Annotated in this window: 64 protein-coding genes, 1 other RNA gene, 5 pseudogenes and 1 riboswitch (1 of these 71 running past the window's edge); of the genes and pseudogenes, 39 read left to right on the top strand and 31 right to left on the bottom strand. The window is 70.4% G+C overall.

The genetic code is table 11. The annotated features are described in order from the left end of the window. Positions 1-141 (top strand): annotated as a pseudogene (locus ABIA33_RS17530) (IS256 family transposase); the annotation flags it as partial. A 389-nt stretch (positions 142-530) separates the two neighbouring features. Here the strand turns inward: ABIA33_RS17530 and ABIA33_RS17525 are convergent. Together ABIA33_RS17525 and ABIA33_RS17520 are read right to left on the bottom strand one after the other, a co-directional pair. Then, entirely contained in the window at positions 531-809 is a 279-nt protein-coding gene (locus ABIA33_RS17525; protein WP_370082514.1) for a hypothetical protein, read from the bottom strand. A gap of 55 nt (positions 810-864) precedes the next feature. Beyond that, positions 865-1230, bottom strand: a pseudogene (locus ABIA33_RS17520) (integrase); the annotation flags it as partial. Positions 1231-1457: 227 nt separating this feature from the next. Here ABIA33_RS17520 and ABIA33_RS17515 point away from each other — a divergent pair. Both ABIA33_RS17515 and ABIA33_RS17510 read left to right on the top strand, forming a co-directional pair. Then, positions 1458-2657 (top strand): annotated as a pseudogene (locus tag ABIA33_RS17515) (IS110 family transposase). A 30-nt stretch (positions 2658-2687) separates the two neighbouring features. Then, entirely contained in the window at positions 2688-3029 is a 342-nt protein-coding gene (locus ABIA33_RS17510) for a hypothetical protein (RefSeq protein ID WP_370082489.1), read from the top strand. On the opposite strand, the gene ABIA33_RS17505 is transcribed toward ABIA33_RS17510, so the two are convergent. Both ABIA33_RS17505 and ABIA33_RS17500 read right to left on the bottom strand, forming a co-directional pair. Beyond that, entirely contained in the window at positions 3009-3584 is a 576-nt protein-coding gene (locus ABIA33_RS17505; RefSeq protein ID WP_370082487.1) for a hypothetical protein, read from the bottom strand. The genes ABIA33_RS17510 and ABIA33_RS17505 overlap by 21 nt on opposite strands. Then, positions 3581-10564 (bottom strand): RHS repeat-associated core domain-containing protein, encoded by a 6984-nt coding sequence (locus ABIA33_RS17500; protein ID WP_370082485.1) that lies wholly within the window; start codon positions 10562-10564, stop codon positions 3581-3583. The genes ABIA33_RS17505 and ABIA33_RS17500 overlap by 4 nt, the downstream gene beginning before the upstream one ends. 724 nt (positions 10565-11288) lie before the next feature. Between ABIA33_RS17500 and ABIA33_RS17495 the strand changes: the two genes are divergently transcribed. The 4 genes from ABIA33_RS17495 (at position 11289) to ABIA33_RS17480 (ending at position 21426) form a co-directional block, all read left to right on the top strand. Next, on the top strand, positions 11289-16313 hold the full coding sequence (locus tag ABIA33_RS17495) for a LamG-like jellyroll fold domain-containing protein (protein ID WP_370082482.1): 5025 nt from the start codon (positions 11289-11291) through the stop codon (positions 16311-16313). A 320-nt stretch (positions 16314-16633) separates the two neighbouring features. Further along, positions 16634-17125 (top strand): PH domain-containing protein, encoded by a 492-nt coding sequence (locus ABIA33_RS17490; RefSeq protein ID WP_370082480.1) that lies wholly within the window; start codon positions 16634-16636, stop codon positions 17123-17125. Positions 17126-17543: 418 nt separating this feature from the next. Beyond that, complete coding sequence (locus ABIA33_RS17485; protein ID WP_370082478.1) at positions 17544-18824, top strand: hypothetical protein; 1281 nt, start codon at positions 17544-17546, stop codon at positions 18822-18824. Next, a complete protein-coding gene (locus tag ABIA33_RS17480) occupies positions 18739-21426 on the top strand; it encodes a MucR family transcriptional regulator (RefSeq protein WP_370082476.1) in 2688 nt (895 codons plus the stop codon). The genes ABIA33_RS17485 and ABIA33_RS17480 overlap by 86 nt, the downstream gene beginning before the upstream one ends. Before the next feature lie 128 nt (positions 21427-21554). Here the strand turns inward: ABIA33_RS17480 and ABIA33_RS17475 are convergent, their stop codons facing one another. Together ABIA33_RS17475 and rnpB are read right to left on the bottom strand one after the other, a co-directional pair. Continuing rightward, complete coding sequence (locus ABIA33_RS17475; protein WP_370082474.1) at positions 21555-25391, bottom strand: hypothetical protein; 3837 nt, start codon at positions 25389-25391, stop codon at positions 21555-21557. A 1124-nt stretch (positions 25392-26515) separates the two neighbouring features. Next, positions 26516-26918: RNase P RNA component class A (gene rnpB, locus ABIA33_RS17470), an RNA gene on the bottom strand. 142 nt (positions 26919-27060) lie between these two features. Here rnpB and ABIA33_RS17465 point away from each other — a divergent pair. Then, a pseudogene (locus ABIA33_RS17465) lies at positions 27061-27444 on the top strand (Uma2 family endonuclease); the annotation flags it as partial. A gap of 185 nt (positions 27445-27629) precedes the next feature. Here the strand turns inward: ABIA33_RS17465 and ABIA33_RS17460 are convergent. Then, positions 27630-29075, bottom strand: coding sequence for an RNB domain-containing ribonuclease (locus tag ABIA33_RS17460; RefSeq protein ID WP_370082472.1), 1446 nt, complete (start codon positions 29073-29075; stop codon positions 27630-27632). 264 nt (positions 29076-29339) lie between these two features. On the opposite strand from ABIA33_RS17460, the gene yaaA reads away from it, so the two are divergent. After that, positions 29340-30134, top strand: a complete 795-nt coding sequence (gene yaaA, locus ABIA33_RS17455; protein WP_370082469.1) for a peroxide stress protein YaaA — start codon at positions 29340-29342, stop codon at positions 30132-30134. Positions 30135-30234: 100 nt separating this feature from the next. On the opposite strand, the gene ABIA33_RS17450 is transcribed toward yaaA, so the two are convergent. The 3 genes from ABIA33_RS17450 to ABIA33_RS17440 form a co-directional block, all read right to left on the bottom strand. Beyond that, complete coding sequence (locus ABIA33_RS17450) at positions 30235-31548, bottom strand: bifunctional RNase H/acid phosphatase (RefSeq protein ID WP_370082467.1); 1314 nt, start codon at positions 31546-31548, stop codon at positions 30235-30237. A 223-nt stretch (positions 31549-31771) separates the two neighbouring features. After that, positions 31772-32515: a zinc ribbon domain-containing protein gene (locus ABIA33_RS17445; protein WP_370082512.1), complete on the bottom strand. Its 744-nt coding sequence runs from the start codon at positions 32513-32515 to the stop codon at positions 31772-31774. Positions 32516-32645: 130 nt separating this feature from the next. Next, entirely contained in the window at positions 32646-33485 is an 840-nt protein-coding gene (locus tag ABIA33_RS17440) for a Nif3-like dinuclear metal center hexameric protein (RefSeq protein ID WP_370082465.1), read from the bottom strand. 495 nt (positions 33486-33980) lie between these two features. On the opposite strand from ABIA33_RS17440, the gene ABIA33_RS17435 reads away from it, so the two are divergent. The 5 genes and pseudogenes from ABIA33_RS17435 (at position 33981) to ABIA33_RS17415 (ending at position 40520) form a co-directional block, all read left to right on the top strand. Then, positions 33981-34451, top strand: coding sequence for a hypothetical protein (locus ABIA33_RS17435; protein ID WP_370082463.1), 471 nt, complete (start codon positions 33981-33983; stop codon positions 34449-34451). A gap of 38 nt (positions 34452-34489) precedes the next feature. Continuing rightward, positions 34490-35056, top strand: a pseudogene (locus tag ABIA33_RS17430) (IS5 family transposase); the annotation flags it as partial. 126 nt (positions 35057-35182) lie between these two features. Further along, positions 35183-37240, top strand: a complete 2058-nt coding sequence (locus ABIA33_RS17425; RefSeq protein WP_370082510.1) for an NACHT domain-containing NTPase — start codon at positions 35183-35185, stop codon at positions 37238-37240. A 648-nt stretch (positions 37241-37888) separates the two neighbouring features. Next, positions 37889-40105 (top strand): alpha/beta hydrolase family protein, encoded by a 2217-nt coding sequence (locus ABIA33_RS17420; protein WP_370082461.1) that lies wholly within the window; start codon positions 37889-37891, stop codon positions 40103-40105. Between the two features lie 247 nt (positions 40106-40352). Further along, positions 40353-40520, top strand: coding sequence for a hypothetical protein (locus ABIA33_RS17415; RefSeq protein ID WP_370082459.1), 168 nt, complete (start codon positions 40353-40355; stop codon positions 40518-40520). A gap of 59 nt (positions 40521-40579) precedes the next feature. Here ABIA33_RS17415 and ABIA33_RS17410 read toward each other — a convergent pair whose 3' ends face one another. The 5 genes from ABIA33_RS17410 to ABIA33_RS17390 form a co-directional block, all read right to left on the bottom strand. After that, positions 40580-41524, bottom strand: a complete 945-nt coding sequence (locus tag ABIA33_RS17410) for a 3-oxoacyl-ACP reductase (protein WP_370082457.1) — start codon at positions 41522-41524, stop codon at positions 40580-40582. Between the two features lie 62 nt (positions 41525-41586). After that, the gene (locus tag ABIA33_RS17405) at positions 41587-42663 is read right to left on the bottom strand and encodes a Zn-dependent alcohol dehydrogenase (RefSeq protein WP_370082456.1); all 1077 of its coding nucleotides are present in this window, start codon (positions 42661-42663) and stop codon (positions 41587-41589) included. A gap of 101 nt (positions 42664-42764) precedes the next feature. Further along, entirely contained in the window at positions 42765-43625 is an 861-nt protein-coding gene (locus tag ABIA33_RS17400; protein ID WP_370082454.1) for a MaoC/PaaZ C-terminal domain-containing protein, read from the bottom strand. Between the two features lie 276 nt (positions 43626-43901). Beyond that, the gene (locus ABIA33_RS17395; RefSeq protein ID WP_370082452.1) at positions 43902-45095 is read right to left on the bottom strand and encodes a lipid-transfer protein; all 1194 of its coding nucleotides are present in this window, start codon (positions 45093-45095) and stop codon (positions 43902-43904) included. Between the two features lie 118 nt (positions 45096-45213). After that, positions 45214-47415 carry an acyl-CoA dehydrogenase gene (locus tag ABIA33_RS17390; protein WP_370082450.1) on the bottom strand — a complete coding sequence of 734 codons (2202 nt, stop codon included), beginning with the start codon at positions 47413-47415 and terminating at the stop codon, positions 45214-45216. A 139-nt stretch (positions 47416-47554) separates the two neighbouring features. On the opposite strand from ABIA33_RS17390, the gene ABIA33_RS17385 reads away from it, so the two are divergent. The 6 genes from ABIA33_RS17385 (at position 47555) to ABIA33_RS17360 (ending at position 54734) form a co-directional block, all read left to right on the top strand. Beyond that, a complete protein-coding gene (locus ABIA33_RS17385; RefSeq protein ID WP_370082447.1) occupies positions 47555-48895 on the top strand; it encodes a M48 family metalloprotease in 1341 nt (446 codons plus the stop codon). An 82-nt stretch (positions 48896-48977) separates the two neighbouring features. Further along, positions 48978-49664, top strand: a complete 687-nt coding sequence (locus tag ABIA33_RS17380; protein WP_370082445.1) for a class I SAM-dependent methyltransferase — start codon at positions 48978-48980, stop codon at positions 49662-49664. Between the two features lie 124 nt (positions 49665-49788). After that, positions 49789-51228 carry a hypothetical protein gene (locus tag ABIA33_RS17375; protein WP_370082443.1) on the top strand — a complete coding sequence of 480 codons (1440 nt, stop codon included), beginning with the start codon at positions 49789-49791 and terminating at the stop codon, positions 51226-51228. Further along, positions 51218-52231, top strand: a complete 1014-nt coding sequence (locus ABIA33_RS17370; RefSeq protein ID WP_370082441.1) for an N-acetylmuramoyl-L-alanine amidase — start codon at positions 51218-51220, stop codon at positions 52229-52231. The genes ABIA33_RS17375 and ABIA33_RS17370 overlap by 11 nt, the downstream gene beginning before the upstream one ends. 95 nt (positions 52232-52326) lie before the next feature. Next, complete coding sequence (locus tag ABIA33_RS17365) at positions 52327-53496, top strand: hypothetical protein (protein WP_370082439.1); 1170 nt, start codon at positions 52327-52329, stop codon at positions 53494-53496. 212 nt (positions 53497-53708) lie between these two features. Then, positions 53709-54734, top strand: coding sequence for an LLM class F420-dependent oxidoreductase (locus ABIA33_RS17360; protein ID WP_370082437.1), 1026 nt, complete (start codon positions 53709-53711; stop codon positions 54732-54734). A 63-nt stretch (positions 54735-54797) separates the two neighbouring features. On the opposite strand, the gene ABIA33_RS17355 is transcribed toward ABIA33_RS17360, so the two are convergent. Then, positions 54798-55568: a maleylpyruvate isomerase family mycothiol-dependent enzyme gene (locus ABIA33_RS17355; RefSeq protein ID WP_370082435.1), complete on the bottom strand. Its 771-nt coding sequence runs from the start codon at positions 55566-55568 to the stop codon at positions 54798-54800. Between the two features lie 150 nt (positions 55569-55718). On the opposite strand from ABIA33_RS17355, the gene ABIA33_RS17350 reads away from it, so the two are divergent. Next, positions 55719-55991 (top strand): hypothetical protein, encoded by a 273-nt coding sequence (locus tag ABIA33_RS17350; RefSeq protein WP_370082433.1) that lies wholly within the window; start codon positions 55719-55721, stop codon positions 55989-55991. Positions 55992-56050: 59 nt separating this feature from the next. On the opposite strand, the gene ABIA33_RS17345 is transcribed toward ABIA33_RS17350, so the two are convergent. From ABIA33_RS17345 to ABIA33_RS17335, 3 genes are all read right to left on the bottom strand, one after another. Further along, on the bottom strand, positions 56051-57142 hold the full coding sequence (locus ABIA33_RS17345; RefSeq protein ID WP_370082431.1) for a prenyltransferase: 1092 nt from the start codon (positions 57140-57142) through the stop codon (positions 56051-56053). Continuing rightward, positions 57139-57882, bottom strand: a complete 744-nt coding sequence (locus ABIA33_RS17340) for a methyltransferase domain-containing protein (RefSeq protein ID WP_370082429.1) — start codon at positions 57880-57882, stop codon at positions 57139-57141. Before ABIA33_RS17340 ends, ABIA33_RS17345 begins: the two co-directional genes overlap by 4 nt. A gap of 120 nt (positions 57883-58002) precedes the next feature. Continuing rightward, positions 58003-59334: a glycosyltransferase family 4 protein gene (locus tag ABIA33_RS17335; RefSeq protein WP_370082427.1), complete on the bottom strand. Its 1332-nt coding sequence runs from the start codon at positions 59332-59334 to the stop codon at positions 58003-58005. Between the two features lie 276 nt (positions 59335-59610). Between ABIA33_RS17335 and ABIA33_RS17330 the strand changes: the two genes are divergently transcribed. Then, positions 59611-60207, top strand: a complete 597-nt coding sequence (locus tag ABIA33_RS17330; protein WP_370082425.1) for a TetR family transcriptional regulator — start codon at positions 59611-59613, stop codon at positions 60205-60207. Between the two features lie 59 nt (positions 60208-60266). Here ABIA33_RS17330 and ABIA33_RS17325 read toward each other — a convergent pair whose 3' ends face one another. The 3 genes from ABIA33_RS17325 to ABIA33_RS17315 form a co-directional block, all read right to left on the bottom strand. After that, the gene (locus tag ABIA33_RS17325) at positions 60267-61220 is read right to left on the bottom strand and encodes an IS481 family transposase (protein WP_370082423.1); all 954 of its coding nucleotides are present in this window, start codon (positions 61218-61220) and stop codon (positions 60267-60269) included. 271 nt (positions 61221-61491) lie between these two features. After that, positions 61492-61722 carry a ferredoxin gene (locus ABIA33_RS17320; protein WP_370082421.1) on the bottom strand — a complete coding sequence of 77 codons (231 nt, stop codon included), beginning with the start codon at positions 61720-61722 and terminating at the stop codon, positions 61492-61494. Then, positions 61722-63224 (bottom strand): aldehyde dehydrogenase, encoded by a 1503-nt coding sequence (locus tag ABIA33_RS17315; RefSeq protein ID WP_370082419.1) that lies wholly within the window; start codon positions 63222-63224, stop codon positions 61722-61724. Before ABIA33_RS17315 ends, ABIA33_RS17320 begins: the two co-directional genes overlap by 1 nt. 157 nt (positions 63225-63381) lie before the next feature. Here ABIA33_RS17315 and ABIA33_RS17310 point away from each other — a divergent pair, with 157 nt between their 5' ends. The 6 genes from ABIA33_RS17310 to ABIA33_RS17285 all read left to right on the top strand — a co-directional run bounded on the left by ABIA33_RS17310 (position 63382) and on the right by ABIA33_RS17285 (position 70495). Then, positions 63382-64476, top strand: coding sequence for an MBL fold metallo-hydrolase (locus ABIA33_RS17310; protein ID WP_370082417.1), 1095 nt, complete (start codon positions 63382-63384; stop codon positions 64474-64476). 84 nt (positions 64477-64560) lie between these two features. Beyond that, positions 64561-64670: riboswitch (cobalamin riboswitch) on the top strand. 46 nt (positions 64671-64716) lie between these two features. After that, positions 64717-65982, top strand: a complete 1266-nt coding sequence (locus ABIA33_RS17305; RefSeq protein ID WP_370082415.1) for a prenyltransferase/squalene oxidase repeat-containing protein — start codon at positions 64717-64719, stop codon at positions 65980-65982. Beyond that, entirely contained in the window at positions 65979-66683 is a 705-nt protein-coding gene (locus tag ABIA33_RS17300; RefSeq protein ID WP_370082413.1) for an SCO2322 family protein, read from the top strand. Before ABIA33_RS17305 ends, ABIA33_RS17300 begins: the two co-directional genes overlap by 4 nt. Positions 66684-66807: 124 nt before the next feature. Then, positions 66808-67902: a CbiQ family ECF transporter T component gene (locus ABIA33_RS17295; protein ID WP_370082411.1), complete on the top strand. Its 1095-nt coding sequence runs from the start codon at positions 66808-66810 to the stop codon at positions 67900-67902. Beyond that, positions 67899-69614 carry an ABC transporter ATP-binding protein gene (locus ABIA33_RS17290; protein WP_370082409.1) on the top strand — a complete coding sequence of 572 codons (1716 nt, stop codon included), beginning with the start codon at positions 67899-67901 and terminating at the stop codon, positions 69612-69614. Before ABIA33_RS17295 ends, ABIA33_RS17290 begins: the two co-directional genes overlap by 4 nt. 86 nt (positions 69615-69700) lie before the next feature. Next, positions 69701-70495, top strand: coding sequence for an ECF transporter S component (locus ABIA33_RS17285; protein ID WP_370082508.1), 795 nt, complete (start codon positions 69701-69703; stop codon positions 70493-70495). Between the two features lie 125 nt (positions 70496-70620). Here ABIA33_RS17285 and ABIA33_RS17280 read toward each other — a convergent pair whose 3' ends face one another. The 3 genes from ABIA33_RS17280 to ABIA33_RS17270 form a co-directional block, all read right to left on the bottom strand. Then, complete coding sequence (locus ABIA33_RS17280) at positions 70621-70848, bottom strand: hypothetical protein (RefSeq protein ID WP_370082407.1); 228 nt, start codon at positions 70846-70848, stop codon at positions 70621-70623. A gap of 144 nt (positions 70849-70992) precedes the next feature. After that, on the bottom strand, positions 70993-71316 hold the full coding sequence (cutA, locus tag ABIA33_RS17275; protein ID WP_370082405.1) for a divalent-cation tolerance protein CutA: 324 nt from the start codon (positions 71314-71316) through the stop codon (positions 70993-70995). A gap of 198 nt (positions 71317-71514) precedes the next feature. Further along, positions 71515-72684 carry a steroid 3-ketoacyl-CoA thiolase gene (locus ABIA33_RS17270; RefSeq protein ID WP_370082403.1) on the bottom strand — a complete coding sequence of 390 codons (1170 nt, stop codon included), beginning with the start codon at positions 72682-72684 and terminating at the stop codon, positions 71515-71517. 181 nt (positions 72685-72865) lie between these two features. Here ABIA33_RS17270 and ABIA33_RS17265 point away from each other — a divergent pair, with 181 nt between their 5' ends. The 3 genes from ABIA33_RS17265 to ABIA33_RS17255 all read left to right on the top strand — a co-directional run bounded on the left by ABIA33_RS17265 (position 72866) and on the right by ABIA33_RS17255 (position 77483). Further along, positions 72866-74098: a cytochrome P450 gene (locus ABIA33_RS17265; protein ID WP_370082401.1), complete on the top strand. Its 1233-nt coding sequence runs from the start codon at positions 72866-72868 to the stop codon at positions 74096-74098. Positions 74099-74274: 176 nt separating this feature from the next. After that, the gene (locus ABIA33_RS17260; RefSeq protein WP_370082399.1) at positions 74275-76299 is read left to right on the top strand and encodes a DHA2 family efflux MFS transporter permease subunit; all 2025 of its coding nucleotides are present in this window, start codon (positions 74275-74277) and stop codon (positions 76297-76299) included. A 221-nt stretch (positions 76300-76520) separates the two neighbouring features. Next, on the top strand, positions 76521-77483 hold the full coding sequence (locus tag ABIA33_RS17255) for a peptidoglycan-binding protein (RefSeq protein WP_370082397.1): 963 nt from the start codon (positions 76521-76523) through the stop codon (positions 77481-77483). 3 nt (positions 77484-77486) lie between these two features. Here ABIA33_RS17255 and ABIA33_RS17250 read toward each other — a convergent pair whose 3' ends face one another. Continuing rightward, positions 77487-78071 carry a TMEM165/GDT1 family protein gene (locus tag ABIA33_RS17250; RefSeq protein WP_370082395.1) on the bottom strand — a complete coding sequence of 195 codons (585 nt, stop codon included), beginning with the start codon at positions 78069-78071 and terminating at the stop codon, positions 77487-77489. A gap of 344 nt (positions 78072-78415) precedes the next feature. Between ABIA33_RS17250 and ABIA33_RS17245 the strand changes: the two genes are divergently transcribed. The 4 genes from ABIA33_RS17245 (at position 78416) to ABIA33_RS17230 (ending at position 82412) form a co-directional block, all read left to right on the top strand. Continuing rightward, entirely contained in the window at positions 78416-78904 is a 489-nt protein-coding gene (locus ABIA33_RS17245) for a hypothetical protein (RefSeq protein WP_370082393.1), read from the top strand. A 96-nt stretch (positions 78905-79000) separates the two neighbouring features. Then, positions 79001-79987 carry an aldo/keto reductase gene (locus ABIA33_RS17240; protein ID WP_370082391.1) on the top strand — a complete coding sequence of 329 codons (987 nt, stop codon included), beginning with the start codon at positions 79001-79003 and terminating at the stop codon, positions 79985-79987. Between the two features lie 186 nt (positions 79988-80173). Continuing rightward, positions 80174-81808 carry a glycosyltransferase family 39 protein gene (locus ABIA33_RS17235; RefSeq protein ID WP_370082389.1) on the top strand — a complete coding sequence of 545 codons (1635 nt, stop codon included), beginning with the start codon at positions 80174-80176 and terminating at the stop codon, positions 81806-81808. Between the two features lie 4 nt (positions 81809-81812). Next, entirely contained in the window at positions 81813-82412 is a 600-nt protein-coding gene (locus ABIA33_RS17230; RefSeq protein ID WP_370082387.1) for a DUF1697 domain-containing protein, read from the top strand. Between the two features lie 7 nt (positions 82413-82419). Here ABIA33_RS17230 and ABIA33_RS17225 read toward each other — a convergent pair whose 3' ends face one another. After that, entirely contained in the window at positions 82420-82854 is a 435-nt protein-coding gene (locus ABIA33_RS17225; RefSeq protein ID WP_370082385.1) for a MarR family winged helix-turn-helix transcriptional regulator, read from the bottom strand. A gap of 147 nt (positions 82855-83001) precedes the next feature. Here ABIA33_RS17225 and ABIA33_RS17220 point away from each other — a divergent pair, with 147 nt between their 5' ends. Continuing rightward, entirely contained in the window at positions 83002-84492 is a 1491-nt protein-coding gene (locus ABIA33_RS17220; protein ID WP_370082383.1) for a DHA2 family efflux MFS transporter permease subunit, read from the top strand. A gap of 15 nt (positions 84493-84507) precedes the next feature. Here ABIA33_RS17220 and ABIA33_RS17215 read toward each other — a convergent pair whose 3' ends face one another. After that, positions 84508-85092 carry a methylated-DNA--[protein]-cysteine S-methyltransferase gene (locus ABIA33_RS17215; protein ID WP_370082381.1) on the bottom strand — a complete coding sequence of 195 codons (585 nt, stop codon included), beginning with the start codon at positions 85090-85092 and terminating at the stop codon, positions 84508-84510. Positions 85093-85235: 143 nt separating this feature from the next. Between ABIA33_RS17215 and ABIA33_RS17210 the strand changes: the two genes are divergently transcribed. Beyond that, complete coding sequence (locus ABIA33_RS17210) at positions 85236-86288, top strand: EamA family transporter (RefSeq protein ID WP_370082379.1); 1053 nt, start codon at positions 85236-85238, stop codon at positions 86286-86288. Between the two features lie 12 nt (positions 86289-86300). Here the strand turns inward: ABIA33_RS17210 and ABIA33_RS17205 are convergent, their stop codons facing one another. From ABIA33_RS17205 to ABIA33_RS17195, 3 genes are all read right to left on the bottom strand, one after another. Beyond that, positions 86301-87086 carry a class I SAM-dependent methyltransferase gene (locus tag ABIA33_RS17205; protein ID WP_370082377.1) on the bottom strand — a complete coding sequence of 262 codons (786 nt, stop codon included), beginning with the start codon at positions 87084-87086 and terminating at the stop codon, positions 86301-86303. Positions 87087-87152: 66 nt separating this feature from the next. Continuing rightward, positions 87153-87878, bottom strand: coding sequence for an SDR family oxidoreductase (locus ABIA33_RS17200; RefSeq protein WP_370082375.1), 726 nt, complete (start codon positions 87876-87878; stop codon positions 87153-87155). A 60-nt stretch (positions 87879-87938) separates the two neighbouring features. Then, the gene (locus tag ABIA33_RS17195) at positions 87939-88481 is read right to left on the bottom strand and encodes a GNAT family N-acetyltransferase (RefSeq protein ID WP_370082374.1); all 543 of its coding nucleotides are present in this window, start codon (positions 88479-88481) and stop codon (positions 87939-87941) included. A gap of 63 nt (positions 88482-88544) precedes the next feature. Here ABIA33_RS17195 and ABIA33_RS17190 point away from each other — a divergent pair, with 63 nt between their 5' ends. Together ABIA33_RS17190 and tuf are read left to right on the top strand one after the other, a co-directional pair. Beyond that, the gene (locus tag ABIA33_RS17190; RefSeq protein WP_370082372.1) at positions 88545-88721 is read left to right on the top strand and encodes a hypothetical protein; all 177 of its coding nucleotides are present in this window, start codon (positions 88545-88547) and stop codon (positions 88719-88721) included. A 118-nt stretch (positions 88722-88839) separates the two neighbouring features. Next, positions 88840-89848, top strand: the 5' portion of a protein-coding gene (gene tuf, locus ABIA33_RS17185) for an elongation factor Tu (protein WP_370082370.1). It continues 173 nt past the right edge of the window; 1009 of the gene's 1182 nt are visible here — the first part of the coding sequence; it begins with the start codon at positions 88840-88842; the stop codon falls past the right edge of the window.

Below are 89848 nucleotides of genomic sequence, written 5' to 3'. Positions count from 1 at the left end.
GGCGCCGTCCTGGCCGAGCAGAGCGACGAGTGGGCCGAACAGCGCCGGTACATGGGATCCGAGATCCTCGGACGCTGCCGCCTTCACCTGATCGAGGGAGAAACCGGACCGGAAACGCACCCAACATCCCTCACTGCATAACCTGTCAACGAATCACCGAGTGGCCGTCAATACACCACTCCACTGGACTCCACCGTCTCGGCGTTGGCGTTTGCCTGAGTATGCCCATCGCCTGAAGGCACCGGCGACGGAACCAGGGTGCAAGCCCTGGGCGCGTTCGAAATCCGCGATTTGACGATTGGCGGAGAGGGACAGACCTCGTATCACTGGCGGCCGGTGAATAACTGCAGGTCGGCCGTATGCGTTGCGTCGCGGTAGCTGTGACCTGATCTCGCCCGGTGATCGGCGAGGCATGGCGACTTCCAGGGAAAACGGTTGATCGGAAGGTGTCCGGTTGACCATAGCGACGTGCGACCAGTGGGCTCAAGAGCGTCGAACACGCGATCCCTCCTGGGTGCTGCCGTCGGTGCTCAGGCGGTCTGGGCGACTTCGTTGTTCTCTCGTTCCGCGAGGAACTCGTCGAGGAGCTGGAAGAGGACCTCGATCGCGCGGGCTTCGTGCTCGGGCGGCAGGTTCCAGGGGTTGTCCCACCCGCCGGGCAGGGCGATGTGCAGGACCTGGCTGGGCCAAGCGTGGTTGCAGTCCTGTCCTCGGCGGGCGACGAGCCACTCGTGCCATCCCGACAGTCCCGGCGCCCCGTGCCGTGCCGAGCTCTGGTCGTATCCGGTGAGGAATGAGGTCAGAGACAACTGTCAATGAACTGCCGAGACTCTCATGTCGCCTATGTCTTGAGGCCACACATGACATGCGCCGGTTGGCGTGCTCAATCACCGCGAAGACGTACAACCGGCTACCCGTCAGGGTGCGGGTCTCCAGGAAGTCGCAGGCCAGCAGCTCATCGGCCTGGGAGCGCACGAAACCGGCCCAGGTGGTGCGGTCCCGCTGCGGCGCGGGGTCGATGCCGTTCTCCCTCAAGATCTCCCATACCGTGGATGCGGCGGTCTTGATGCCCAGGGCGGCGAGTTCACCGTGGATTCTGCGGTAGCCCCACGGGCTCTTCTCCCGCGCCAGCCGCAGGACCAGAGCCCGAATCGAGCGCAGAGTGCGCAGTCGACCAGGCCGCTTGGGCGCACACGTCGCGGCATGCCGACGTCTCAGCAGGTCGCGGTGCTCTACCTTCCTTGCCGGGTTGACCCCAGCCATTCGTAGGGTTGGGGAGCCCAGGGGAGCTGGGTGTGGCTTTCGCGGTGCTGCCAGACGACATGGCTCAGCTGGCTTGGCCGCCCGGCTCCCCACGACGACTCGGCCGCCGATTGGGAAGTGCGAGAAGGTCGCTGTGTAGAGCAATGCCGGCGAGGTCGTCCGTGGCTCACGAGACAAGTACGACCGACTGGAGCATGCTGAGCCGGATCTGGGTCGGAGCCGACTGCGGCAGAACCCACCACCACTGCCTGGTCATGGACGCCGAGGGCAACACGTTGTTGTCCAGGCGTGTGCTCAACGACGAGGCCGAACTACTGGAGCTGATCGGGGACATCCTAGAGGTCGCCGACAACAGCGAGGTGACCTGGACGCTGGATATGACCGGCGGCGAGCCTGCCCTGCTAATCGCGCTGCTTGTCAGCCACGGCGAGAAGCTCCAGTACATCCCCGGCATCGCGGTGAGCCGGGCCACCGACAGCTACCGGGGACAGGGGAAGACCGACGCCCGGGATGCACGGGTGATCGCCGACCAGGGCAGGATGCGTCGCGATCTCCACCCGATCAGGCCTGGCGACGAAGCGGCCATCGAACTGAGGCTCCTGACGGACCGCCGGGCTGACCTGGCCAAGGACCGCACCCGCACGATCAACCGTTGCCGGGCCTTGATGAACAGCATGTTCCCTGGCCTGGAGCGGGTCCTGGACCTGGGCACCGTCGGCGCACTGGTACTGCTGACGGGATACCAGACCCCTGCGGCATTGCGCCGCATAGGTGTCAGCCGCCTGACGACGTGGCTGCGGAACCGGAGAGTCTACAACGCCGGCGCGCTGGCCGCCAGGGTGGTCGAGGCCGCTGGACACCAGCAGACCTCGGTGGCCGGGGAGAAGGCGATTGCCATGATGGTCCACACCCTTGCGAAGGAGGTGACGCTCCTGAACGAGAAGATCGCCGAGACCGACAAACTCATCCAGGAGCGGTTTCGCCAGCACGAACTCGCGGAGATAGTCCAGAGCATGCCCGGCATCGGCCCTCTTCTGGGGGCCGAGTTCCTGGCCGGCATCGGCGGTGACCTGGACGCGTTCCCCTCCCCGGACCGCCTTGCCGCGTTCGCGGGCCTTTCCCCGGCCCCCTCGGGACTCCGGCAAAGTCAGCGGCAACCACCACCGCCCCATGCGCTACCACCGCCGCCTGCAACGCGTCTTCTACGCCCCCGCGCTGATCAGCATCCAATGCGATCCGAACTCGCGGAGGTTCTACGACCGTAACGCGCAGAAGGGAAGCGACACGACCAGGCCGTCCTCGCCCTCGCGAGGCGCCGCGTGAACGTCCTTTGGGCTCTCCTCCGTGACCGAAGGTGCTACCAAGTCAGGCCACCACTGATCACGGCAGCTTGACAACCAGCATTGGGAAGCCAGCGCCGCAGCGTGTCCGGGCGCACCAGCAGCTGGAATTACGGGCCTGCCGACCTGGCGTTGCAGGACGGCAAGCTGATGGCGCAGCGCAAGAATCTCGACGTCCTTGTCACGGTCGCTCATCGGCAGCAGACCTATGAGGGCAAAGGTGTTCGTCATCATCGCAAGGTAGACCAGTCGCAGCACCGAACCATCATGCCGCCCGCAGGCGGCGATTTGGCGAGCGAACCGGCCCCGGACCGTGCCAAACCAGCGTGCAGGGACGAACGGCCATCAGGCCGCTGGCCTGGCCAGATGGCCAGTCGGCACCCACAGCGCTCCAGGAGCCACGAATCAGGCCGTCAGGAAATCTAGTCCCCAGGCCGAGGTCGTACTGGACGCCATCTGATACAACTCGGCGACTTCCTTTTCAAAAAGCACCAAGACCGCATCCGGAAGATATGCAGGAGCATCGTCCCGGATTTCTCCTAGGGCAATAACAAACGATGGCCCATCTTCAAGGTCGAAGCGAAGGGCCCAGACAGAATTCGGACAGCCCAGATTCGCAATGTGCCACGCAACCCCAATGCCCCGAATGGTCAGCCCAATAATTGACGACCACTCAGGCAAATCAGAGACATCAACCGAATCAATCAAACTGCCTGAGGAACCATCACCCAACGAAGCCGAGGAGACTCCAAGGAACTCATTTTCCCCCTCCATCTCCCACCGCAGGGCAAGCCTGCGCCCGTTAGCCAACGCGAGCTCGACGCCGTGGTCAACTTCGTGCACAAGTCCGCCTTCCCGCCCGTCAGGCCACTGCGCGCCCGACGGGACGAGATAGCTGACGGAGGAGATGCGCGAGCCAACGACATCGCACAGCAGGCCGAGAAGCCCTTCTTCGCCGCCAGTTGATGTTGGGTATGTCACGGATAGACTCCGAAGTACTGGAAGTTGCCATTCGCATCGAAGGTGGCGCCAACGAACCTACCATTGACTACATCATTCCCAATGATTCTGTAGCCGCCCGAAAATCCTCCGCCGGTCACAAGCTGGAAGTCAGCGTTAGGGTCCGTAAGAATTCCATCGAGCAACGTCTGCCCTGCACCGTCAAGACCCTTGCCACCGACGGTGGGAAGTTCGCCGCGTCCCATATGTTTCTGATATTCACGGCCAACGCGCGTAAGGCCATTCTTGTCTGCCCGCATTCCACTCTGCGAGGCAGCCTCAAAATCAAATCCAGCAGGGCAAGAAGTGTTATGAACGAGGACGGCCGTGTCGCCCGCTTCTACATAGTACGTGTGGGTCGTTGCGATGGTGAGGTCGTTGGTGCGAAGGGCCTGCTGGAAGTGTCTGACTGCAAGGATCAGAGTGGCGGTGCCGTCAACCGAGCGCAGGGCCATGCCTGGCCGGAGGTTCTGGGCGGTGATCCAGGCGTGGTCGTTCGCGACCCAGAAGGGGTGGGTGTCGGTTGCCGTCAGATGGGCAGGCCCCTTGGTCGTAGCGATCGTCAGGTCTGCAAAGTTCCTGTCGTCCAGGGTGGTGATCAGTTTCTGGACGACGCGAGGCTGGGTCTTGCCTGTGTCGGGGTCGGTAGCGACCACGAAGTCGCCAGCTTTGATGTCCTTGATCTTTTTTACGGTGCCGTCGGCCATGAGGACGTCGGTGTCGGGCAGGAAGCTGTGGGTGGTGCATAGATCTAGAAGGTTGGAGACAGCGGAGTCGGCTCCCTCAGCTGTTGTGGCCGCGCCGACCTCCTCAACTGTGGTGGCGGCCAGCGTAGCCTCGGCTCCCTCTCCAGCTGGTGGGACCACGAGGGTGAGTACGACCAACCCAATCTTGAAGAAGGCAGCAACGCAATGCTTTCCCTGCGTAAAGCAATGGTAGGCATCCTGGATACCCAGAGGGTCGTCCTGAGCTCCTCCGTTAGTTCCTCCGAGGAGCCCGGCCTTGTTCACGTCCATGCAGAATTTTGCATAATGCGCATCGCTGGCACTACCAACACTCCCGCAAATTCCTTGCGCCCACCGCCCGATCATCTGCCCATAGGACTGATTTCCGCCTTGGCTGGCAGCAAGTTCCTTGAAGGTTTTGAGTCGAATTCCATCAATGGTCGGCTGGCCATCTTTCGACCTACCGATGACCGGCTTACCGCTTCCGGTCGACCCGGTAGAGCCGGTCGTCGTTGTGGGGGTGGGGGGCGGAGGGCAGTTCGTGCCAGCGTAATCGCAATTGCCGTTGTAGCCAGCGGGGTCCAGCCCGGTGGGGTCGCTGTTGGTGATGGGGTTGCTGCCGGCGTAGGTGTAGCCGTTGAGTTGTTGGGGGCTGCTGGTTTCAAGGACGGGGTCGAGGCTGATGAAGCGGCCGAGGGTGGTGTCGTATTGGCGGGCGCCGATGGTGGTGAGGGCGTCGCTGGTGTCCTGGGGTTTGTCGAGGTAGCCGTTGGGGTTGAGCCATGAGCTGCCGGGGGTGGTGCCGCGGGGGGCGCCGTAGGGGGTGTACTGCTTCCAGGAGGGGTTCTTGGCGGTGGAGTCGAGGCTGAGGGTGGCGGTGTTGTGCTGGTCGGACAGGGTGAAGCTGTAGTTGCTGTTGGTGAGCACGGCCTGGCCGCCGCCGGGCAGCGGGTAGCTGCGGACGGCGTTCAGGGAGCTGTTGTTGGTGTAGAGGGTGATCTGCTGGTCGGGCAGGAAGAGGGTGGTGATCGGTCCGGGGTCGGTGCGTTCGATGACGTTGCCGGCGGTGTCGTAGGTGTAGCTGGTGGCGTTGGAGCCGGTGGTGGCGGTCTGGAGTTTGCCTTCGTCGTTCCAGGCCAGGCTCTGTTGGCCAGCAGGGGTAGTGCGGGAGGTGGTGTTGCCGAGTCCGTCGTAGCAGTAGGTGCTGGTGGAGCTGGTGCCGCCGGTGGTGGTTGCGGTGGCCAGGGTGTGGGCGCCGGTGCTGGTGGTGCAGCCGCTCGCGCTGCCGCCGTAGGCGTAGTCGGTCCTGGTGTCGGTGCCCGCGGTCAGCGAGTGCTGGGTCTGCGCCTTCGGCTGGCCGAGCACGTCATAGGTCCAGCTGGTCCAGTACGCACTGCCCGTGACGCCGTCACCGACGGTGGTGGTCACGTTCGAAGACGTGGGCTGGGTCGAGCAGCTGCTGGCGGTGCTGGCGGTGGTCCAGGCCTGGGAGAGGCGGTCCAGCGGGTCGAAGTTGTAGCACTGGGTCTCGGTGGTGGTGCCGTTGCGCAGGTCGGTCTGTGAGGTGATGTTCCCTGACGGGTCGAAGCCGTAGCTGGTGTCGTCCATCGGGGTGCTGGAGACGGCGGTGTTGACCACGTTCTGGTCGTTCAGTGCCCCGGTGTGGGTGTCGTAGGTGTTGGAGACTGTGGCTTGGTTGGTGGCCGAGCCGATGAGTTCCTGGGCGACCTGGCCCAGGTCGGTGTAGGCGACGTTCTGGGTGTAGCCGTTGGTGCCGCCCAGGGTGCACGGCTCGTCCAGGCCGCTGTAGGCGCAGTAGCCGATGGTCGGCGCCTCCGCGGCCATGCCGCCGGCGGCCGGGATCAAGGTGGCCTTGGGCAGGCCGGTGGTGGGGGTGTAGGTGTGCTGGTAGGCGTAGTTGCCGGCCAGCAGGCTGGTGCCGGGCACGGTGTAGGTCTCGCCGAGGGACTCACCGAAGATGTTGAAGCCCGTGGCCTGCACAGTGAAGTTGCCGGCCGTGGTGTACGAGGTGGTGGTGGTGAGGTGGCCGATCGGGTTGGTCACCCCGGACACGTTGGTGCTGTTGTCGTAGACCCAGGAGGCGATCTGGTTGCTGGGCTGGTTGGCCAGCGTCGTGTCGTACTCGGCGGTCTTGCGGTTCAGCTGGTCGTAGGTGAACGAATGGGTGTGTCCGGCCGAGTCGGTGGACTGCAGGATGTTGCCGGCCGGGTCGTAGAGCGTGGGGGAGTTCGCGGGGGTGGATCCGGCGTCGGGGTCGCTCTGGGTGACCGGCTGGCCGAGGAAGTTGTAGCCGGTGGACCAGGTGTCGCCTGCGGCGTCGATGGTCTGGTAGGCGCGGCCCTGGGCGTTGAAGGTGTACTTGGTGGCCTGGGTGGTGCCACTGGTGATCGCGGCGGTGGTGAAGCCGCCGGTCGTGGTGGTGGTTACGGTCGGGGAGGTCGAGTACTCGTCCTTCTCGGTGGTGCGCCCCAGCGCGTCGACCACGCTGGCGGTGGCCACGCCGCCGGTGGGCGGCACGGTGATGGTGCGGTCACCTTGGTACTGGTTGTAGGCGGTCTGCTTGGCCAGGGAGTCGGCCAGCGAGGTGACCACGGTGGGCCGGCCCAGGCCGTCACGGGTGGTCAGGGTCTGCTGGTGGGAGTAGTTGTCGGCCACCGTCACCATGGTGCCGTTCGGGCTGGCGGTGTTGTCCGAGTAGTTGGCGTTGGTCTTGTAGACCCAGCCGTGGGTGTCGTAGAAGGTGTCGCTGATGATGCGCCCGGCCGTGGTGGACACCGCCTGCGCCTGCGTCTGACGCACCCGCATCAGCGCGTCGTAGAGCGTGGTGGAGGTGGAGTAGCCCGACGAGTCGTTCATCGTCTGGGTGGTGACCACGACCGGGGCGGTGGTTCCGGAGGCGGGGAAGGCGTAGGTGTAGAGGAGGTTGGCGGGCGAGCCGGTGGTGCGCGAGTCCGTCCATACCGCGATGACGCGGCCCAGCCCGTCCGAATGCACCGTGGTGACCACGCCGTTGGCGTCGGTCATCAGCTCGGGCAGATTGCGTTCGGGGTCGAGCGTGGTGGTCCCGGTCTGGCCGAGCACGTTGGTGGTTTTGATCGCGGTGGTGGTCAGGTAGGTGGTGTCGGTGTAGGCGGAGGAGTTCTTATTGCCGTTGGCGTCGTAGGAGGCGGTCTGGCGTCCATAGCCGTCGTAGAGGCTGGCGGACTTGGTCTGGTAGGTGAACTGCCCGCCGCTGTAGCCGGTGGCGGTCTGGGCGACGGAGATGTCCCCGAGCGCGGGGGCGGCCTGCGGCCAGGTCGGCGAAGCGGGCTGGGGCCAGGTAGCCGCCATGGTCGGGTTGTTGTAGAAGGTGCGGGTGTCCGAGACGACGTCGGTGGCCTTGTTCAGCGACGTCGGCGCGGCGAGAGCGTTGGTCTGCGCGGCGGTCGGGGCGCTGGAGCCGGCCGGGGAGGTACCGCCACACGCCTTGTCGTCGATCTCGGTCTCGGCGACCAGACCCGCCAGGTTCAAACTGGTGTTGGCCGGGGCGTAGGTGGTTTGGGTGCAGGTCTCCTGCGAGGAGCCGGTGCCTGCCAGGGCCAGGTCGCCGTGACTGTAGGTCAGCAGGGGCAGGCCGAAGGTGGGTGAGCTTGCGGTGGTGTCGTAGCTGGTGTCGGTCTCGGTCTTGCGCCAGGTGGTCGGAGTTCCGCTGGTGACGAGTTGCCGGCTCCAGCTCTCCACCTGGCCGACCGCGTTGGCGGTCAGCGCGGGCAATGCGGTGCGGGTGCGGGTCGCGGTGGCCGGGGAGACCCAGTAGGAGTTGATGGTGGAGTGGTCGACCGGGCCGTTGTTGTAGGTGTAGGCCTTGGACTCCATGGTGTTGCCGGCCAGCTGGTTGCTGTCGGTGTGCGTGCTGCCCTGGGAGTCGGTGAGGCTGACCGAGCGGGTGGAGGTGGAGGAGAGCCAGTCGCCGTTCATCCCGCGGTAGTACCAGGTCTCCGACTCCGTCACCGGATCGGTGCCCTGGCCGGTGCGGGTCTGCACATCCGCATAGCCGCGCCACTGCCCGTAGGTGCGGTACTTGGCCTTCGCCAGCTCGTTGTCGTCGTAGTGCCACGCGCCGTGCCCGAGGTAGGTGTAGGCGGTGAACAGGCCTGCCGACCCGCCCGACGGGTCGGACTGGGACACCGACTGGACCGAGTACTTGTTGAACCAGTCCAGGTACGGACTACCGGTCGTGGGGGGTGTCCACTCCACCGGGAAGCACGAGGCGGTGTTCGTGGAGGGGGTGAGCGAGGCGATGCTGGTCGCGGTGCAGGGGTCGACCAGCTCGTAGACCACGCTGATGTTGCTGCCGGACTCGGTGGTGATCGCGTTGAGCCGGTAGCGGTTCAACGGGCCGAGCCCTGACCCGGTCCCGGTCGTGTAGTTGACCCGGTTGGCCGTCATCTGGTAGCCGAATTTCACCGGGGGCAGCGGGACAGCCGAGCCGCCGGCAGTGGTGTCGTTCCCGGTGCGGAGGATCGAGTCCAGCCGCACCGTCGAAGTGTTGTAGGTGCCGGTGGTCGGGATCGACTGCCCCAGCGCCCAGGTGTCCACGGGCGGGACGTACGACGAGCCGTTCCACTGCTCGGTCGTGATCCCGGTCAGCCGCACCGTGGAGAAGAACCCGGGCCCGTAGCTACTGCAGGTAGCGCCGTAGACGCAGATCAGATCTGCGGGCACGTCCGGCCAGTTGGCGGTGTTGGACGCGATCGGGTCGCAGGTGCCCGAGAAGCAGCGTTCCCCGGTGGTGTAGACGACCTTGTCCGCGATGGTGCCGTAGGCGTTGCCGTCGGTGAAGCCGTAGTCGATGTGGTCCAAGTGACTGTCGCGGACGTAGGAGACGTTGTGCGCCCCGTTGTCCTCGCCGTAGTAGTTCGTGTCCTGCTTGTAGTAGTACGACATCGCGTTGCCGTGCAGGTCCTTGACGTAGTCAAGGTGCCACCGGTACGCCATCGTGCACACCGAGGAGGTGAACCCCGAGGTGGAGTTGCACGGGTCGGTGGGGTTGGCCCCGTACACCGGCTCGGAGTCCACCGAGTTCGTGGTCGCCCTGCCCGTGGACCAGCCCGGCAGTTCGTTGCGCCCGAACGTGTAGACGGTGCCGGAGCGGTCTTTCACCGTCCAGTAGTCGGTGTTGTACGTGCCCGAGCCGTTGCCGCTGCCGGTCACGTGGGTGACCACGTCGCCGTTGTCGTTCGTGGTGTGCCAGGCGCCCGTGGAGTCCTTGACCAGCGACACTGAGGAGCCGAGCAGCGACAGGGTCAGGATCGGCCCGTCGTAGCACATGTCCCCGGTCTGGTCCGCGGGCGGCAGCGTCACCCCTTCGGGGGTGGCGGAGCAGGAGGTGAAGGACTGCTCGACGTAGGAGTCCGCTGTCGACCAGCCGTCACCGACCCACGAGGACTGCGCCTGGGTGGCAGCGGTCTGGCCGTCGACGCTGCCCGAGTCGTAGTTCAAGTCGATCGACGGAGTCAACCTCGAGTGTGCCGGTGGCACCGAGATCGGATAGGTGTAGTCAAACGAGCCGGACGAACTGCCCGCGCTCCACGTCGCGGAGGCCTTCAGGGACGTGGCGCCGTACTGCCCACCGCTGCTGCCCCCGTCACCCGAGGACGGCGCCGACGTCATCGCCAGCACCATCGCCCCAGCGGTGTTCGCGGCCAGGGCGACACCCGTCACGCTGGCTGGGGTCTTGGCGGCGGTGGCGGCCAGCGGGGCCGGGCCCAAGGTCACCGTCGCGGACAGCGACTTCGTCACCGTGTCGTTCACGGCCGCCAGCGGCGTCTGAACCCGGCAGGAGGCAACCTGAGGTGTCGTCAGCGCGCATGCGGGCAGCTGCACCAGGCGCAGTCGTCCCTGGTAGTCGCCGCCGTACGCCTGGGCGAAGGAGGAGTAGTCGACTCCCACCCGCACCGCGCCACGCCCGGCACCGGCCGGGGTGACCTGCGCCAGAACGCCACTGACGCCGGCCGCGGCGGCGGCGCTGCGGCTGAGGACCTTCACCCCCAACGACGACGGACCCGCATAGACCCCCTTGGGATCGGGCAGCGCCTGTCCCCACACCGGGCTCCCCGTTGCCCGGCTCCTCGCGGTGCCGATCGGCAGCGTGGAGGACGCGGCGGCGGGCCAGTGCGTCGCCGTCGCCTTGTAGTTGGGGGACGGTACTCGCTGCGGCAGCTGCCTGACCGGCACCGCGGTCACCGGAACCGGGTGACCCAGATCTGCCCGAGGCGCCGTCGCCTTCGGCGCGACCGGGACGGCCTGAGCCACCGCAGCCGGGCCCATTTGCACGACCAGCGCACCGGCGACCGCGAAAGCGACCCGCCCCCACGCCCCACGGCGCCCGCCCCACCACGATTTCGCCCGCACTAGCTACTCCCGGGTCCCAGACGGCACCTTGCCGCACGTCAATCGCCAACGCCGCCCCGGGCAACCCCCGACACCGACGGCATTGATCATGGGGACCATAGCGAGCGCGTCGCCTCGGTGGGGTCACGAACAGATCACAGGGTGCTCGAGGGTCGGCCTGTAAAGTGGCCAAAACCCCCCAACGATTCCTTTAATATCGCCCAACAGGCTGGTGATGAAAGTCACACTCGACGGCATCCTCGGGGCAAATCCGTTGCCCCTCTCGGGCTGGCCGCCCGCAGGGACCGATGCGACGCGCTTTTGCCTGATTCACCCGTGATTTGACCTGTATCGGGCCTGCGGACGTGCGCAAAGGAACAGTCAACTTTCAGCGGCAAATCGCCTATTGGAGACTAATTCCGTGCGCCTGTCTGCCTGTGACGCGTTCCGGTGGCTGCCGCTCGGTGATACTCGCGCCGGGGTGATCGTCGCCCCTCTGCACAGAGGTCAAGTAGAGAGAACAGGCACCATGGGGAAAGCAAGACGTGTACATCCGTCAGGCAGGGGCGTGCCGGTACTGCTCGCGGCTGCGCTGGCCGCAGCCGCGCTCACCACCGCACCAGGTGCTGCCGCTGCCACACCGATACCGGCAGTTCACACCTCAGGCACGGGCACCGCGTCGGCGTCCGCGTCGCCGTTCCTGTCGGCTCAGCAGGCGGGGGCGCGTGCGCGGGCGACGGGTAAGCCGGTGGTGGCCTCCGCGTTGACCAGTGAGACTTCGCTGACCACGGCGAACCCGAACGGCACCCTGACGCTCACCCAGTCCGCGGTGCCGACCCGGGTCCTGCAGCACGGCGTGTGGGCCAACCTGGACGCGACCCTGCGCGCCAATGCGGACGGCACGCTCTCGCCGACCGCGACCACCAGCGCGGTGGTCCTGTCCGGCGGCGGACGCGGTGCGCTGGCCTCGCTGTACACCGGCGGCCAGGGCTTCACCCTGACCCTGCCGGTCGCGCTGCCCCACCCGACCCTTTCCGGCCCCAGCGCCGTTTACCACGACGTGATTCCGAACGTGGACCTGACCGTGACCGTGCAGACCAGCGGCGCGGTCAGCGACGTGTTCACCGTCCGCACCGCTGCCGCCGCCCACGATCCGCGGCTGGCGGGCCTGCTCAACGCGACCGCCAGCACCACCAGTGGGCTGCACATCGCCGCCGACACCAGCGGGAACCTGGCCGTCGCCGACACCCACGGCCACCCCCTCTACACCGCGCCCGCCCCCCGCGCCTGGGACTCAGCCACCACAACGGTGCCCGCGGCCCTGGCCCGCAGCGCCGCCGCACCCCAACTCGCCTCCACCCCCGGCGCACCCGCCCACGGCGCACACACCGCCAAGCTCACCGTCACCACCCGCCCCGGCACCATCACCCTGACCGCACCGACCAGCCTGCTCAACGCCACCAGCACGATCTACCCCATCTACCTCGACCCCACCTACTCCCCCAACTACCCCAATGCCGGCTGGTCCAGCCCCGGCTCCGGAGTCCCCGACACCCCCTACTGGAACGGCACCGTGGACGCCGGTCCCAACGACGGCGACGCCGAGGTCGGCAACAGCGGCGACGTGCAGGGCGAAGCGATGAGCCTGTTCAACTTCCCCATCTACCTGGCCACCTTGCGCGGCGCCAAAATCTACGGCGCCTACTTCGGCATCACCGAAAACAGCTCCTGGGCCTGCCTCACCTCCGGCCACGACCAAGCCGTCGACCTCTACGCCCCCTCACCCACAACAACCCTCAGCAACACCAACGCCACCTGGAACTCGTGGGTGGGCAACCTCGGCAACAGCATCGCCTCACAATCCTTCGCACTGGGCTACACCACCTGCCCCGGGGGCGGCATCCCCGCCTACAACGTCACCAGCACCGTCACCAACGACATCGCCAACGGCAAGGGCGAGCAGACCCTGGTCATGCGCGCGGATGACCACAGCGACAACTACGCCTTCAAAGAGTTCGACCCCAACTCAGCGCAGCTGACCGTCACCTACGACCAATACCCCAACACTCCCAGCGCCCTGAAGACCTCTCCGGCCACCAACTGCGCCGGCAGTACCCTGGGCGACACCGGCGTGACCCTGTATGCCACCGCGTCCACTCCGACCCGGAGCTCGCTGACCACCACTATCCACCTCTACAAGACCGCCGACAGCACCAAGACCAACCTGCTCACCTCCGACACCTGGACCGGCGGCTCCGGGCAGGCAGCGGTACTGACCGTGGCCGAGACCTTCTTCAAGGCCCAGGCCGGCGGCGTTGCCACCTCGTTCACCTTCATCGCCCAAACCACCGACGGCACCCTGCCGTCGGGCTGGTCCAGCGGGTGCACCTTCAACTGGGACCCGACCCGACCCGGCGCCCCGGTCGTGGCCCCCAACCCCTCACCGGGTAACGACAAGACCTGCGCCACCCACGACAGCACCATCGGAACGGTGCAGCCGATCGGCTCGACCTGCTCGTTCCACCTCACCCCGCCCACCAAAAACGGTACTACCACCACCATTTCGGGCTACTCCTATCAGGTCAACCAGTCGCCTTCGGTCCAGGTACTGATCAACGGCTCCACCGACATCAGCGTTCCGCTCACCCGCTTGGTCAACACCCTGACCGTCAGCGCCCTGTCCGCGGGCGGCAACCTCGGCGACCCCGTCCCCGTGTGGTTCGACGGCAGCAGACTCAGCCCGCCCGCCAACGACGGCGACCTCACCCTGGACGGCATCCCGGATCTGATCCTGCCCGGTGGCACCGGGACCGCGTTCCCGCCCGGCCTGTGGCTCGCCCCCGGTAAGACCGATGGCACGGTCGCCACGAAGGCCGTCAATATCGGCTCCAGCGGCCTCGGCTACAACTTCAACGACGCCACCCCTGGCGACTGGAACGGTGCCCAAGCCGTCACCGGGAACTTCTGTGGCAACGGCGCCCAGGACGTCCTGGCCTACTTCCACGGGGGCAGCAACCCCGGCGGCGGCGGCGTGGTCTGCAATGACGGCAGCAGCGACCGGCTTCACGTCGGCGGCCTGGGCGGCGACAACGCCCCCTACAAGATCGACGCCGGTTCGCTTAAGGACAGCAGTGGCAACAACGCCACCCAGGTAGCCGCCGCGGGCAACACCAGCGGCCAGAACCAGGTCTATCCCGACCTGTTCGCCACGATCAACAGCCACCTGGTTCTGTTCTTCGCGACCGTGCCCGCCGGCTACAACGACAGCTTCAACTGCATCACCGGCGGCTGCTACACACTGGCCAACCTCAACAGCCCCGACGGGAACCAGGACTGGAACACCTGGACCATCACCACCGCCCAGCTCTCCTCCGGCACCGCCATGTACATGTGGCAGCCCAGCACCGGCAAACTCGCCCTGTGGACGGGCCTCCACCTGGACACCACCACCAAATCCACCCTGACCATCGCCAACCAGTACACCTTTGACGACGGCAGCCAAGGCCACCAATGGAACCTGGGTAAGAATCTGATCCTGCGCGCCGCCGACTTCAGCGGCGCCGGTATCCCGGACCTGTGGTCCACCGACCCCGCGGGGACAGTTACTACCGCGTCCGTGGCCAGCAACCTGGCCAGCAACCCGACCCTCACCACCGCGAGCACCAGCACGACCTCCACCGCCAGCCACGCCTGGTACTTCCAGGACATCAGCACCAATGCCACCCCGCTCACCAGCACCGCCGACAGCATCGGCAGCCTGGGCCTGACCGGCACCCCCGGCGCGGTGTGGAACACCGGGGACATCTACAGCCCTGACGCACTCCTCAACACCTTGCCGGACGGAAGCACCCCCAGCGGCGGGACCGGAAGCCTGGCGACCACCGGCAATGTCCTGGACCTGACCAACAGCTTCACCGTCTCGCTCTGGGCGTTCCCCAGCGCCTACGGCGGGGCGGTCCTGTCCCAGGACGGCGCCAACAACTCCGCCAACTCCGGAATCACCTTGGCCCCCACCGCCAACGGCTGGCAGTTCAACCTCAACACCGGCTCCGGAACCGCGTGGGCCTTCGACACCATCAGCGGCGGCACGGCCCAACTAGGCACCTGGGCCCACCTGACCGCCACCTACGACAAGACCGCCGGCGTGATGAACCTCTACGTCGATGACATCTTCGTCGCCAGCGGCACCCACTCCGCCGCCGGCGCCGGCGTCGGCGGCAACTTCCAACTCGGCGACGACCAGCACTCCACTCCGCCGACCACCCACACCGACTATTTCACCGGCCGGATCGCCAACGTCCAGACCTGGAGCGGCTCGGTCGTGCCCCCGACCCAGCCCGCCAGCCCGGCCGGCTACCACCAGGCCCTCACACCCACCCGCATCCTCGACACCCGCACCGGCGGGACCCTGACCAACTACAAGGGCAACACCTACGCGAACGTCACCGCCGGCAACAGCACCGTCGAAGGCGGCTCCACCACGATGCTGCAAATCGCCAACGACAACATCACCTCCGCCACCGGCGCCCCCGGCACCATCCCAAACACCGTCACCGCCGTCGCCGTCGACGTCACCGTGACCAACGAAACCGGCGGGTCCTTCGTGACCGCCTACGCCGACCACACCCAGCAACCCCTCACCTCCTCCACCAACTTCAACGCCAACCAGACCGTCACCGGCTACCAGATCGTCCCCGTCGGCAACGACGGACGGATCGACCTGCACCTGGCCGGCGGCGCATACACCGCCGCCCTGATCGTCGACATCACCGGCTACTTCACCAGCGACTCCACCCTCACCGGCGACCAGACCTACACCCCCCTGAACACCGCCACCCGGGCCCTGGACACCCGCTCCAGTACCACCAACACCAACCTCACCAGCGGCCAGGTCTCCAGCAACGGAGCCGTCGCCTCCGACACCCCCTTCACCCTGCAGATCACCGGCAGCCCCTACGGCGTCCCCGCCGCCGCCACCGCCGTCGCGGTCAATCTCACCGCCGCCAACGAAACCGGCACCGGCTACTTCATGGCCTACGCCACCGGCGGCACCCCACCCACCGCCGACACCAGCCTCAGCTTCGACACCGCCAGCCCCTACGCGTCCATGGCCGCCGACGTCCCCATCGGCAACGACGGCAAGATCACCATCGACGTCCACACCAGCGCCGCCGTCATCGTCGACATCTCCGGCTACTACACCACCACCACCACAACCGGCCAGAAGTACCACCCCGTCAACCCGACCCGGATCGTGGACACCCGCAGCGGCATCGGCGGCACCAAGGGCGCCGTGGGCTCCCTGGGTACCTACATCCTCAGCCAAGCCGACACCCAGCAGATCACCACAGCCGCCACCCCCACCCTGGCCGCCATGACCACCGTGACCGACACCGCAGGCGGCGGCGGAAGCAGCACCGTCTACCCCACCCAGGGAGGCAAACCCGCCACCACCAACCTCAACTGGCCCGCCGGCGCCACCCTCGCCAACCTCACCCTGACCCCCACCGACACCAACGGAAGCATCAGCATCTACAACAACAGCTACAGCCCCGTCGACTTCATCGTCGACTGCAGCGGCTACTTCAACTGACCCACAACTGACACGTGCGACAACACGGGCCGGGCACCCACACCGGTGCCCGGCCCACCGCACTACCCCCAGCCCACAACAGGCATCGCCGGGACTCAGACCCAGCCACCAAGTGCACGCCCCGGGAACGCACTTGCCCGCGCTACGGACAACGTCATCAACACGGGCCGAACCGTTGATCCGATCCACCTCCACGAGACGTCTTCCAACCCGGAATGCGCAGCTATCCCGACCCGGTTCTCACCGGGAACGGGTTGAGATCCGCTACAACGGCCGGGCCGCCTGTGGCCCCTGGTACCGGGGGGCCTAGCATCCCGCGCATGGAAGAGATACGGATTGGTTTCGGCCGGCGCGAGAAGCGCAAGACACTGCTCCGTCTGGCGGCCCTGGTCGCGTTGTTCGGTGTAGTCGGCATCATCAAGGACACGCCCAGTCAAGCCGGGAGCCCCTGGACGATTCCCGTCGTGCTCGCCATGCTCCTGATCCTCGCCGCGACCACACTCCTCAACCACACATGGGGCACAACCCTGCTCACTCCGACCGGCATCGTCATGCAAACCCTGCTCCGCCGGCGCACCGTGCCCTGGGACCAGATCACCCGCATCGAGGTCAAACGCCGAAGCGGACTCCTCGGCAACCCCCGGATGGTCGCCCGGATCCACCGCACCAACGGGGCCGCCATCGAGTTGCCTGGACTACAACAGAGCGGCACCGGACAATCGAAGCCTGACTTCCAAGAACGCGTCGGCGTCCTCCTGCGCTACTGGCAACAAGCAACGGGCCGCACCGAAGCAGTACTCGTCACCCCCTGACGCCCTGGAACGGGCGTCCACTGAGGCACCGAGCCACCAGGCCATCAGGCTGATCACGGCCCAGCGGATCACCGTCTGCGCATGTGCAGGATGTCCCGCTACCTCTCGTGCTGCTTCGGACTGCCCACGGCGTCGCCGCACGCGATGGATAACACTCGCCAACAGCAGCGGCGTCAATCAGCAAGTCCTGAGGCGTCCGAAGGGCCGGGCTTCAGCCCGAGCGCTGCTCGGCTCTTCACTGTCGGTGGCGATGGCCTCCTGGGCCGCGGTCAGGGTGACCTGGTTATCGCCCGTCGCGGTGTCGACCGCGTCCTTGCGGTTCTTCGGTCCAGCCCTGCCTGGGGCTATCGTGTGGCCATCGCCGACCGGGCCGATCACCCGCACGTTCCTTGAGTACTCGTCACAGATCCCGGATGACATGCCGCAGACACCGCAGATCCTCGCCGAGAATCCCGGCATGCCCGCAGCGCTGACACGCTTCGCGGTGCGCTGGGGCAGCCCGGGCACGCCCGTCCTGGCTCCACACCTGGGCCGGGCCCTTGGCTCGCGCCGGTGCCCGGACGCGATTGCCCACGCATTCGACTCCGCGCCCACCGGGCGCTGGGCGCAGCTGCGCTGGCCCACGGACCCGGTGCGGCGACAGGACGGGCGCGGACTGTTGGACTGGTGCGGTCCGCTGGTGCAGGACCTGCCGCTGCTCGATCTGCGCTTCGACACCCGGGAGGGTAGGCGGCTGCTCGCGGTCATCCTCTCCCCCCAGGTGGAGCGGCACCTGGTGATCGGCGACTCGGCGCGACTGCTGTTGGAAGGTCTCGACGAGCCTGGGGAGTTGTGGCGGGCGACCTTGGGTTCAACCCTGGCGCGCCGGATCCTGCAGGCCGGTCTGGTACAGGTATTGGAGTTGTCCTTCGTACTGAACACCGCCCTGGCGCTGCTCGCGGATCTGCAGGAACCCAGGCCGGCCGGCCTGGTGGCAGCGCTGTGCGCGGTGGCCGGGCGGCGGCCCGCCGAGCATGGGGCTCGGGTTGCAGCCCCGCGCGCCACGATTTCGGAGCCGCCGGCGGTGGTGCCGTTGCCTGGACCGGTACCGCGGTGGGCGACGCGGCTGCGGGTCGACGACATGCGTTTCACCGACCTGGTGCCGTCGGCTGCGGTCGTGCTGCCTGGGGGATCGGTCTTCGCCGCCGCCTACAGCGACCCCCTGGCGGCCGTGGTACTGGCGCCCAGCATCGAACCCGTCGCAGCACGCGCCGCGCAACTGGACGGGCTGGGGCTGGAGTTGCAGGTCACCGATCTGCTGCTGGCTGTGCTGGGGATGGACGCGGCAGTGCGCGCGCGGGTGCTCGCCTCGACGCGCCACGGCTGGGGCGGGGCGCTGGCGCAGCGGATGGGACTGCTCGGACCCGGCCCAGGCGAGGGCCTGGATGCGCGGTCGCGGTCGGATTACGGCGGGGAGCACGGCCGCCGCATCGAGCGACAAGTCCGCGCCCGCCTGACGGCCGGAGGCTCGTGGTGGCTGCCAGGACTGGAAGAAGCCCTCGGCCTGCTGGCCGGGCGGCTGCCGTTGACCGACCGGGGCGTTGCTCGCCCGGCACCGGCTGGCCGGGGAGGGCATGACCGGCGGTGCGCTGCTGCGCATCGCATCCCTGGTCGGCGCGGACCCGGGCGCGGTCGCGGCGCACGCAGGGGTGCTATTTGACCCCGCCTACCCGCAACTGGCCCGGCTCGGCGAGCTGGTGCGCCAGCACAGCGCCCGCTGGGGCATGACGCAGGTGGCCCGCATCGAGGCGCACCTGCGCACGGCCGGAGTACCGGTACCCGAGGCGACCCTCAAGCACTTGCTCGGCGCCGACTCCGCCATCCAGCAGGCTCCGGGCGGCTGGCTGTGGCCGGCCACCCCGCACCCGGGTGATCCACTGGAGCGGGTGCTGCGCCAGCAGTTGTCCGTGCACGCCCCGCAATCCATCGCCTCCCTGCGCGACGGCCTGGAGCGGGCCTGGCGCCAGCAGCGCCGCACCCTGGTCCCCGACCCGCGCGCACTGCGCGCCTATCTACGCGAGCATCCCGGGTTCCAGCTCAGCCGGGACGGCCTGGCCCGCCCCACCCAGGACCTGGACTACCGGATCGAGTTGGGGCCGCAGGCGGCAGCACTGGTGGACGTGCTGCGCACCGCCCCACGCCCCGCCGTGGACCTGGACACGCTGCTCGCGGTCGCACAACCCGCCGGACTCACCAGACCGGCCGTGGTCCGGCTGCTGCAGGGCGCGTTTCTGGAGCCGGTCGGCGACCAGTTGTGGGCGCTGCGCGGCACGTTGGCACCCGATCCGCAGGCCCGCCTGGCCGGGCCGCGTGCACCACGCTCACCGGTGCCCACCCGAAGCGGCCGGGCCGGCACCGGCTGGGAGCGCACCGCCGCCTCCCGGCTGCAGATCACCACCACCCTGAGCACCGCCGCCTGGGCGGACGGCGTGATCTACCTGCCCCAAGCTCTCGCTAGGGAGCTCCACCAAGCTGCGGTCACCCTCACCGGCCCGGGCTCCACCCGGCAGCTGTCGGTCTCCGGAGCGCCCAGCTCACCGCGCCTGTACGGCTGGCGCAGCACCGCCCGCACCCTGGGCATACACCCTGGTGACACCCTCCTGATCGACCTCGACCTGGACACCCGCACCGCCACCCTGAGCCACGAACCCGCCCCCGGCACCGGGGTGCCCGCGCCAGCCATCGCGCTGGAGCGCATACCGCCGGGTGTCCAGCCGGAGGCCGACGGCCGCCTGCAGTGCCTGGAATGCGGACGCTGGTACCGCCAACTGGGCCAGCACCTGACCGCCAAACACGACCTGCACCCCGACGACTACCGTCGATCCCACCAACTACCCCGCTCACGTGGCCTGCACGCCGCCGACATCCTTCAGCGCCGCTCCCAACGCGGCAAACAGCACTACACCAACGACCCCGATGCGCTGCGCCGCCAACTCACCCCCACCCACACCACCTTGGACCAACGCGTCGCCTTGTCCCGCGCGGCACGCAGCGAGAGCGCCAAGCGCGCCGGCAGCCGCACCACCGCACGCCAAAACGGCGCCCGCGTCCACCAGGCCTGGCTGGCCAGCATCGACGAACGCTTCACCGAACACGCCCACCGCCTCGGCCACCCGGACATCACCGCACTGCTCGAGGCCACCCGCGCACTGTCGGATCCGGCCTTCGGGCGCCTGGTCGGGGTCACCACCAAGCAGGCCGCCAACTTCCGCCGCCGCCACGCCATACCGGCCCCCGGACGCTGGCCCGCCGACCGCGTCCCCAAGCACCTGCGGCTGCGCCCCCCGATGGACCCCGACGAGCTCGCCGCGATCGCCCCCGGGCGCCAACCGGCCTGGGCCGGGCACCTGCTGTGCCGCGAATGCGGCCGCTGGTACCGCAGCCTGCCCCACCACCTCACCGCCGCCCACCACCTCACCACCGACACCTACCGCACGCGCCACCACCTAGCCCCCACCGTCCGCCTACGCGGCATCGGCCCGCTGGACACCGACGGCGCCGACCCCACCGCCCAGCAGCACGCCGAAGACCAGCAGCGCCAGCGCGAGGCACGCCAGCACGCCCAAGCCGAACAGCGCGCCCGCCCCACCACCCCGGCGGTGCCGCTGGACCTGCCCCCCGGCATCCAGCCCGAACGAGACGACGCCCTGCAGTGCCGCGAATGCGGCCACTGGTTCAAAGGCCTCGGCGCGCACGTCGCCCACAAACACCATCTGTCCGCCGCCGACTACCGCACCCGCTACGGCCTGCCGATCCGCCGCTCCCTGGACGCCGCCAGCTACACCGCTGCCCGCCGCGCCGCCGGCCAACGCCGCTACGCCCAGGACCCCGATGCCCTGCGCGCGATGCTCACCCCCACCCGCAGCACCCCCCAAGAACGCCTCGCCCGCTCCATCGCCGCCCGCAAAGAAAGCGCCCAGCGCCCCGGCACCCGACACATCGCCCAAGAAGCCGGACGCCGCGGCGGCGCGGCGGCGCACGCGAAATCCCGCGACGCCGACAATGCCCGCGCCCGCGCAGCCGGCTACCGCGACGTCACCGCACTACTTGAAGCCACAGCCCACCTCAACGGCCACGACTTCTCCACCCTCCTCAACATCCCCTACTACACCGCCAGCCAGCTCCGCCGGCGGCACGGCTACCACGCCCCCGGCCAACGCCGCACCACCCAAACAGGCCCCACCACCCCGGAACCCGCCGCCCACACCCACGGCGGCCAACCCGGCGACACCAACCGTGCCGACCACCGCATTCACCCATGAGTGCCCCAACCGGGGACCCAATGGCAGTCGGCCTCCACTCCCGGTGACCGGGCGTGGAGGCCGACGCTCTATCAGAGACTCAGTCCTGCCGATTGGGCTTGCCGCAGGTGCTGGAAGGGCTGGTGGTGCTATCGCCCGTTCCAGTCTCCGGTCAGCGGGATGTCACCCGTTACGCCGAAGGTGGTGTACTGGTCGGTTCTGGGTGTGATGTTGGAGTTGGAGAGGCTGAAGCTGATGGGTCGGTAGACGCCGATGGTGTCGGTGCCGTCGCCGTTCCAGTCCCCGACAAGCGGGGTGTCGCCGGAGTTCCCGAAGAAGGTGTACTGGTCGGTGTGGTAGGTGACGTTGGAGTTGTCGAGGGAGAAGCTCTGGTTGCTGGGGCGGTAGACGCCGATTCCGTCGGTCCCGGTGCCGGTCCAGTCCCCGACGATGGGCTTGTCACCGGAGTTGCCGAAGGTGATCGTGTGGTCGACGGTGGGGTTGGAGTTGGAGACGGGGAAGATGAAGGTTTCGGTGCTGGGGCGGTAGAGCCCGATGGTGTCGACGCCGTTGCCGTACCAGTCGCCGACTATGGGGATGTCGCCGGTGGCACCGAACACGGTGTACTGGTCGGTTTGCGAGATGGTGGGGGAATTGTCGAGGCTGAAGCTTGAGTTGCTGGGGCGGTACACGCCGATGGTGTCGATGCCGTCACCGTTCCAGTCCCCCACGATGGGGACGTCGCCGGAGTTGCCGTAGGTGATGGTGTGGTCGACCCTGTTGTCGGAGTTGGAGGCGGCGAAGATGAACGTTCTGGTACCGGGGCGGTAGAGCCCGATGCTGCTGGTCGAATGGTTGACGTTGGTGGTCGTGGTTGTCGCGGTGGTGATGGTGGGATTGTCGGTCAGGGTGGCGGGCATGGAGGCCGTGGTGGTGGCGGTGGTGGGCTCGGTGGCCCACAGGTCCGGGATGCCGGCGCCAGTGACGTCGGCGGCGCGCAGGATCAGACTCTTGCCCATGTTCCATTGGTGGCCGGTGCTGCCGTCGTCGAAGGTGTACTGGTTGGCGATGGTCAGGGTGGATTTGGTGGTGGTGTCCAGGTGGAGGCCCGTCCACAGGGCGAGTTTGCCGGTGCTGGGCTGCCACATGTACATGGCGGTGCCGGAGGAGAGCTGGGCGGTGGTGATGGTCCAGGTGTTCCAGTCCTGGTTCCCGTCGGGGCTGTTGAGGTTGGCCAGTGTGTAGCAGCCGCCGGTGATGCAGTTGAAGCTGTCGTTGTAGCCGGCGACGGAAGTCGCGTAGAAGAGGACCAGCTGGTTGTTGATGGGGGCGAGCAGGTCGGGATAGACCTGGTTCTGGCCGCTGGTGTTGCCCGCGGCGGCTACTTGGGTGGCGTTGTTGCTGTTGCTGTCGGCAAGCGAGCCGCCGCTGATCTTGTAGGGGGCGTTCTCGCCGTCCAAGCCGCCGACGTGAAGTGGGTCGCTGCTGCCGTCATTGCAGACCACGGCGCCGCCGCCGGGGTTGTTGCCCGCGTTGAAGTAGGCCAGGACATCCTGGGCACCGTTGCCACAGAAGTTACCGGTGACGGCCTGGGCGCCGTTCCAGTCGGTGGGGGTGACGTTGGAGTTGAAGCCCAGCCCGTTGGTGCCGATGTTGACAGCGTTCTTGGTGACGGTGCCGTCAGACTTGCCGGGAGCGAGCCACAGGCCGGACGGGAACGCGGTCCCCGGGTTTCCCGGGACGACAAGGTCCGGCGTGCCGTCCAGCGTGAGGTCGCCGTCCTTGGCGGGCGGACTGAGGGCACTGCCGTCGAACCACACAGTGACGGGGTTACCCAAGTTGCCACCCGCGGACAGGGCACTGACGGTCAAGGTGTTGACCAGGCGGGTGAGCGGAACGCTGATATTCGCGGAACCGGTGGCAGCCACCGCCACAGGGGCCGACTGGTTGATCTGGTAGTGGTAGCCGGAGATGGCGGTGACGGTGCCGTTGGTGGTGGGCGGGGTGAGCGTAAAGGAGCAGCTCGTGCCGATCGGCTCGATTACGCCGGTGGTGTTGTCGCGGGTGGCGCAGGTCTTATCGCTACCTGTGGGCGCAGGATTGGGTGCAACGCCCGGTGCTCCGGGCTGGGTCGGGTCCCAGTTGAAGGTGCACCCGCTGGACCAGCCCGACGGCAGCGTGCCGTCACTGGTTTGGGCGATAAAGGTGAACGAGGTGGCCGCGCCAGCGGCACGCGCCTTGTAAAACGCTTCGGGCACGGTCAGTACCGCCGCCTGTCCGGAGCCGCCGGTCCAGGTGTCGGAGGCGATGCCGTTGGCGGAGGTGAGCAGGTTGGTCTTGTTCGAGTCGGAGGTCTTGTAGAGGTTGAAGGTCGTGGTCAGCGAGCTCCGGGTCGGGGTGGACGCGGTGGCGTACAAGGTGACACTGGTGTCGCCCAAGACAGTGCTCGTGCAGTTGGTACCCGGGGAGGTCCTGAGGCCATAGGGGGTACCCGGGTATTGGTCGTAGGTGACGGTCAGCTGGGCCGAGTTGGGGTCGAACTCTTTGAAGGCGTAGTTGTCGCTGTGGTCATCCGCGCGCATGGCCAGGGTCTGGGTGGACTTGCCGGCGTTGATGTCGTTGGTGACGGTGTTGAAGACGTTGTAGGCGGGGATGCCGCCCCCAGGGCAGGTGGTGTAGCCCAGTGCGAAGGATTGCGAGGCGATGCTGTTGCCGAGGTTGCCCACCCACGAGTTCCAGGTGGCGTTGGTGTTGCTCAGGGTTGCCGAGGGGGCGTAGAGGTCGACGGCTTGGTCGTGGCCGGAGGTGAGGCACGCCCAGGAGCCGTTTTCGATGATGCCGAAGTAGGCACCATAGATTTTGGCGCCGCGCAGGGTGGCCAGGTCGATGGGGAAGTTGAACAGGCTCATCGCCTCGCCCTGCACCGAGCCACTGTTGCCGACCTCGGCATCGCCGTCGCCGGTACCGGCGTCCACGGTGCCGTTCCAGTAGGGAGTGTCGCCGACTTGGGAGCCGGGGCTGGACCAGCCGGTCCTGCCGTAGGAGGGGGAGTAGGTGGGGTCGAGGTAGACCGGGTAGATCGTGCCGGGGGCGTTGAGCAGGCTGGTCGGCGCGCCCAGGGTGATGGCACCGGGGCGGGTGGTGACGGTGAGCTTGGCGGTGTGTGCGCCGTGGCCGGGTGCGCCGGGGGTGGAGGCCAGTTGGGGCGCGGCGGCGCTGCGGGCCAGGGCCGCGGGCACCGTTGTGGCGGCTGAGTCCCAGGCGCGGGGGGCGGGCGCGGTGTAGAGGGCGTGGCCGTGGGTGTCGGCGACGGCCAGGTTCCCGCCGGTGTCAGCGGCGATGTGCAGTCCAGCGGTGGTGCTGGCGGTCGCGTTGAGCAGACCCGCCAGCCGCGGATCGTGGGCGGCGGCAGCGGTGCGGACGGTGAACACGTCACTGACCGCGCCGCTGGTCTGCACGGTCACGGTCAAATCCACGTTCGGAATCACGTCGTGGTAAACGGCGCTGGGGCCGGAAAGAGTCGGACGGGGCAGGGACTGAGGCAAGGTCAGGGTGAAGCCCTGGCCGCCGGTGTACAGCGACGCCAGCCGACCGGGTCCGCCGCCGGACAGGACCACCGCGCTGGTAGTCGCGGTCGGCGAGAGCGTGCCGTCCCCATTGGCGCGCAGGGTCGCGTCCAGGTTCGCCCACACGCCGTGCTGCAAGACCCGGGCCGGCACGGCGGACTGGGTGAGCGTCAGGGTGCCGTTCGGGTTCGCCGTGGTCAGCGAAGTCTCACTGGTCAACGCGGAGGCCACCACCGGCTTACCCGACGCCCGCGCACGCGCCCCCGCCTGCTGAGCCGACAGGAACCGCGACGCGGACCCCGACCCGCTGGACTCGCCGGCCGCAGTGGTGCCCTGCGCGGCCACTGCACTTGCGGCCACGACCGGTGGCGCCGCGGTCAGTGTGGCTGCGGCCAACGCGCCGGCCAGCAGTGCTGCCACGCCCCCACTCGACCGGCGCAAACGTCGTCGTATTCTCATTGCCTGTTTTATCCTTTTCGGGCGAACCGGGGCACCGGTTGCCCCCGGCCGCGAGTATCGCCGAGCCCCAACGACCAGCGCTCGCCTCCAAGCGATCACGAGCGGCGCAATCATCCGATTTGCAACGATCATCATCGAAACCTTGGCAAGCGCTTTACCGACCCCACCGGGTGAACACTGCTGCGACGGATCTCAACTGCAGGCGAACTGGCCGATTCAAGGTTCCACGCGCGCCATACTGTCCGATCCGCCTTCAACCCGATGGCGATGCGGCAGAGAAGGCCGTGCGTGGGTGGACCGTTCGTCGAGCGGGACGGCCACGCCGCCACGCGCGATCGGCGGCGAGGAGTCCCTGAGACGTGGCGAGGCGCCACGTGCCGCTCGCATCCGCGTATACGCACACGTACACGGCCGAACAACTCATGTGCTGCCAAGACGGTACCCGGTGATGACCCCGCCGGAACTGCCTGTCGGCGTCACGTAATGGGACCGACGACGAGCGGCGTGCTGTCCTTCCGGATCCCGTGCGGACCGGTGCTTGCCCTCTCAAGGCGTGGACCACCCTGCAAGGACTTCGTCCTGCCCACCTCCCGCCGCTACCCGAAGCGGAAGCGCTGGCACCGAAAACAAGCCACCAACAACTTCAGTCTCGATGCCGTGCAATTGGTTTAAATCGACCGGCCGGGCTCAGGCCAGGTGGAAGAGACGCTCGGGATCGGTAAACCACACCGAGCACAGCAGGGCGGGATCATCGCACCTCAACCAACCGGCGAACCGCGCTGACGGCGCACCCGACGGGAGCTCACTACACCGACGTGGAACGGCGGACGAAGGAAGACAAAACTCGTACCGAACGTGTGAGCCCTCCGCCCCAAGCCATCCACGTCCCTTTACGCACCCGCGGTTCCGCGCCAACTACCCTCTGACCAGCCCATTTTCGCCAGCCGACCGCACCGCACCTCAGCGCCCTACCCGCCCCTACAACGGCGACAACAAGGCGGTACCGCTTCGGGGCCGTAACTGAGCCATTGCATAGAGTCATTTTTTATACACATTAAGGCTGTGACCTGCGGAAATACAGGCGGCGGACGAGTCGGCCTGTACGCCGGGTTCTGTCTCGCGGGGGCCTTGCGGCCCGCGCGGAGGCGGTCATCCATCTAGGGCTGCCGTTGCCGACAGCCTCGTGCGGTCTACCCGCAGGCTCGGGCGGGCAGCCCTCGAACGCCTGCGCAGAGCACCGCGAGGTGCTCCATCTTGACCTTGCTCCAGGTGGGGTTTACCTAGCCGTCCAGGTCACCCTGGACGCTGGTGGTCTCTTACACCACCGTTTCACCCTTACCAGCAGCCGAAGCCGCTGGCGGTCTGTTTTCTGTGGCACTGTCCCGCGGGTCACCCCGGGTGGGCGTTGCCCACCACCCTGCCCTGTGGAGCCCGGACGTTCCTCGGCGCACCCCGTGAAGGGTGCGACGCGACCGCCCGGCCGGCTCGTCCGCCGTGTGGACCATGGTAGCCGCTGAGGCGAAGGCCCTTCGCCCATCGTTACCCGGTTCCGCGCGCATCGTTGACCAGTACAGTCGGCTCGGATGGCCGCTTGCCAGGCGAAGCAGACTGAACCGGGAGGGCAACTCGCATGACCCTGCACTACGAGTTGTTCACCTTCGAGGAGATGCTGGGCATCCTCGAACGTCTGGAGACTCCCCCGGGCTTCAAGTCCGAACTGGTACGCGGGGAGATCGTCTTGACACCTCAGGGACGCGAACGCAGCGAGATCATCCAAGCTGGTCAGGAGGCCGCGCGTGCAGCTGGCGTGCCCCGCTGGCGCAGTGTCTCCGACGTGCTCATGCCGTTCCCTGGGAATGGGAGCGGCTTCTGCCCGGACGTCTCGATCCTGCGTCGCAACGCTGATCGAAAGGCGAAGCCCCTCCCCGCCGCTGACATCGCCGCAGTGATCGAGGTCGTCCCCGGAGACCTCGGCGAGAAGGAGTACGGGATCAAGGTCAGCGAGTACGCAGCCGCCGCATCGACGCCTACCTCATCGCGGACCCGTTCAAGGGGCTGTGCACCCGCTACACGCTGCCGGACGGAGGTCGCTACCCGGAGCCGCGGACGTTCGACTTCGGCGAGACGGTCCGCTTTGTCGCCGACGACACCGAGTTCGTGTTGGACACGGACGACTGGCCGCGCATCGGGTAGGCCGGCTCAGGCCGGGGCGAAGCGGACGGTGCGGCCGGCCGGGTCCGCGGTGGTCAGGCGGACGCGGATGCGTGCGCCGAGTGGGAGGGGCTGGGCGTCGACGCGAGTGTCGGCGAGGCGGGCACGCACGGCGGGTTCGCGTAGTTGGACGGTGCCGTTCAGCGGCCTCTTCTCGTCCACGTCGACGATCACGCCGTCGAAGACCTCGCCCTCGCGTCCCCGCAGCAGTTCTGCCTCGACCAGGTCCACGTAGTCCCGTTCGACCTCGTGGGCGCGCCGGTCCCCGGTCTCCATCAGCTTGGGCAGTTCGGGCAGCGAAGCGCGGGTCCAGTCCGGTACCGGATCGCCGGCGGTGACCGCGACGCAGACCTCCCCCGCGAAGCGGTCCGCGAGCCGGCGCAGGGGTGCAGTGCAGTGCGTGTACGGGGCGGCGACCGCGGCATGGCCGGGATCGGCGGGGGTGCTGCCGTCGAAGGCGGTGTAGCCCGCGCCGCGCAGCAGGCCCGTGCACTCGTTGAGGAAGGCGGCGTGGGAGGGGCGCGCGGGGTTGAGCTCGCGGATCAGCTGCGGGTACGGGAGGTCCTGTGGCCAGTCGACCCCAAGCGCCCCGGCGACTCGTCGCAGCCGCTCGTAGGCGCTCTGCGGTGCGCCGGGAAGCGTGCGCAGCAGGCCGATCCCGGCGTCGAGCATCAGCTCGGCGGCGGCCATGCCGGTGAGCAGGGAGATCTGAGCGTTCCAGGCCTCGGATGCCCGGGGCGCGCGGTAGTTGAGCGCGTAGCCGCCGTCGACCGCCTCGACCTCCTGCTCCGGGATCGGCAGGCTGACGCCGCCCCGGTCGCGTTCGCGCTCCTCCCGCAGCGGCCCGATGATGCCGAGGAGTGCCAGCGACTCCGGGGCCGTGCCCTCGTCGATGGCGGACTGGACGGCGGCGTAGTCCAGCTTCCGGCGGCTGCGGACCATGGCGCGGCGGAGGTCGGTGCTGACGAGCACCCCGTCGGCGTCGAGGTCGAGCTGCCAGAGCAGGGCCGGGGCGTCCTGGTCCGGCAGCAGGCTGGCCGCACCCTCGGACAGCTGTGGCGGATGGAGCGGGATGCGCAGGTCGGGGAAGTAGAGGGTTTCGACGCGCCGACGCGCCTCGGTGTCGATCGCGCCGCCGGGACGGACGAACGCGGCGACGTCGGCGATGGCGTAGTACACGCGGTAGCCGGTGCCGCGTCGCTCCAGGTGCATGGCCTGGTCGAGGTCACGGGAGTCGGGTGGGTCGACCGTGAACAGCGGCAGTTCGGTGGCGTCGTAGGCGGGCAGCCGGGGCGCGCGGGCGGCCTGCTCGACCTCTGCGAGGACGCCGGGCGACCAGCCGTCGGGCAGTTCCAGACGGGCGCGCAGCTCGGCCAGTTCGCTGTCGATCCGGGCGGTCCCGGCGGTCCGTACGCGCAGGTGTCGGCGGGGCATGCTCGCAGCGTAAGCGCTCGCGCGGCCCGGGTGCGGGAGGAGCGGGGTGCGGGGGCGGAAGAGCGGGCGGGTGCGGGACCCGAACCCGGCAAGGGCGGGGTGGCGACGGGCCCACGCATGCCGGGAGCAGCGGCCTTGGGCGGGAGCTCGATTCGCGGACGTCGGCGAGGGTGTGGGCGTGACATGCGTAGGGTGTCGGCGTAGCCGTTCGTCGTCGTTGTCGTTGTCGTGTCGTCGCGCCGTTGGGTATCGAGGAGTCGCGCTGTGCTGGTGCTGTTGCCGCCGTCCGAAGGGAAGGCCGCGTCGGGGGCGGGTGCATCGGTCGACTTGGGCTCCCTGTCGCTGCCCGAGCTGAGTGCGGCCCGCGAGCGCGTGCTGGACGCGCTGGTCGCGTTGGGCAGCGGGGACGCCGACCATGCGGCAGCGGTGCTCGGCCTCAGCCCCGGTCTGCGCGGAGAACTTGCGCGGAACGCCGTGCTGCGGACCGCCGCGGCGCTGCCCGCCGGCGAGCTCTACACCGGCGTGCTTTACGACGCCCTGGAGCTGTCCACGCTGAGTCGGGAGGCCCACGACCGCGCCGAGCGCTCCCTGCTGGTGTTCTCGGGGCTGTGGGGTGCGGTCAGGATCGGGGACCGGATTCCGCCGTACCGCTGCTCGGGCGGGGTGAAGTTGCCGCCGCTGGGCGCGCTCGGCACGTACTGGCGCGGGGCACTGGCCGAGGTCATGCCCGACGTGGTGGGGACCGGACTGGTGCTCGACCTGCGGTCGACGGCGTATGCGGCGCTGTGGAGGCCGAGCGGGGAGGTCGCTGCCCGGACGGCGACGGTGCGGGTGCTGCACGAGCGCGAGGTGGGGGGCGTGCTGAAGCGGTCGGTGGTGAGCCACTTCAACAAGGCGACCAAGGGGCGGCTCGTGCGCGGGCTGCTGGAGGCGGGCGCCAAGCCCGAGTCACCGGCCGAGTTGGTGGTGGCACTGCGAGACCTGAAGTACACCGTGGAGGCGAGCGCCCCGGCGGCGGGGAAGCCGTGGGCGCTGGACGTGGTCGTCAGCGAGCTGTGACGGAGCTACCGCCTGCCGTCTGCCGTCTGCCGTCTGCCCGCCGAACGCGGCAACCGGAGTGGATCGTCGGTCGCCAGGCAGGAGTGCCCGGCAGGAGCGCTCAGCGGAGGTGCGAGGTGTCGTTGAGCAGGCGCAGGGAGGCGTTGCCGTCCGTGTAGTACTGGATCGCGGAGAGGGACGCAGCGGACAGCTCCATCCGGAACAGCGACTCCGGCGGCGCGCCCAGGGCCAGCCGGACCAGGGTCTTCACCGGCGTCACATGCGAGACCACGAGCACGGTCCGCCCGGCGTGGCGGGCCAGGAGCTTGTCACGGGCCACAGCGACCCGGCGGGCGACGGCCGCAAAGCTCTCACCGTCCGGTGGCGCGACCTTGGCGGAGCCCAGCCAGGCGTCGAGCTCGGCCGGGTAGCGCTCCTTCACCTCGGCGAAGGTCAGGCCCTCGAACACGCCGAAGTCGGTCTCGCGCAGGCCTTCCTCGATGCGTACGTCCAGGCCGAGGCGGTCGGCGATGACCTGGGCGGTCTGGCGGCAGCGGAGCAGCGGCGAGCTGACGACGGCCTGCACGGTGCCGCGTGTGGCGAGCGCGGCGGCCGTACGCTCGGCCTGGCCGCGGCCCCGGTCGGAGAGCTCGGGGTCGCCTCCGCCGCTGCCCGAGAAGCGCTTCTCCGGGGTGAGCGCGGTCTCCCCGTGGCGCAGCAGGACGAAGGTGGTGGGTGTGCCCAGGTCGGCGAGGGCGCCCCAGCCGACGGGTGCCGGGGGCGCGGCGGGGGCGGCGTGCTCCGCTGACGGCTCGTCAGGGATGGCCGAGGCGCGGCGCGATGCGGCTGCGGCGCCCGTGTCGGTGTCGGTGTCGGTGTCGGTGTCGGTGTCGGTGTCGGTGTCGGGGGCGGTGTCGGTGGCGGTGGCAGACGCAGCGGCGGTCGCGGACGGGGCAGTGGACGGGCCGGCGGGCGCGGGCGGCGCGGCGGGTAGCGGCTTGGGGGTCCACTGCTTCCCTGCCTTGCCCGCGTCCATCGCCTCGTTGGCGAGCCGGTCGGCGTGCTTGTTCTGGGCGCGCGGCATCCACTGGTAGGTGACCTGCCCGCGCGGGAAGATCCGCTGCGCCTCGGCGGCGAGTGGCTGCATGTCCGGGTGCTTGATCTTCCAGCGGCCCGACATCTGTTCGACGACCAGCTTGGAGTCCATCCGAACGTCGATCTTCGCGTTGGGGTCGATGGCGTGGGCGGCGCGCAGCCCCGCGATCAGGCCCCGGTACTCGGCGACGTTGTTGGTGGCGCGTCCGAGGTACTCGGCCGCCTCGGCGAGGAGCTCGCCGGTGTCCCCGTCGCGCACGGTCGCGCCGTAGCCGGCTGGCCCCGGGTTTCCCCGGGAGCCGCCGTCTGCCTCGACGATGAGCCTGCGGGTGGTCGTCACAGGGAGCCTCCGGCCGTTGAGGGGGTGGGAGAAGGAGCGGGGTGAGGGAGGGGCGCCCCCGGACGAGGTTCGGGGAGAGTCCGGGCGGTGCGGCGGAGGGGCCACTCGTGGTCGGAGGGTCCCTCCTGCCCGATGCGGGCGAGGAGGGAGAGCCCTGACAAGTCGGTCATGGGAGAGCCATCGCCTCCCGACGCCGCCCGCCGACGGCCGATGGCCCCCGTTTCTAGAGGCCGGAGTCGGAGGTGCGGATCAGGATGCGGCTGCAGTTCTCGCAGCGGACGACCGTGTCGGGCGCGGCCGCGCGGACCTCGCGCAGGTCGGTGATGCTGAGTTCGACCCGGCAGCCCTCGCAGCGGCGCTGGTAGAGGCGGGCCGCGCCGGTGCCGCCCTGGGTCTCGCGGAGGCGGGTGTAGAGCTTGAGCAGGTCGGCCGGGATGACGGCGGCGATGGTCGCGCGCTCCCGGGTGACCTTCTCGACCTCGGCGTCGATCTCAGCCTGGGCGGCGTCGCGACGGGTCTCGGCCTCGGCGAGGCTGTGCTGGGCGTCATCGCGGCGGGCGGTCATCTCGCTGACGCGGGTCTGTGCGGACTCGAGCCGCTCCATGATCTCCAGGACGACGTCCTCGAGGTCGCTCTGGCGCTTGGCCAGCGCACCGACCTCGTGCTGGAGGTTGGCGAGGTCCTTGGCGGAGCCGACGGCCCCGGAGTCCATCCGCTGCTGGTTGCGGGCGGCACGGCTGCGCACCTGCTCCACGTCCTGCTCGGCCTTGACCAGCTCCCGCTGGGTGTCGCTGAGCTGGGTCTCGGCGGCGACCGCGAGCGAACGCAGTTCGGTGAGGTCACTGCTGCGCTGCTGGATGTCGGCGTGCTCGGGCAGGGTGTTGGAGCGGTGGGCGAGCAGGTCCAGGCGGGAGTCGAGAGCCTGCAGGTCGAGCAGGCGGATCTGGTCGGCGGGCGAGGCGTTCAGGGGGTGCTCCTCGGGTGGTGCGTCGGTCGGTCAGTGAAGGTCAGGGCGCGGATCACAGGTCACGAGTCACAGGTCACGAGTCACGAGTCACAGGTCACGGGTCAGGGATCACGGGGTCATGGATCACGGGTCACGGCATGGCTGAGGGCATCGCGGTGTGCAGCGTCCACGGGTCGGTGACCTGCTGCGACACCCGGGTCTCGAGGGTCCAGCCGTGCTTGTCCGCGGCGGCGAGCAGCTCGCGTTCGGCCAGCCGCAGCCAGGGCCACTCGGTGGCCCAGTGCGCAGCGTCGACCAGGGCGAGCCCGCTGGTCTCGCGGGCCTCGGAGGCTGGGTGGTGGCGCAGGTCTGCGGTGACATAGGCGTCGACGCCGCTGGCGCGGACCGCGTCGAAGAAGGAGTCTCCGGAGCCGCCGCAGACGGCGATCCGGTGGATCATCCGGTCGGGGTCTCCGGCGGTGCGGACGCCCTGTGCGGTAGCGGGGAGCCCGGCGGCGACCCGGGCGGCGAAGGCCGCGAGCGGCTCGGGCGCAGGGAGTTCGCCGAGGCGTCCGGTGCCTCGGCGGCCGGCCGGATCGGTGGGGTCGGGGACGAGCGGTCCGGTGACGCGCAGGCCGACGGCCTCGGCGAGGGCGTCGGAGACGCCGGGATCGGCGGAGTCGGCGTTGGTGTGGGCGGTGAGCAGGCCGATACCGTTCCGGATCAGGGTGTGCACGACGCGGCCCTTGAAGCCGGTGGCGGCGACGGTCGTAGTACCGCGCAGATAGAGCGGATGGTGGGTGACCAGCAGGTCTGCGCCCCAGGTCACAGCCTCGTCCACAACCGGCTGGACCGGGTCGACGGCGAACAGCACCCGGCGTACCGCAGCATCCGGATCGCCGCAGACCAGCCCGACGGCGTCCCAGGACTCCGCACGTCCGGGCGGGTACAGCTCGTCGAACACGCTGAGGAGGTCGGAAAGGATCGGCACCCGTCGAGATTACAGAAGATTCCGGGTGGAGCCGTACGTCGGCTCCAGTCGCCCGGCTCCGGCTGCTCACCCTTATGAGTGGAGTCACCCCCAGGCGGACGATCAAGTGCCCTACCTGCTGCTTACGGCAGGCAGGGCACTCCCTCGGGCTCCCGGGGCCGTCTCTGGGCCGTCAAGCCGCCCGGGGAGGCTCCGGACTGCTCATGAGCTGCGGCTGCTGGCGCTAGGAGCTGTCCGGCCGATCATGACCCTTCGGAGCATGTTCGGACGGCCCTCGAACCGCCTGTAGCGCAGTCGAGGCAGTTCCCGAACGGGACCTTGCCCGGCGCGAGTGGCAGGATCGGCCAGCTGCCTCCGGCAAGTGCGAGCGCTGCGGCCCACAGGTCAGACCCGGGGATTCCATCGTTGCGTCGGAGGAGCAGGGGCCCTCATCCGACTGTCGGTGTGGTGTGAGAGCGTTCCTGCGCTAGCCATGGGCGGGGAGTGGGAGAGGTTATGAGGGAATTGCCGGCCGTCGTCGGTCGTGAATGGTTCGCCGCGTTGGTCATCCGCACGGACTACGGCGATGAGACGGCCTGGCAGGCTGTGGTGGCTGAGCTGATGCGGCCGTGGGGCGACGAGCAGTATGACGCCCAGGTGCACCTGGTGGACGATCCGGTGTGGGCTGGCGCGATGCCTGATGAGGTGAAAATCGCGGTCAACGCCGCCGACGATGTCAGCGCCGCTTTCCTCGCGGACGCGACCACGATGCGCGGAGAGCACCGCGCTTTGCTCGCGGTCAGGATCCGCGATGAGGAGTGGGACGACTTGGAAGACGAGGAGTGGGCCAAGTTCAGGCGCCCGTTCCGCACGGAGCCGAGCGGGGTCCACGACATTCACGCCAACCTGAGCATCGCGAACATGGACTTCGAGGAGTTCGGTGATGCCGCTCAGCAGGACCCGGATGGGGTCTTCCGCGGCTTCTAGGCGGTGTCGTGCCGATCAGTTGAGTCGTTGATATGACTATGTCGGGTAGGGCCGATCTCACGGATGCGCAGTGGGAGCGGCTGAAGCCGCTCCTGCCGGCGAGCAATGGGCGTTGTGGCAGGTGCCGGGACCATCGGCAGGTGATCGACGGGGTGCTGTACCGGATCGACCGGGGTGCAATGGCTTGACCTGCCGGAGCGCTATGGTCCGTGGAAGACCGTCCACGAGCGGCATCGCCGCTGGTCGCCGGACGGCACTTGGGAGTTGCTGCTGCAGCGGGTCCAGGCCGAGGCGGATGCGGCCGGTGACATCGACTGGGATGTGTCGGTCGACTCCACCTCGGTTCGGGCCCACCACGCGGCCGGTGCCCGGCAGGCCGCGCCGCCGGTGGTCAAAGGGGGGTCCGCACAGGCAGTCAGGAACGCTCGAATGTGGGCGGTCCTGGTCTACCGCCTGACGAAGGCGGTGCGCGGGGGGAGGGCCTGGGCCGCTCCCGCGGCGGCTTCACCACCAAGGTTCACCTGAGCGCGGACGGCCGTTGCCGGGTCCTGTCGCTGGTCCTGACTGCAGGTCAGTGCGCCGACTGCACCCAGTTCGAGCCGGTCGCTACCGACTCTGCCGCAGTATTGCCGGCTTTCGTGGAAGACGTCCTTGACGCGTTGGTGAGCCGGTCGGGTGGGACGAGCGGCATTTTCTTTTCGGAGCGAGCCCCAGTGGTGATCATCTGTGCCATGGGCTTCACCGGGCGGCAGGACTGGTACCAGCGGGCCGCAGGCGCGATCGCGGCCGCGGCGTGCGTGGCGGGGAGCGTGTGGGCGCTGGTGAATCTGATCAGTGCCACGAACACGAACGACCAGCTTGGGTTGCTCGGCTTCCTGGTCGGCATGGTGCCGATCGGCGCCGGGGCGGTGCGGCTGTTGAAGTCTGCGGGCGAAGTCGATGGAGCGCGAGCATCCGGGAAACTGGCCGCGGCAGTGGAGGCAAGCGAGTTGGCGCAGCGCACCCAGCTGCTCGGTGGGGACAATCAGCCGATCAATGTCGGCTTCTGCTTCCGGGCCGCGCCGTCTCGCGGTGCCGAGGACGCTGCGGCGACTGGGAGCCTGAGCGGGATTACCGAGTACTACCGCCGACTGCGGCCGCAACGGCTGGTGATCACCGGGGCTCCGGGGTCGGGCAAGACCGTGCTGGCACTCGAACTGATGCTGGGTCTGCTTGAGCGCCGCGGACCTGACGATCCGGTGCCAGTGCGCCTCGCCCTGGCCGGTTGGGACGCCACTCAGACGCTGGAGGAATGGCTGGCCGACGAGTTGGTCGACACCTACCGGCTGAGCGGTGCGACCGCTCGGGCTCTGGTGCAGCAGCGACGGGTACTGCCGGTGTTGGACGGGTTGGACGAAATGGATGCCGCTGGGGTCCCGGTCGGATCCTCACGAGCAGCGGCGGCGTTGGCGGAGCTGAACGCGTACCAGGCCGGGCGGAGCAAGGCTCCACTGGTGCTGACCTGCCGCACGGGGCAGTATGACGCGCTGGCGCACAGGGCGCGGTTGCTGGACGCGGCCCGGGTGGAAGTCGAAGAGGTCACTCCCGCGCAGGCCCATGCATTCGTGACCACGCGCGTGTGGGATCCCTTGCTGTGGCACGCGGTACTGGACGCTCTGGACCACGATCCGCACGGCACGGCCGCCCGGATCTTGTCCACCCCCTGGCTGCTCACATTGGCGGTCACCGTCTACGAGGCCGACGGCGATCCAGCCGAGCTGCTCGCCCCCGCCGACCCCCGCGCCCTGCGGGAGCATCTCCTGGGCCGTTTCGTGCCGGCCGCCACCGACATGCACGTGCGGGCCGGGAACACCCCCTACCAGCCCCACGACGTCGAGCGCTGGCTGACCGTCCTGGCCCGCTACCTCAACGACAACGCCCGCAGCCGCCGCACCGTGAGAGGACAACTGCTCTCCGGTACGGACCTGGTGCTGCACCGGCTGTGGCCGATCACCGGCAACCGCGCCAGAGTCCTCGACACCGCCATGTGCGCCGCGGTCGGGCTCCTGATCCTTTCGTTGCTCGGCTGGTCCGCTATCCAGGATGACACGCAAATCCCCGGGAACGTCGCTGTCGCACTGCTTGTCTGCTGTTGGATCCTCGTAGCAAGCGGCATCACCTGGCCCACCCCGAAGGGCATCGATCGGCGGCGGCTGAGTACTCCCCGCGGACTGCGTGCCGTCGCCGTTCCCGTCTCATTCGGGTTCTCGGCGGCGCTCGTGACCGGGCTCGCGACGGCGCTACCGACGTCGTCACCTGACTACCCGTTGACGCGCGCGCTGGTTGGTGCGCTCGGTGTGTATCTCCCGATTGGGCTTGTGGCAGGGCTGGCGTTCGGGCTCAGGGTCAATCTGGAGACGAGTGCGCCGCGCGGCGCGGTCGAGGGCCCCAGGGAGGCAGTCCGCGCCGATATCCGGGCCGGTTGCATGGCCGGAATCGCGGTCGGACTTGCGACAGGGCTCACGCAGGGCTTCTTGTCCCTGAGCGGCTCAGCATTCACCCTCGCGGGAACACTCTGGAACGCAGCCGCACTGGGGCTGTCCCTCGGGGTTGTCCTCTGTTTCCCGAGCGGAATCATCTGGGCCGGCGCGTGGCGGCGGTATGTGGCGACGCTGCTGTGTACGCGGGGCCGCCTGCCGTGGCGACTCGGCCGCTTTCTCGACTGGGCATACGGCGCTGGCCTCGTCCGGGTCTCCGGAACGGCATACCAGTTCCGACACCGAGAGCTGCAGGACTACCTGGCCCAATGAGCCAATGGAAAGCAGCCCTCAGGATTCTCGACACGTGGGGGGCTGAGGAACATCCATGTCAGATCGTGCGCTAGGACCTCGTCGCCCCTGGTGGACGACTGACCTGAATCACTCGTCCGGCCAGTCGTCGTTGGGCTCAGACACTCTGCGTGTTTTCGCCCAGGAGAGCACCAACAGGGCCGGTCAGCGGACGCCGCGCAACTGCGGCCGCAGGGGGCCCGTGCGGCCAATACGCGGCCTCGCGAGACGAGTGGCGGTCCCGGATGGATGCGCCATAGCAGGTGAAGGGCATGTGGCCGCTGAACCATCAGAGTCTCTTCTAATCACTCTGCCTGCTCGCAAACAGGGGGCTTGGGCCGCCTGTGGGCCGTCCGGGGTCAGCCAACGATGACAAACGACGACAGGTGAACAGGCGTACGAAGCCACTCAGAGCAGGTCGGCTGGCCGTACGCCCATCAGTCGAAGGGAGTGGGACGGCGTTGTAACCCTTATGAGTGAAGGGGCATCGATCCGTTCGGGTGGCTGGGGTGGCGTAAGTAGCGTCTGTGGTGCGGCGGGGGTGTCGGCGAGACCCCCAACCCCCGGCTGCGGACCAGTGGCTGCATTGCCGCTGCGGTCCGACCTCCTTGAATCCGGTGGTGACCCCCCATGACTGCGACACCTCTCACTCTCGTCGGCGCCTTCCCGCACACCCGGGGCGCGCCGGCGCTGCGACGGGTCGGCTTCACGTTCTCGGCCGACGGCGGGTACGCGGCCTGCCTGGCAACGTCCGGGGACGGCGGCTGGTATCCGGAGAGCTGGCGGCTGGGCGGGAAAGGAGACCAGGGCGTCGGCGGCCTGATCGTCGGTGGACTCGGCGGCGGACTCGGCGGGGGGCTCGCAGGTGGGGGCGGCGTCGGCGCAGAAACCGGAGACGGGCGCGAGGGGCGAGACGGCGGAGACGGCGGCGGAGCTGGCGACGTAGGAGACGGCGGGGTCATACCCGTGCCGCTGCCGCTCGGCGCGGGCGCGCGGTCGGAGAGCCTGCGCTCGCAGCTGGTCTCGTTGCCGGACGGGCGGGTGCTGATCTGCCGCCACCAGGGCGAGCGCCACGAGCTGGTCGTACGGACGCCGGCCTCGGTCCGGGAGTCCTCGGTGGGAACGTTGCGGACTCCGGGGCTGCGGCTGATGGCCATGCCCGCGCCGGGCCCGGGGGCGCCCGTCGCCGTGGCGCTGGGCACCGACTCGCGGTCGGTGACCTCGGTGTGGCTGGTCAGTGCGGACGGGGGTGTGCAGCCGCAGCAGGTCGCGGAGTTCGCCGGGCTGTCGGGCGGCGGAGTCTGGCTGGACCGCGGCGGGCGGCTGCTGGCGCTGGACCACGTCGCCGAACGGGACCGGAAGGCGGGCCGGCGGGTGGTGGTCAAGACGGTGGTGCTGGATCTGGCTACCGGCACGGTCAACCCGCTCCTGGAGCTGACGCCCGAGAGCAACGACCGGCTGGTCGCGGCCGACCCGGCGAGCGGGCTGATCCTGGTGCGCAGCGACGCCCCCGGCGAGGACCGGCTGGGCTGGGGCGTCCTCGGCGGCGGCGAGCCGCTGCACTTCCCCGACTGCCTGCAGCGGACGCGGGGGTTCCTGCGGCCGGTGGCGATCGAGCCCGCCCCCGCCCCCGGCACCGCCGCCGGTGACCTGCGGGTGGCGGTACAGGGCGACTGGGGTGCCGGGTCCTCGCTGGCACTGTGGCAGCCGTCGTCGGGACAGCTGGAGCCGGTGCCGGTGCCGCCCGGGCGGCTCGGAGGGTTAGGCCACTGGTCCGCGGCCGGGCTGCGGATGCCCTACTCGGCACCGGACCACCCTGCGGGAATCGCCACGATCGACGTCGACCTGCTGCGGGACGGGCCGCCGGAGGCACAGGAGCCCACGCCGACGATGCCGCTGCGCCTCGCGCCGCTGCAGGGCGGCGCCGCGGGCATGGGCAGCGTGCTGCGCATCCTTCCGCCGAACCGGATCGGTTCCGGCGCTGCGGAACGACGGCCCGGGTTGCGGGCCGTGCCGTCGGGCTGGCGTCTCGACGGGAGCGCGGGGCCCAGCGACGGCGGCGTCTGGCACGGTGCGCGCACGGTGGAACTGCCCGGAGCGGAAGGGCAGTTGGAGGCCGTGGTGTACGGCGGGGACGCCTGGCTGACGGCCCAGCACTTGGTGGTCGCCCTGCACGGGGGCCCTGCGGACGCGTGGCGGCTGGAGTTCGACCCGACGTTGCAGCGGATGGCGGCCGAGGGCCTCGCCGTGGTGGCCGTCAACCAGCGTGGCAGCACCGGCTACGGAGTGGAGCACGCGCAGGCGTTGCAGAACGCCTGGGGCGGCCCCGACCTGGACGACGTTCTCGCGCTGCTGGCGGCGGTGAGCGGCCAGCGGACGGCGCTGGGACTTGAGCCCGCGTCACTGTTCGGGGTGAGCTACGGGGCCTTCCTCGCCCTTTTGGCGGCATGCTCGACACCCGAACAGGTGGCACGGTGCGCGGTGGTCGCGCCGTTCCTCTCGGGGGCGCGACTGCTCGCCGAGGCCGGGCCCGCCGTACAGGCCCTGACTCATCGCCTGGGTGGCGCGCGGGATCCCGCCGACGGGCGCGGGGCGCGCGATGTGCTGCGGTTGTGCCATCGGCTCGCCGCGCCGCTGCTCATCGTCCACGGCGACCAGGACGAGGTGGTGCCGGTGGGCCAGTCGCGAACACTGCGTCAGGAACTGCTGCGGATGGGGCGTTCGGAGGGAACCGACTTCCGGTATGTGGAGGCGGCCGGGGCCGGTCACGAGGTGCTGGCAGAGGACGGAGCCCCGGTGCTGCACGAGCTCCTGGCCGGGTTCCTCCGGACCGGGCGTCCGGCCTGAGGCGGACCTGAGGCCGACCTCAGGCGGACCTGAGGCGGACCTGAGGCGGCATCACGCGTCCAGGTGCTGCCAGGTACTGGCGGGTACTGGCGGGTACTGATCGTGCACGCTTTGTTATCGAGCCGACGCGACCCCGGTACACGGCATTGCATAGGGTGATCGCGGGCGTTGGTCCCCCGGATGGCCATCCACCGGCTGGATACCGCGCTCAATATCGACAGCACACACAATGGAGAGACGACTTCTCATGTCCGATGCCCTCACAGACATCACTGAGAACCGCCTGGACGCTGCTCCGGGAGAGGCGAGCCCGCTCGTCGCCGCCAAGCACCGCGGCACCGTGGCCGAGGACGACGTGGAGGGACGGCGCGAGCCGGCGGGCCACGGCCGCCACCGCCGCGTCATCGCCGACTGAGGGTTCGGTACGGCGCGACGAGGCGGAGGGCGGCCGGGGCCGGCCGAACAGGCGCTCTCCTAGATCCCGTGCCGCAGGCCGAGCACGTCGAGGTTGGCGTAGCCGTCGCCCGGCGTGCGCTCGGCATAGAACGGGCTGAGCAGGTCGTCCAGCTCGTCCGGGGTGAACAGGTCCTTCGCCGTGTCGAACTTCGCCAGCACCGGCGGCCGGCCGAGGACGGCCACCATCCCTCCGTGTACGACGAAGACCTGGCCGTTGACGCGTTCCGCCGCCGGTGAGGCCAGGTAGCCGACCAGGGGTGAGACGTGCTCGGGGGCGAGCGGGTCGAGGCCCTCGTCCGGCACGCCCATGGAGCCCACGAACACGTCCTCGGTCATCCGGGTGCGGGCCCGCGGGCAGATGACGTTCGCGGTCACGCCGTAGCGGCCGAGCGCGGCCGCGCAGCTGGTCGTCAGCCCGACGATGCCGCCTTTCGCGGCAGCGTAGTTGGGCTGTCCGGGCGAGCCTGCGACGAACGCCTCCGAGGAGGTGTTGACGATCCTTCCGTACACGGGTCCCCCGGCGGCCTTGGAGCGGTCCCGCCAGTGCGCCGCGGCGAAACGGCTCGTGGCGAAGTGGCCCTTGAGGTGGACCTGAATGACGGAGTCCCATTCCTCCTCGGACATGGAGAAGATCATGCGGTCGCGCAGGATGCCCGCGTTGTTGACCAGGATGTCGAGCTGCCCGTAGGTGTCCACGGCGAGGTCGACCAGGGCGCGGGCGGCGTCGAGGTCGGCGATGTCACCGTAGTGGGCGACGGCCCGGCCGCCCTCGGCGACGATCGCCGCGACGGTCTCGTCGGCCGGGGCGGCCGAGGCGGCACCGCTGCCGTCACGTCCCGGCGCGCCGAAGTCGTTGACGACGACGTTCGCGCCGAGCCGGGCCAGTTCGAGCGCCTCGGCCCGGCCCAGGCCGCGCCCCGCGCCGGTGACGATCGCGGTCTTCCCCTGCAAGGAGGTGCTCATCGGTCGGTGACTCCTCTTCAGGTCTTCAAGGCTGAGGTCTTCAGGGCTCAGGTCTTCGGGGCTCAGAGGTCGATGATGGTGCGGAGCGCCTCGCCGCTGCGCATCTGCTGCACCGCGTCGTTGATCGACTCGAGCGGAACATGGTGGGTGATCATGCCTTCGAGGTCCACCCGCCCGGCCCGCCACAGGTCGATGACCGTCTGGTAGCCGCGGAGCACGTCCGAGCCTCCGTACAGGGACGGCAGTATGCGCTTCTCGTTGAAGAACAGCTCGAACATGTTGAACTGCGCCATGTCGTCCATGGCCCCCGCGCCGACGACGACCAGCGCGCCGCCCCGCCGGATCGCGTCGTAGGCGGTCCGCACGGTCGCGGACCTGCCGACGACCTCGAAGGCGTAGTCGAAGCCCTCACCACCGGTCAGCCGCTGCTGGACCTCGGCGAGCCCCTCCGGGGCCACCGCCTCGTTCGCGCCGAAATGCAGCGCCCACTGCCGGCGCGCGGCGACCGGGTCGACGGCGACGATCTGGGCCGCGCCGGAGACCCGCGCGCCCTGGATCGCGGCGATGCCGACGCCGCCACAGCCGATCACCACGACCGAGGAACCCGGCTCGATCTTCGCGGTGTGGATGGCCGCGCCGACACCGGTGGTCACGCCACAGCCGATCAGGGCTCCGACCTCGAAGGGCACGTCGTCCGGGATCTTCACGGCGCAGCCCGACGCGACCACGGTCTCCTCGGCGAAAGTGCCGGTGCCGGAGAATCCGAAGATGTCAGTACCGTCGTAGTAGTAGTTGGGGGTGCCCATGTTGGCGAACCCCGCCAGGCAGAGGTTGCCCTCGCCACGCCGGCAGCTGGGACAGACGCCGCAGGGCGGCATCCAGCAGAGGACGACATGGTCACCCACGGCCAGGCCCTCGACACCTTCGCCGATCTCGGTGACCTCGCCGGCGCCCTCGTGGCCGGGCACGAACGGGGCGGGCTGCGGCAGGACGCCGCTCATCGCGGAGAGGTCGGAGTGGCACAGGCTGGCGGCCCTCATCCGGACCTTCACCTTGCCCGGCCCGGTGGCGGGGACCTCGACTCCGTCGTGGACCTCGAGCTTCTCCTGGCCTGTCTCGTGCAGGACTGCTGCGCGCATGTCTGCTCCCTGTTCCGGATGTTCCCGAAGTTCCCGATGTGCCCGGGGTCCCGATGCGGATTGAGTGGGTGCGGATGAGTGGGTGCGGTTCTGTGCTGCTGTCAGACGAACGTGAGAACGGAGTCGGCGAGGACCGGAGCGTCGGCCCGTTCCACGGAGGTGGCCGTGATGACGAGGTGCGTTCGCTCGTCCCAGACGCGGACGCGCAGCGTCTCGCCGGGGAAGAAGATCCCGGCGAAGCGCGTGCTGTAGGTGAGGACGCGGCTGGCGTCGCCGCCGAGGACCATGTCCACGACGGCCTTGAGGGCGGTCCCGTAGGAGCACAGGCCGTGCAGGATGGGGCGGTCGAAGCCGGCGAGCTTGGCGAAGTCGGGGTCGGCGTGGAGCGGGTTCCAGTCGCCGGAGAGCCGGTAGAGCAGCGCCTGGTCGTGGCGGACCGGGACCTCACGCTCCCACTCGGGGACACGCTCGGGCGGCGTGACGCGGCTGCTCTCGCCGCGCTCGCCGCCGAAGCCGCCCTCGCCACGGACAAAGATCTCGGTGTCGCAGGTCCACAGTGGTCCCTCGGCGTCGGCGGCCTCGCTGCGCATGACCAGGACCGCCGCCTTGCCCTTGTCGTAGAGAGCGGCGAGATTGCTGGTGAGGACGGCTTTCCCGGCCGGGGGCACGGGTCGGTGCAACTCGATGCGCTGGCCGCCGTGCAGGACGTGGGCGAGGTTGATGTCCAGGCCCGGCAGGCTGAAGGCCCCCGCCTTGGCCAGGCCGCCTCCGGCGACGGTGACGAAGCTGGGGAGGACCTGGAGGTCTTTCTCGTAGGTGTAGCGCAACTCGTCGGGGTCCGTGGCGGGTCGGTGGGCTCCGGCGCCGACGCCGAGGTGGTAGAGCAGAACGTCCTTGTGCTCCCAGGCGAGGTCGGTGGTGCGCGGCGGGGCCGCGAGGGCGGTGGCGGCGTCGATGGGCATCGGTGTGTCTCTCCCCTGCTACTGCTCTGCGGTTCTGCTGCTCTGCGGTTCCTGGTCGTACGGATGGCTGCGCTGCTGGTTGGTGGACCCCGACGCGGCCGTCCGCACCGTCGGACGCGCCGGGGTCGCTCGGCGCGGGCTCGGGCTCATTGGTCCGACCGTCCCCGCGAGTCCATTTGTAGAACGCGTTCTATCTACCTGATCGTCAGGTATAACGCATCCTGCCGACGTTGAGAATCCCTTGCACGCACCCGGCGCCAACCCTCGCCGGCCGCGTCAGCGACGGAGCAGCGTCACCACCGCTGCCCCGCCGAGCCCGATGTTGTGTGCCAGGCCGACGCGGGCCCCGGCGACCTGCCGCTCCCCCGCCTCGCCGCGCAGCTGCCAGACCAGCTCGGCGCACTGCGCGAGTCCGGTGGCGCCCAGCGGGTGGCCCTTGGAGATCAGGCCGCCGGAAGGGTTCACCACCCATCGGCCGCCGTACGTCGTCGCGCCCTCGGCCACGAGTTTGCCGCTCTCGCCGTCGGCGCACATGCCCAGTGCCTCGTAGGTCAGCAGTTCATTGACGGAGAAGCAGTCGTGCAGTTCCACCACGTTCACGTCTTCGATACCGAGGCCCGACTGCTCGTACGCCGCCAGCGCGGCGGCGCGGCTCATCGGCTTGCCGACGACGTCGATCGACGAGCCTGAGGCGAAGCTCTCCTCGGTGTCGGTCGTCATCGCCTGGCCGACGATCTCCACCGCCCGTTCCTGGAGGCCGTGTTCCTCCACGAAGCGCTCGCTGGCGACGACCGCCGCCGCCGCACCGTCGGAGGTGGGCGAGCACTGGAGTTTGGTCAGCGGCGCGTGGATGGTCTTCGACGCCAGGACCTCGTCCAGGGTGTAGACGTCGCGGAACTGCGCCCGGGGGTTGGCGGCGGAGTGGCGGTGGTTCTTGACCCCGACCAGGGCGAGTTGTTCGGCGGTGGTCCCATAGCGCTCCATGTGCTCACGGGCGGCGTTGCCGAAGATCTGCGCCGTGGGCGGGGTCATCTCGAAGCCGTGCCGGGCCGCCATGACTCCGTAGTGCCGGGCCAGCGGGCTGGTGGCGAAGTCACCCGCACCCTTGCCCGCACCGAGTGCGCCCCGGCTCATCTTCTCGAAGCCGACCGCCAGTACGCAGTCGTTGATGCCGCCCGCGACGAACTGGCGGGCCATCATCAGCGCGGAGGAACCGGTGGCGCAGTTGTTGTTGACGTTGTAGACCGGGATGCCGGTCAACCCCAGCTCGTAGACGGCCCGCTGGCCGGCCGTGGACTGCTGGTAGCAGAAGCCGACGGGCGCCTGCTCGACCAGCGCGTAGCCGATACCGGCGTCCGCGAGCGCAGCGTGGCCGGCCACGCGGACCATGTCCCAGTACTGCCAGTCCCGGGTCTCCGGCTTCTCGAAGTTCGTCATTCCGACGCCGACGAGGTACGTCTTTCCAGGCATGCGGCTTCTCCTGATACTCGGTGTCCTGCTGTTCAGCTGTTCGGTCCCTTACAGTTCGGTCGCTTGCAGTTCAATCGCTTGCTGTTCGCCGCTTGCCGCTCGGCCGCTTGAACGTGTCTCAGTCACGCGGCAGTCCGAGCAGGCGCTCGGCCACCACATTGAGCTGCACCTGCGTGGTCCCGCCCGCGATGGTCAGGCAGCGCGACATCAGGAAGGCGTGCCCCACCTCCCGGCCGAGTCCGTCGTACACTGCGCCCGCCGGGCCGCAGAGTTCGAGCGCCAGCTCGGCCACGCGCTGCGCGTGAGGCGCGGAGACCAGCTTGCGGACGCTAGAGCCCGCGCCCGGGTCGAGGCCGTTCAGGCTGCTCAACGCGCTGCGCAGGTCGATGCAGCCGAGGACGTGCTCGTCGGCGACCAGGCGGCCCAGGCGGGTCCGCCGTTCGGCGTCCGCCCCAGGCGCGGCGAGGAGTCGCCGTACCGCGTCGCCGGTCGGACTGGAGTCGGCCATGTGCACCCGCTCGTTGCCGAGGGTGTGCCTGGCCACCCGCCAGCCACCGTCCACCTCGCCGACGACGGCGTCGGCAGGCAACTCCAGCCCGTCCAGGAACACCTCGTTGAAGACGGCGTCGCCGGTCAGCTCGCGGAGCGGGCGGATGTCGATTCCCGCGGTTCTCCGCATGTCGACCAGGAAGTAGGTGAGCCCCCTGTGCTTGGGCTTGTCGGGCGAGGTCCGCGCCAGCAGGATGCCGTAGTCGGCCGTGCGGGCACTGGACGTCCACACCTTCTGCCCGTCCACGCGCCAACGGCCGTCCGGGAGCCGTACGGCGCGGGTGCGCAGCGAGGCCAGGTCGGAGCCCGCCTCCGGCTCGGAGAACAGCTGGCACCAGGTGAGCTCACCGCACAGGGTGGGCATCAGCAGGCGTTCGCGCTGCTCGTCCGTGCCGTAGGCGACCAGCGAGGGGACGATCCAGTTGCCGATCGTGAGGTCCGGGAGGCGTACGCCCGCCGCGCGGAACTCCTCGTCGACGACGAGCTGCTGTAGCGCGTCGGCACCGAGACCGTAGGGGACGGGCAGGTGCGGCGACGCCCAGCCGCCGGGCGCGAGCCTGCGGCGCTGCTCCGCCGGCTCCAGCCCGCGGACCGACTCCGCCGCGGCTCGTGGCCGCGCCCGGAACTCCTCGGCCTCGGGGGGCAGTTGAAGCGCCGGGCGGGCGAATCCGTCGGCCGCGAGCCGGGCGACGCGTCCGAGGGCTGCCGACTCGCCGCCGAGGAGCTGGCGCAGGGTCACCGCCCGGCGCAGCCGCAGGTGCGCCGGATGTTCCCAGGTGAAGCCGATGCCGCCGAGGATCTGGATGCAGTCCTTGGCGTTCTCGACGGCGGCCTCCAGCGCGAGCGCGGCCGCGATCTCCGAGTGGAGCGCACCGGCTCCGGTCGCCCTCCCCGTCGCCCCGCCCTTCGCCCCGCCCTTCGCCCTGCCCGTCGCCCTGGCTGCCTCCCAGGTGGCCGCGCTTGCTCGCTCGACCCGCACGAGCATCTGTGCGCACAGGTGCTTGACGGCCTGGAACTGTCCGATCGGCCGCCCGAACTGCTCGCGCACCTTGGCGTGCCCAACCGCCGTGTCGAGCGCCCATCCGGCGATCCCGCAGCACTCGGCTGACAGCAGCATCGCGACAATTTCTCTGACCGCCTCCGATCCCACCGGAAGCCGCCGGTCGTCCGGCAACCGCAGGCCGTCCGCCTCGACCGCACCGAGGCCTCGGGTCAGATCCAGCGCCTGCTGCGGGCGGACCACGACCTCGGAGGTCTCCACCACGAACCAGGCCGCACCCTCGTCGGTCGCCGCGGCCAGCAGCAGCAGGTCCGCCTCGTCCGCGCCGAGGACCGGCCCGGAGACGCCCGCCAGCCGCCAGCCTCCGCCGGGTTCGCGTCGGGCCGTCAGCCCGCCCGGTTCCAGCGCCGACGCCGCCGTGCAGCCGCCCTCGGCGAGTGTCGGCAGCCAGCGCTTGGCGGCGGTCCCTCCTGCGGCCGCGATCACGGCCGAGGCCAGCACCGTCGGCAGGTACGCACCCGGCAGCACGACCCGGCCCGTCTCCTCCACGACGACGGCCAGATCCAGCAGGTCACCGCCGCCACCCCCGTGCTCGCCGGGCAGGTGCAGCCCCAACAGCCCCTGCTCAGCGATCTCGGCCCACCACTCCGGTCGCCCGGCGCGCTGCCGTTCCAGCACGGCACGCACGGCCTCCGGCGGGACCTCCCGCTCCAACTGCCCCCGGACGGCCGCCTGCAGCTGCCGGTGGTCCTCCGTGATCCCGATGGCCATGCGCATCCCTTCCGGCTCCGCGCGGATTGCCCTCCTGCTGCTGACGCCTCGTCAGATTAGAACGTGTTTCACTATTGCGAAACCCCACCCGCGAAAACCGCTTCCCACCAGCCGCACACCTGCGGAATGATCCGCTGCCGTGACCACGCTCAGCACCCCCAGCCAGCTCAAACCACTCCCTGAGACACCATGCAGGGAATGCGGTTCCGTCCTCACCACCGATCCCCGCTTCGTCCAGTGGTGCCAGTCCTGCGGCTGGAACGCACACCCCGGCGCCACCGTCGCCAAGACCCGCGGCGACCGCTTCGACCGGCGACTCAACCGCGCCGCCGAGGAGCGGCTCTACCGGCGACTCACGGTCACAACCGGGCCGCGGCCCACCCGGGGCGCCGCCTGGTTCGGCGCGTACGCACTCGCCGGCCTGGTGCACCTGATCAATCTGGCCGTCGCCGTCAGCGGGGTGACTCTCCTGACGATCAACGCCTGGCCGAGCCGGATCGTCGGCGGGTTCCTCGTCGCGGTGGCGGTCCTGCACCGGCCCAAACTCGGTTCGATGCGCAGGATCCGCAAACGCTCCCTGCTCCTGAGCCGCGACGACGCTCCCGCGCTCTACGCCCTCGCCGACCGGATCGCCGCCGACCTGGGCACTGCCCCGGCTCGGGTCATCTGCTTCGATCAGAAGCACAACGCCTCATACGGACGGGTGGGACTGCGCCGCCAGCCGGTGCTGACGATCGGCATACCGCTGTGGGAGACCCTGCTCCCCCAGCAGCGGATCGCCCTGCTGGGCCACGAGTTCGGCCACGGCGCCAACGGCGACACCACCCGGGGACTGTGGGTCGGAGCCGCCCTGCGGAGCCTTGACGAGTGGTACGGCATGCTGGTGCCCGGACGGCGGCTGGCTCCCGACGGCCGCACGGCCGCAGCCGGCCTCGCAGCCGTGGGCGAGCTGGTCGCCCGCGTGGTCATGTTCGTCTTCGCCGAGCTGACGTTGCTGCTGCACCTGCTCCTGCTCCGGGTCACCGTGCTCACCAGCCGTCCGGCCGAGTACCTCGCCGACGCCCTGGCTGCGCGCGTCGCCGGGACCGCCGCAGCCGAGGAGTTGCTGCAGTCGCTCACCCTGGGCCAGGCCGTCGAGCAGGTACGCCAGCAGAGGTCGCGTCAGGTTCCCGGCACCGGCATCCCGAACCGGCGCCGCGGCGACGCTCCCACGGCAGCGCCTCCGCGCCAGGACTTCTGGACCGATCTGCGCGAGTACGTCGCCTCCATCCCGGAGAGCGAGCGTGCCCGGCGCCTGCGGGTCTCCGAGCTGGACGACTCGGCGACCGACAGCAGCCACCCGCCGACCCACCTGCGGCTGGCCTTTCTGCGGCAGCTGCCCGCATCGCCCCCTTCGATCACGCCCACGACGTCCGAGATCGCGGCCATCGAGACCGAGCTCACCGCGGTGCGTGCAGCGGTGGCGGCCGGGCTCGAGTGAGCGAGGGAGGTACGACCGCACTGCTCGTACCGTCGAGTAGGGTCTGCTGACCGGTGGGCAGTGGTGAGTGGCGGGAGCAGGGATGATGGGCGCGGCAGTGACGGCGGGGGTTCCGGGCGGGGGGTCGGGCGCGGTGCCGGCCGGGGTTCCCGCGGGCGACGTGGTAGCGGCGTTCGAGGCGGCCACCGGCTTCATGCCCGTGGACGAGGGGCTCGCGCTGTACGCGGCGGCGGTCGAGGTGGCGGCGCGCACGGGTCTGCCGGTACTGGAGGTGGGCACCTACTGCGGGCGCTCCACCATCCTGCTCGCCGACGCCGCCCGGCAGGCCGGGACGGTCGCGCTCACCGTCGACCACCACCGGGGCTCGGAGGAGCAACAGCCCGGCTGGGAGTACCACGACACCTCCCTGGTCGACCCCGAGGTCGGCCGGATGGACACCCTTCCGCGATTCCGGCGGACGCTGCACGCGGCCGGTCTGGAGGAGCACGTCATCGCCCTGGTGGGCAGGTCGCCGCAGGTGGCAGCGGTGTGGGGCAGGCCGCTCGGGCTGGTGTTCGTGGACGGCGGGCACACCGACGAGCACGCGACCGCTGACTACGAGGGCTGGGTTCCACACCTTGCGCCCGGCGGCATGCTCGTCATCCACGACGTGTTCCCCGATCCGGCGGACGGCGGCCAGGCGCCGTACCGGATCTACCTGCGGGCACTGGCCGAGGGCTTCACCGAGGTGTCGGTAACGGGATCGCTGCGGGTACTGCGGCAGGGTTGAGCGCCACCGGGCAGGGGCCCGGCGTGGCGTAGCTCACGGACAACCCCCGCGCCTTCGACCAGTCCTTCGGTACGGTGGCCGCAGCAGAGCAGGTGGCAGACCGGAACTGGGGGAGGAGTCAGCGATGGCCGATGCTGAGGACAGTGCACCGGCGGTGTGGGATCCCACGGCACGGGACGGCGCCGGCGGCTGGGTGCGCCGTCGCGACCCGGCGACGGCCGCGATGTGGAGCAAGACCCCGCCACCGCCCACGCCGCCTGCGGGAGAAGGTGCACCTGGCGACGCCGCGGCGGCTCAGGACCAGCCCGGGGGTGGGGACGACGACAGCCCGGGTGGCTCGGACCGCCCCGGCGGCTCAGGGGGCCAGAACCGCCCTGGCGGAGTCGGCGGTCCCGGCGGTTCCGACAGGGCGGGTGGAAGCGCCCGCGCGGAGGGCTCCCAGGTCGCCGAGGAGCAGCCCACGGCGATCCTTCCTCCCGTGCCGCCGCAGTCGCCCACGGAGTTCAACCCGCCGATGGGCCGCCCGTACGTGCCCACGGCCAGGGACATCCCCCAGGTCCCCCAGGTGGGACAGGTGCCCCCGGGGCCGCCGCAGCAGCAGCCCCGCCCGGAGCCGCCGACCGCGCCGGGCGCGCCGTACGGCTACCCGCCTCCCTCGTACGGCGCGCCGTCCTACGGGCCGCCGCCCACCTACGGGGCTCCGGCGTACGGACCGCCTGCCTACGGACCACTGCCGACCGGTCAGCCGCCCTACCAGGGCCAGACCTACGCCGGCCAGCCTCCCGGCTACCAGCGGCAGGGGCCTCCCCCGCTGCCGCCCTACGCCCAGCCGCAGCCCGCGCCGGGACAGGGGCCGGACCCGGCCCGCCGGACGAACCTGCCGCTGCTGATCGCGCTGGTTGTCGTGATCGCGGCGCTGCTGGGCGTGGGCGCGGTGTGGGGCCTCGGACTGGGTCGGACGAAGACCACGGCGAGCCACGGATCGGGCTCGCCCACCGCCGCGGCGACCGGCGCGGCCTCCGGCACGGCCACACCGAGCGACTCCGCGTCAGCGAGCGACAGCGCCTCGGCGAGCGCGTCGGCGAGCAGCAGCGCCGCCGCCGCCGGGCAGGCTCAGGCCGCCGCCCTCGACCAGTTGCTCGGCAGCGCCGCCAACTCGCGCCAGCAGGTCGTCAACGCGGTCAGCGCGGTCGACCAGTGCACCGACGCCGCGTCCGTCTCCGCCGCGCAGAGCGCCCTCACCCAGGCGGCACAGGACCGGCAGACGCTGGTCACCAAGGTCGGCGCGCTGGACGTCTCCCAGCTCCAGGGCGGGGCCGCCGCAGTGCAGACACTGAGCCGGGCCTGGTCCGAGTCCGCAGCGGCGGACTCCGCCTACGCGAACTGGGCCGGGGCGATGGCCAACGGCGGCTGCACCCCCGGAAACGCGCCGCACACCTCGGACTGGGACAACGGGACCGCCCAGAGCGGCAAGGCCACCGCCGACAAGAACGCCTTCGTAACGGCGTGGACCCCGATCGCCACGCAGTACAACCTGCCCACAAGGACCGCGGATGCCCTCTGACCATCCTCTCGACCGTTACGACACACCCCGGCCTCCCCGGCGCGGCGCGAGAGCCGCGACGCTCGCGGTGGTGCTGGCGGCGCTGGTGCCACTGGGCTTCGCCGGCTGGCTGGGGTGGCACGCCGTCGCGGGCACCGGGAGCGGGCACACCGCCGCGTCGGGCAACCTCCCCGGAGCGCCGACGACCCCGGCGGCACCGGCCGGTCGGTCAGCCGCGGCGAGCGCGTCGAGCAGCGCCTCGGCCCGCGTGAGCACGAGCGCCTCAGTCTCAGCGTCCGCCTCGGCCTCGGCCTCGGCCTCGATGGCGCCGGCCACTACCGGTCTACCCCTGGCCGGGAAGACCGTGCTGATCGACCCGGGCCACAACCCCGGCAACGTCAACTACCCGAGCCAGATCAACTCCTCGGTCCGGGTCGGCAACGGCAGCAAGGAGTGCGACACCACGGGCACGTCGACCGACGCGGGGTACTCGGAGGCCGACTTCACCCTGGACGTGGCCCGCCGGGTCCGTACGATCCTGCAGTCCGAGGGCGCGAAGGTGGTGTTCACCCAGGACGGTGACCGGCCCTGGGGGCCGTGTGTCACCGAGCGGGCCGCCATCGGGAACGCGGCCCACGCCGATGCGGCCATCTCCATCCACGGGGACGGCGCCGGAGCGAGTGACTACGGCTTCCATGTGATCCTCCCGGCCACCGTGGTCGCCGGCGGAGCCGACACCCGTCCGATCGTCGGACCGTCCCGCACCCTCGGCCTCGACGTGCGCTCCGCCTTCACCGCGGCGACCGGGGAACCGTTCGCGAACTACATCAACGGCGGGACCGGGCTCGACGTCCGGGACGACCTGGGCGGCCTGAATCTGTCGACAGTGCCCAAGGTGTTCATCGAGTGCGGCAACATGCGCAACTCCACCGACGCGGGACGGATGACCAGCCCGACCTGGCGGCAGACCGCGGCGAAGGGCCTGGCGGCCGGCCTCAGCGCCTTCCTGGAGACCGGTCATTGACATGACCTCAGTCATGCACGCCTCCAATGCGTTGACACCGTACGCTATGGGCGGTCCGAAGCTTCGTCCTCACGACTCATGAGAGGGGTCTCACGGTGAACCTCCGAACCGTCACCAGGGGGGACGCCGCGCTCGCGGTTACGGCCCTCCTGTTGCTGATCTCCTCGTTCCTGCCGTACTACAGCGGCACCTGCGTCACCGGAATCGGCACGTGCACAGTGAACGCCTGGCACAGTGCCTTCTTCCCACTGCTGCCCTCGGTCTTCTTCCTCGGCCTCATCGGTGCCGCGCTGGTCCTGGTCGGCCGCCTGCTGCCGCAGGATCCCAGAATCGCCGGCATCCAGTTGAGCCACTGGGGGACCGTCCTGGCGGTGGCCTCGCTCTGGTCCGCGCTGTGGGCGCTGATCGGCGGTCCGGGGCCGAGTCACGGCGTGGGCGCATATCTCTCCTTCCTCTTCACCCTGCTGCTGGCCGGCGCGGCGCTGGCGACACCGCTCCTTCCCGCGCTGTCCCTGGCGCTCCTTCCCGACCCGGCCAAGCAGGTCCCCGGCCCGGGCGGCTACCCCGGCTACGGGCAGCCCGGGCAGCCGGGGCAGCCGGGGCAGCAGCACCCCTACCAGCAGTCGGCGCACCACTTCCATCACGGGCAGCCCGTGCAGCAGGCCCAGCCCGGGCAGCCGTTCACCGGTCCGCAGGCACCTGCTCCGCATGCCGCCGCGCCGGAGCAGCAGGGCGGCTACGGCTACCCGAACCAGCCCGGCGGGTCCTTCGGCGCAGCGGCGCCCGCGCCGGCACCGTCACCCTCCCGTGCCGCCGCCGAACCGGTTCCGGCGCCGACGCCGACTCCTCAGGACGCCCCGCCCCGCCAGGACCACGCGACCGCGCTGCTCACTCCTGTCGTGAAGCGGCAGCCGGAGGCTCAGCCCGCGCAACCGTCAGAGCCCCGGCCGTCCGAGACCCAGCCCGCCGCGCACGCACCCGAGCCGACCCCGGCAACCTCACCTGCTGCGGCCCAGGCGCAGGCCCAGGTCCAGGCCGAACCGCAGCCGGAGCCGTCCGTCCCGGCATTCGCTCCCTTCTGGTTCGCTGTCCCCGCCGCCCGCACGCTGTCCGCCGAGCAGGACGCCCAGGGCGGTCCCGTCGGCGAGCTCGTCCCCGGCACCTGGTACCTGGCCATCGCCCAGCGCGGCGACGCCCTGCTCACCCAGACCCAGGAGGGCAAGCGCGGCCTGCTCACCGACACCTCAGGCATCCAGCGCGGATAGCTCGCAACCACCAGCGCGCACCCGATCGCAAGCAGGAGCGCGCACCGGCTCGCACCCCACTCGCGGAAAGCCGTCGCAACCCCTTTCATCCGGCGTGGGCCGGGACAGTCGCCGACTGTCCCGGCCCACGCCCGTTGTGGCCTCGCGATCGGCGGCCTACGATCACTCCCACCATAACTGACGCACCATCAGATCAATGGGGGTCACCCGCCATGCGCCTCGGTCTCGCACTCGGCTACTGGGGCGCCGCGCCGTCTCCCGGCTTCCTCGACCTCGCCGTCGAAGCCGAACGCCTCGGCTACGACTCCGTGTGGACGGCGGAGGCCTGGGGCTCCGACGCCTTCACCCCGCTCACCTGGATCGCCGCCCACACCTCGCGGATCCGCCTGGGAACGGGCATCGCCCAGATGGCCGCCCGCACTCCCACCGCCACCGCGATGCACGCCATGACCCTCGACCACCTCTCCGGCGGACGCCTGATGCTCGGACTCGGGCTTTCCGGACCCCAGGTCGTCGAAGGCTGGTACGGACGCCCGTTCCCGCGCTCGCCGCTCACCGCCGTTCGCGAGTACGTGGAAGTGATCCGGCAGGTGCTACGGCGCGAGAAACCGGTCACCCAGGACGGCGCGTACCACCCGCTCCCCTACCCCGGCGCGGACGGTACCGGCCTCGGCAAACCGCTGAAGCCGATCCTGCACCCGTTGCGCGCCGATCTGCCGATCCTGCTGGGCGCCGAGGGGCCCAAGAACATCGCCCAGACCATGCGGATCGCCGACGGCTGGCTGCCGCTCTACTTCTCCCCCGACCCCCGTCGCGCCCGGCTCGCCGACCTCTACGCCGAGCCGCTCGCCACCGCCCGTCCCGGCTTCACCGTCGCACCCCTGGTCCACGCAAGGGTGTGCGACGACGTCGCCGCCGGGCTCGCCCCGATCCAGGCCATGCTCGGCTTCTACATCGGCGGCATGGGCGCCCGCGGACGCAACTTCCACGCCGACCTGATGGCCAGGATGGGCTACGAGGCCGAGGCGCACCGGATCCAGGAGCTCTTCCTGGACGGGAAGCAGGCCGAGGCAGTCGCCGCCGTGCCGACCGCCTTCGCCGACGAGATCTCCCTCGTCGGCCCGCGCGAGCGCATAGCCGAGCGGCTGGACGCCTGGCGGGCCAGCCCGGTCACGGACCTGCTGGTCACGGCCAGGGACCCGGAGACCCTGCGCACCCTGGCCGAACTGGTGCTGTAGCGACGCGACCATCCGGCGGGGACCAGCAGGGGCCAGCGGAGACCAGCGACGACACCCGCCGGCTCAGTCGAAGGTCAGGCCGTCCAGCCACAGGGCGACCAGGTCGCCGTCGCCTATCACCTCGAGGTCGTTCCTGCCGTCCGGCAACCGCTTGTTGAGCAGCAGCATCAGCTGCACAGCCGGCCCGCGCACCGCCGCCTCGCCCTTCCCGTGGCCCTCCTCGTACGCGAAGCCCTCCGGCGTACGGCGCAGCATCCACTCGCCGTGCACATCCGTGCAGTGCAGGTGCAGCGAACCGCCCTCGCCGCGCAGCAGTTCCCGACGCGGGAAGGCCCGCGCGGCCGGAGCCCCGGCGTTGTGCAGCAGCTCGTCGACGTTGTCCGCCGCCAACTCGGGGTCGACGGCTCCGACCTGGCCGACCGCCAACTCGGCGTCGATCCGGTGGACGAGGGTCTCGTGCGCCATCCGGCGGGCCCAGAATCCTGTGTGCTGCTCGAGGGCCCAGCCCCAGACCCTCTCCTCCGGCCCGCGCTCGCGCAGCAGCGCGGCGAGGTCCAGGGCGCCGCTCAGCAGCCAGCGCGCCTGTCCGTCCGGGTCGTCCGGCGCGCGGCCGCCCGGCAGGTCGTGGAATCCGACGCGCTCCTGCGCCCGCGTCCGCACCACCTTGGTCACCCAGCGGTGCACCAGCCCCTGGTGTCGGCACAGGTCGGCCAGGTTCCACTCCGGGCAACTCGGCACCGCGGCCTTGGGATCGCCCTGCGCCACCAGCTCGGCGAACCGCCGCGCCTCGGACTCAAGGGCCGTCAGATACCGCTCGTGCTCCAGCCATGCCATACCCCAACCACCCCTCTCGCCGGACTCGGCGACGGTCCACCGAATCCGTTCCGGACGCTAGCAGCCGCCACTGACAACCGACCACCGACAGACGTGCAGTCCGGCTGTCCGAATATGGTTTCGGGCCCTCGTTCCGGGCAGATGTGAGACATGAGCGGACTCGTACGCCTGATCGGACTGGCGCTGTACCTAGCCGCGCTGGTCCTCGTCATCTGGTTCCTGATGTACCTCTTCGACGCCAACAGCCTGAACACCGTCGTCCACTGGTTCCACCGGGCCGCCGACTGGCTCGCCACCTGGTCCCGCAGCCTCTTCGACGGCGTCCACAACAGCAAGCTGCACGCACTGCTCGTCTACGGGATCCCGGCCCTGGTCTATGCCGCAGTCGGCAACGTCCTCGGTCGTACCGGCAGCCGCAGCTGACGCCTGGTCGGCCTCGCAGCCGCCCCGCCGGGACGGTCGCACGGAAGCCGACCGCGCGGTCAGCGGTCGGCCCGGCGGCCCGAGCAGCAGTCGTCGGGCAGCCCCGACGGCAGCTGCGCCCCGTCGAACACCGTGGTCGTCGCCTCGTCCCCGCCGAGCGCCGCCACCGCGAGCAGCAGCGCGCCCGCCGTCCAGGTGGTGCGCTCCTCGGGCCACACCGCGTCGTCCTCGAACACGTACCCGGTCCAGTAGCCGCCGTCCTCGTGGCGCAGGTGCTGGATTGAGCGCAGGATCTCGACGGCGCGGTCGGACTCGCCCACCGCCCAGAGCGCCAGGGCCAGTTCGGCGCTCTCGCCGCCGGTCACCCAGGGCCGGTCGGAGACGCAGCGCACACCGAGTCCTGGCACCACGAAGCGGTCCCAGTCCCGCTCGATGCGCTCCTTGGCCGCGGCGCCGCGCAGCGCCGTGCCGAGGATCGGGTAGTACCAGTCCATGGAGTAGCGGTCCTTGTCGAGGAACCGCTCGGGGTGGCAGGCGACCGCGTGGCCGAGCCGCCCGGCCGCCAGCTCCCAGTCGGGTTGTGGCTCTTCCAGGTAGTCGGCGATGGCGAGGGCGCAGCGCAGCGCGTGGTGGACGCTGGAGCTGCCGGTGAGCAGTGCCTCGTCGGGCACGGTGCCGTCCTCGTCACGCCGCCAGGCGATCGTTCCGTCGGCGCGCTCAAGTTCGAGGACGAACGCGACGGCGCGGCTGACGGTGGGCCAGATCTGTTCCAGGAAGGCGTCGTCACCGGTCGCGAGGTGGTGGTGCCAGACCCCTACGGCAATGTAGGCGCAGAAGTTGGACTCGCGGCTGCGGTCCGTCACCACGTCGTCCGTATAGGCGGAGTACCAGGAGCCGTCCGGGTTCTGATGACCCATCAGCCAGCGGTAGGCGGCCTCGGCGGCGGAGTGCTCGCCGGCGACGTCCAGCGCCATGGCGGCCTCGGTGTGGTCCCAGGGATCGAGGTGGCCGCCGGCGAACCACGGGATGGCCCCGTCCGCACGCTGGTCGGCCAGGATGCTGCGGACCGTCGCCGCTGCCTGCCCGGCGTCGAGTACGCCGGGCAGCACGAGCGCCTCGGGAACGGCGACCGGCTCGGTCCCCGCGGTCACCCGCGCTCCCGCAGCTCGTTGCGCGGCTTGGTCGCGTACGCCACGAAGCTCTTGCCGATCAGCGGGTTGAGGGTCTTCTCGGCGGCGCGGGTGAGCGTGCTGATCACCGGGGCGCCGACGATGTCCCAGACCAGCAGCTGGTGGTATGCCTTCACCGGCAGCGCCTTGTCGTTGTCGACGCCGACCGCGCACTTGATCCACCAATACGGGGAGTGCAGCGCGTGCGCGTGGTGCGTGCCATAGGGGTCGAGGCCCGCGCCGCGCATCTTCTCCAGCAGCTCGTCGCCGCGGTAGATGCGGATGTGACCGCCCTCGACCTCGTGGTACGCGTCGGAGAGGGCCCAGCAGACCTTCTCGGGGAGCCAGCGCGGAACGGTGATCGCGATCGAGCCGCCGGGCTTGAGCACCCGCACCATCTCCGCGAGCAGGCCCTTGTCGTCGGGGATGTGCTCCATCACCTCGGAGATGATGACCTTGTCGAAGCTGTCGTCGGGGAAGGGCAACGCGAGCGCGTCGCCCTCCATCGCGACGGCGGACGCACCCGCCGGGGCCTCGCCCGCCTCGTCCATGGCCGCGAACCAGCGCTTGACCTCGCGGATCTCCTCGGCGTTGCGATCCAGGGCGACGACGCGGCCGCCGCGCCGGTACACCTCGAAGGCGTGCCGGCCTCCGCCGCAGCCCAGGTCGAGCACCCGGTCGCCCGGGGCGATCGGGAATCGAGAGAAGTCGACGGTCAGCACGGTCGCGGGGCTCCATTCACATCGGGCACGTCATGCAGGTCATGCACGTCAGATCGGAAAAGCAGGGCCGGCAGGGCGCTCGGGCGGCGGCGCTCGGGCTGCGGGGCGGGCAGCCGCGGCCTACACGTAGCGCCACCCGTTGCCCGCGCGGGCGCGCTGCCCGGTGCCGGTGGCGATGGCCTCGCGGTAGCGCTCGGCGGTGAGCTCGGCGGCGCGTTCCCAGGTGAATCGGGCCAGCACTCGTTCGCGTCCGGCCGCGCCGATCCGGCGGCGCAGCTCGGGGTCGTCCAGCAGGCGGCCGAGGGCGGCGGCCAGCGCGCCGGGGTCGCCCGGGGGCACGGCGAGGCAGGTCTCGCCGTCGGGTCCGGACACCTCGGGGATGGCGCCGCCGGTGGTGGCGACCAGCGGGGTGCCGGTGGCCATGGCCTCGGCGGCGGGCAGCGAGAAGCCCTCGTACAGCGAGGGCACGCAGGCAACCTCTGCGCTGCGCACCAGGTCCACGAACGCGTCGTCGTCGATGCCGCCGCGGAACTCCACGGCGCCTTCGAGGCCGAGTCGGCGGATCGCCTCCGCGACGGGGCCGTCCTCGCGCCGCCTGCCGACGACGACGAGGTGCGCGTCGCGCTCGGTGCGGACCTTGGCGAGGGCGTCGATCAGGTGGATCAGGCCCTTGAGCGGGACGTCGGCGCTGGAGGTGGTGACGATCCGTCCGGGGACCACGGGGACGGACGCGTCCGGCGACCACAGGCGGACGTCGGCGCCGATGGGGACGACGTGGACCCGGTCGGGTCGGACGCCCAGGTGCTCGGTGATCTCGCGTCCCGAGCTCTGCGAGACGGTGAGGATCGAGTCCAGGCGCTGCGCGACGCGGCGCTGCATGCGGGTGAAGCCGTACCAGCGGCGGACGGACAGCTGCCGCCTGAGGCCCTCGGCGGCGGCCAGGTCGAGTTCGCGGTCCACCGTGATGGGGTGGTGGATGGTGGTGACCAGGGGGAACCCGATCCGGTCAAGGCCGAGCAGGCCGTAGCCGAGCGTCTGGTTGTCGTGGACCACGTCGTAGCGGCCCCGGTGCAGCGCGAGGTGCCGCCGCGCGCGGAGGCTGAACGTCAGCGGCTCGGGGAAGCCACCGGTCCACATGGTCGCGACCTCGAGCAGGTCGACCGGACCTCGGAACTCGCGCGGCCTGGGCGTACGGAACGGGTCCGGCTGGCGGTAGAGGTCCAGGCTGGCGATCTCCGTGAAACCGAGCTTCCCGCCGGTCTCGACCTCGTCGAGGACCGGGTACGGCTGTCCGCCCAGGACCTCCACGTCGTGCCCGAGCCGGGCGAGTTCGCGGGAGAGATGGCGGACGTAGACGCCCTGCCCACCACAGAAGGGGTTGCCCTTGTAGGAGAGCAACGCGATCCGCAGCGGCCGGTCAGCGGGCACAGCGTCCCGCGCAGCACTGGTCACCTGGGATTCTTCTCCTCTGTCGTCGCCGTCGGCCTGCTCGGTCGCCCGCTGCCCCCCACGCACTCCCGACGGCTGCCCCGGCCAGGGTAATCTAGAACACGTTCCAATGATGAAGCGTAGGGAGACCTTGAGGTTACCGGCACGTAGCGGGGCTCTCCGGGGCAGGGCAGGTGATTCGCGCCACCCTGGGACTCTGCGCCATCATTCGGGAAACCAGTAGTCCCGCCCCCGAATCGGGGCGAGCCCAGAGGCACCACCAGACTGGGGGACCGCCCGATGACCACCAGCCCCAGACCGCCGGCCGCGCCGCCGCTGACCGAGCGGCAGGAGGCCCGCCGTCGGCGCATCCTGCACACGGCGGCCCAACTCGCCTCGCGCGGCGGCTTCGACGCGGTGCAGATGCGCGAGGTCGCGGAGAGCTCCGGCGTCGCCCTGGGCACGCTGTACCGCTACTTCCCCTCCAAGGTGCACCTGCTGGTCGCCACCATGCAGGACCAGCTCCAGCTGATGCAGGAGCAGTTGCGCAAGCACCCGCCGTCCGCGGAGGAGCCGGGCGCGCGGGTGACCGAGACGCTGATGCGGACCTTCCGCGGTCTCCAGCGCGAGCCGCAGCTCGCCGAGGCCATGGTGCGGGCGCTGACCTTCGCCGACCGCTCCGTCAGCGCGGAGGTGGACCAGGTCAGTCGCCTCACCGCGGTGCTGATCACCGAGGCGATGGGGCTGGACCACCCGCCGAGCCGCGAGCAGCTCGCCGCCGTCCGCGTGATCGAGCACACCTGGCACTCGGCGCTGGTCACCTGGCTCTCCGGACGTGCCTCCATCGCCCAGGTCCGGATCGACCTGGAGACCGCGTGCAGGCTGCTGGCCGAGTAGCGCGGTGGGGGTGTGCCGTCCCCCACGACGGCACACCCCCCTGGGAGGGTGCTGGGGATCTAGGTGTACTGACCCGTGAGGTTGGGGACGCGACTGGCGGGTGGTTGGCCTTTCAGGGCGGTGTGTCCGCGGTGGTGATTGTAGGCGTGTATCCAGGCGGGGTAGGCGTCGCGTCGTTCCTGCTCGGTGCGGTAGGGCTTCGCGTAGGCCCATTCGTTGAGCAGGGTGCGGTTGAAGCGCTCGACCTTGCCGTTGGTCTGCGGCCGGTAGGGGCGGGTGCGTTTGTGGGTGATGCCGGCGGCGGTCAGGGTGTCGCGCCAGGTCCGGGAGCGGTAGCAGGAGCCGTTGTCGGTCAGGACGCGCTGGACGGTGATCCCGGCGCGTGCGTAGAACGCCTGGGCACGGGTCCAGAATCCGGCGGCGGTGTCCTTGCGCTCGTCGGTGAGGATCTCGCTGTAGGCCAGGCGGGAGTGGTCGTCGACGGCGTTGTGCAGGTAGCTGTAGCCGGCGCTGGAACGGTTCTTGCGCCCGGCCTGGCGGCCCAGCACCTGGTGGCCGCCGCCGTCGGGGATGTTGCCGAGTTTCTTGATGTCCACATGCACCAACTCGCCTGGTGCGGTGTGTTCGTAGCGTCGGATCACCCGTCCGGTGGCGCGGTCGAGGTGGGCCAGGCGGGCGAGGCGGTAGCGGGTCAGCACCCGGTGCACGGTGGCCGGGTTCAACCGCAGCAGGAATGCGATGCGGGCCGGGCCCCAGCGGCGCAGTATGCGGACCTTGATGATTCTGCGCTCGGTGCGGGTCGGGGTTTGGCGCGGGCTGTGGTGCGGCCGTGAGGAGCGGTCGCTCATGCCCGCCTCGCCCAGTTCGCGGTAGCGGTCGGCCCAGCGCTTGGCCGTGGTCGCGGAGACCTGGAAGCGCTCCGCCGCGCGACGCAGCGGCCAGCCGTCGTCGACCACGCAGCGGGCCAGGCGCAGCCGTCCGGTCTCGGTCAGTGGTGCGTTACGGTGTGCCATGAGGGCCTTTCTGAGTGCCGGTGCAGATGTCGCAATCCACACCAAGCCAGAAGGCCCTCACCCATTTCAAGATCCCTCAGCAGTGACCCCCGTCACCAACCTCCGTGGTCAGTACATCTAGGCCGGGCTCGCGGTGTCCTGCGACTCCGCTTGCCGCGTTGTCGTCGGTCGCCAACCAACCACGGTTGGCTCCCTCCTCCGCCTTGCAATCGAAGCCGCAGGACACCGCTCCCTGATCCGGCCTAGATCCCCAGCACCCTCCCAGAGCCCTTCATTCCGGCGGGAAGACCGGTTCGCTGCTGCCGGCGATGCGCAACGCGATCGCCTCGACCGGGCAGCTCTCGGCCGCGGCGAGCAGCGCCTCGGACGCGTCCGCCTCCTCCGTCACGGGATGCGACTGGCGCCCGCCGTCCAGGCGGAAGCCGTCCGGGGCGGAGGCGACGCACAGCCCCGAACCGATGCACACCGACCGGTCCACCTCCACCCGCCAGCGGTCGCCCATCAGCCCTCCGCTCCCGTGCCCGCGCCGGCACCTGTGTCCGCGCCCGGCGCCAGGTAGCCCTGGGGCAGGTGGACAGTCTTGGCCTCCAGATACGAGTCCAGCCCCTCCGGGCCGAACTCGCGGCCTATGCCGGACTGCTTGTAGCCGCCGAACGGGCCCTTGAAGTCCAGGCTGAAGGTGTTCACCGAGAACGTCCCCGTCCGCACCTGCCGAGCCACGTCGATGCCGTGCTCGACGTCAGCGCACCAGACACTGCCGGAGAGGCCGTAGTCCGAGTCGTTGGCGATCTTCAGCGCGTCCGCCTCGTCCTCGTACGGGATCAGGCAGACCACCGGGCCGAAGATCTCCTCCCGGGCGACCCGCATCCGGTTGTCGACACCGCCGAGCAGCGTCGGCTCGACGTACCAGCCGGTGGACTGCGCCGCCGGAACGCCCCCGCCGGTGAGGACCTTGGCGCCCTCCTCCTGGCCAATCCGGATGTAGTCGAGGTTGCGCTGCTGCTGGCGGCGGGTGACCAGCGGCCCGATCTGGGTGGCCTCGGCCAGCGGGTCGCCGACGACGAGCGCGTCGACGGCCGCCACCAGTTGGTCCGCGATCTCGTCGTAGCGGGCGCGGGGGGCGAGGATGCGGGTCTGGGCGACGCAGGCCTGACCGTTGTTCATGTAGGCGGAGCCCATGAGGTTGGCGACGGCCGCCTCCAGGTCCGCGTCCGGAAGCAGGATCGCGGCGGATTTGCCGCCGAGCTCAAGGGTGACCCGGGTGAGGTGCTGCGAGGCCACCTCCATGATCCGCTTCCCGGCGGCGACGGAGCCGGTGAACGAGACCTTGTCGATCCCCTCGTGGCCCACCAGGTACTCGCTGACCTCGCGGTCGGCGGGGAGGATGCTCAGCACGCCCTCCGGCAGTCCGGCCTCTCGGACGATCTCGGCCAGGATGTAGGAGTCGAGCGGAGTCTCCGGCGAGGGCTTGAGGATCACGGTGCACCCCGCGATCAGCGCCGGCGCGAGCTTGGACGCCGCGACGAACTGCGGCACGTTCCACGGGACCACGGCGGCGACCACGCCGACCGGCTCGCGGCGCACCAGGATCGGACCGAGCACCCCGTCCCGGTGCTCCTCGAAGGCGAACTCGCGTGCGGTGGTGATCGCCGCGTCCCAGATCATCATCGGCCCGTAGGCCTGGGCCAGGATGCTCCAGGAGTACGGCGAGCCGTTCTCGGAGCTGATGACGCGGGCGAGCTCGTCCGCCCGCGCCGCGATGCCGTCCCTGATCCGCTCGGCGACGGCGAGCCGTTCGGCCAGCGTCATCCTCGGCCACGGGCCCTCGTCGAAGGCCCGGCGGGCGACCGCGACGGCCCGGTCGACGTCGGCGCGGGAGGCGTGCGGCACGCGGCCGATGACCTGCTCGGTGTGCGGGGAGACCACCTCGATGACGTCCTGCCCGGCGGGTGGCACCAACTCCCCGCCGATGAAGAGTTCGCCGTACTCCACTACCTCGGTCATGACCCGGCCTCCAAGCTGACGAACCGTCACTTATGGCGGTTAATAGAACTGATATCAGTTCTACTTATTGAGGGCAACGGTCGTGCAGTAGGCTGCCCGACTAGTTGCGCCATACAAGGAACGCGTTCTACTCAGTGAGCTCGGAGAGGACGGCACCATGCCCGCCGAGAAGCCGCCCGTCGAGACGCCGCCCGTCGAGACGCCACCGGCCGCGAAGCCCCAGCCCCGAGCGCTGCCCGCACCGCCCGCGACCCAGGACATCGGCGGCGGTGTCTGGAGCATCACCGTCCCCATCCCGGACAACCCCCTCCGCTACACGCTGGTCTACCTGCTGGAGAGCGACCGCGGCCCGGTCCTGGTCGACACCGGATGGGACGATCCCGCCGGCCGCACCGCCCTCGCCGAGGGCCTGGACGCCGCCGGCTTCTCCCTCGCCGACGTGCACGGCGTGCTCGTCACCCATCACCACCCGGACCACCACGGCCTCTCCGCCCACGTCCAGGAGCAGTCCGGCGCCTGGATCGCCATGCACGGCGCGGAGGCCAAGGTCGTCCGGGCGCTGCACGACACCCGGCCGGCCCGCTGGCTCGGACGGATGGCGGAGCTGATGCGCACCGCCGGCGTCCCGCAGGAGCACCTCGACGGGCTCAGCAGTTTCGGCAGCTCCGGCGCACCCATCGCCGACACCGTCCCCGACCGCGAGCTGGTGCACGGCGAGTCAGCCGGCGTCCCCGGCCGCGATCTCCGCGTGCTGTGGACGCCCGGGCACACCCCCGGCCACGTCTGCCTGTATCTGAACGAACCCGATCACCCCAGCCGCCTGCTCTCCGGCGACCATCTGCTCCCCACCATCAGCCCGATCGTCAGCCTCTACCCGGAGAACCCGGGCGACGAGCCGACCGACCCGCTCGGCGACTTCCTCGACTCGCTGGAGCGCATCGCCGCCCTGGCGCCCGCGGAAGTCCTCCCCGCGCACCAGTACAGGTTCGCGGACGCACCCGGCCGGGTCCGCGAGCTGCTGGACCACCACGCCGTCCGCCTCGCCGACCTGCTCACGCAACTCAAGCACGAGCCACTGACACTCTGGCAGGCCGCCCAGCGCATGCACTGGAACCGCCCCTGGGAGGAACTGGGGTTCATCCCCCGTCATCTGGCCCTCTCCGAGGCGGCCGCGCACGTCAGACGTCTCGTCAAGACCGGCCTCGCCGAGGAGCTCTCCGACACCGAGCCCGCGCTCTACCGCGCCCTGTGACCCAGAACACGCCACGAGCGACCAGCGAAGGGGACCCGAGGGGGAGCCGCAGGGGGAGCCGCAGGCGGAACACCGGGCGCCGGATACAGTGACCGCACCACTTGATCCGCATCCTGGCGGGGAAAGCCGGTTCGATTCCGGCGCTGACCCGCAACCGTAGAGCCGGAGCACCCTCCAGGAAGCGAGCGGCCCCGTCGAGGTCTACGGATCGCCCCCGCTCTCCGAAAGGCACAACCAACCATGCTCACCGCCGCCCGTCTGGGCGCCGTCGCGCTGACCGCCGCCGTTTTCGCCGGTACGGCCGCGCCCGCCTTCGCCGCCTCCGCCAGCCCGAGCGCGGCACCGCTTCCCGCCGGGCTCTACGGCAAGAGCGACCCGACCTACGACGGAGTGTGGCGGCAGGGACTCAGCCTGATCGCCCTGCACACCCAGGGGGTCACCCCGGCGGACTCCGCGGTCGGCTGGCTGACCGGCCAGCAGTGCGCGGACGGCGGCTGGCCCTCGTACGACGCCACCCCGGCGAAGGGCTGCACGGCCGCGACCGAGGACACCAACGCGACCGCGGTCGCCGTCCAGGCCCTGGTCGCGCTCGGCGGGCACGACGCCGCCGTGAGCAAGGCCGTGGCCTGGTACCGGAAGATCCAGAACGCGGACGGCGGCTGGGCCTACAACCCGGGCTCGCCCAGTGACGGCAACTCCACCGGCCTCGTCGTCTCCGCGCTCGACGCGGCGAAGACGGACCCGGCCACCCTCGTCGGAAAGAGCGGCAAGAGCGGTGTCGACGGGCTGCACGCCCTCCAGCTCGGCTGCACCGCTGCCATGGCCGAGCAGGGCGCATTCGCCTACCAGCCGGACAAGTCGGGCAAGCTCGTCGCCAACGACGCCTCCTCGGCGCAGGCCGCGCTCGCGGCGGGTGGCGCGTTCCTGCCCGTGGCCGCACCGACCGGCGCGGCAGCCCCGACGCCTTCGGCGTCGACCGCCGCGTCCGCTTCGGCGAGTTGCTCGGACTCCGCGGCGGCCGCCTCGCAGTACCTGGCGCAGCGCCTCAGCTCCGGCGGCGAGCACCTGACCAGCCAGCTCGCGGGCGCGAGCCCGACCACCGACTACGCCAGCACCGGCTGGGCGGTTCTCTCCCTCGCCGGTAGCGGCCGACCCGACGACGCCAGGCGCGCGGCCCAGTGGCTGCGCGACAACGGTGCCCCCTGGGCGCAGAACAACGGCACCCCCTCCCCCGCCGCCCTGGCCACGCTGATCCTCGACGCGCGCGCCACCGGCCTGGACCCGCACCGCTTCGGCACCGCGGACCTGGTCACCCAGCTCGAGGCCACCGGTCCCACCCCGGCCGCGACGCCCGCGTCCTCCGCTCCCGCCGCATCCGCCGTCGCCAGCGCTCCGGCCAAGACGTCCGGCAGCGGCTTCTCCCCCTGGTGGATCATCGGCGTCGGACTGGTCGCGGGCGCCGGCATCGGCCTCTTCGTCAGCTTCAGCCGGAGCAAGCGCGGATGACTACGCGCCGTACGGGGGCAGTGGCGGGCCCGCTCGTCACCGCTCTCCTCTCCGCCCTGGTCCTGGCCCTCGTCGTCGCCGTCACCCCGGCCTCGGCGTCGAGCTACCGCTACTGGTCCTTCTGGGAGGGCTCAGGCACCAGCTGGACGTACCAGCAGGCGGGCCCGAACACCTACCGCCCGGCGGACGGCTCGGTCGACGGCTGGCGCTTCGGCATCAGTGCGGACAGCGCGGACGCGGTGAAGCCGCGCTCCGCGCCCGACTTCGCCACCGCCTGCGCCAGGACCCCCGCCGTGAGCGGCAAGAAACGCGTCGCGGTCGTCATCGACTACGGAACGGCGGCTGACGCACCGTCAGGATCGACGCCGCCGACCCTGATGACCAGCTGCGCGACTCTCGACCCGGACGCCAGCTCCGCCCAGCTCCTGGCCCAGGTCGCGCCGCCGCTGCGGTACGACAGCAACGGCATCCTCTGCGCGATCTCCGGATACCCGAGGACCGGCTGCGGCGACGTCGTCAGCGGAACCAGCACGGCCACCGGAGGCACGGGGGCCACCGGCAGCAGCTCCACCAGCGCCGCCCCGGCGACATCCACCCCCACCGCCCCCGCGAGAACCGCGGGGTGGCTCCTGGGAGCCGCCCTGATCCTCGCCCTCGCCGGAGCCGGCTACTGGCAGACCCGCCGCCGCAGGCACGACTGACCGCGGGTACTACTGACCGCAGGTACGACTGACCGCGACCACGACCAGTCCGCCTCCGTCTCTCCTCCGCGCACTCGTTCAGTTCACCGCAGCCACATCCCCGAAGGCCGTCAGGACCACCTCCATGCCGCTCCCACCGCCACCGCAACGGCACCTGCACCCAGGTGCCTGGTGGCTGTGGGCGCTCGGCCTGGCCACCGCCGCCTCCCGCACCACCAACCCGCTGCTCCTGCTGCTGACCACCGCCGTGGCCGGATATGTCGTCGCCGCCCGCCGCACCGACGCCCCCTGGGCGCACTCCTACAGCGTCTTCCTCAAACTGGGCCTGCTGGTCCTCGCCATCCGGATGGTGTTCTTCACAGTCCTCGGCTCGCCCATCCCAGGTACCCACATCCTCTTCACCCTGCCCCAGATCCCGCTCCCCTCCTGGGCGCGCGGGGTCCAACTCGGCGGCCCGGTCAGCCTGGAAGGACTCCTCTTCGCGCTGTACGACGCGCTGAGACTCGCCGTCCTGCTCGCCTGCGTCGGTGCGGCCAACGCCCTCGCCAACCCGGCCCGGCTGCTGCGCTCCCTCCCGGGCGCGCTGTACGAGGCGGGGGTCGCCGTAGTCGTCGCACTCACCTTCGCGCCGAACCTGGTCACGGACGTGCGGCGGCTCCGGGCCGCCCGCCGCCTGCGCGGACGCACCGAGCGCGGCGCGAAGGCACTCCTCACGATCGGCATACCCCTCCTGGAGAGCGCCCTCGAACGGTCCGTCAGCCTGGCCGCCGCCATGGACACCCGCGGCTTCGGCCGCACCACGGACATACCCCTGGCCGTCCGCCGCACGACAGCCGCACTGACCCTCTCCGGCCTGCTCGGCATCTGCGTCGCCGCGTACGGACTGCTCGGCGCGGACGGCACCGCCTGGGCCCTGCCGGTCCTGGCGCTGGGCACCCTCGCCGCGGTCACCGGCCTGGTGCTGGGCGGCCGCCGCGCCGTCCGCACCCGCTACCGGCCCGACCCGTGGGCCTGGCGCGAGTGGCTGGTGTCGGGCTCGGGCATCGCCGTCGCCGCGCTGATGGTCAGCCTCGGACCGGCCTACGCCGAAGCCCTCAACCCGCCTGCGGTCCCGCTCGCCGCACCGACGCTCCCGCTGCTGCCCGCCGCAGCCGTCCTCCTCGGCCTGCTCCCCGCCTTCGCCGCACCCGTCCCGCCCCGTGTGAAGGGAAGCCGATGATCACCTTCGAGCAGGTCTCCGTCACCTACCCCGAAGCCTCGCACCCGGCACTGACAAGCCTGGACCTGACCATCCCCGAGGGCGAGCTCTGCCTGCTCGTCGGGCCCTCGGGCTCCGGGAAGTCCACCCTCCTCGGAACCGTCAGCGGCCTGGTCCCGCACTTCACCGGCGGCGTCCTGCACGGCAGGGTCACCGTGGCCGGCCGGGACACCCGCACCCACCGGCCCCGCGACCTCGCCGACGTGGTCGGCACCGTCGGCCAGGACCCCCTGGCCCACTTCGTCACCGACACCGTCGAGGACGAACTCGCCTACGGCATGGAATCCCTGGGCCTCGCGCCGGAGGTGATGCGGCGTCGGGTCGAGGAGACCCTCGACCTGCTCGGCCTCGCCGAGTTGCGCGCCCGTCCGCTGGCCACGCTCTCAGGCGGCCAGCAGCAACGCGTCGCCATCGGCTCGGTGCTCACCGTCCACCCGCAGATCCTCGTCCTGGACGAGCCCACGTCGGCCCTGGATCCGGGTGCGGCGGAGGAAGTCCTCGCCGTCCTGCAGCGCCTCGTCCACGACCTCGGCACGACCGTGCTGCTGGCCGAGCACCGCCTGGAACGCGTGGCCCAGTACGCCGACCAAATCATCCTGCTCCCCGGCGGCGGGCAGCCGCCGCTGATGGGCGAGCCCGCCGAGGTCATGGCCGTCTCCCCGGTCCACCCGCCCGTCGTGGCCCTCGGCCGCGCGGCGGGCTGGTCACCGCTGCCGCTCTCGGTGCGGGACGCCCGGCGCAGGGCCGCTCCGCTCCGCGCCCGGCTCGCGGGTCGCGCCCCGGCGCCGGCGCCGGCATCCGTGGCCGCTTCCACGCCCCCTGCCGCCGCCGTCACCGCCCTCGCCGTCCGGCGCGGCGGTGTCGAAGCGCTGCGCGGCGTCGACCTCACCCTCCGCCCCGGCGAGATCACAGCGCTGATGGGACGCAACGGCTCCGGCAAGTCGACTCTCCTCGGCGCACTGGTCGGCCTGCACGCCCCCAGCTCCGGCCGGATCGACGTCGGCGGTCTCACCCCGCACCGGGCCAAGCCCGTCGCGCTCCTCCCCCACGTCGGGCTCGTCCCCCAGGAGCCGCGCGACCTGCTCTACTGCGACACCGTCGACGCCGAATGTGCCGCCGCCGACCGCGACACCGGCTCCACGCCCGGCACCTGCCGCGCCCTCGTAGAACGCCTGGTCCCGGGCATCCCCGGCGGCATCCACCCGCGCGACCTCTCCGAGGGCCAGCGCCTCACTCTCGCGCTCGCCGTCATCCTCACCGCCCGGCCCGCCCTGATCCTCCTGGACGAACCGACCCGCGGACTCGATTACGCCGCGAAGTCCCGGCTCGTCGCCATCCTCCGCGACCTCGCCACCGAGGGACACGCGGTACTGCTCGCCACCCACGACGTGGAACTCGCCGCCGAGTTGGCCCATCACACGGTGATCCTCGCCGAGGGCGAGATCGTCGCGGACGGCCCGACGCCGGACATCGTGGTGTCCTCCCCGGCGTTCGCACCACAGGTCGCCAAGATCCTCAGCCCCGAACCGTGGCTGACGGTCCGCCAGGTCACCGACGCCCTGGCCGAAGCCCCCCCTGAAGCCCTCCCGGAAGCCCTCACCGAAGCCCTCCCTGAAGCCCTCACCGAAGGCCTCGCCGACGGCCCTGACCGGTCGCGAGGGGAAGCCCCGTGAACCTGACCGGCAGCGCACCCGCCGTCCCCACCCCCGACCGGTCCTCCCTCGCCCGTCCCGTCCCGCTCGGCCGCCGTTCCACCGCCATGCTGCTGCTGATCGCGGCGATCGGCGTGGTCGCCTTCGGCTGGCCGCTCCTCGCCGCACCCACCTCCAGCCTCGCCCATTCCGGCGATGCCCCCTGGCTGTTCGCCGCCCTCCTCCCGCTCCTGCTCGCCGTCGTCGTCGCCCAGATCTCCGAAGGCCGGGTCGCCACCGGCGGGCAGGCGGGTCTGGACGCCAAATCCATCGCCCTGCTCGGTGTCCTCGCGGCAGCGGGTGCGGCCCTGCGACCGCTGGGCGCGGGTACGGCGGGCCTCGAGCCGACGTTCTTCCTGATGGTCCTGTCCGGACGGGTCCTCGGGCCGGGCTTCGGCTTCGTCCTCGGCAACGTCTCCCTCTTCGCCTCCGCGCTGCTCACCGGCGGAGTCGGCCCCTGGCTGCCGTTCCAGATGCTCGCCATGGGCTGGGTCTGCCTCGGCGCGGGCCTGCTCCCCCGCCCCGCCGCCCTGCGCGGACGCGGCGAGCTGTGGCTGCTCGCCGGCTACGGGGCGGTGTCGGCCGAGCTGTACGGGCTGGTCATGGACCTCCAGGGCTGGCCCTACATCGCCGGGCTCGGCAGCGGCATCTCGTATGTCCCCGGCGACCCGCTCGGCGCCAACCTGGCCCGCTTCCTGACGTACCACCTGGCCACCGCCATGGGCTGGGACATACCCCGCAGCGTCCTCACCGCGGTGCTCTGCCTCACCCTCGGCCATCCCCTCCTCGCCGCCCTCCGCCGCGCCTCCCGCCGCGCCGCCTTCGACGCCCCCACGAGCTTCCAGCCGCCGCAGCCGGGGTGACGCCGTCACGTAGATCGACCGGCACATGCAGGGCGTACGCAGCCAGGCCGACCGCACGCGCCTCCGTCCCCGGCGCGGTGCGTGAAGGAGGTGGGCACAGGCACAGGCGTGGGCGCAGGTCCCGGTCAGATCGCGTCCGCGTAGCGCGGGACGCTGTTCCAGCCGTCCGGCGTCAGCCGCCGGATCAGGGTGACGAGGAACTCGCCGCCACACTCCTTCTCGATCGTTTCAGCTCGCTCGCGGGCTCGCGATTCCGCAGCGGCGTCCTCTCCGATCCACTCGATGCGCAGTACGCCGTCGGGTGCGGAGAACTCGAAGGTGCCGGGGGTGCCTATACGCGTGTCGTCGGTCATGTCGCGCTCCCTGCCGACTCGGGGGATGGCTTTTACCATCGTCACCCCGGAGACGCGAGTGCGCGCGGGATCAGGCGTCGGATCCTGCCTCGAGGCCCGTTCGCAGCAGTGGACGCCACCCCGCTGAGCTCGCCGACGGGTCGGTCAGCGGGGCGCGGTCTCGGTGTCGAGCCAGCCGAGGTACTCCGCGCTGCCCCGGGGAACGTCCATGGAGACGATCTCCGGGGTTTCGTAGGTGTGCACCCGCTTGATGAGCTGCTCGAGCTCCTCGTACTTCTCAGCGGGCAGCTTGTAGCTGACCCGCCACTCCAGTTCCTCCTGGACCGCGCCCTCCCACCAGTACACCGACCGGATCGGCCCGTCGATCTGCGCGCATGCGGTAGCTCTGGCCGCGACGGCCGCGCGGGCGAGATCGGCGGCGCGTTCGGCGGTGTCGGTCGTGGTCAGCACGATGATGTGCCTGGCCATGCGTCCTCCCCGGATCGGCATGGACCTGACGCTACCCGGCAGGGATGGGGGCGGCGCGGTCCCCACCGCGCCGCCCCCGTCCCCATCCGAGCCCCATCCCCGTCCGAGCCCCGCGCCCGTCCCCTCCCCGAGTGAGCCCCGTCCGAGTCCCCGGCCCCCGCCCCTTCCCAATGGCGGAACCGCGGCCCAGTGGCTGCGTCAGAGCCGCTGCAGGATCGTCCCGGTCGCCAGCGCCCCGCCCGCGCACATGGTGACCAGTGCGAACTCCTTGTCCGAACGCTCCAGTTCGTGCAGCGCCGTGGTGATCAGCCGGGCACCGGTGGAGCCGACCGGGTGGCCGAGCGCGATGGCGCCGCCGTTGACGTTGACCTTGGCCATGTCGGCTTCCATGACCTGCGCCCAGGAGAGCACGACCGAGGCGAAGGCCTCGTTGATCTCGACCAGGTCCATGTCGGCGAGCTTCATCCCGGCCTTGCCGAGCACCGCGCGGGTCGCGTCGATCGGGCCGTCCAGGTGGTAGTGCGGATCAGTGCCGACCACGGCCTGGGCGACGATACGGGCGCGCGGGGCGAGCCCGAGGGCGCGGGCGGCGCGACGCGACGCCCACATCACGGCGGCGGCCCCGTCCGAGATCTGCGAGGAGTTGCCCGCCGTGTGGATCGCGGTCGGCATCACCGGCTTGAGGTTGGCCAACGCCTCCGCCGAGGTGTCCCGCAGCCCCTCGTCGCGGTCGACCAGTCGCCACATGCCCTGTCCGGCGTGCTGCTCGGCCTCGGTGGTGGGCACCTGGACGGCGTAGGTCTCCCGCTTGAAGCGCTCCTCGGCCCAGGCGTTGGCCGCCCGGTCCTGCGAGAGCAGGCCGAGCCGGTCGACGTCCGTACGGGTCAGCCCGCGCCGCCTGGCGATACGCTCCGCGGCCTCGAACTGGTTGGGCAGGTCGACGTTCCACTCCTCGGGGAACGGACGCCCGGGACCGTGCGCCGAGGCGCTGCCGAGCGGGACCCGCGACATCGACTCGACGCCGCAGGCGATGCCGACGTCGATGACGCCAGCCGCGACCATGTTGGCGACCATGTGGTTGGCCTGCTGCGAGGACCCGCACTGGCAGTCCACGGTGGTCGCGGCGACCTCGTAGGGGAGGCCCATCGCGAGCCAGGCCGTGCGGGCCGGGTTCATCGACTGCTCACCAGCGTGGGTGACCGTCCCGCTCACTATCTGTTCGATGACATCCGGCTGCACGCCGGTACGCGCCAGCAGCTCGCGGAAGGTCTCCCCCAGCAGATAGGCGGGGTGAAGGTTGGCGAGGGCTCCGCCTCGCTTGCCGATCGGACTGCGCACTGCTTCGACGATGACGGGTTCAGCGGCCATGACTCGCCCTCCGGAAGCCCCGGCACCCAGGGGGCGCCGAAGAGAACTGATACGCGTTCTAGTTCTGGACCCCTTTGTATTCTCCGCGACCGCACCCGCGCAAGGCTCTTGCGCGGACTAGAACGCGTTACTACCGTCGAGTCTCAGATCTGACGCCTCGTCAGTTGACTCGGAGGCCCCGATGACCTGCCCGGCTCTGCCCGACGGCTTCGACTTCACCGATCCCGACATCAACCAGCACCGGGTTCCCCTTCCCGAGCTGGCACTTCTGCGCCGCACCGAGCCGGTGTGCTGGATCCCTCAGCAGCCGGGCACCACGGGCTTCAACGACGGGGGCTACTGGGCCGTCACCAGGCACGCGGACGTCAAGGAGGTGTCGGTCCACCCCGAGACCTTCTCCTCCACGACCAACACCGCGATCATCCGCTTCCACCCCGACATCGACCCCTCCGGGATCGAGGGCCAGAAGCTGATCATGCTCAACATGGACCCGCCCGAGCACACCCGCCTCCGGCAGATCGTCCAGCGCGGCTTCACCCCCCGCGCCATCAACGCCATGCAGCAGACCCTGCGCGACCGAGCCGAACGCATCGTCTCGTCCGCGCGCAAGGAGGGGAGCGGCGACTTCGTCCGCGACATCGCCTGCGAGCTGCCGCTGCAGGCCATCGCCGAGCTCATCGGCGTCCCTCAGGAGGACCGCGCCAGGATCTTCGAGTGGACCAACAAGATGATCGCCTATGACGACCCGGAGCTCGGGATCACTCCGGAGACCGGCACGCAGTCTGCGGTCGAGCTGATGATGTACGCGATGGGCATCGCCGAAGAGCGCAAGGGCTGTCCCGCCCACGACATCGTCACCCAACTCGTCAACGCCGAGGGGCAGGGCAACCTCAGCTCGGACGAGTTCGGTTTCTTCGTCCTTCTGCTCGCCGTAGCCGGGAACGAGACCACCCGCAACGCGACCAGCCACGGGATGCACGCCCTGCTCACCCACCCCGACCAGTGGGAGCTCTACAAGGAGCGCCGCCCGCACACCGCCGCCGACGAGATCGTCCGCTGGGCGACCCCGGTGATGTCGTTCCAGCGCACCGCGACCAGGGACACCGAACTCGGCGGGGCGAAGATCGCCGAGGGCGACCGGGTCGGCATCTTCTACAGTTCCGCCAACAACGACCCCGAGGTCTTTGACCAGCCCGAGATGTTCGACGTCCTGCGGGACCCCAACCCGCACCTCGGGTTCGGCGGCGGCGGACCGCACTTCTGCCTCGGCGCCAACCTGGCCAGGCTGGAACTCGACCTGGTCTTCAACGCCATCGCCGACACCGTCCCCGGCATCCGCCTGGTGGGCGAACCGCGCCGGCTCCGCTCCGCCTGGTTGAACGGCGTCAAGGAGCTGCCGGTCCAGTACGCGTAACCCAGCACGCGTAACCCAGCACGCGTAGCCCAGTACGCGTAGCCCAGTACGCGGCCGACTCCCACGGCCGACGTCTGCAGCCGCTGACCGCGCTCGCCCGTTCGGACTACTCCACAGGCAGCCGCCCGCCTCCGCTGAAACGCTGATGGCCAGTCCACCAGGTAGCGGAGGGGTCGATGGCCCAGCAGCAGACAGCCGTAGACGGGGCAGACGCGGCACCGATCCAGGAGGAGCCGCAACGGGTCAGGCTGGTCTTCCTCGGCGTCATGCTGGGGATGTTCCTGGCGGCCCTGGACCAGACCATCGTCTCCACCGCCCTGCCCACCATCGTCGGCGACCTCGGCGGCGCCAACCACCTCTCCTGGGTCGTCACCTCCTATCTGCTGGCCGCCACCGCGACCACTCCGCTCTGGGGCAAGCTCGGCGACCTCTTCGGCCGCAAGTACGTCTTCATCATCTGCATCGTCATCTTCCTGATCGGCTCCGCGCTCTGCGGGGTGTCCCAGAACATGCTCCAGCTGATCTCCTTCCGCGCACTGCAGGGCCTGGGCGGCGGCGGGTTGATGGTGCTGGCGATGGCGGTCATCGCGGACGTGGTGCCGCCTCGGGACCGGGGTCGCTACCAGGGCGTGATCGGCGCGGTCTTCGGCGTCTCCTCGGTCGTCGGGCCGCTGCTCGGCGGCTTCCTGGTGGACAGCATCAACTGGCGCTGGGTCTTCTACGTCAACCTTCCGGTCGGCGCCGTCGCCCTGTTCGTGATCGCGTCCGCGCTGAAGGCCAAGCACCCGGACGTCCGGCCGAAGATCGACTACCTGGGCACCTTCCTGCTCGCCGCCGCCTCCACCTGCCTGGTGCTGATCGCCAGCCTGGGGGGCACCACCTGGGCCTGGAACTCGATCGAGGTCTGGGGCTGCGGGATCGGCGCCGTGCTGTTGATCGCGGCGTTCATCCTGGTCGAGCAGCGGGTGGACGAGCCGGTGCTGCCGCTGCGCCTGTTCCGCAACCCGGTCTTCACCGTCTGCTCCGGCATGGGCTTCGTGATCGGCCTGTGCATGTTCGGCGCGCTGTCCTACATCCCGCTGTACATGCAGGTCGTCAACGGCAGTTCGCCGACCACCTCCGGCCTGCGGCTGCTACCCATGATGGCGGGCCTGCTGATCACCTCCATCGGCACCGGACAGCTCATCAGCCGGACCGGTCGGTACAAGATCTATCCGATCTTCGGCACCGCGCTCACCGCGGTCTCCCTGGTGCTGCTGGCCCAGGTGGACGAGAAGACCAGCTCCACGGTCATGGGCCTCTACATGCTGGTGCTGGGCCTCGGTCTCGGCATGGTGATGCAGGTCCTGATCATCGCGGTGCAGAACGCCACCGACTTCTCCGACCTGGGCACCGCCACTTCCGGCGTGACCTACTTCCGTTCCATCGGCGGTTCGTTCGGCGCTTCGATCTTCGGCACGGTGCTCAACAACCGGCTCAACTCCAATATCTCCAGCGCCCTGTCCGACGGGACCCTGTCACCCCTGTTCCCGGTGAAGCAGGTCCTGGCCAACCCGACCATCGTGCAGAAGGTCCCGCCGGCGCAGAAGCCCCTGGTCGAGCCCTTCCTGCACATCTACGCGGTCTCGCTGCAGACGGTGTACCTGGTGGCGGCCGGGATCGCGGTGGTGGCGTTCGTGCTGTCGCTGTTCCTGCGCGAGGTGCCGCTGCGCACGGCCAACCGCACGGCGCAGCAGGGCGAGGCGGCCGGGCTGCTCACCTCCCGGACCTCAGCGGAGGAGATCGAGAACATGGTCACCCGGCTCGCCAGTCGGGAGAACATCTGGGAGCGCTACGGCCGGGCGATCGACCGGGCGGGTGTGGACATCGGCGTCCCGCAGGCGTACGGGCTGTTCCGGTTGCACAACGCGGGGCCGATCTCGGAGGAGGAGATCTGCCGCCGCAACAAGGTGACGATCGACGAGGTCCGGCCCAAGCTGGACACGATGCTCGCCGCCGGGCGGATCCAGAAGGACGGCTCCGGGCTGATCACGCTGACCCCGGAGGGCGACGAGATCGTCAGAAAACTCACGGAGGCGCGGCTGGCCCTGCTGAACGAGAAGCTCGAGGGCTGGTCCCCGGAACAGCACGCGGACCTGGTGGCCATGCTCAAGGAGTTGGCCGACAACTCGATGGACGCGCCGGGGCGGGTGCTGTCGTGACGTCAGGGGGAGACACCGGCGGCGCGGAACCGGGCGAAGAAGAGGTGGTGGACGGATCTGCCCTGTCGCAGGGTTGTCCTGCATAATCGGTCACCGTTCGACAGACGGTGGAGGGGAAGATGGCGGGTCAGCTCTGTGGCGTGTGCGGCAGGCCGCAGACGGCGGACCGGTGCGGGTGTGGAGAGGGAGGCGGGGGCGAGGCCGAGACTACGATCATCCCGGTGGTCGGCGGTCCCGAGCTGGTCCGTCCCTATGTGCATCCGGTCGAGTCGGTCGACCCGGCAGAGGGCGAGGAGTACCTGCCGCAGGGGGCTGAGGCGGTCTACCCTCCGTACGCCGTGCAGCCGCCGGTGCGCCCCGACGGCCAGACGCGCGACACCGCACTGTTCCCGGCGGCCGCGCAGTTCTCGGAAGCCGCGCAGTTCTCCGGGCCCGCGCAGTTCTCCGAGTCCGCCCCGATCCCGGAGCCGCGCTCGGGTGGTCAGCTCGTCCCCTACCGGCCGGGCGGGCCGGTCGCCCCCTACGCCGCCGGCGGGGGCGGGGTCGACAGACGCTCCGCGGTCGGTCCGCCGACGGCGGGCCGGGGGCGGCGGGCCGCCCTCATCGGTGCGGGCGCGCTGGCCGTGGCGGGCCTGGGCGTCGCCGCGGCGCTGGTCCCTCATCTGCTCGGCGGAGGAACGGTCAATGAGGCCATGCCTCAGCCCGGAGTGACGGCGCCGCTGCCCAGTTCCGGATCGGACGCGGCATCCGCCTCCGTCTCGCCCCAGGCCGTGTCGGCCCACCCCTCGCTGACCGCCCGTCCGACGGCGTCCCACACACTCGTCCACCGCACTGCCAAGCCGACCCCGTCGTCCTCGGCGGTCGCCTCCGCCTCCCCGAGCCGTTCCGGCGTCACCCCGCCCAAGAGCACAGCGTCCAGCAGCCCGGGGGCCACCGGCCCCACGTCCGCCGCCCCCGGTGCCGGCGCGCAGAGCCTTCAACTCGGTGACCAGGGCCCTGCGGTGGACACACTCCAGAGCCAGCTGCGCGACCTGGGAATCACCAATCGCAGTCCGACCGGGACCTTCGACCAGCGCACCGAGCGGGACGTCGAGCAGTTCCAGTACTGGTACAACGTGCAGGGCGACCCGGCCGGCGTCTACGGGCCGAACTCCCAAGCGATGATGGCCTCCCTGCAGCGATAACGGTCACCCGGTGACCGCTCCGAAGAGACTCACTGCGGCCAGCACCAGCATGATCACGGCTGCCACCCTGGTGATCACGCGCAGCGGCACGTGCTTCATCAGCTTCTGGCCGCCGACGATCGCGAGCGCGGACACGGCGCACAGGGCGAGCCACGAGCCCAGGCCGACGGCCAGCGGATCGGTGTACTTCGCCGCCAGGTTGGCCGTGGTGATCTGGGTCAGATCACCGAACTCGGCGATCAGGACCACCAGGAAGCCCGTGCCGGCCACTCGCCAGAAGCCGGTCGAGGTCGGCTCCTTCACGGCGCCCTCCTCCTCGTCCTCCTCCTTCTGCAGCAGGAGCATCAGCGCCCCGCCGAGAAAGAGCAGGCCGACGACGGTCTCCAGCCAGCGGTGCGGAAGCAGCGCCAGCAGGCTGCCGGCCGCGATGGCGAGGCCCACCTGCACGGCCATGGCGGCGGCGATGCCGACGAAAACGTAGCCGGCGCGGTAGCGGGTACCGAGCACCAGGCTGGCCAGGGCGGTCTTGTCGGGCAGTTCGGCGAGGAAGATGATGCCGAAGGTGATCGCGGCGACGGTGATGCTCACGTCAGGGACGTCCTTGAAGGTCAGAAGTACTGCCCTGCCTTCAGGATCCGTTTTCGGGGTCGCTTCGGCACGGCAGCACTCGCGGCGGTTCAAACAACCTGGAGTACTGCGGCCGAAGGTCTCACCAGCACCGTTCGCACGATGCCCCGGGCGCCGGGCGGTCCACGCAGAGCGCGGGCCAGCCAGTATGTCGACGGTCCGGTGGGGGCTACTCCCCTTCGATCGGGGCAAGCCTACCGGACTGCTCCGGATGAGTGGTTCCGTGCAGCCGGAGGGGTGAGGATGATGTGAGCACGGCAGTACGCGAGAATCGAACGCGACCGACTCACGGGGGAGAGATCACCTTGCCGTTCATAGCAGAGCTCAGCAGGTCCGAGCACGGAACGACGCCGCGGACCGCCGCGCCGCAGCCGGGCACGACCCAGTCCAGCCCGCCGCGGCGCGCTCTGCGCGGTCTCACCGCGGCGGTGGCCGCGTCCACGCTCGCCTTCGGCGCGCTCGTCCTCGGCGCCGGGACCGCCTCGGCGAAGTCCGGCATAGCCGTGACGGTCTCCACCCACGCCCTGCGGCTGGGCCAGTCGGTGCACGTCACCGGCACCGGCGGCGACGACGGCATGCGCCTCACCTACTTGTGCATCGACCAGAAGACCGCCTGGAGCGGCTGGCGCACCATCGCCTGCAACTGGCGCCCCTTCCAGACGGTGGCGGTGGACGTCCGGGCCACCGGGCGCGGCTCGGAGCAGTTCCGGGCCCGGCTGTTGGGACGCCACTACGTCGGCGGGCCACTGGTGCAGGATCGAATCTCCAGCCCCACGGCCGTTCTGGTGCACTGACACTGTTCGGTGCCGCATCTTCCGTGCCGCACCGTTCAGTACCAGCGACTATCGGCGCCCTCGACAACGGGACCGGGTTGGGGTGAGGGTGGTGTCATGGAGTACACCTCACTCGGCCGCACCGGCCTGTCCGTGTCCCGCCTCTGCCTGGGCACGATGAACTTCGGTCCGCTCACCACCGAGGCTGACGCCCACCTGATCATGGATGCCGCGCACCAGGACGGCATCAACTTCTTCGACACAGCCAACGTCTACGGCTGGGGCGAGAACAAGGGCCGGACCGAGGAGATCCTCGGCACCTGGTTCGCCGAGGGCGGGGGCCGCCGCGAGCGCACCGTCCTGGCCACCAAGCTCTACGGCAACATGAACGCCGAGGGCCACGACAAGTGGCCCAACGAGGACAAGCTGTCCGCGCTGAACATCCGGCACGCCGTCGATGCCAGCCTCAAGCGCCTCCAGACCGACTACATCGACGTCTACCAGATGCACCACGTCGACCGGGCCACGCCGTGGGAGGAGATCTGGCAGGCCATGGAGGTGCTGGTCGCCCAGGGCAAGATCCTTTACGTCGGCAGCAGCAATTTCGCCGGCTGGCACATCGCCACCGCCCAGGCCGCCGCCGCCAAGCGCGACTTCCTCGGCCTGGTCGCCGAGCAGTCGCTCTACAACCTCCTCGCGCGCACGGTCGAGTTGGAGGTGCTGCCTTCGGCCGAGTACCACGGTCTCGGCGTCATCCCCTGGTCCCCGCTCCAGGGCGGGCTGCTGGGTGGCGTGCTGCGCAAGGCCGGTGAGCAGGGCGGTCGGAGCGCGGACCGTGCAGCGAAGTTGACGGTGGCTCAGCGCGAACAGCTGCAGGCGTACGAGGACTTCTGCGACAAGCTGGGCCACGAGCCGGGCACGGTCGCCCTCGCCTGGCTGCTGCACCAGCCCGCCGTCACCGCACCCATCGTCGGCCCGCGCACGGGTGGACAGTTGGACACCGCGCTGAAGGCGCTGGAGCTGAAGCTCGACTCGGCGGCCCTGGACCGACTCGACGAGATCTTCCCCGGTCACCGCCCGGCCCCGGAGGACTACGCCTGGTAACCGCTGTGCCTGGTAACCACCGCGCGCGGCAACCGTCGCAGCGGTCGCACCCGGTCGGCACGGCCGCCGGGTGCGACGGTTTCCTTACGGCGGGCGAGTCGCAACGTCTCACACACGGACTGCTAATAAACCAGCGCTACGATCCGAGTCTGCCGACTCCTGGAGACGACGATCAACGAGGTGTACGTGTCCTCCCCCGTAACGATCCGTCCGCCTGTCCCCACAGGCAGGCCGGGCGTGTTCCTCTGGGGCGGGCCCGCGCTGGTGACGCTCCTCCTCTCGCTCTTCCACTCGGCCCGGGCGGCACTGTGGCGCGACGAACTCGCCAGCATCAGCGCCGCGACCCGCGGCCTCGGCCAACTGTTCTCCCTGCTCGGGAACGTGGACGCGTCCACCGGCTTCTACTACCTCCTGCTGCACTTCTGGACAAGCCTGTTCGGCGACTCGCTGACGGCCCTGCGGCTGCCCTCCGCGCTGGCCATGGCCGCGGCAGCCGCACTGACCACGCGGATCGGGGTGCGGCTGTACGGGCGCGCGGTCGGCGTCGTCGGCGGACTGCTGTTCGCGCTGACCCCCAGCGTGTCCAGATACGGCCAGGAGACACGGTCCTACGCCTTCGCACTGATGGCCGTGGCGCTCGCGACGCTGCTCCTCCTCCGCGCCCTGGAACTGCAGAGTCCGGGCCCCGAGCAGGACCGGCAGGACCAGCCGCGCGCAGGTTCCGCCGGCCCCGACCCACTCGGGGAGCGCAGGCAGCGCATGGTTCGCAGGCGCCGGTGGGTCGCGTACTCCGCCGCGCTGGTCCTGGTCGGCGCCTTCCACCTGGTCGCCCTGGCCTGCCTGGCCGGTCACGCGGCGGGTATCCTCGTCCACTGGTGGCGCGAGCGTCGGCGCGATCTGCTGCTGTGGTTCGGGGGCGCGGTCGCCGCCGCGGCGGCCGTGCTGACACCGCTGGCGGTGCTCGGGCACGCCCAGGTGGGGAGCCAGTTGTTCTGGCTCGACTCACCCAACCTCAGCACCCCGGTGCATGATCTGCGGGTACTCTGGCCGACCCTGTTCGCCTCGTACGGGTACGCGGTCATGATGCTCGTGCTGATCTGCGCCGCCGGACTGCTGACCTGGCGGCAGCGGCGCAGCGCGCTGCTGCTGCTGGCCGCGTGCGCGGTGCTCCCCGTCCTCGCCGTCCTGGTGATCTCGGAACTCGGCACGTCCTACTTCCTCGCCCGGTACCTGCTGTTCACGCTTCCCGCCTGGTGCCTGCTCGGTGCGGTCGGGCTGGTGGGCGTCGCGCGCCAGGTGGCCGTCCGCACCTCGGCTCGGACGCCGCAGCGCATCGTGGCGGCGGCCGCGGTGCTCGGCCTGGCGCTGGGCGCCGTGCTCTCCTTCCCCGACCAGCGCGAACTGCGCAGCTACGGCGCACACGAGTGGACCCGCTACCCCCGCGGAACCGCGCCCGACTACTGGGCCTACCAGGCGGCCGCGGACACTCTCGCGAAAGCGGCCCGACCCGGTGACGGGGTGTACTACGGCGGGTGGGACGGCTACATGATCGGCACGGGCGTGCAGTACTACCTTCGTTCCCGGGTGCGGCTCGACCAGTTCCTGGCGACCGAGTCGCCCGAGCAGAACGGGAGTTACAAACCGACCATCTGCGTCAACCGGGTTCCCTGCATCTCCGTCGCTCCGCGCCGGATCTGGCTGGTGGAGCCGGGTCCGATCACCGCGAGCGACAAGACCTGGGCCACCAAGGGCCAGTACGCCACCGCCGCCACGTACCACCTCTCCCGCATTGACGTGATCCTGATGACGAGGAAGGGCTGACGACGTGGCCGAAGGCGTGGCACAGGACACCTACATCGCGTTCCTGCGGGCGGTCAACGTGGGCGGACGCAAGGCACCGATGGCACTGGTACGGGAGTTGTTCGCCGAGCTGGGACTGCGCGACGTCCGCAGCTACATCGCCAGCGGGAACGTGTTCTTCACGCTCCCGGAGTCGGGCCCGGCGCCGGCCGCGGGGGCGGGCGGCGCCGACCGTCCCGGGCTGACCCGGGCGATCGAGGAGCGCCTGCGCACTGGCTTGGGATTCGAGGTGCCGGTGATGCTGCGGACGGTGGCGGAACTGGAGGCCGCGCTGCTGGAGTCGCCGTTCGACCAGGTCGAGGTCACCCCCGAGGTGCGGCTGAGCGTGGTGTTCACCTCCGCGCCGCTCACCGGACTGACGCTGCCGCTGCGTTCCCCGAAGGGGGACTGGGAGGTGCTGGGCACCAGCAGGACGTCGTCCGAGCTGTTCGTCGTGATGCGGCTGGAGAAGGGCCGACTGGGCGGGAACCCGATCGCGGGCATCGAGAAGAACTTCGACGTCCTGGCCACGGCGCGGTTCTTCCACACCACGGCCAAGATCCTCGCGGCGGCGCGTAAGTCCTGACGTAGCGTCAGTCGACGACCGCTGCACGGATGGTGGCGAGAAGTTCGCGCAACCGCGCGCGGCCCTCCGGGTCGAGTCCGCCGGTCGCGACGGCGAGGGCGTCCCGGTCGACGACCTCTGCCTCGGTGTGCCGCTCGCGCCCGAGCGGGGTGAGGGCGAGCAGGAACGCCCTGCGGTCGAGGGGATGCCGTACGCGCTCGACGAGGCCGTCCCGTTCGAGGCTGTCGACGACGGTGGTGGCAGTCCGGGCGGCCACGCCGAGCATCTCGCTGAGGTCCCGCATCCGCAGCGGCTCCGGGGCGGCGGCGAGCATCCGCATGGCGCGGAGCCGGGCGACGGAGGCGCCGTGCTCACGCAGGCGCGCGTCGACGTAGGTGCGCAGCCGCTGGGTGGTGGCGTAGAGCTCGTCCACGAGGACGTCACTGCTGCCGGGTGGCTTCATCCGCAGCCCCCTCCATTCTTGTGAGTCCACTCATAGTGAGTATGCTCAGTATGTGCGGGAGGCCCGGACAGCCCGGACCGACCCGCCCCGTTTCCGTGCCGCTGCCGTCACGATGATCTCCCATGCGCCCACAGGACTGGTCCCCCCATGGCCCACCGCCGCCTCAGCCAGCGTGTCGTCGTCCCCATCATGTCCGTCGCCACCGTCTTCATCGTGATCGTCGACGGTGCCATCACCACCGTGGCCCTTCCCGCCATCGGCGGCCAGTTCCATCTCGCACCCTCCGGCCTGGACGGGGTGGTCGTGGTCTACCCGGTCTGCGTCGGCATGGCCGTCCCGGCATCCGCCTGGCTCGGCGAACGCCTCGGCGGGAAGCGGCTGCTGCTGTTCTCCATGGGGCTGTTCGCCCTGTCCTCCGCACTGTGCGGGGCGGCGGGCAGTCTCGGTGAACTCGTGCTGTTCCGGGCGCTGCAGGGTCTCGCCGGCGGCATGCTGACACCGGTGGCGAGCGCACTGCTGTTCCGCACCTTCTCGGCACGTGAACGCGTCCGCGCCTCCCGGGTCATGATCATCCCTCAGCAGATCGCCCCAGCCCTCGCCCCGATCCTGGGCGGGGTGCTGGTCGACGGGCTCTCCTGGCGCTGGGTGTTCTACGTCAACCTGCCGTTCGGGCTGCTCGCGGTGCTCTTCGGGTGGTACTTCCTGGACGAGCACCGCCTTGACGAGCACCGCCTCGACGCCCGCCCGAACGCGCGCGGTTCCGGCGCGAGCCGGGCTCCGCGCTTCGACCTGCCCGGGCTGCTGCTCTCCGCCGCCGGGCTGGCCTCGCTGACCTACGGAGTCTGCGCGGGCGCCCAGCGCGGCTGGACCTCCCCCGAGATCCTCACCGCCCTCGTGGCGGGAACCGTGCTGCTCGCGGCGACCGTGTGGGTGGAGCTCCGCACCGCCGAGCCGATCCTGCGGCTGCGCCTGTTCCACGACCGGCTGTTCCGCGACACCAACCTGATCAACCTCGTCGGCCTGGTGCCGATCCTGGGCGCGATGTTCCTCGGGCCGCTGTTCCTCCAGGAGGCGCTGGGCGTCAGCGCGCTGGACTCCGGCACCAGCACCTTCACCGAGGCGTTCGGCGTCCTGCTCACCGTGCAGGTGGTCGGCGTGCTCTACGCGAGGGTCGGCCCGCGCGTGATCATCGGCACCGGGCTGCTCGGCGTCGCCGCCGTGCTGGTCCTGCTGTCGACCTGTGACCTGCACACCAGCCTGTGGACCTTCCGGCTCTACATGTTCCTCCTCGGCATCGCCATGGGCGGGGTGTTCATGCCGACCACCGTGGCCTCGCTCAGCACCGTAGCCAGGGCCGACGTGAGCCAGGCGTCGACGCTCAACACTGTCGTCCGGCAGACCTCGTCGGCACTCGCCCCAGCTGTGGTGACCACCCTGCTCATGACCGGCGAGGCGGTCGGCGCGGCAGGCCGCTCCGGTCCGCCCGTCTCCACCTACCAGGACACCTACCTGGTACTGGCCGCCATCGCCTTGGCATCCTCCGTCTTCGCCTTCACCCTGCGTGACGGCGCGGCACGTCGGGCGGCAAGTTACGGCATTCCGCAGCCGTCCGAGGCCGAGGCCGCACCGGTCGGCTGACCGGTGCGGCTCCACTCAACTCGGGCCGTCCCAGTCCAGCGTGGGCGCGAGGACCCCCTCCAGGGTGAGCAGCCAGCGCTTGACCTCCATACCGAGCGGGCCACCACCGAACCCACCTATGCCATCGGCCGCCACCACCCGATGGCAGGGCACCAGTAGGAACACCGGGTTGGAACCCATGATCGACCCGACCGCGCGCGCCGCGAGCGCATGCTCGCCCGGCCCGTCCTCGAACACTCCGCTGCGGGTGGCCAGTTCTCCGTAGGTGACGGTCTGCCCGTAGCCGACCGTCCGGTGCAGCGTCTGCAGCACCGCGCGCTGCGGACCCGTGGTGAGTCGCCAGTCGATCGGCAGTTCCAGGTCGCGGCGGCTGCCGCCGAAGTACTCGGCGAGCCGCTGCGCGACCAGCCGGGCCTTGGCGTCGTCCTCGGTTCCGGTCGAGACCTGGTCTCCTGCCCGGCCGGGAGCCGTACCTATGAGGCTCGCCGAGGCGACGCCCAGCGCGGTGACCCCCACCCGGACCAGGCCGCTGGGCAGCGGCGTCGGGACGGTGAACCAGGCGATACCACCACCGGGCGCACCCGTGCGCGCGTCAGCCATGGTCGTCACCTCTCCACTGTCTCCGCTCTCCACTGTCTCCGCCCCGCTCCCGCCGAGGACTACGTCAGATTATCGCTGGCGTCCGACAACCGAGTGCGGTTGGCTTCTCTGGTGACGTACAGCAGCAAAACAAGGAGACATTGATGTCAGGACCCCCTGCCCAAGCCTCGTCCGGCGTCGGCACTCCGGACTCCCCCGGCTCGGGTCTCCGCTCCGCCGGTTCGGTCGGCTCCGACCTCCCCGACGCCAAGGGGCATGCCAGTGGTCATGCCGGACGGCTCGGTGGCATGACCTGGACGGCCCTCGGCCTGGTCTACGTCGTCTGGGGATCCACCTACCTGGCCATCCGCATCGCCGACCAGACCATGCCACCGTTCCTCTCCGCCGCCGTGCGCTTCCTCGCCGCCGGGCTGCTGCTCACCGGGGTGATCGCCTGGCGCTCCCGGCGCTCCGAGCGCTCCGCGCTCAAGATCACCCGACGGCAGCTGGCATCGGTCGTCCTGGTCGGGCTGCTGCTCCTGGTCGGGGGCAACGGGCTGGTCGTGCTGGCCGAGACGGTCATCCCGTCCGGACTCGCCGCACTCCTGGTCGCCGCCGTGCCGCTGTGGGTGGTGGTGCTCCGCGCCGCCTTCGGCGACCGGCCGCGCGCGGCAACGGTGGTCGGCGTGCTGCTGGGCTTCGTCGGCCTGATCGTCCTCACCGTGCCGGGGATCGCGGGCAGCGTGAAGCTCAGCGGTGTGGTCGCGGTGATCGCTGCCGCGATCCTCTGGTCCACCGGCTCCTTCGCGTCCTCGCGGCTGCCGATGCCGGTGAACCCCTTCGTGGCGAGCGCCTACGAGATGCTCGCGGGCGGCACAGGCGACCTGCTGCTCGGGCTCGGCCGGGGCGAGCAGCACCGGGTGCACCTCGCGGCGATCAGCACCAGCTCCTGGCTGGCACTGTCGTACCTCGTGGTCTTCGGCTCGATCGTCGCGTTCACCGCCTACGCCTGGCTGCTGCAGAACGCGCCGCTGTCGCTGGTCTCCACCTATGCGTACGTCAACCCGGTCGTCGCCGTCGCTCTGGGGTGGCTGATCCTCGCGGAGCCGGTGAGCTGGCCGATCGCGCTGGGTGGTGCGATCGTCGTCGCCGGGGTCGGCGTGGTCGTGAGCACCGAGCGGCGGCGCACCTCGGCGCCACCGCCCCAGGAGAACTGAGCCGCCCGGCCGTCACGCCTGCTGCTGCGGCTCTGCGGTCTGGTTCAGCTCTGCGGTCTGGCTCAGCTCTGCCGTCTGGGTCAGCTCTGCCGTCTGGGTCAGCTCTGCCGTAGTGACCGGCAGCGCCCGGACCCATGTCCCGTCCTCCGTCAGGCACAGGTCGACGACGAGCCCCGCCTCGGCCAGCGCCTCCGCGAACTCCTGCTCCGTCAACGGGCGGGACAGGAACGTCTGGGTCCACGTGGCGTCGGGGAACTCGTACTCGAACCGGACCGAGTGGACGCCCGCGCCGACCGGTTCGGACGAGGCGAGGCGCACGATCCCGCCGTAGGACTCGCGCTCCCAGGGGGCGTTGTCGTGCCAGCCCTGCCCCTCGCGCTGGATCAGCACGCAGCCACCCTCGGTGACATGCCGTCGGCAGGTCCGCAGCAGCCCACGGCGAACCTCGGCGTCTCCTGCATGCACCAGGAACGAGGCCAGCAGGACCACGTCGAAGCGTTCGTCCAGGTCCAGCGCCTCGATGGGACTCAGAACCGTACGGGCGCCGCGGACCCTGGCGAGCATCTCCGGCGACTCGTCCACGCCCGTCACCGCGAAGCCGCGCGCAAGCAGCGGATGGGTCACCCTGCCCACCCCGCAGCCCAGTTCGAGGATCCGGGCTCCGGCCGGGACGGCTCTCTCGATGACGTCCGGCTCCTCCCCCACGGGCAGGCGCGTGTAGAGCTCCACCGCGCACCCGTCGGGCGTGATCGGCCCCGGTCCTGTCCCCGAGTAGCCCTCGCGTCTCCGTTCGCTCATGCACTCCATCCCAACACGGGCTGCGGCGCAGCGAAAGAGCGCCGTGCCGTCCGGCGGCCTGCGGGCTCAGTGCACCTGGCCCAGCGGTCGGACGACCACCGTGTTGACGTCCACCCCGGCCGGCTGGCGCAGCGCCCAGACGATGGCGTCGGCGATGTGGTCGGGGGTCAGCACCGGCCCCTGGGGGACGACCCGGTCGGGGTGGCTGCTCCAGAACGGGGTGTCGACGCGCCCTGGGGCGATCAGGGTCACGCCCACGCCGGAGCCGGTCACCAGCACATGCGCGTTCTCGGCGAGCGAGGTGAGCGCCGTCTTGGTGACGGAGTACATGTTGCCCGGGGTGTTCTTGATCCCGGCGGTGCTGCCAACCAGCACGATCCTTCCGCCGCTCTCCTGGAGCGCCGGAAGTGCGGCCTTCACCAGCAGGGCCGGTCCGAGTACGTTCACCATGAGCATCTCGCGCCACTGCCCGGGGTCGCCGTCGGCCAGGTTGTCGTGGGTGGAGAAGCCCGCGTTGGCGATGACATGGTCCAGTCGGCCGAACTCCTTGACCGTGGCCTCGACCGCACCGCGGACCGCGTCGTAGTCGGTGGCGTCCGCGGCCAGCGGCAGCAGCACGTCCCTGCCCGCGCCCAGTTCGGCTGCGAACCGGTCCAGCCGGTCCTGGTCGCGTCCGGTGACGGCGACCCGGTGTCCGGCCGCCAGCAGTCGCCGGACGGTCGCGGCGCCGATTCCAGTGGCACCGCCGGTGATCAGCGTGGTCGGGTGGTCGACGGTGTTCTCGCTCTGCATGGCTCCCCCAGGAACGGACCGGAACGACGTGGATGTCCTCAGAGTCTGCCCCATCCGCCGCTACCAGACGTCGCCTTCGCGCCAGTCGCAGACGAGTTCACCGGAAAGATCCACCGGGAGCGCCAGCGGAAGCACGAAGACGGAGCCGTCCTCCTCCTCGGTGCGGACGATGCCCGTCGGCGCCAGCACCGAGGTCGGCCCCTCCCATCTGATCCAGCCGCGCCGCAGGTAGAAGTCCACAGCCAGCTCCGAGGAGCTGAGGGCCCCGAGGTCGTACGTCTCCGCCAGCACCTGCTCCAGCGCATCCATCAGGGCTGTCCCGTATCCCCGTCCACGGCGGTCCGCACGGACCCCGACCGCCTCCACGTATCCCGTCCGCAGCGACCGCCCACGGTGCAGCAGCCGACGCCGCACCAGCGAGGCGTGACCGGCCAACTCCGTGCCCTCCCACACCAGGGCGTGCACCCCGCCGAGGGCGTGCTGCCAGTCGTGGTCGGACATGTCGCCCTCGAATGCGTCGTCGAGAAGGGCCCGTGCCGCCCTGAGCGTGGCGGCGTCCAGGTCAGCCGTGTGAGCCGTGCGCGCGTCGGTCATGCCCTCCATCCTTGCAGCAGCGCAGCGAAATTCGGTCGCGCAGCGGCCACTCCGGACGGCAGGATGACCGCCATGAACAGCTACGCCATCGCACGGAAGCCCGCAGTCGCGGGTGCGATGGCCGCTGCCCTGGCACTGGTTCAGGCACCGGCAGCTGCGGCGACCACCGCAGTCGCCGCAGCTGCCGCAGCCCCGACCGTCGCCGCAGCCGCACTCGCTGCCGCGCGGTTCGACGGCGCGCGACGCTGACCTTCCCCGGGATGTCCCGGGACCTCGGACGGGGAAGGTCGGCCCGTCGCTGAGGTCCCCCCACGTCCCACGGGCGCCGAGCTCTCCGAGAGCCGGCCCGGGAAGCCAGGAAGAAACCATGTCCAAGCAGGCCTACGTGCGCACCAAGCCGCACCTCAACATCGGCACCATGGGTCACGTCGACCACGGCAAGACCACCCTCACCGCCGCCATCACCAAGGTCCTCGCCGACCCGGGCAACGGCAGCTTCGTCCCCTTCGACCGGATCGACCGCGCCCCCGAGGAGGCCGCCCGCGGCATCACCATCAACATCGCGCACGTCGAGTACGAGACGGACACCCGGCACTACGCCCACATCGACATGCCGGGCCACGCCGACTTCGTCAAGAACATGATCACCGGCGCCTCCCAGCTGGACGGCGCGATCCTGGTGGTGTCCGCGCAGGACGGGGTGATGCCGCAGACGGCCGAGCATGTGCTGCTGGCCCGTCAGGTCGGCGTCGAGCACATCGTGGTGGCCCTCAACAAGGCCGACGCGGGCGACCCCGAGCTGCTGGACCTGGTCGAGCTGGAGGTGCGCGAGCTGCTCACCGCCCAGGGCTATCCGGGAGCCGAGCTCCCGGTCGTCCGGGTGTCCGGGCTGCGCGCCCTGGCCGGGGACCCGCAGTGGACGGCCGCGCTCGGGGAGTTGCTGGACGCCGTGGACACCCATGTGCCCACACCCGTCCGGTACACCGACGCGCCCTTCCTCCTGCCGGTGGAGAACGTGCTCACCATCACCGGGCGGGGCACGGTCGTCACCGGCGCGGTGGAGCGCGGCCGGGTCCGGATGGGCGACCGGGTGGAGGTGCTGGGCCTCGGCCCGGGGGTCGCCTCGGTGGTCACGGGCGTCGAGACCTTCGGCAAGCCGATGGAGTTCGCCGAGGCCGGCGACAACGTCGCGCTGCTGCTGCGCGGTGTGCAGCGCGGGCAGGTCCGCCGGGGGCAGGTGGTCGCGGCCCCGGGCAGCGTCACCACGCACACCCGGTTCACCGCGAGGGTGTACCTGCTCGGCACGGCCGAGGGCGGTCGGCGCACGCCGGTCACCACCGGCTACCGGCCGCAGTTCTACCTGCGCACCGGGGACG

The sequence above is a fragment of the Streptacidiphilus sp. MAP12-16 genome, assembly GCF_041262165.1.
Lineage (GTDB): Bacteria > Actinomycetota > Actinomycetes > Streptomycetales > Streptomycetaceae > Streptacidiphilus.
This window is presented reverse-complemented; position numbering and strand designations above follow the sequence as displayed.

Bases quoted from the DNA above. Each gene is read 5' to 3' on its own strand.
- ABIA33_RS17300 (WP_370082413.1), top strand. From the start codon at position 65,979: ATGACTACGCGCCGTACGGGGGCAGTGGCGGGCCCGCTCGTCACCGCT.
- ABIA33_RS17370 (WP_370082441.1), top strand. From the start codon at position 51,218: ATGCCCTCTGACCATCCTCTCGACCGTTACGACACACCCCGGCCTCCC.
- ABIA33_RS17405 (WP_370082456.1), bottom strand. From the start codon at position 42,663: ATGCGCGCAGCAGTCCTGCACGAGACAGGCCAGGAGAAGCTCGAGGTC.
- ABIA33_RS17240 (WP_370082391.1), top strand. From the start codon at position 79,001: ATGGAGTACACCTCACTCGGCCGCACCGGCCTGTCCGTGTCCCGCCTC.
- ABIA33_RS17350 (WP_370082433.1), top strand. From the start codon at position 55,719: ATGAGCGGACTCGTACGCCTGATCGGACTGGCGCTGTACCTAGCCGCG.
- ABIA33_RS17285 (WP_370082508.1), top strand. From the start codon at position 69,701: ATGCTGCTGCTGATCGCGGCGATCGGCGTGGTCGCCTTCGGCTGGCCG.
- ABIA33_RS17395 (WP_370082452.1), bottom strand. From the start codon at position 45,095: ATGCCTGGAAAGACGTACCTCGTCGGCGTCGGAATGACGAACTTCGAG.
- ABIA33_RS17265 (WP_370082401.1), top strand. From the start codon at position 72,866: ATGACCTGCCCGGCTCTGCCCGACGGCTTCGACTTCACCGATCCCGAC.
- ABIA33_RS17220 (WP_370082383.1), top strand. From the start codon at position 83,002: ATGGCCCACCGCCGCCTCAGCCAGCGTGTCGTCGTCCCCATCATGTCC.
- ABIA33_RS17490 (WP_370082480.1), top strand. From the start codon at position 16,634: ATGGAAGAGATACGGATTGGTTTCGGCCGGCGCGAGAAGCGCAAGACA.
- ABIA33_RS17355 (WP_370082435.1), bottom strand. From the start codon at position 55,568: ATGGCATGGCTGGAGCACGAGCGGTATCTGACGGCCCTTGAGTCCGAG.
- ABIA33_RS17420 (WP_370082461.1), top strand. From the start codon at position 37,889: ATGACTGCGACACCTCTCACTCTCGTCGGCGCCTTCCCGCACACCCGG.
- ABIA33_RS17410 (WP_370082457.1), bottom strand. From the start codon at position 41,524: ATGAGCACCTCCTTGCAGGGGAAGACCGCGATCGTCACCGGCGCGGGG.
- ABIA33_RS17305 (WP_370082415.1), top strand. From the start codon at position 64,717: ATGCTCACCGCCGCCCGTCTGGGCGCCGTCGCGCTGACCGCCGCCGTT.
- ABIA33_RS17190 (WP_370082372.1), top strand. From the start codon at position 88,545: ATGAACAGCTACGCCATCGCACGGAAGCCCGCAGTCGCGGGTGCGATG.
- ABIA33_RS17480 (WP_370082476.1), top strand. From the start codon at position 18,739: ATGACCGGCGGTGCGCTGCTGCGCATCGCATCCCTGGTCGGCGCGGAC.
- ABIA33_RS17320 (WP_370082421.1), bottom strand. From the start codon at position 61,722: ATGGGCGACCGCTGGCGGGTGGAGGTGGACCGGTCGGTGTGCATCGGT.
- ABIA33_RS17380 (WP_370082445.1), top strand. From the start codon at position 48,978: ATGATGGGCGCGGCAGTGACGGCGGGGGTTCCGGGCGGGGGGTCGGGC.
- ABIA33_RS17210 (WP_370082379.1), top strand. From the start codon at position 85,236: ATGTCAGGACCCCCTGCCCAAGCCTCGTCCGGCGTCGGCACTCCGGAC.
- cutA (WP_370082405.1), bottom strand. From the start codon at position 71,316: ATGGCCAGGCACATCATCGTGCTGACCACGACCGACACCGCCGAACGC.
- ABIA33_RS17195 (WP_370082374.1), bottom strand. From the start codon at position 88,481: ATGGAGGGCATGACCGACGCGCGCACGGCTCACACGGCTGACCTGGAC.
- ABIA33_RS17485 (WP_370082478.1), top strand. From the start codon at position 17,544: ATGCCGCAGACACCGCAGATCCTCGCCGAGAATCCCGGCATGCCCGCA.
- ABIA33_RS17390 (WP_370082450.1), bottom strand. From the start codon at position 47,415: ATGGCCATCGGGATCACGGAGGACCACCGGCAGCTGCAGGCGGCCGTC.
- ABIA33_RS17415 (WP_370082459.1), top strand. From the start codon at position 40,353: ATGTCCGATGCCCTCACAGACATCACTGAGAACCGCCTGGACGCTGCT.
- ABIA33_RS17200 (WP_370082375.1), bottom strand. From the start codon at position 87,878: ATGCAGAGCGAGAACACCGTCGACCACCCGACCACGCTGATCACCGGC.
- ABIA33_RS17260 (WP_370082399.1), top strand. From the start codon at position 74,275: ATGGCCCAGCAGCAGACAGCCGTAGACGGGGCAGACGCGGCACCGATC.
- ABIA33_RS17310 (WP_370082417.1), top strand. From the start codon at position 63,382: ATGCCCGCCGAGAAGCCGCCCGTCGAGACGCCGCCCGTCGAGACGCCA.
- ABIA33_RS17215 (WP_370082381.1), bottom strand. From the start codon at position 85,092: ATGGCTGACGCGCGCACGGGTGCGCCCGGTGGTGGTATCGCCTGGTTC.
- ABIA33_RS17270 (WP_370082403.1), bottom strand. From the start codon at position 72,684: ATGGCCGCTGAACCCGTCATCGTCGAAGCAGTGCGCAGTCCGATCGGC.
- ABIA33_RS17290 (WP_370082409.1), top strand. From the start codon at position 67,899: ATGATCACCTTCGAGCAGGTCTCCGTCACCTACCCCGAAGCCTCGCAC.
- ABIA33_RS17325 (WP_370082423.1), bottom strand. From the start codon at position 61,220: ATGGCACACCGTAACGCACCACTGACCGAGACCGGACGGCTGCGCCTG.
- ABIA33_RS17330 (WP_370082425.1), top strand. From the start codon at position 59,611: ATGACCACCAGCCCCAGACCGCCGGCCGCGCCGCCGCTGACCGAGCGG.
- ABIA33_RS17205 (WP_370082377.1), bottom strand. From the start codon at position 87,086: ATGAGCGAACGGAGACGCGAGGGCTACTCGGGGACAGGACCGGGGCCG.
- ABIA33_RS17360 (WP_370082437.1), top strand. From the start codon at position 53,709: ATGCGCCTCGGTCTCGCACTCGGCTACTGGGGCGCCGCGCCGTCTCCC.
- ABIA33_RS17315 (WP_370082419.1), bottom strand. From the start codon at position 63,224: ATGACCGAGGTAGTGGAGTACGGCGAACTCTTCATCGGCGGGGAGTTG.
- ABIA33_RS17400 (WP_370082454.1), bottom strand. From the start codon at position 43,625: ATGCCCATCGACGCCGCCACCGCCCTCGCGGCCCCGCCGCGCACCACC.
- ABIA33_RS17295 (WP_370082411.1), top strand. From the start codon at position 66,808: ATGCCGCTCCCACCGCCACCGCAACGGCACCTGCACCCAGGTGCCTGG.
- ABIA33_RS17375 (WP_370082443.1), top strand. From the start codon at position 49,789: ATGGCCGATGCTGAGGACAGTGCACCGGCGGTGTGGGATCCCACGGCA.
- ABIA33_RS17280 (WP_370082407.1), bottom strand. From the start codon at position 70,848: ATGACCGACGACACGCGTATAGGCACCCCCGGCACCTTCGAGTTCTCC.
- ABIA33_RS17425 (WP_370082510.1), top strand. From the start codon at position 35,183: ATGGGCTTCACCGGGCGGCAGGACTGGTACCAGCGGGCCGCAGGCGCG.
- ABIA33_RS17435 (WP_370082463.1), top strand. From the start codon at position 33,981: ATGAGGGAATTGCCGGCCGTCGTCGGTCGTGAATGGTTCGCCGCGTTG.
- ABIA33_RS17225 (WP_370082385.1), bottom strand. From the start codon at position 82,854: ATGAAGCCACCCGGCAGCAGTGACGTCCTCGTGGACGAGCTCTACGCC.
- ABIA33_RS17460 (WP_370082472.1), bottom strand. From the start codon at position 29,075: ATGCCCCGCCGACACCTGCGCGTACGGACCGCCGGGACCGCCCGGATC.